Here is a 112,042-nt window from a genome sequence, read left to right as displayed (position 1 = left end):
AGTACCGGCTCTACTTCCGTCCCATCGTGCTTGGTCGCGGCAAGGCATTCTTCGCCGGCCCCCGGCCACCGCTGCGTCTCGTGGCCAGCGACCGGGTTGGCGAGGACGCGATCAGAGTGACGTACGTTCCCGCCTGATCATAACCCACCCGACATCCTAATGTCCGTCGGATCGAATTTGAGCTCATTCCCTCTCGATCGTTTTGAGCCATGGTAACGCGAGGAGGCGGCAGCACAAACTTTTCTGCACGCCCTAAAGAACCGACTCTGCGATCCGTCAGAAATCTGCGCTCTTGATTTCAAAAGGGAATTTCGGCGATTCGGGATCAGCTCGGTTTCGGCGACTATCGACAACAATCGGTCGATTTTCGACAGCCGCGCCGCAACAAGCCGCGACCCACTGGGGACCAAAAAAAGGACCGTCAAACACGGCCGAACGGTCCGCACGGTAGCGCCCGGCATTCGCTCGTCGCCGTGGCGTGCCTCACTTGCCGTATGACGCAAGGAACACCCGCACGCCGGCCGCGGCGTGCCGTCGAAGCTTCGCCGGTTTCGGAATCGACTCGTCACCCAACAGCATGGCCCTGTTCAATGGCTCGCCCATAATCAACCAATTGAACTGGGAAGCGGCGACGGCCGGATCATCGATCGCAAGCAGGCCGCGATCAGCCAAGCGCTCGAACAACACTGCCATCGCCGCAATTGCGCGCCCGGGTCCGCCATCGAAGAGCGCCTTTGCCAGTTCTGGGAAGCGGCCGACCTCGCCGATCACCAGACGGCGCAGCTGCATGACACGCGGCGTGAGCACCACGGTAAGCTGTCGGTACGCATAGCGCTGAAGATATTCGGCAACATCCTCGCCCTCAGCGAGGTCCGGCATTTCACTGTGGACCCGATCGCTGGCTCGATTGGTCACGCTGCTTACGATCTCCACGAACAGCGTCTCCTTGCCTGGAAAATTTTTATAGACGGTCTGCTTCGACACCGCCGCAAGCGCTGCGATCTCATCCATACTGGTGGCCAGATAGCCTTTTTGCAGAAACACCTCTGTCGCCGCATCGAGGATGGCCCGCCGCTTTTGTGCCGATCGGCCCTGCTCGTCGAGTTCTTGTGAAACACCTGCTGAGGGCGTCCTGGTCATGCCCCTGGCGCCTGCGCTGCTAATTGACTCATAGTACTGGACCGTCTAGTTTGATTTGAGCCGGGATGCAATGGGGAGAGATCGACAATGCACATCCAGTTCGCGGAGCTTCCGGTGTTCGACCAGGAACGCGCCAAGGCATTCTACATCGATCACCTGAACTGCCGCGTCGTCGCCGATCAGCCAATGGGCAATGATGGGTGGCGATGGATCGAACTCGGATTTCCAGGTGCCGAAACCACCCTCCACTTCCTAAGGCGCAAGGACGAAACACCATCTGAGGAGCCCGTCCTCGTGCTGGTTGACAACGAAATCGAAGTCACCGTTCAGAGACTCAAATCGCGAGGCGCCGAGATCATAGCAGAACCGCGCCTTGCGCCATGGCAACCGGGGCGCTCGATCGCGGAATTTCGGGACAGCGAGGGCAATCGCATGATGATCACCAGCAGATGACGCACTCACCTATCATGACCGCAACTTGCTCTTGCGGTGGCGTCGAACTCAAAGCCTTTGGCAGGCCGATCGTGAGCAGTGCCTGCTACTGCGACGACTGCCGGAAGGGAGCTGATCAGATCGAAGCTTTGCCAGGTGCTGGCGCCATACGCGATCCCGATGGCGGCACCGCATACATCCTCTATCGAAAGGACCGCATCGAGTGCTCCAAGGGGGCCGAATTGCTGAGGGGTTACAAGCTTAAGGAAACTTCAGCCACGAATAGGGTCATCGCCATGTGCTGCAATTCAGCGATGTTAATGAACTTCGATAGAGGTCCGCATTGGGTCTCGGCATACAGAGCGCGGTTTCACGGAGAACTCCCGCCACTGCAGCTGCGGATTTGCACTAAGTTCAAGTCGGACAGCGATGTCATTCCTGACGACGTGCCGAGCCACCGGGGTTATCCTCTAGGGTTCGTCGTTAAACTTTTGGCATCGCGCGTGGCGATGTTGCTAGGTCGATAAACCGGCCGCCAGCCTGCGCGATAAGACATTCAGATAGGTGCGCAAATCGGATACAGCCTTGCCGCTCAGGGTTCAGGCCTGAACGAATTTCTGTAGGCGATCCGCCACGATCAGCCCTGCCCGGCTGTTCAAGTGCACGCCGTCGGTGTGAAATAGCCAGCCATTTACGCGGGCGACATCATCCGGACGCTGCAGCACCAGTACGCGAAAAGCATCGCGATAGAATGGAAGAAAGTTGAACGCCGTGTAGGCCCGGCCAGGCGAGGCGCGAACCGCCTCGGTGAGCGCCTCATGGAGCGGGACATAGCCGCAGCGTTCCTCGTGCGCGATGGCCGCCACGATCGCAGAATATTCCTTGATCCGCCGGTTGAGCTCGCTCTGGAACGGGTCGTCCGAATCCGGCGCTTCTCCTATCGGAGGGAGCGAGCAAAGGCCGATGTCCGCCGCCGTCTCGCGCTTCAGCCTGCGTGCTATCTCGGCCAGATTCTCGTGGAACCAATCGGGCGAAGGCGTGCGGGGCAGACGCTTCCAAAACGTAAAGAATCGCCGCACTTTGCGTGACACGAGCGTGAGAACATCATTCCCGCCGACCCAGACGATGACCTTGTCGGGACGACAGGCGAGCACATCCGGCAACCGCTGCAGCGCGTTGTAGGCCAAGTCGCCGCCGACGCCAAAATTCCGGAACTCAAATTGCCCGTTGCCCGGCCGCCGGCGGAGCTCCGCGATCCAATCGAATGCCTGGCCCTTGCCCGCCGTGCTGCTCGATCCGAGGCACGCCACGATTTTTCGTTGAGAATTCACCAGCGTGACTCCGCCAAGCCAGAGTGAGAAATCGTCGCCTTATGCTCTTCCCAAAACGGCTGGCCAAGGCGTGAGCGTCAAGTCGGACTCCGAGGCGTTTCCAACGACCCACGGGCAGGCATAATAGTCTTCGATGCGGTCGATGACGCGACCGGCGACATGGACACGAACCGGCCACGCGACCTGCCACTGGTCGCCTCGCTGGAAAAGCACGAGGAGGACGGGTTCTCCGTCGATCGTCCCCAACTCCATGGTCCACGTCTCCGGGTTTCGCTCGTATTCGACGAAATAGGGAGAGCTTCTGAGCAGGCCGTCATAGCAATCGGCGACCCGCAACCGGGCATCGGCGCTGGTCAGGCCCCGCACGCCATCCCAGTCATGGCGGTTGAAGAGGTCAACATAGCGCTGCAAGAGCCGCGCGGTGTCGGGATCCAGCGGGCGGCTCGGTTCACCGACAGGTTCCGCGGGCAAGCCGGCGAGCTTCGCACGTCCACGGGAGAGCGCGGATTTGACGCCGCCAACCGTCGAGCCCACGAGTTCCGCGGTCTCTTCCAGCGAATAGTCGAACACATCCTTCAGGAGCACGCAGGCGCGCTCCTTGGGCGGCAGGTGACCGACCAGCCGTTCGACGGCGCGATGGGCATCAGTGGTCGCTGGCTCTGCAGCGATGACGCCGATGTCGTCCGAATAGGCGCTTTCCGCTCGCTCGCGCGCATGGCGCCGCCTCACAAAGTCAATGCAGCGATTGTGAGCGATGCGAAACAACCAGGGTTTTAGCCTGCGGGGATCATCGAGGGTCTCGATCTTCGTGTAGGCCTCGAACAGCGTCTCCTGCATGAGATCCTCGCCGTCGAGCCGCGAGCCGGTCATGCGAGTGCAATAGCGATGCAGTTGCGCGCGGACGCCCCACACTGTCTCGAGGAAGGCTCGATACTGCGCGTCGAACAGGCCGGTCGGTCGCTCGGGCATGTCCTTCAGCTGCCACATCTTGGTTTCAATTTGCCAGTCATGCGACCTCCTGACCTTCAGCGCGTATTGCCGCGGTTGCGGCCAGACCAAGCTTGGGGCGAACCCATTGTGCCAACCGCGCGATCGCGTCGTCGGCTTCGGGAGCACGCCCAGCCATCATCTGGAACGAGTGCAGCATCCCCGGAAATACGTCCAGGCGCACCTCGACGCCGGCGGCCCTCGCACGGTCGGCGAGCGCTCGGCTGTCGTCCACGAGGGTTTCGTCTTCGCCCGCCTGCAAATAGATCGGCGGCAGGCCCTTGAGATCGGCAAAGATCGGGCTGGCGAGCGGACGTCGGACATCGACCCCACCGAGGACTTGCGACGCGAGCATGTCCACGCTGGCCTTCTGGAAGAAGGCGTCCTTCTCGCGGTTGCTTTCGTAGGAGTGCCCGCTCGCCGACAGATCATACCAGCCAGAGATGCTGAGGATCGCGGCCGGCAGCGGCCGTCCCGCATCGCGGAGTTTCATCGCCGCCGCAACGATCAGGCCAGCACCAGCGGAATCGCCTGCAGCTATGGTGTGCTTCGGCGCGACACCTTGCTCGGCGAGCCATTCGAACGCGGTCACGGCCTGCTCGATTTGGCGCGGAAACTTGCTCTGGAAAACGTAGTCGTACGTAGCGAGCAGAGCGTAACAGCCGATCGCCTTAGCAAGGTGTCCGACCATCTTGCGATGGGTCCAGATCGATCCGCCGACATAGCCACCGCCGTGCAGGTAAAGCATGACCCGGTCTTTGGCCGCCGTTTTTGGCTGAACCCACAGCGCGGTCTTGTCGCCGACGTTCGTCTCGACGTAATCGACGCCGCCCGGTTCTGCCGTCAAAACGGACCACTCGGATGCTTCCTGTGGCGATTCTCGACCGCTGCGAAAAGCCTCCGCGAGCGTTTCGTAGTGTATCTTGTTCGCTAGGCTCTGCTTGCTGTTCATTTGTCACGCTCCAATTCGTCCAGGAGGGCGATGTCAAGGATGACCGTGCCCATGAACAGCTAAGACGGATGAACCCAGCGAAAGGATACGTGGCCGGCAGATGCAACGCCTCGCCGGTGGCAGTTGCCGCGGACCCCGGTTGTCAAACCCAGCAAGGCTAGGCTGCTCCACCCTTCTCTGTGGGACGTTCGTTCCAGACATTCGCCGATCGGCCAGATGCTTCGTCTATGCCGTCGCCGGGTGGCCGGGGGCTGGGACTATTGACTATTATTGCCGAGCCAACATCGCCTTAAACATGCTGCTCTATCCTCTTCTACTCCGCAGTACTCCTTGTCACTCCCACTCGATTGTGCCTGGCGGTTTGCTCGTCACGTCATAGACGACGCGGTTGATGCCGCGCACCTCGTTGATGATGCCGGTGGCGGCGCCGCCCAGGAATGCCATGTCGTGACGATAGATATCCGCGGTGCTGCCATCTACCGATGGTGACGCTTTCGGCGCGTATGGGCGTACATACCGATAAGGGCAGCGGTCACGAGCCGCTGCCCCCACGGGCATTGCTCTACCTGCGCCCTTCAAAGAAAGGGAGCATTGTGACGGGGCTTAGCTATAGATGCTGTAGCATTGATCTAATGCGATTTATCGCAGCATCGACACCTTGCCTAGGCAGACTTTCAACCTTGTAAAATGAAAGGAACGTAAGCGAGGCTTGAGGAGCACAGGTATTCAGAATAGCTGTCTTGAGAACACGCCGCACTGGCCGCCTGAGGATCAGCCAATCGACCCACCAAGGTGAGCCCAAAGTGGTTATTGCAACCACCTTCCTTAACTGGCGAAGTCGCGGTTGTATGGCACCAAGATCGGCTGCGTGATCGTATGCAATACCAGGCACCCATACCCTGTCGAACCAGCCCTTCAATATAGCTGGAGGTCCGAACCACCACGTGGGAAAAATCAAGACGATAGTCTCGGCCCAGAGAAGATCCTCAATCTCTTTAGCTACCTCTGTAGTCTCGAATCCGGAATAGTAGCTCGCGCGCTCCGCCGGTGTAAGAGCCGGGAAGAAGCCAGATCGATACAGATCAACATGTCGGCACTGGTGTTTCGCATCCATCAGGGTGTCGATGGCTGCGTTCGAAAGCGTTTGGCAAAGGCTTGGATTGAGTGGATGAGCCGTGACAATCAAACATCGCATACCAATATTTTGAATCCTCCCCAATTTGGTTGCGCTGCGCGTCATCATTCGTGCGGCGCGGTGCTCGGGCAAAGCTTCTCATGCCAATCATGGATTTCGAAATAGCTGTACGCGCCACAGTCTTCAAAGAGCAATTGTTTTTCGACGCCGAGAATGGCCCTTCTACAGCGGTACGCTCGAGACAGCGCCATCGGCGACCTGCCAGCCGTCAGTCGCGCGATATGGACAGCCCCGCGAGAAGCGGAGCGTACGCGGCTAGCCTGCGGGATACGAACTCCGTGAAGAGCCGCACGCGCTTCGTCTTGCGTGTCTCCCCCACCGTGAGAAGCCAGAGCGTTCCGTACATGTGCAGGTCGGTGCCCGGCACCCTCACCAGTAGGGGGTCGGCATCTCCGACGAAGCAGGGCAGTGTCGTGATCCCGAGCCCTTGCCGTACAGCAACGATCTGCGCCTCGGCGTCCGTGGTCCTGAAGGGAACCCCGGTGGTGCGAACCTCACCCTCGCTGGCCCATTCCGGAATTCCATGAATGCTTATGACGATCCACCGGATGGGATCAGGCGCGCCCGCACGCCACGCGGCTAGTCGATCGCAGGACATGTAGATGCCGCCGAACAGCTCCGGTCCCTTCAGGCCGTGAAGATTGAGCGGCAGGGTTTTGCGGTCGTAGACGACGCGGATCGCGACGTCGGCCTCTCGGTTGGTCAGATTTGCCAGCTCGCCGGACGACAAGATTTCCATCTCGATGTCCGGATGCAGACGCGCGAAATCGGCGAAGTCCGGCATGAGCAGATGTGTCGCGAGGGGCGGCGCCAGCGTCACCCGCAGAAGCCCGCGAACGCTCTGGTCGCGCCCCAAGACGCGCGTCTCCAGCTGGTGCGACGACGCTTCCATCTGGTTCGCGAGCTCGAGGACCTCCTCGCCCGCAGCCGTCAGGCGGTAGCCCGAAGGCAGCTTTTCGAACATGTGCGCCCCGAGGCGTTCCTCGAGCTGGGCGATGCGTCGCAGCACGGTCGAGTGATTCACCCCGAGGCGCTCGGCGGCGGCCCGCACCGAGCCTCCGCGCGCGACAGCAAGAAAGTAGCGAACGTCATCCCAGTCGATCATGGTGCAATCCCGCACCGCGCGGTGCGCCTTCCAAAGCCCGTATCTAACACATCGAACAGCAGTACGGGCGTTCATCATAGCCTATGTCGACGAGTGCGGCCCAATTCCGAACGGCGGACACCGATCGTCGCGGCTGGCGTCAGTTGTCCAACCGGATCGATTTCGCACCACCGATGTGCGCGCTTCCGCACTCAACAACTGACGCCGGCGGACCCATTTCGAGGCTCTCGGGGGCAGATGCTGTCCCGACACCACGAAAGGAGAAGTCATGGGAAAGCTTGAGGGTAAGGTTGCAGTCATCACGGGTGGATCGAGCGGCATGGCGCTGGCGAGCGCCAAGCGGTTCGTTGAAGAAGGCGCCTATGTTTTTATCACGGGCCGGAGACAGGAGGCGCTGGACGAGGCCGTCAAGCTGATCGGCCGGAACGTGACCGGCGTGCGCGGCGACGCGGCCAATCTCGACGACCTCGACCGCCTGTTCGATACAGTCAAGCGGGAAAAGGGCAGGATCGACGTCCTGTACGCGAGCGCCGGCACAGGCGAAGCCGTCCCACTGGGCGAGATTACCGAGCAGCACTTCGATGCGGCCTTCGGCCTGAATACGCGCGGCACGCTGTTTACGGTTCAGAAGGCGTTGCCGCTGTTCAACGATGGCGGATCGATCTTCATGACCGGGTCAGTTGCTTCGGTGAAAGGTTTTCCTGGTTACAGCGTGTATGCGGCGAGCAAGGCGGCGCTGCACGCATTCGCACGCGGGTGGCTCAACGAACTCAAGGGCAGGAATATCCGGGTGAACGTGCTGCACCCGGGGCCGATCGCCACACCGATGCAGGACCAAGTCCTCACCGAGGAGGCGAAGCAGATGTTCGAATCCCTGATCCCGCGGGGAAAGATGGGGCGTCCTGAGGAAATTGCGACGGCCGCGCTGTTTCTTGCTTCCGACGATTCGAGCTTCGTGAATGGGGTGGAGTTATCCGTCGATGGCGGCTTCTCGGCCATCTGAAATCGCGCCGGATCGCGGGAAGCGGCTGACCGGCGGGAACTAGCGTGTCCATGGTGGAACGACCACGCAAAGGTCGCCACACAGCGCAACGAATAACCCAGCGCCGTTGAAGGCCGGGGAAATCAATACCAACACGGATCGGAGAAGATCATGAGCTACGCAATTGTAGGATTCGCTAAGATAGGTCAGGCCCTCGCCCACGCCTTCGCCCGTAGAAACATCGACGTGGCCGTCGCGAGCCGCCGGCCGCCCGAGGCGTCGGCGCCGCAGGCTCGGGCGATTGGACCCACGGTCGTCGCCAAGTCGCTGCGGGATGCACTCGAGGCCGACACAATCATCTTGGCGGTCCCGTTCGGGGAGCATCGCGAGGTTGCGAAGGCTCTGCCGAGCTGGGAAGGCAAGACAGTCATCGACGCGATGAACGCGTTTCCAGTGCCTGAAGAGCTGGACGGCCTCCCGTCCTCCGCCTTCGTCGCGAAGGCGTTCACCGGCGCCAAGTTCGTGAAAGGTTTCAATCACCTGGTTGCGGCCACCCTGGCTGCCGATCCGATCGTCGAGGGCGGCCACCGGGTCGTCTTTCTGTCGAGCGACGACGAGGACGCGATCGCTCCCGTGGCGGCCTTGGCCAAACAACTCGGGTTCGCACCCGTCAAGCTGGGAAAGCTCAACGAGGGTGGCGCGCTGGTGCACGCGCGCGGCCGCACTTGGGGCCAGCTCATCTTCCAGGATTTGTTCAAGAAGGAGCAGTAATCGATGTACGACCATGTGACTTGGCCCGAGCGATATGATCCGAAAACGTCGGCCATCTACGCACTCAACGACATTGACGTGAAGGCGCCGCCTGAAGCGGTCTGGAAGCTGCTCGTCGAAGCCGAGAATTGGTCGAGCTACTTTCCCGCCGAGGATCAGGTCAAGATTCTGACGGGGGAGCCGGAACTGGCGCTCGGAACGCGATACAGCCGTGTGACGGTTGGATTTCCGATGAGTCTGGTCGTGACGGAATGCGAGCCCCTTCGCAGGCTCGCATGGGCGACGACAGTTGATGGCGACGAGACCGGCTCAAGCGCATACCATGGCTGGGTCATCACGCCTACGGACCATGGCTGCCATGTGCTGACCGAGGAAACGCAGCAGGGCCCCTTCTTCCTCGATGAACTCGGGCGCAAACATCCCGGCGCACTCTACCGGTATCACCAAGACTGGGTCGAAAGCCTCGCCCACGCAGCGGAGGCGGAAACAGCGAAGACGACAGTGGATTGATTGCGCTTCCTATTTAATTTTGGAGATGAATGAGATGAATATCGAACTCAAAGGCCGCAAGGCCATTGTTACCGGATCCACCGCCGGTATCGGCCGCGCGACGGCGGAGGGGTTGGCGCGTGCCGGTGCATCGGTCGTCGTCAACGGCCGTGGAAACGCTCGGGTCGATGAGGCGGTGCGGCAGATGCGGCAGGCCTTCCCCGGCAGCGACATCTCGGGTATCGCCGCTGATCTTGCGACAGCGGAGGGGGCAAAGGCCTTGATCGCGCATGCGCCGGACGCCGATATCCTTGTGAACAACGTCGGTACAGCACACATCCGGAGCTACAACGGCGTCGAGGATATCGCAAATATCCCCGATGAGGACTGGCTTGACCTCTTCCAGTTGAACGTAATGAGTGGCGTGCGCGCGAGCCGTCATTACCTGCCGCGGATGGTGGCGAAAGGCTGGGGCCGCGTCGTGTTCATAAGTAGCGAATCCGCAGTCAACGTCCCTAAGGAAATGCTCGACTATGGCATGACCAAGACCGCTCAACTCGCGGTCTCACGCGGGCTTGCCGAGGCGGTCGCGGGCACGGGCGTCACCGTCAACGCCGTCCTGCCGGGACCTACCCGCTCTGAGATCCTGGGCAACTTCATGGCGAAACAGGCTGACGCAAATGGAATCACGCAGCACGAAGCCGAGCAGGGCTTCCTGCAGGCGATGCGTCCGACGAGCCTCATCCACCGCTTCGCGACCACCGATGAGGTGGCCAACATGATCATCTACACCTGCTCGGAGCAGGCTTCGGCGACCACCGGCGCGGCTTTGCGGGTGGATGGTGGCGTGGTCCGCTTCGTCGCGTAGCAGGACGACCAAATTGTTCCGTTCGCCAACTCGGGTCCGCTATCGGCCAAGCTGCTGAAGCATGGCACGCTTAAGTCTACAGGGATCTGCCGCACGGCATGCGCACGATCCACGCATTGCGGGAGCACTCTGAAACTATGCGAGGCACGAGAACGTATTCAGCTACGGCGCCGTCCCCGCTGTGCTCGGCGGCCGTGCGCTCGTCTCGTTGGTCCCGCCCCGGGGCTTAGACCATGATACAAATCCACGGAACATGATGTCTATTGTCCGAGGAATTGGATCGGCGCTCCAATCCCAATCCAAAGCATGTGCTGTGAACGGCGCGGTGTATCGATCCCTTTGAGCATCTCTACATATAATCGAAGGTCTATCGCCGACCTGCAAAACGGCTGCTTGTTCTTGCAGAATCGCCCGCGAACTATCGCCTTCTATCGTTGACCAACAATTTCCGAATATATCCGACAGTACTCCAACCTACTCTACCGCACGCCCCCTCACTCCCACTCGATTGTTTTAAGTGATCGTAACGCATTGAATTCCACGCACAAATTCTTTCTGCACGCAATGAAGAACCGTCTCCCCGATCCGTCAGAAATTTGCGCTCTTGAATTCAAAAGAGAATTTCGGCGATTCAAAATCGGCTCGGTTTCAGCGACTACCGGCATCGATTGGTCGATTTTCGACATTCTTTAGCTGTGCCTTCACGATCCCGTCGGCAAAAAGACCGTCACGGCTCGCAAGAGCCTGAACGACACGCAGTTCCTCTCATGCCTTGATCCGTCCCGGACTTACGCCTTGGCGGCGTTCTGTGCAGCCTCGAATACACCGCGTGCGGACGTCGTACCCGCTACGTGCTCCGTAAGCACGTGCACCAACGTTTTCGAGTGTCGTGCAAACGCTGTACCCCGCCATCAAAGCCTCTAGCTCGCTAATGGCGGCTTCCAAGCCAGAAGGGACATCAATCTGACCGGCCAAAGACGCCCCGCTCCACCGAGCGGGGGCGTCTCCCCTGTTAATCCCTGTCAGCTTGCCGGATTGCGTGCCATGACGATCCACGCCGCGCCGTCGATCATCACCGACCGCTCGCCGGGGAGGCCCGCGAAGGCGGCACGAACCGCGGCCGAGGCGCGGGCGCGGATGTCGTCGGGCTGATCAGCGAGAGCGCGCGACAGCGGGCCGACCTCGAGTGTCATCTCCACCGCGTCGTCGATCGCCGCGTCCCGCGTCCCCCCTCGCCGAACGGGATGGAGGCATCGAATGGCGCGATAGCGACATCGGTGAAGCCAGCCGCCGTTAAAATACGCGCCACCCGCCCCTGGTCGCCAAACGAGAACGGGCCGGGCGCTTCGGGATCGGGCGGCGCCGTCGGCGGGACGATGCCCTTGATCGCGCCCATCGGCAAGCGCACCCAATCGTTCTCGGCCATGCCGCGCCAGCTGACGAAAGCGACCCGCGCGCCAGGCTTGAGCGCACGGCGCATATGAGCGAACGCCGCCGTAGGATCGTCAAAGAACATCACTCCGAAGCGCGAGAACAGGATGTCGAACGCGCCCTCGGGCAACGCGGTGCTGCTGGCGTCGGCCACCTGGAACAGGGCCGGCGTATCCTGCGGCGCTAGCGCGCGCGCTCTGCCGATCAGCGGTTCGGATATGTCCACGCCTAGCACATGGCCCCCCGCGCCGACGCGGGCGGCCAGATCCAGACTAGACGCCCCCGCGCCGCAGCCGACGTCCAGCACGCGTTCGCCCGTGGCGGGCGCGGCTTCGATCGCGGCCTGGCCGAACACCGCCATCATGGCATCGAGCCGGGCCTGGTAAGCGACCCAGCGCTCCCCGCTTTGGCCATTCCAGTCGGCTACCTGATAAACATTTTTCTCTGCCATGCCATATCCTTGTTCTGATTCTTTCTTTGCTAGGCTCTCCCCTCAGGGGAGAGGGGGCCCGCGTTCCGTGGCACCGGCCCGCAACCTTCAGAATATGATAGCCCGCGGCAACCGGAGAAGGGAATCTGTGCTCTCAAACCAGCATCGACTGCTGGGAGAAGATGCCCGCCATCGCGCCGTGCGATGATGCCGTGGTGACCGAGGGCATGAGGGGGTTGGCGAGGTCGCCGGCGGCGTAGATGCCGGGCATGCTGGTTTCGCGGCGCTCGTCGACCTTGAGGGCGATGCCGAGGGGCGTATCGACCGTGGCGAGGCCCAGCGATTCATGCAGGCTTGCGGACGGCTTGTTGCGCGGATGCGCGAACAGGATGTCGACCGCGACATTGGGGCCGGTATCGAGATTGACGGTGGCGAGATGGCCCCCGTGATGGGCGATCTCGGTGATCCGGCCATCGACGACAGGTATGTTACGACGCGCGAGATCGGCCCGGATATCGGGCGGAATGTCGTGACCATCGGCGAAGAGCGTCAACCTGTCGGTCCAATCGTGGAACAGCCTGACAGACTGGTGCGACTGCGGGCCGGACCAGACGAGGCCCCAATGCTGGCCGGCGGCTTCAAAGCCGTCGCAATAGGGGCAGGGCACGATGGACGTGCCCCAGCCTTCGGCAAAGCCCGGAACATCAGGCATCTGGTCGGCGACGCCATAGCTCAGGATCAGGCGGCGCGCCCCAAGGCTTTCGCCATCGCCAGTGAGGACGGAGAAATCGTCGACGGCGCCGGAGACGCTGTCGGCCCGGGCATTGACCAGCCTGATCGTGGGATAGCGCGCCAGCTGCTGCCGCGCCTCGGCCAGGATGTCCAGCGGTGGCTTGTGATCGTGGCCGAGCAGACCATGTGAATGGCCGGCGAAGCGGTTGCGCGGCAGGCCGGTATCGAGAACGGTGACCTTGCGGCGGGCACGGCCGAGCTGCAGGGCGCCGGCGAGACCGGCAAAGCTGCCGCCGATGATGATGACGTCATCCATGGTGATGGGCTCCGTGTCGTGGATGGAGGGGGTTGGGCTGGGCCTGGCGCGCAATATCGTCCACCGATACGCGCTCGACACCGGCAGCTAGCAGGGCTTCGGCCTCTGCGAGAAAGTCGCCCATCTGTGTTGACCGGCCGGACAATGCCGCATTCGATATCGCCGGGCGGCCCGGGGAAACTTGATTTGGACAACAGGTTGAAACCTACCCACGGGCTTGCACATTTCCGATACTACATGGTATCGTAATGCATGAATTAGGATACTGTCAAGTACTGGAATTGTCGTGACCGTAAACAGCCAGGGCCGGCGCGGCCGGCCCGCCAACGAGGCGCTTGGCCAAACGATAGTCGACGCCGCGTGCGAACTCTTTGTGGAATTGGGTTTTCAAGCGACGACATTGGACAAGGTCGCCCAGCGGGCGAAGATATCCAAGCTCAGCATCTATCGGCACTTCGAGAACAAGGAGGCGCTGTTCAGCGCGGCCATCGCGACCCGCTGCCATCAGTTTGCACCACAGGCCCTTTTTGAAGGCGTCGACGGTTCGGCCGAAGATCAGCTCATGGCGGTGGGATCATCCCTGCTTCGCACGCTGTTGAGCTCGGACGTCCGCAGTGTCGAAGCCATGATCATGGCCGACAAGACGAATCAAAGGTCGTTAAGCAAGCTCCATTACGAAGCCGGCCCCGCCCATGTCATCGCCCAAATCGAGGCCCTGTTGCGTCAGTTGCACGCGAAGGCGGTTCTGAACGTGCCCGATCCTCTCCGGTCCGCCCGCTTGTTTGCCGCGCTTTTCAAAGGATCCGATCTCCCGATTATCGCACGCTTCGATCAGGCGAGAGCAGAGGACGACAACGAAATCGAATCCTATTGCCGGTCGGCCGTCGCCATGTTCATCGCCGCGCACGGTGGCAACGACCACGCGGGCGGATAAGCATTTGATTGCTCCGGGCAGCTTGGCCGGGACCGTGGTCCAGGCGCTTCGTTATATTGGGCCGGCGTTATATTGGGCCGGCGCGCGCGGCCGAGCTTGCACAGATCGCGGCACCTCATCTTTCTCCCAACGATAAAAAGACGCTCGCATCTACCGCGGTCCAAGCTCCCGCCTGGATGCGGTCGACGCTTCTCTCCATCGCAGATCCGGCAGCAGTCGGGACAACATTTGATAGGTGATGCGACGGTGCCATCCGACGATATGCGATCGGGTCCGGAACATCGATCGGTACCGCAGCCAAAGCTGAAACTATGTATGTCGATAACTAAAGTACCGTCAGCGCGGAAATGTCATGCTACGGGGCATTTTCGTTATATATTTCAAAGCGTTGACACACAGAAAAAGTACCGTCAAACCCTAAAAACGAATGACGGTACTTTTTAGAATGCTCTGTCGGATACGAAAAACACCGTCAAAAGTACCGTCAGAGTGATCTGCTACAAGCTGCGAGCCGCGCCAGGCGCTCCGATAAACTTAACGATTTCAATGACTTGATAGGTTTGTCAATTCCATTGATAATGTGCCCTGGCTAGCAGTCTGCCCTGCCCGCAAATCATTGTATTTTCTGCGAAATTCTACGCTAGAGCCGCCTATCATCGCCGTTTCCCTCACTCCCACTCGATGGTGCCTGGCGGTTTGCTCGTCACGTCGTAGACGACGCGGTTGATGCCGCGTACCTCGTTGATGATGCGGGTGGCGGCTGCTCCCAGGAATGCCAGGTCGTAATGGTAGAAGTCGGCCGTCATGCCGTCGACCGAGGTGACGGCGCGCAGCGCGCAGACGAACTCGTAGGTGCGGCCGTCGCCCATCACGCCGACGGTCTGCACCGGCAGCAGCACGGCGAAGGCCTGCCAGATGGCGTCGTAGAGGCCGGCCTTGCGGATCTCGTCGAGATAGATGGCGTCGGCCTCGCGCAGGATCTCCAGCTTTTCGCGGGTGATGCCGCCCGGACAGCGGATGGCGAGACCGGGACCGGGGAACGGATGCCGGCCAATGAAGCTGTCGGGCAGGCCGAGCTCCTTGCCGAGCGCCCTCACCTCGTCCTTGAACAATTCGCGCAGCGGCTCTACCAGCTGCATGTTCATGCGTTCGGGCAAGCCGCCGACATTGTGATGCGACTTGATGGTCACCGACGGGCCGCCGCTGAAAGAGACGCTTTCGATGACGTCGGGATAGAGGGTGCCTTGTGCCAGGAAATCGGCGCCGCCGAGCTTCTCGGCCTCCTCCTCGAACACTTCGATGAACAGCCGCCCGATGGTCTTGCGCTTCTTCTCGGGGTCCGACTCGCCCTCGAGCGCGCCGATGAAACGGTCCGAAGCGTCGACCAGGATCAGCGGCAGATTGTAATGCTGGCGAAACATCTCCACCACGCCTGATGCCTCGTCCTTGCGCATCAGACCGTGGTCGACAAGGATGCAGGTCAGCTGGTCGCCGACCGCCTCGTGGATCAGCAAGGCCGCGACCGAGGAATCGACGCCGCCCGACAGCGCGCAGATCACCTTGCCCTTGCCGACCTGCTTGCGGATCGTCTCGACCGCGTGCTCGCGGTAGGCGCGCATCGTCCAGTCGCCTTCGATGCCGGCGATGTTGTGGACGAAGTTGCGGAGCAGCCTGGCGCCGTCCGGCGTATGCACCACTTCGGGGTGGAACATGAGGCCGTACATTTTGCGCTCGACATTGCCGAAGATGGCGAAGGGCGAGCCCTCCGATTTTCCGAGCACCTCGAACCCCTTGGGCAGGGAGATGACCCGATCGCCATGGCTCATCCACACCTGATGGCGCTGGCCGGGCGCCCACAGGCCCTCGAACAACGGGCTGTCCTTGGCGATCTCGACGAAGGCGCGGCCGAATTCGCGGTGGTCGGAGCTTTCGGCGACGCCGCCCATCTGCACGCACATCGCCATCTGGCCATAGCAGATGCCGAGCACCGGCACGCCGGCATCGAAGACGATCTGCGGCGCGCGCGGGCTGCCGATGTCGCCGGTCGAGGCCGGGCCGCCGGACAGGATCACCGCCCTCGGATTGATGCGCTTGAACGCCGCCTCGGCCGACTGGAAGGGCACGATCTCGGAAAAGACGCCGGCCTCGCGGATGCGGCGGGCGATCAGCTGGGTGAACTGGCTGCCGAAATCGACAATCAGGACGGTGTCGGGATGATTGGCTGTTTTCATGGCGAGCGTTTAGAGAAAGAAACGAGTCGGCGCAATGGGTTGTGAGGTCGCGCTTTCACTTCGATTCCGGTGTGTCGTCCTCAACGCCAGAGGCTTTGTCCAATGCATCAGTTTGCGTTGTATCGAGTGACCGCAATGCGCCCATCAGCGCCGCGAAACGCTCGTGACCAAGGCGGGCAACATAGCTCCGTTCGATCTGCAGCTTGATGCGGTCGCCATCGCGCAGGGCGTCCAGGCCCTTGCGGGTGTAGCGCACAAGCTTGCCGCGACCGTCTTGCGGATCGGGCAGACGCTGCAACACACCTTCCGTCTCCAGGCCATCGAGCAATTGCTGAATCGCCTGCTTTGAGATCGCCGAGCGCTCGATCAGCGCCGACTGGCGCATGCCGCCGCGCGGGATGTGTCCAAGCAGGCCGGCACGCGCTTCGGTGAACCAGTGATGGCCGGCAGCGCGCATCGCAGCGGCGAACTCGGTCTGCCAGGCGCGGCTCGCCTGCCACAGCCGCCAACCTATGTGATCCGGCAGCGCTTCAGGTTTTTCGTCAAGGCCCTTGACCAAATTCTTCTCGCCCGATACATAGTCAAGCATCTTGACTACTAGTTCACTCTAAGTGGCGATGCCGGTCAAGGCAATCGGCGACTTCAATTCAGGAGGAAATCATGGCAGCACTTCAGAAGGAAACCCTTGCAATGCTCGTTCCGGGCATGACCCATGTGTTGGAACGAAACGGCAAGGAGGCTTACGTCTATTTTGAAAGCGAGGGTGCCGCGCACATGCTGCTCGACGATGGCGAGGCGCGAAGCGGGCGCTGGCGGATGCTCGATGACGGTTATGTCGCCGACTGGGACACCGGCGCGACCGGACGCTGGACCCTCGATCACGAGCCCGGGTCCGTCACTTACATCAATCGCGACAACGCCGATCGCTTCAGGATGATCGGCGTGCTGTTCGGCAACGCTAAGAACCTGCCGCCCCAACAAGCTTGAAGTCGATTGCGCCGGAGGCGATCGCCTGTTCCAGCAGCTGAACCGCCGCGGCCAGCTTCTCGTCGATGACGTGCAGATATTCGGTCCAGTCGCCGACATGTCTGAGATCGGCTGCCCCGTCGGAAATGCCGCGCAGGCCGATAAGCGGCACGTCGAACAGCTGGCAGGCGCGCAGGCAGGCGAAGGTCTCCATATCGACCATGTCGGCGGCGATCGCGTCGTAGGCGGCGCCGGTGACTATTGCCGCCCCGGTGGACAGCGCCGCCGGCCTGATGCCTGGTATCCTGAACGGCAGCGGCACGCTGACAGGCAGGTCGAGGAACGGCGTGGCGCCCTTCTCGAACCCCAGGGGCGAGGCGTCCATGTCGCGGTAGGCGACTGAAACGGCCTGGTAGATTTCCGTCTGCTCCAGCGTCCGGCTGCCCGCCGACCCGAGCGACACGACGAGATCCGGCAGCGCCATCCCGGCATGCAGCCGGGATAGTTCGGCGCCGAGCCCGATACCGGCCTCGACCGGTCCGACGCCGGTCATCAGCGGCGTGAACAGCCGCTGCAGGTGTGGACCGTATTCGGCCTCGGCAGCCATGACGAAGAGAACGGATCTGCCGGAGATCGGGGTGAGCTCACCAGGTGTCTTGCCGGCCATGATCGTCCATCCTCCCCTGCCCGTTCCTCAGCCCTCGATGCCGTCGCGGCCGAGCACTGTCATCATCGTTCCGGTCATCGTGGCGATCAGCTTGGCCTCGCCGTCGACGGCGAACGCATAGGCCTGGCCGTCGGCGACGATGATGGTGCGGCCGGGCTTGGTAACCGAGCCGCGAAACAGGAAACGCTCGCCCCTGCCCGGCGCCAGCAGATTGACCTTGAACTCGATGGTCAGCACGCCGGAATTTTCCGGCATCAGCGAGAATGCCGCATAGCCGCAGGCCGAGTCGAGAGCCGTCGAAATGACGCCGGCATGGAGAAAGCCGTGCTGCTGCGTCAGCGCCGCTGAATAGGGCATTTCGATCTCGATGATGCCGGGCGTCACCAGCGTCAGTTCGGCGCCAATGGTCATCATCGCGTTCTGGCGCGCGAAGGACGTCCTGACGCGGTCCTCATAATCGGGAGCAGGAACGATCTTTGCTGCCATGGCCGTCGCCCTTCGTTTCTCGGCAAATCTTATTGCAAAGGCATTTATCGCAGAGGGGTGGGCGGCAGGCAATCGCAAATGCTGCACTGCAGCATTCGGCTTAGCCCTGTATCGATGGCAACGATTCAGCCGGCCCGCCGCAGCGCGCAGAAGTAAAAGCCGTCGGTGCCGCTCAGCAATGGCGACAGCGAAATGCCGCCCGCAGCGCCAATGCGCATTGCCGCTTCGCGGCCCGCAAAACGGCTGTCCCAAAGCTGGCGGTGATCGACCGGGACAAAATCGGGATGGCGGTCCCGGAACGCCGAAACCTGGTCGCCATTCTCCTCGTCGAACACCGAACAGGTGATGTAAACCAGCAGGCCGCCGGGTTTGACGAAGTCCCTGGCGGCATCGAGGATCGTCTCCTGCTCGCCCTTGCGGGCGTCGAGCTGTCTTTGCGTCAACCGCCATTTAGCATCCGGCCGGCGCCGCCAGGTGCCGCTGCCGGTGCACGGCGCATCGATCACGACGATATCCATGTGCTTGCCGAGCGGCGCCAGTTCGGCCGGCTTGGTGACGATCTGCACATTGCGGTTTTCCGAACGGCGGATGCGGTCGAAGATCGGCGCCAGCCGTGCCTTCTCGGCATCGTGGGCGAATATCTGGCCGCGATTGTCCATCGCCGCGGACAGCGCCAGCGTCTTGCCGCCGGCGCCGGCGCAAAAATCGAGCACCTGCATTCCAGGTTCGGCGCCGGCCAGTTCGGCCGCAATCTGCGAACCCTCGTCCTGAACCTCGAACCAGCCTTTCTGGAAGGCCGGCTCGGCCTGCACGTTCGGGTGCCTGCCGTCGCCCTCGATCGGTGGGATGCGGATGCCGTGCGGCGCGATCCGCGCAGGCTTGGCGCCGGTCTCCGCCAGTTCGGCCAGCACCTTGCCGCGATCGGCCTTCAGCGTGTTGACCCTGAGGTCGAGCGGCGGGCGCGTCGCCAGCGCGGCACCCTCTTCCACCCAGGCCGTGCCGAACGCCCGTTCGAACAGCGGCATGCACCAGTCGGGGATGTCTGCCCTGACGGCCGGCCGCGCATCGGCAAGCCGGCGACCGCCGAGCGTTTTCAATTCGTCGGCGGTAAGCAGCGGCGGCGCGAACTTGTCGCCCTCGAGCGCCTCGTTCAGCGACTGCGCCGTCTGGCCCCATTCGAGCAGCAGCGCGCCGAAGCCGATGGCGCGCGGTGTGTCTTCGCCCAACAGCCAGCCGGCCGAGCGCTTGCGGCGCAGCGCGTCGTAGACGATGTTGCCGATCGCGGCGCGGTCGCCGCCGCCGGCGAAGCGGTGCGACAGGCCCCAGTCCTTCAGCGCATCGGCCACCGGCCGGTGGCGACGGCCAATTTCGTCAAGCACTTCAATGGCTGCCGCCAGCCGCCCGCCCAGTCTCATTGTCGTCTTCCATTACTCAGTAAATTAATTCCGGCCCTGCTCTTAGAGCTTTTCGTGCCCTGATTGAAACAGTTCTGTTTCGCCGACGGCGAGACGATCCATGCCGAGGGGTGACGAATGTGGATTGATGCATCGCGAGCCGCGGCCACTAGGCGGGCGCCGGCATGCGGAACGAACAATTCGATCAATATATTATAAGTCTCTAATGTGCGTGTCCGGCGCTCACAAGCATAGCGGCTTGCGAAACTGCTCTGCTTTGCAAGTTTTCCGGTTGCGAATACTCTTTGCGCGGTGATTCGCGTCGCAGAAAAAGCGGAGCCGCGGGTCGATACGAGGAGAGGGCAATGAAAACTTATCTGGCGGAAGTTCTAGGCACGTTTCTATTGGTGTTCATCGGCACGGCTTCGGTGGTGACGGGCGGCTTCGGCGGCGCGCTGCCGCTCGGCCAGGAAGGTATCGGTCTGGCGTTCGGCATCGGCCTGATAGCGGCCGCTTACGCGATCGGCCCGATTTCGGGCGCGCACCTCAATCCGGCGGTGACGCTCGGTGTGTTCCTCGCCGGGCGGATGCCGGCCAGGGATGTCATTCCCTACTGGATCGCGCAGGTCATCGGCGCCATCATCGCGTCGCTGGCGCTGTGGATCATTGTCTCCGGACAGGTCGGCGGCCACACCGGCGGCTTCGGCGCCAATGGCTGGGACGTGACGACATGGGGCGTCAGCTCGGCCTTCCTGTGGGAGCTGATCGGCACCTTCACCTTCGTTACGGTGATCCTCGGCGTCACCAACGCCAAGCACACGACGGCCTTCGCCGGCCTGGTCATCGGCCTGACGCTGGCCGGACTGCACTTCGCCATCATTCCGGTGACCGGCACATCGCTCAACCCGGCCCGTTCGATCGGACCGGCGCTGTTTTCGGGAACTGCGGCGATCGGCCAGCTCTGGCTGTTCATCGTCGCGCCGCTGATCGGCGGCGCCATCGCCGGCGTGGTCGCCAAGGCCGGTATCTTCGAGAAAGACTGACTTTCCGAAGGCTTCATGAAAAAGGCGCGGGTCAAGGCCCGCGCCTTTTTCGTTGCGTCGAGAAATTCGTATGCCCGGATCACGCCGCGATATCAAAACGGTCGGCGTTCATCACCTTGGTCCAGGCGGCGACGAAGTCCCTGACGAACTTCCGCCCGGCGTCCGCCGACCCGTAGACCTCGGCCAGCGCACGCAATTGCGCGTGCGAGCCGAAGATCAGGTCGGCGCGGGTGCCGGTCCACTTGACCGTCTTGGTCTTGCGGTCGCGTGCTTCATAGACTTCATCGGAGCCGGCGGTCGGATCCCAGACCGTGTTCATGGAGAGCAGGTTGACGAAGAAGTCGTTGGTCAACGTGCCCGGCCTGTCGGTGAACACCCCGTGCTTCGACTGGCGAGTGTTGGCGCCGAGCACCCGCAACCCGCCGACGAGCACCGTCATCTCCGGCGCCGTCAAGGTCAGCAGCTGCGCCCGGTCGACCAGCATCGCTTCGACCGACATCGGCTGCTTGCCCCTGACATAATTGCGGAAGCCATCGACTTTCGGCTCGAGCGCGGCGAAGGACTGGACATCCGTCTGTTCCTGCGACACGTCCATGCGGCCTGGCGTGAACGGCACCTGCACGTCATGGCCGCCGTCCTTGGCCGCCTTCTCGACCGCGGCGACGCCGCCGAGAACGATCAGGTCGGCAAGCGAGATCTTCTTGCCGCCGGACTGCGAGTTATTGAAGCCCTTCTGGATGCCTTCGAGTGTCTCGAGCACCTTGGCCAGCTGTGCCGGCTGGTTGACCTCCCAATCCTTCTGCGGCGCCAGGCGGATGCGGGCGCCGTTGGCGCCGCCGCGCTTGTCGGAGCCGCGGAAAGTCGAGGCCGAGGCCCAGGCGGTCGAGACCAGTTCGGAAACGGACAGGCCGGAGGCCAGGATCTTCGCCTTCAGCGAGGCGATGTCCTGTTCGCTGACCAGCTCGTGGTCGATTGCCGGTATCGGGTCCTGCCAGATCAGCTCTTCCTTCGGCACGAGCGGGCCGAGATAGCGGACGACCGGACCCATGTCGCGATGGGTCAGCTTGAACCAGGCGCGGGCGAAGGCATCGGCGAACTGATCAGGATTCTGATGGAACCGCCGCGAGATCTTCTCATAGGCCGGGTCGACGCGTAGCGCGAGGTCGGTGGTCAGCATCGCCGGCGCGCGGCGCTTCGAGGGATCGTGCGCGTCCGGTACGGTGCCTGCACCGGCGCCGCCCTTCGGCGTCCACTGATGGGCGCCGGCCGGGCTCTTGGTCAGCTCCCATTCGTAGTTGAACAGATTATCGAAGAAATTGTTGCTCCATCTGGTCGGCGTCGTGGTCCAGGTCACCTCGAGACCCGAGGTGATGGCGTCGCCGGCAATGCCGGTGGCATGCTTGCTCGACCAGCCGAGGCCTTGTGCCTCGATGCCGGCGCCTTCCGGCTCCGCCCCGACCAGCGATGCATCACCGGCGCCGTGCGTCTTGCCGAAGGTGTGACCGCCGGCGATGAGCGCCACGGTTTCCTCGTCGTTCATGGCCATGCGAGCGAAGGTCTCGCGAATGTCGCGCGCCGCGGCCAATGGATCGGGCGTGCCGTTCGGCCCTTCCGGGTTGACGTAGATCAGCCCCATCTGCACGGCGCCGAGATGGCCGTGAAGTTCGCGGTCGCCGGAATAGCGCTCGTCGGCGAGCCATTTGGTTTCCGATCCCCAGTCGACGTCCTGCTCCGGCTCCCAGACATCGGCGCGGCCGCCGGCGAAGCCGAAGGTCTTGAAGCCCATCGATTCCAGCGCGACGTTGCCGGTGAGGATCAACAGGTCGGCCCAGGAGATTTTCCTGCCGTATTTCTGCTTGACCGGCCACAGCAGCCGGCGCGCCTTGTCGAGATTGGCGTTGTCCGGCCAGCTGTTGAGCGGCGCGAAACGCTGCTGGCCGGCGCCGGCGCCGCCACGGCCGTCGCCGATGCGATAGGTACCGGCGCTGTGCCAGGCCATGCGGATGAAGAGCGGGCCGTAATGGCCGAAATCGGCCGGCCACCAATCCTGCGAATCGGTCATCACCTGGTGCAGATCCCTGATCACCGCATCGAGATCGAGGCTCTTGAATTCCTTGGCGTAGTCGAAGTCCTCGTCCATCGGGTCCGAGAGGCTGGACTGCTGATGGAGGACGCCAAGGTCAAGCTGGTTCGGCCACCAGTCACGGTTGCTCCTCCTGGCCGATCCATGTGGGACCGGGCATTTGCCGGCGCTGTTGTCGTCGGTTTTCGCGTCCATCTTTGCCTCCGATTTGTTGATTTTCCGGGATTTTGTTGATCTTCCGGGCAGGGCCAGCGGCCGCGCCATTCTGGAATGGTTCCAGACTAGCCCGCCCAGCCGATAAAGACAAATTGCCTTTGCTGTTTATTCTGATAGGTTTTCCTTATGATCGGTTTGACCGTCCGGCAGATGCATTATTTCGAGGCGCTGGCGCAGACGCTGCATTTCGGCCGTGCCGCAAAACTCGCCGGCGTCAGCCAGCCGGCGCTGTCTTCGCAGATCGCCGAGATGGAGCTGCGGCTGAATTGCCGTCTGTTCGAGCGCGGCGGCAAGGTGGTGCGGATGACCGACGAGGCCGTGGCCCTGCTGCCGCGCATCGAGCGCATCCTTGCCGACGTCCGCGACGTCGAGGCGACGGCCCGGCGCGGCCGCCCGGCGCTGGAAGGCCGCTTCCGGCTCGGCATCATCCCGACGGTGGCGCCCTATCTCTTGCCGCATGTGCTGCCGGAGCTGAAACGGCATTTCCCGGCCTTGCAGCTGGAACTGCGCGAAGCCGTGACCGCCTCGCTGGTCGAGGACACCAGTTCGGGTAAGCTCGACGCCTTCGTCGCGGCGCTGCCTCTCGATTACCCAGGCCTGGTTACCGAGGAACTTTTCTCCGACCGGTTCTTCCTGGCCGTGCCGGCCGGCGATCCCGCCTTCGCCTCGCCGCCGGTGCCGCCGGCGAGCCCGGCGCTGGAGCGGCTGATGCTGCTCGAGGAAGGCCATTGCCTGCGCGAACAGGCGCTCGCCGTGTGCGGCAGCGTGCGGCCGGTGGCGATGGCAAGCTATGGCGCGACCAGCCTGACGACGCTCTTACAGATGGTGGCGCATGGGCTCGGCGTCACGCTCATCCCGGAAATGGCGGCGGGGCCAGCCAGCACTATCCCCGATTTGAAGATCGTGCCGTTCCAGGAGCCGATGCCGCAGCGCACGATCTGCCTGGCATGGCGGCGCAACAAGGTTCGGCACGACGAATGCGTCGAACTGGCGAAGATCATCCGCGGGCTGGACGCGGCGGTGCTGGCGGCGTGAGCGGCGGGTCAAGGATCCGGTTTTAGCCCCGAAGCCTCGCAAGACAGGAACGGCTTCAATCCTTTTCCCAGGCTGCGAGCAACGGGCCGTTGCTTCCATAGACAGGGTCCTTGCGCGGACGGCCGACCCTGGGGATCGTGACGACTGCCTTGGCATGGTCGGCGGCGGTCGTACACAGGTCATAGGTGCCGGATGGAGGATAGGCGCCGACAACCAGAAAATCGTCGGATGCGGAAAGACGTTGGTGCCCGGTGCCGGCCGGAAGAACCGCGACGTCGCCGGCCTTCAGCGACAGGATTCGTCCCTTGTTGCCGCCAAAGCGGACCTTGGCCGTGCCGCGCGCAACGCCCAGCACCTCGTGTATCCGCGAATGGTAGTGGACGTAGCCGTAGATGCCGTTGCGCCAGCTATCGCCCCAGCCATTTGCCTCGAAAAGCGCCTCCATGACAGCCGCAGGATCGAAGCCTTCGGGCAACTTCACAGCGCCGCGATAGACGACAAGCGGCCAGAACGGATGGTTGGGCACCAGGCCATCATCGCTGAACCGAAATTCATTCGCTTTGCGCGGCCTCAGGTGATCGGCGACCTCTCGCCGCCCCGGTTTGGCGGCACCGGTGACCTGCTCGACGGCTCTCTTCGTGGTTTGCAGAATGCTCATGGTGTGGCCTTGGTTGGTGGGGAGCTTCATGCCGGTTTAACCGGCTGGATGGCGCTCGGTTCCGCTGAGGGCAGAGATCTGCGATCTGTGCGGTCGGCATTTGACGTCCGGGCACATGGAAGCCGCCCAAGTTTCAAGGCTTGAACACCGCAAGCATGTGAAGATCCAATCGGTCCCGCCGCTGTATCGTCCCATGGCACGGATGAGACGATACACTGTTTACCACAGCGCTCGCGACAGCTCGCGAAACGAGCGACCCGCAGAGGCTTTTTTCGTGTTATGATGCACCTGCAACACGCGTAATCTCGACCTCGGCAATATGACGAAGGTCGAAAGCAATTTTTGCCCTGGCGTCCCCCAGCACGGACTCAACCCCCGATGACTGGATGTGCTTACCCGGGCGAGGAGGTTGTCCATGTCCGCGAGTAATGTCGAACGCCCGCTGCAGCCGGGCGACCGGGCGCCGAATATTATTCTCGATGCGATCTCCCGCGAAGGCAAAATCGCGCTCACTGATTTTCGAGGTCGTAGCCCATTGTTGATCGGCTTGTTTCGAGGCCTGCACTGTGCGTTCTGCCGGCGCAATGTCGCGGCAATGGCGCAACTCAAGCCGGCTCTGGCTGAGAAAGGCGTCGAATGCCTGGCGGTCGTCAATACGCCGGTAGAGCGGGCACGGCTCTATTTCCGTTACCATCCGACACCCGATCTTCTCGCCGCGTCCGACCCGGAGCGGGCCTCGCACCGTGCCTTCGGCTTGCGCGAGATCGGGATGGACAAGGTCATGGGGATCCGTATCGATCTCCCGGGTGAGTTGCCCGAGCCTATGGACCCCATCGCAATAAACGAGTTGCTCAACAAGAAGGAGGGGTATGAGATTACGGAAGCCGATCAGCAGATGATGGCTTCCGCTAAGGAGCTGCTGGTTGGTCAGTTTCTCATCGACCGAGGGGGCATTGTACGCTGGAGCTTCACTGAAGTTCTGGAGGCTGGCCTCAATACCCCCAAGGCGCCGAATCCGGAGGAATTGATGTCAGCGGCTTCCCAAGTTGCACATTAATGGGCTGCGGAAATAGGCGGCTGACAACTCGCTCGACGACCGCGCCCTTCCCGCTCACTACCGGGGAAAGGCCGTTCTGGGTCAAAACCTGAAGATCGTGGATAACCGCTTCGCGCCCGATCTCGGCCGTAGAGATCAGCTTCTCCGCGTCCTGAAAGCAGACATCGCAAGCGAGGACTCCGGAGGTCGCGGTTGCGCCCTCAAGCCCCGCCCGGTCGACCAGATAGAAGATCGCATTGGCCTCGCCGCCCGGCATCGTCTCACTGAGCTGGATGCGGCTGTTAGGCTGGATCAGACCGAGCAGGGTCTCCGCCGCACCTCGACGCCGAGGTCGCGCAGATCGTGGCCGTTGCCGCGCCGCGCCGATTTTCTGGAGTGATAAGCCGCGCCCGACGCGGCGAATTCGTAACCCTACTCGGCGGCCGTCTCCGATGGCGCCTCTGCCGGCCCCGAAGGCTCTGCCTCGGCACGGGGCTTGCGCCGTGAAAACAGCGACCTGAGCGTGACGTAGAACACCGGCGTCAGGAACAGGCCGACGAAAGTGACGCCGAGCATGCCGGAGAATACCGCGGTGCCGAGCGACTGGCGCATTTCTGCGCCCGGGCCCGTTGCGATCATCAGCGGCACGACGCCGAGGATGAACGAGAAGGCGGTCATCAGGATCGGCCGCAGCCTGAGCCGGCAGGCTTCGACGGCAGCCTCGGCAGCCGACAGCCCGCGTTCCTGCGCCTGCCGCGCGAATTCGACGATCAGGATCGCGTTCTTGGCGGCAAGCCCGATCAGCACGATGAGGCCGATCTGCACGAGGATGTTGTTGTCCAGCCCTCGGAACGACACGCCGAGCAACGCCGCGAGCACGCCGAGCGGCACCACCAGCACAATGGCGAACGGCAGCACCCAGCTTTCATATTGCGCCGCCAGCGCCAGGAACACGAACAACACCGACAGTCCGAAGATATAGACAGCGGCATTGCCGGTGTTGCGCTCCTGATAGGCGAGCTCGGTCCATTCATAGGAGGTACCGGCCGGCAGCGTCTTTGCCGTGATCCCTTCCATCAATGCCAGCGCGTCGCCCGTGGAAACGCCGGGCGCGGCGTTGCCCTGCAGCGGCACCGAAACGTACATGTTGTAGCGCTGGACCAGCGCCGGGCCGGTGACGTCGCGGATCTCGACCAACGTGCCGAGCGGAACCAGCGCGCCGGTCGCCGAGCGCACCTTCAGTTTCAAGATGTCGGCGCGATCGAGACGGAACGCCTGGTCGGCCTGCGCCCGCACCTGGTAGACGCGCCCGAAAGCGTTGAAGTCGTTGACGTAGGCGGTACCCAAATTGATCGACAGCGCCTCGAAGATGTTGGGGATCGGCACGTTCAGGATGCGCGCCTTGTCGCGATCGATCGCCAGGAAGAATTGCGGGCTCGACGCGGAGAACGTGGTGAACACACCCGTCAGCCCCGGCGTCTTGTTGGCCTTGCCGGCGATTTCGTTGGCAAGCGCCAGGATCTGCCGCATGTCGGCGCTGTTGCGCTCCTGGATTTGCAGCTTGAAGCCGCCGGCATTGCCGACGCCGCGGATCGGCGGCGGCGGCAGTGCGATAATGAAGGCTTCCTTGATGCTTTGCAGGCTGCCGAACAGATTGCCGATGACCTGGGTCGCCGACTGGCCGGCTTTCAGTCGCTCGTCAAACGGCTTGAACCTGGCGAAGATCACGCCCGCGTTGCTGGCGTTGGTGAAGGTCGCGCCGGAGAAGCCGGCGAAGGCGACCGCGTAGTCGACGCCTGGCGTTTTCTGGATGATCTGCGACGCCTGCTGGATGACCGCATCGGTCCTCGACAGCGAAGCGCCGTCCGGCAACTGGATGACGACGATCGCATAGCCCTGGTCAAGCGACGGAATGAAACCGCGCGGCACCGACTGCACCATGTAGACCGTGGCGTAGATGAGGGCCGCGAAAACGGCCAGCATGGCGGCGATCGTTATCCACGAGCCGACCAGCACGCGGATGATGCTCGAATACCAATGGGCGACCCTGTCGAAGCCGCGATTGAAGCCGTCGGCGAGCGCCCGTCCGAACCGCGCCAGGAAAAAGCGCGGCGGCGCCGCCGCGGCGTGATGCGGCTTGAACAGCAGTGCGGCCAGCGCCGGCGAAAGCGTCAGCGAATTGAATGCCGAGATCGCCGTCGACACCGCGATGGTGATCGCAAACTGCAGATAGAACTGCCCAGAAATGCCGGGGATGAAGGCTGTCGGTACGAACACGGCTATCAGCACCAGCGAGATCGCGATGACGGCCGTTCCGACTTCGTCCATGGTCAGGTGCGACGCCGGATTGGGCGCCAGCCCTCTGGCGATATTGCGCTCGACGTTTTCGACCACGACGATCGCATCGTCGACGACGATGCCGATCGCCAGAACTAGGCCGAACAGCGTCAGCATGTTGAGCGAGAAGCCGGCGGCGTAAAGCACCGCCAGCGTGCCGATCAGCGACACGGGGATCGCCACGATCGGCACGATCGCCATGCGCCACGATTGCAGGAAGACGATGATGACCATGATGACCAGCAGCATCGCCTCGAGAATCGTCTTGTAGACCTCCTGGATCGACTCGGCGACGAACTCGGTCGGATTATAGACGATGTCGTAGCTCAACCCCTTCGGGAAGTCGCGGGAAAGCTCCTTCATCTTGTCCTGGATCTCCGCGGCTGCGGCGAGCGCATTGGTGCCCGGCCGCTGGAAGATGGCGAGCGCCACCGCCGGTTTGCCATTGAGATAGGAGTTGGTGACGTAATCCTTGGCGCCGAGCTCGATGCGCGCCACGTCCTGCAGCGAGATCAGGCGGCCGTCGTCGGTCGATTTGACGATCACGTATCGGAAGTCGCGTGCGTCGTTGAAGCGGCCTTGCGTGGTGACCGTGTACTGGAACGCCGTGCCGGTGCTGGTCGGCGGCGCGCCGATCGAGCCGCCCGATACCTGGACGTTCTGGTCGCGCAGCGCCTGCACCACATCGCCCGAGGTCATCCCCAGGGCGGACAGTTTTTCCGGATCGAGCCAGATGCGCAGCGAATATTCGCGTTCGCCGAAGATGATGAGGTCGCCGACGCCGTCTAGTCTGAGCAGTATGTCGCGCACCCGCGAGCGGGCGTAGTTCGAGACGTAGAGCTGGTCGTAGGTATTGTCGGGCGACAGCATGTGCACGACCATCATCAGGTCGGGCGAGCTCTTGGTGGTGGTGATGCCGAGGCGGCGGACTTCTTCGGGCAGGCGCGGCTCGGCGACCGACACGCGGTTCTGCACCAGCACCTGAGCCTGGTCGAGATCGGTGCCCAGCTTGAAGGTGATGGTCAGCGCCATCGCCCCGTCGCCCGACGAATAGGACGACATGTAGAGCATGCCCTCGACGCCGTTGATCTCCTGCTCGATCGGCGTTGCCACCGTCGCTGCGACCGTCTCGGCGTCGGCGCCCGGATACTGCGCGCGAACGACGATGGTCGGCGGCGCGATCTCGGGATATTGCGCGACCGGCAGCTGGGTATAAGCAATCCCGCCGAGGATCAGCAGGACGATCGAAACGACCGATGCGAAGATCGGACGGTCGACGAAGAAATGTGCGAACCTCATTGCTGCAACTCGGCGGTCTCGGCCTTGGGCGGCAACGTTACCATCTCGACCTTCACCTTGGTGCCGGGCCTGGCGTGCATCAGCCCTTTGACGATGATTGTCTCGTCGCCGGTCAGGCCCTGGCGGATGACCCGGTAGCCGTCGAGAAGCGGGCCGGTGCGCACGGGCTTCGCCGACACCGTCCCGGCCTCATCCACCAGGAACACGATGCGGCGATCCTGATCGGCGCCGATCGCCTCGTCGGGCACCAGCACGCCGCTATGCGGCAGCGACCCCGGCACGTTGATGCGCCCGAACATGCCTGGCTGGAGAATGCCATCGGCGTTGGGAAACCTTGCACGCACCCGCATGGTGCCGGTCGCGTTGTCGATCCGGTTCTCGGCAAAATCGAGCTTGCCTTTGAATACCGCCTCCGCGCGGTCGGCGACGCGCACCACCACCTCGAGCCCGCCGGCGCCTTCCTGCATGCTGCCGCCGCGCTCCTTCGCGTCGCGGGCATAGCTGAAATACAGGCGCTCATCGACGTCGAAATAGAAGTCGATCGGATCGCGCGTAACGATGGTCGTCAGCAAGGTGGAATCCGGCTGCACGAGGTTGCCGACCGACACCAGCCGGCGGTCGATGCGGCCGGACAAGGGCGCCTTGATCTCGGTGAATTCCATGTTCAGGCTGGCCGTCGTCAGCGCAGCCGTCGCGCCCTGCATCTGCGCCTGCGCCGAAAGGTATTCCCGCCGGCGGTCGTCGACCGTCGCGGTTGAGATATTGCCGGTCTTGGCGAGTTCGTCGGCGCGATCCAGCTGCATCTTGGAGAATTCGAGCAGACTCTTGGCGACGTCCACTTGCGACTTGGCGGCATCATAAGCCGCCTGGTACGGACGCTCGTCGATGGTGAAGAGCAGGTCGCCCTTGTTGACCAGTGCGCCGTCCTGGAAGCTGACCTTGTCCAGATAGCCGCTGACGCGCGAACGGATGGCGACCTGGTCGACGGCTTCGAAGCGCCCGACAAACTCGTCGTCTTCGACGATTTCACGGACCACCGGCTTGGCCGCTGTCACCACGGGTAGCTGCTGGTCCTGCGCAAACGCAGTGCTGCTGAAAGCCATGCCGAGCAGGAATGCCGCCGACACGGCGGCGCGGGGAAGCCAGCCGGCCGATCGACAGGGTCGCTCGCCCGCGTCGCGATGCAATTGCCCATTCTCTGGGGTGTCCATTTGCGTCCTCGCTCGCTGGACCCGGAGGTCGGTTGATCCGCTTCTACGCTCAGGCTTTTCGTCGAGATCAGAGCACTGCAGTGTTGTGCATGGCAACATGATCATTTTCCATATGGGCTGAAATGTCCACCCTGTGGCTGCCCCGCCACCCGCCACTGGCAACGCAGATCCACCGGGCGGTCCGGGACGCCATTGAGACGGGACGGCTAGACCCGGGAGCAGACCTTGGTCCCGTCGGGCTGAACGTCCGCAATCCTTCTTTAAACGTTAAAGCCGCCATTCCGCTATCGGCCCCGAGGCTGCCGGTCTGCAACGCGCCCCAAGGTCGGCCGTTAAAGTTAGTTGTGCCACCGCCTTACAGCGGACAACACCGGCGACCGCGCTTGAGGGCGTAATTGCGCCAGGAGCGGTCATTCGATGTTCTGCCGTTGAACGGCTTCATTCGCCAGTTTAGCGGAAATTGGGCGACAGCATGGTTGTCTGAACAGGGAAGTTCGAAACCCTCTTGGTCCGCGAATCCCGCTGATTGCACGCTGCGGTGCGATATTCTGCAAGATAGCCACCCAACCAACGCCGATAGCCGCATTGCTCTCGACAAGAGCACTCCTGCCGCAGACCACCTAGCTGGCAGACACTTGGCTGATCCCGGCATCGACCCAGGCACGCGTCTGATCAAGCACTTCATCCGAGAGCGCGGGATCGTCGATCGCCCGGGCGAGGATTACTGCCCCCACCATCGCTGCCCAGCTTCCGATCGCCGCGCGGCGTCTGTCTGCCGGATCCAACTCCGGGAGCGCCTTGCCGATACGGTCGATCTGCGATCGTAGGCCTTCCGTCATGGCCGAGCGTGCAGCCGGGGTCTGATGGCGGATGGCTGCGGCAAGGCCCGCCGTCGGGCAACCGCCGGCGCAGTTGTCGCGATGCCGGGGCGAAAGATAGGAACCTACATAAGCGCGAAGATCGCCCCCTCCGCCTGAGTCCGCGGCGAGGACGTGGGCAAGGGTCTGCGCGATCAGGTCGTCCTTCGAACTGAAATGACCATAGAAGCCGCCATGGGTGAGCCCGGCGGCCTTCATCACTTCCGCCACGCTGACCGCGTCGAACCCCTTCTCGCGAAACAGCCGGCTGGCCGCATCCAATATCCGGTGACGGTTCTCCGCCATCTGCTCTCGACTGACCTTCATTTCAAAATTCTCCGTCGGCCCCGTTGACATTTACATGATGCCCATCATATTTAGCCGCAATCATGATGATCGTCATGAATATAGGTTCCATCAGAGAAAAGAGCAATGCCATGACCACCATTCCATCAGTCCTCATAACCGGCGCCTCCACGGGCATCGGAGCTTCCTATGCCGAACGGTTCGCCCGCCGCGGACACGACCTCGTGCTGGTTGCCCGTGACGTGGCACGAATGGAGGCACTGGGAGCCCGGCTCCGTCAGGAAACTGGCGTTGCGATCGACATCATCCAGGCTGATCTTACGCAGCCTGCCGAGCTTGCAACGGTAGAGACGAGGCTGCGCGATGACGCCCGCATCGGGATTCTAGTCAACAATGCCGGAACAGCCATCGGCGGAAGCTTCATCGAGCAGAGTACCGATGACGTCGCACGGCTGGTTGCGCTCAACACGACCGCACTTCTGCGGCTTGCCAGCGCCATGGCCCCGCGTCTTGCGAAAGCTGGCGAAGGGTCGATCGTCAACATCGGCTCCGTGGTCGGCCTGGCGCCGGAGTTCGGCATGACGGTCTACGGCGCAACCAAAGCCTTCGTGCTGTTTCTGTCGCAGGGGCTCAGCCTCGAGCTCGCGCCGAAGGGTGTCTACGTCCAGGCCGTGCTGCCCGCCACGACGCGTACGGAGATCTGGGACCACGTCGGCGCCGACATCAACACGCTTTCCAACGTGATGGAGGTGGACGATCTGGTTGATGCGGCGCTGGTCGGCTTCGACCGCCGCGAACCGGTGACCATCCCGCCGCTTCCCGATGCCGGGCAGTGGGACGCGCTTCAGGCCGCGCGCCAGGCCATGCTTCCGAACTATCGGAACGAACATCCCGCCGAGCGGTACCGCAAGGTCGCCTGAGCACCAACGAATCCATTTGATAACGATCTCGTCGCGGCGGGGACAAACAAGGTGACCTATGACCAACAAAGCACTTTTTGAGCCTTATTCTCTCGGCTCGCTGACGCTCTCCAATCGTATCGTCATGGCGCCCCTCACGCGCAATCGCGCTGGCCCGGGCTTCGTTCCGGGCGATCTTGCCGCCGAGTATTACGGCCAGCGGGCCTCCGCCGGCCTGCTGATCTCCGAGGCCACGCAGATCTCGCGGCAGGGACAAGGTTACCAGGACACGCCCGGCATCTATTCTCAGGCTCAGATCGACGGCTGGCGAAAGGTCACGACCGCGGTACACGCCAAGGACGGGCGGATTTTCCTGCAGCTCTGGCACGTCGGCCGCGTCTCGCACGTCGATCTGCAGGAGAACGGCGCCGCGCCCGTCGCGCCCTCGGCAATCCGGGCCGCGACGAAGACGTTCGTGAACAACGGCTTTGTCGAGGTTTCGGCGCCCCGCGCGCTGGCGCTCGACGAGCTTGCGGGGATCGTCAACGATTTCCGGCAAGCAGCCGCGAACGCCATTGAGGCCGGCTTCGATGGCGTCGAGATTCATGGCGCCAACGGCTATCTGCTGGACCAGTTCGCCAAGGACGGTGCCAATGTCCGCACGGATGCTTATGGCGGATCGGTCGAGAACCGCGCCCGGCTGATGCTGGAGGTTGCGACTGCGGTGGTCGAGGAGATCGGCGCAGAGCGCACCGGCATCCGGATTTCGCCCGTCTCGCCCGCCAACGGCGTCTCGAGCAGCGCCCCCCAGGCGCAGTTCGACTATATCGTCGATCAACTCGATGCTTTGGGCATCGTCTATATCCATGTCGTCGAGGGCGCCACGGGCGGATCGCGCGATGTCGCGCCGTTCGACTTCGGATCGCTCCGCCGGCGCTTCAACAATACCTATATCGCCAATAACGGCTACGACCTCGAACTCGCGGCGTCGCGGCTCGCCGAGGGCAAGGCGGATCTGTTCGCCTTCGGGCGCCCGTTCATCGCCAATCCCGACCTTGTGGAACGGCTGAAGACGCGCACGCCGCTGACGGAGTTCAACTCGGCGACGCTCTATGGCGGCGGCTCCGCTGGCTATACCGACTATCCCGCGATCGCCGCCTCAAGCCGCCCATGAGCTATCGGAGGGCGGCGCCTGCGAGGCAGCCATCCCACGTGACAGCAGCGCCTCAGGGCATCTCTCTGGCGCTCCGCTCGAACTGGTGTCCAAACCCAGGGATTCAGGAGGGCTATAGCATAGACGTTAGCTGCTCTGGTCCGCCCAGGACCAGCCAGGCGAGATTCGTAGCACGTCGTACGTTCGCTTTACAGGCGCAGATCGCGTCGATGCATGGGGGCGCCTGCGGTCTTATGTAGCAAAAGCACCAAAGGATTTGGCTGATGTTTAGGACATCAGTCTATCTCTTTGTCGTAGTTTTTGGCTTGGCCGCCCCATCGCAGCAGGGCTTCGGCAAATACGACGGGAGGACGGAAGGCGAACCCCAACTGGCGTTTCTTTCCAAGAGGGTCTTCATAATCAATCCTGCCAACAATGGGCGGGAAGTCCCTCCAGAAGGTGTCTCTATTTTCGGCCGTCAAATAGAAGCCGCCACAATGAGCCTCGACGAGGGTCGGGTCTATCGCGGCAAGGGACGGGTCTATGGCCCTACTTCCGAAATTCTCATTCAGAAAAATCGACTCCTCTCGGCCGAGTTCATGCCACCCTTCGGAACGGCCATGGCCGCCAATCTGGATGTCTGTAGAATTCTCTACTCCAATGTAAAAGCCAGTGATAATCGCCGGCATCTCCCCGATGTTTTTAACCTCAATTGTCGTTTGTATACGCGTCCACCTTGGACCTTCACCCTCTTCGAACGGACTCAGAGAATTGTTGTTTCCGATATATGGACCACCAGCTTTAACGCTAAGCCATGGCTTGAAACTGGACTCAAACTGACGGACGGCAAGCGCGTTGGCGGCATTGGAAGCATTGACAGACGCGACGTTAGCGGCTCTGGCGACCTCTACTGCGTCAAAGGCAGCATCGGCGCTCCGCTTGGCTTCTTCAAACTGTTTGTTGAACCTATCGGCTTCGGCGGCGGCCCCCGCCTCTTCGTGTTCTATGACTTTATGGGCAGCAACCGCTGCGCTTTGGGCGGCAAAAGCAGCCCAGCCGGTGAAGATCAGGCTAACAACAAGAGCGGCGAATTCGAGCGCGGTAATTCTAATCGATATTCGGGAAAGCCTGTTGCTTTCCTCGACGGCCTGCACAGCCGCCCATTGCGCGCAGAGATCAGCATCATCCCCATTCTTTGGGTCATTGCAATTGGGATGATAGGGTTTGGTAGTTATAGGGGGTTCTTCGCGCGCGAACGGCGGGACACGGTCTCTGGCTGGCTGATATTCATAATCGGGATAACTTTGCAGCTCTGTATGATTGAGTTGCTGATATCCGGCGTAACCTAGGCATAAAAGGGCTATTCCTGCGAGACTCGCAAGGATGACGCGCCGATAGCCTCTAAGCATTGTAGCAAGAACGCCGCACTGAATCCCCCCGGCTGATCTTGTTGTTCAGGTTACGCTCCGTTTCGTGAATGTCCATAGCCGCAAGCTTCTCGGCTAGCTGGGCGTAGGTGAAGCCCCGTCGTTTCAGTTCCGCCTTCAACAGGTTCTTGGCCCTCGTCTCAAATCTGACTTGGGAGGAGGTCAAGGATCTTCCCGAAGAACTATTGGCCGAACTGAGCGTATCTGACGCAGACCGCTTGGAGTTCACCATTATCGCAATCATAGAGGATGCTGGCGGTGTTGCCTCGTTGGATCGCATCATAATGGAATACTACAAGCGCACCGGCGAGGTTATGAAGCGGCCAGTCATGAACAACCGTCTTTATCGAATGGTACAGAAAGAGGCCATACACGCCGTTCAAGGGAAGAAAGGCGTTTACACCCTTCAGCCTCTCAGCGATGAGGATGCGGCGGCGGTGATTTGATGCCGCCGCCCCCATTTCTTCGCGCCCTTGACGCTCTCCGTCACCCTAGCCACGAGCGCGCTGTCGGCGGCATCCCATCCCTTCGCGGCCATGATCCGAAGGGCGATTTCGCGATTTGTGCATTCCCCGCTGTCCCTGCGCAACAGCCGCGCCAGTTCGTTACGCTTGAACAGGCGGACAGCCGTGACCTTGGGTTTGATGTCGCGTGGCGGCTTGGCATAGCCGAAGATCGCCAGCGCAGCGTCTATGTGGCCTAGCTGGTATTCCAAGGCGGCTTTCTGCCGCTCCAAATCGAGAACCTGGCCCGACAGTTCCGCCCGCTTGGCGATCAATGAGTAGATGACGAGTGGCTGTCCCATGCCAGCAACAATCGATTACAGGGCTTGTAGCGGCTAGGGAAAACTTGATGCTTTTGCTACATAAGACCGGGCGCCTGAACGTCCGCTTCTCACATTCCAAGCCTCCAAGCCGCAAGTCCGCTATCGGCCCGATCGAGACGTTCAAGGCCTCGATACTAAGCGTCCGCCCATGGCGCAAAGGAGACAAATTGGCGCCCGCCCCTCAAGCCGTCTTTGCCGTCACCACCCCAACTCTCGACCATCGCCTCATCGGGGACTTCTGCGGATTGCCTACTTCGCAACTCAGTGCGGAAACGCGTGGCTGCTCGGTCGAGAACAGTCGTCAGTATCTGCCTGCCCCCATGCCCCCCTCACGGCACAAATATCAAAAACACCCAAGTAAAAAACACCACCAGATGGACCAAGCCGGTCAAGAACGTCGTCCTTTCCGTGCTGAAACTCACATTGCAGATGAAAAGCGCCAGGACCAAAAGCACCGTGTCGGTCGCCGGCAGCCCCAGGGTCAGGCCTCTTCCGGTCAGCAGGCTGGCGGCGGCTATGCCCGGTATTGTCAGGCCGATTGTGGCACAGGCCGAACCCATGGCGACGTTCAGGCCGCGCTGCAGCTCGTTGCTGAGTGCGGCGCGAACCGCCGAAATGGCCTCCGGCATCAGAACCAAGCCCGCGATCATCGCGCCGACAATGGCGTCGGCCTGCGGCACCTGGTAGGCGACGAGCGCATCCTCGACGCTGGCGGCGACCTGTTCGGCGAGCATCACGATGCCGATCAGCCCGATCAGCAGGAGAACAGCGCCGGCGGCGACGCTTTCGTGGGCGTCGGTTCGCGTCGAAACGCTAAGCGCTTGCCCGTCGATGAAATCGTCCCGGTGGCGGACAGTCTGCGCGAACAGAAAACCGGCATAGAGCAGCACTGAAAGCACGCTGACGAAGCCAAGTTGGGCCGCCGAAAACGTGCCGGGATCGGTGGTTCGCGTGTAGGTCGGCAGAATGAGCGTCATGACGCTCAGCGCGACCAGCACCGCCAGATAGGCGCTGGTCCCTTGGCGGACGATTGCCTGCTTGCGATGGCGCCAGCCGCCAAACGTCAGGCACATGCCGACAACACCGGTGGAGGTGATCATCACCGTCGAGAACACGGATTCGCGCGCAAGCGTCGGATTGTTGGCTCCGTGCAGCATGATGGAAACGATGATCGACACTTCGATTGCCGTCACCGCGATGGTCAGCACCAACGTGCCGTACGGCTCGCCTACCCGCCGGGCCACCGCCTCGGCGTGGTCGAGCACCACGAAAATGGTGATGAACATGATCGCGCTCGACAGCGCGCCGATGAACATCCTGGTGCCCAGCGACCCTTCGTCGACCGACACCCCGCTGGCTCTGACCGCGACAGCCATCGCCAGCGCGGCCAACGGCATGCCGTAGGAAACCGCCGATCTTGCGAAACCACTCATTGTCACCTTCTTGCCTTCCCGCAAATCCCGTGGAAGGGCGATTTGCAACCACTGTTGCGCACCGCGACCATCCAGAGAAATCGCATATGACAGGTCATGACGCCATCGCCGCGTACCCCACCCCTAGCCCCTCCCGACAAGGGAAGGACAATCGCGTACGCAGGAAGCTCGCGCGCTAGCCGGGCGTGTTGGCCTTGACGACCTTCTTGCATTCGGGCGTCAGCTCGCTCATGTGACCGGCCAGGCATTTGACGACGCGGCCACCGCCCGGCAACACGCCCTTGCACAATCTTTGGTAATCCGCTTGGCAGGCCTCACGCTCGGCCGCCGTCTGCGCCAGCACCGCGGTGGCTGCCAGCTGAGTTGCCAGGAAAAGCACGCCTAACCCAATCCGCATGGAACACCCCTCAAATATGTTGCCCAAACAACGCCTCCGTCACGCGTAGATACAAACGGAAGCCTTTTCACGCCGTCTTCTGCGTCACCAATCCCAGCTCGTCGACCATCGCCTGGCGCATCAGGAATTTCTGCGGCTTGCCGGTCACGGTCATCGGCAATTCGGTGCGGAAGCGGATGTAGCGCGGGATCTTGAAATGGGCGATCTGGCCGGCGCAGAAGGCCTTGATCTCCTGCTCGGTGGTGATCTGGCCGGGCTTCAGCACGATCCAGGCGCACAGCTCCTCGCCGTATTTCGGGTCGGGAATGCCGAACACCTGCACCTCCTTGACCTTCGGGTGGCGATAGAGGAACTCCTCGACCTCGCGTGGATAGACGTTCTCGCCGCCGCGGATGACCATGTCCTTGACCCGGCCGACGATGTTGCAATAGCCCTCGGCATCGATGGTGGCGAGGTCGCCGGTGTGCATCCAGCCGTCGGCGTCGATCGCCTCGCGGGTCTTCTGCTCATCGTCCCAATAGCCCTTCATCACGGAGTAGCCGCGCGTGCAGAGCTCGCCCGGCGCGCCGACGGCGACGGTGGCACCTTCGGCGTCGATGGCCTTGACCTCGACATGCGGATGGACGCGGCCGACGGTCGAGACGCGCTTTTCCAAGGGATCGTCGACGCTGCTCTGGAACGAGACCGGGCTGGTCTCGGTCATGCCGTAGGCGATGGTCACCTCTGCCATGTGCATCAGCGACACCACCTTCTTCATCACCTCGATCGGGCATGGCGAGCCGGCCATGATGCCGGTGCGCAGGCTGGTGAGATCGAAGGAGGCGAACTCGGGATGGTCGAGCAGGCCGACGAACATGGTCGGCACGCCGTAGAGCGCGGTGCAGCGTTCCGTTGCCACCGCCTTCAGGGTGGCGCCCGCATCGAACCCCTCGCTCGGGAAAACCATGGTCGCGCCCTTGGTGACGCAGCCCATCGTGCCCATCGACATGCCGAAGCAATGATAGAGCGGCACCGGGATGCACAGCAGGTCGTCGACGGTGAGCCGGATCGCCGAAGTGACGAAATTGCCGTTGTTGACGATGTTGTTGTGGGTCAGCGTCGCGCCCTTGGGTGCGCCAGTCGTGCCGCTGGTGAACTGGATGTTGATGGCGTCGTCCGGTTTCAGCCCCGCTGAAATCCGGTCGAGCTTGTCATGCTCGTCGCGGCCGGCCATCGCCAGCACGTCGGCGAAATTGAACATGCCCGGCGAATTCTCCTCGTCCATGCGGATAACGGTCTTCAGCGTCGGCAGCTTGTTGGCGTCGAGCTTGCCGGGGGTGGCGTTGGCGATCTCTGGCGCCAGCGTCTCGATCATGCCGAGATAGTCGGAACTCTTGAATGTGGCGGCGGTGACCAGCGCCTTGCAGCCGACCTTGTTCAAGGCATATTCCAGCTCGACCAGCCGGTAGGCCGGGTTGATGTTGACCAGGACCAGGCCGATGCGGGCGGTGGCGAATTGCGTCACCAGCCATTCCCAGCGGTTCGGCGACCAGATGCCGACGCGATCGCCTTTCTCGAGGCCGAGCGCCAGGAAGCCGGCGGCGAGCGCATCGATGGTCTCCGACAGTTCCTCCCAGGTAAAGCGCTTGTCCTGCTCGACGAAGACGGCGGCATCGAGCGTGCCGTATTTGCCGACCGTATCGGCAAACAGCGCCGGGATGGTCAGGTTGAGCAGCGGCACACTGCGCTCGCCCGAGACATGCGCCGTGCCGTCGACCGGCGCAATGAACGAACCGCCATCGCGCTTGGAGCGCAGGTTGGTTGCATTCTTCAACTCGTCGAGATTGATCGGCATCGCCGTGTCCTCCGCAGACAGAACGAGCCTATCAGCCCGGCGGGGTGGTGGAAATCCCGCCGATGGTAGGGCTGGGTGGGAACTCGCCTGCAAGGGCCGAAAATAAAAAACCCGCCTCGGCGGGCGGGTCTTCGGGGCCAATTGGCACCATATTGAGATTAGTAGCATAGCTGCCGGCACAAAGCAAGAACAAAATTGCTGTACGTCAAGAAAATCGCTTCAGGTCGGTGCCAGCGGCCAAGCTGCCAATCTCCCTCCTTGAGGGGGGAGATGGCCGGCAGGCCAGAGGGGGTCGTCTCGCGTGGAGCACCTGCCTGTTCTGTCCGTTAGGAGAGTCGCGTCAAGACGTACCGACCCCCTCTGTCGCCTTCGGCGACATCTCCCCCTCAAGGGGGGAGATCGGCTGGTCGTCAGCCTGAATTCACCGATGCCATCCTGGCCGCAATATCGCGCAAAGTCGCCTCGTCGGCCGCCTCGCGCTGCTTCCGCGACGCGACGAGACAGGCCTGCGAGCGCAGGATGAGGCCGTCGGCCAGCACCTTGAGATGGTTGGCGCGCAAAGTCGCGCCTGACGTGGTGATGTCGACGACGATATCGGCCAATCCGGCTGCCGGCGCGCCTTCGGTGGCGCCGAGGCTTTCGACGATGCGGTAGACCTGGATGCCGTGCTTTTGCGAAAAGAACTGCTGGGTCAGCCGCCAGTATTTGGTGGCGATCCTGAGCCGGCGGCCGTGGCGCTGGCGGAAATCGGCGGCGACGTCGTCGAGGTCGGCCATGGTGTCGACATCGAGCCAGATGTCGGGCACGGCGACGACGACATCGGCATTGCCGAAACCGAGACGGGCAATGATTTCGGCGCGCGCCTCGCAATCGGCGAGGTTTTCGCGCAAAAGGTCCTCACCGGTGATGCCGAGATCGACCGACCCCTGGCCGATTTCGCCTGATATCTCTGAGGCGGACAGGAACGCTATTTCGACGCCGTCCATGCCATCGATACGGGCGCGGTATTTGCGCTCGTCGCCGGGCAGGCTGACGGCAAGCCCGGCCTTGGCCAGCACCTCCAGCGCCTGCTCCTTGAGCCGGCCTTTCGACGGGATCGCCAGCGTGATCATGGCGCCGTCTCCCGCAGCGCCTCGATGCGGTCGAGCCAGACGGAAAAACCGACGCCGGGGATCGGCGTTTTGGCGCCGAGCAGCGTCAGCAGCCGGTCGTAGCGGCCACCACCGGCGAGCGGCCGGTCGCCATCCTGCGCCGCGATCTCGAAGACCAGGCCGGTGTAGTAATCGAGCGGCCGGCCGAAGGCGGCGTCGTAGCTGATTTCAGACATCGGCAGGCCGAGGCTTGCGATGGCCGCGGCGCGGGCTGCGAAATTCTCCAGCGCAGCCCCCAGTGAAAGCCCGGCATCGGCTGCAAAACGTTCGAGCGCTCCGGCGGCGCTGTCGAGCGGCACGTCGATCGCCAGGAAACTCTTTAGTGCCGCGAATGCCTCGTTCGACAGCCGTACGCTGCGCAGTTCGGCTTTCTCGATCAGGCGCCGCGCAATCTCGGACGGCGAACGCCCGGCCGTTGCCGACAGGCCGGCCTCTTCCATGCCGCCGGCGATATGCGCCGAAAGACCGTCAAGATCGCCGTCGAGGACAAGGGCGGCGGCCGCGCCGGCAAGCTGGCTGTTGCGCGGTGGATTGGCGAGGTCGGCAAGGGCTGCCTCAAGCATCGGCGCCGAGCCGAAGGCGCGCGCCAGCCGCATGCGCCAGCCGCGCGGCAGGCCAAGCGCGGCCAGCACCGCCTCGAAGATGGTCTGGTCGCCGAGCGTCACCTCCAGCTCCCGGCCGGGCAGCACCAGCGACAGCAGCGCATGCGCATCGGCCAGCGAACGGGCGTCGGCGGCCGCCGTGTCGCGGTCGCCGAGATCCTCGATGCCGGCCTGGAAGAACTCGTTGCCGCCCTCGCGGCGCTGGCGAAACACCTCGCCGAGATAGGAATAGCGGCGCGGCGTGCCGGCCTGGCTGGCGATGTGGTCGAGGCAGACCGGAATGGTGAATTCCGGCCGCAGGCAAAGCGTCTGCCCGGTCTCGCTTTCGGTGAGAAAGATGCGGCGCCGCAAATCCTCGCCGGCCATGTCGAGGAACGGATCGGCCGGCTGCAGCACAGCGACCTCGACCGCGTGGGTGTTGCGCGCGGCGAAGAGGCTGGTGATGTCGGATGCGATGGCGGGGCGCGAGGTCACGGCAGGCGCCCTTCCCTTCTCCCCCTGTGGGAGAAGGTGGATTGGCGCGAAGCGCCAAGACGGATGAGGGGTGCCGGAAGAAATGAGGCGTCGGCGTTCCCTGGAACACCCCTCATCCGACCGAGCTTCGCTCGGCCACCTTCTCCCCCAGGGGGAGAAGGAAGCGGCGCCCTACTTGCCACGCGCCCGCTCCTCGGCCTGCGCCGCCAGTATCTTCTTCACCTCGGCGACCAGATCGCCTTGCGACACGGTCACCTGCGCCGGTCGTGCGGCGCGCCATTCGGCGTTGTCGGCGATCTCGGCCGACATTTTCGCGCCTTCGATCAGGTCCTTGATCTGCACCTCGCCCTTGGCGCGCTCGTCGCCGCCCTGGATGACGGCGACCGGGCTGCCGCGGCGGTCGGCATATTTCAACTGCGCCTTCATGCCGGCGCCGCCGAGATACATTTCCGAGCGGATGCCGGCGGCGCGCAGCTCGGCCACCATCTTCTGGTAGCGGCCGAGGCTTTCCGTGTCCTTGTCCATGGTCAGCACGACGACCGGCGCGATGACATCGGAAGTATCGAGCTTGCCGAGGTTCTTCAGCGCCGTCATCAGCCGCGAGACGCCGATCGAAAAACCGGTCGCCGGCACCGGCTCGCCACGAAAGCGCGAGACGAGGCCGTCATAACGTCCGCCGCCGCCAACCGAGCCGAAGCGCACGATCTGGCCGTCCTCGTTGGGGATTTCGGCCAGCAGCTCGGCCTCGTAGACCGGGCCGGTGTAATATTCGAGGCCACGCACAACGGAGGGATCGATGCGAATGCGATCCTCACCGTAGCCGCTTTGCGCGACCATGGTTCTTATCTGCTCCAACTCTGCAAGACCCTCGACAAACGAGGCGTTCGTGATGCCGAGATGTTCGAGTTTTCTTTCCTCGACAAGATTGCTGAGCCCTGGGGTGATAGATCCCAGTGTCTGGACAACTTGTTCGGGATCATGCTGCGCCATGACCGTGAAATAGCTGATCACAACATCGATTTGAGCGTTACCCAGCCCGGCGCCCTTGGTAAAATCACCGCTCTCGTCCTTGCGCCCGGCGCCCAAAAGCAGGCGCACGCCCTCGACGCCCAGCTTGTCCAGCTTGTCGATCGCCCGCAGCACCTGCAGCCGGCGGCCAGCGTTCTCGTCGCCGCCGAGGCCGATCGCCTCGAGCACACCGTCGAGCACTTTGCGGTTGTTGACGCGGACGACGTAATCACCGCGCTTTATGCCGAGCGCCTCCATCACGTCGGCCATCATCATCGCCATTTCGGCATCGGCCGCGACACCCGGCGTGCCTACCGTGTCGGCGTCGAACTGCATGAACTGGCGGAAGCGGCCGGGACCGGGCTTCTCGTTGCGGAACACCCAGCCGGAGCGATAGCTGCGATAGGGTTTCGGCAGGCGCTCGAAATTCTCGGCGACAAAGCGCGCCATTGGCGCGGTCAGGTCGTAGCGCAGCGACAGCCACTGGTCGTCATCGTCCTGGAACGAGAACACGCCCTCGTTCGGCCGGTCCTGGTCGGGCAGGAATTTGCCGAGCGCATCGGTGTATTCGATCAGCGGCTGGTCGACCGGCTCGAAACCGTAAAGCTCAAAGACCGAGCGGATCGTCGCCATCATCTTCTCGACGGCGCGCAGATCGTCGGCGCCGCGGTCGACAAAGCCGCGCGGCAGCCGCGCTTTCATCTTTTCGGATTTGTCGGCCATGGGATGGGTACTCGGTGTTTCGTGGCGCTCCGGGGATCGGTTAAATAACCGATTTCCACGGCGCGGGTGTCCTAACCGATGCAGCCCGGAGAAGGCAAGGGTTTGCGCTTCTCCCTGCTCCCCCTGCGCGAGAAGGCAAGAAAAAGAAGCTGAAACAATTGCGCCATGCGCGCGGCATCGTGCCGACACAATCCGGGCCGATAAGCGCGCCGAAACAAGGGGTTCGGGGCCATGGCCACGCTACAGAAGTTCGACATCATCGATAGCCGGGCACGCGACGCCTCGGTCCGGCTGCGGCCGGCCGATGGTTATGCCCCGAAGACGAAGCAAATCGCCGGACCGTTCGAGGTCGCGGCGCAACAGCGCAGCGGACCGACCATGCGCGACGTGCTGATGACCGGACTGCTGGTAATCTATCCGGTGTTCGCCGCGCTGGCGGCCATCCTTGCCGGGTTTTTCCTGGCCGGCGCCGGCGGCGCCTGAGCCGCTATTTCGGCCGCTTGAACGCTTTCCGTTCCGCCTCGACCGGTTCGCGGCAGACGCAGCCCTCGAGATGGTCGTTGACCAGCCCCATCGCCTGCATGAAGGCGTAGACGGTGGTCGGGCCGACAAAGCTCCAGCCGCGCTTCTTCAGCTCTTTCGAAATGCGGACCGAGACGGCCGTCGTCGGATTGGCGCGCAAATGCGCGAGGTCGACGATCTCGGGACGCTCGTGCGGGCCGGGCTCGAACTTCCAGAACCAGGCCGCCAGCGAGCCGGCCTCGTCGATGAGTTCGCGGGCGCGCTTGGCGTTCTTGATGGTCGACACGATCTTGCCGCGGTGACGGATGATGCCGGCATTGCCGAGCAGGCGCTCGACATCGGCGTCGGTGAAAGCCGCGATCTTGTCGACATCGAAGCCGGCAAACGCCTCGCGGAAATTGTCGCGCTTGCGCAATATGGTCAGCCAGGACAGGCCCGACTGAAAACCTTCGAGGCAGATCTTCTCGAACAGGCGGCGGTCGTCGGCGACCGGCCGGCCCCATTCGTGGTCGTGGTAGTGCAGATAATCCGGCAGGTTGCCGTGCCAGAAGCAGCGGGCGATGCCGTCGGGACCGGCAAGCAGACCTGTCTTTTCATCCATGGCGGAATTCCGTTCGTGTCTTGGCGTTGACGCGTTTTGACGCGGCCTTTACCGCGGCTTTACCAGATTCCTGAACCGGGCGGTAACCACACCAAAAGCTTTACTGACAGATCGGCATTTTACGCATTCCGATTCATGTTTCGGTTGCCGCTTCGCGCCCAATGTCGGCGAAATCGGGGAGGCTTTGCACCCCGGCATGTTCGACGATCAAGGTGCGTTGCGATGAAGACATTCTTGTTCCCACTGTTCGGCGCCGCGGCCGTGCTTGCGGCCGGCGCCGCCAATGCCAACGACCGCTATGCGGAGAGGCCGCCGGTGGTGGTCAGCCCAGATCTTTCGGCGCCCTGGGTGCTGCAGCTCGGCCATGCCCCGGGCACCGTGCGGCAGAGCCGGCAAGAGGCGCAGCCGCAACGGCGCTACCGGCGGCTGGCCGAACCCGATCAGCTGCGCACCGCAGCGGTGCAGGCGCCGGCCAAGCGCATGGTGATGCGGCCGCAGATCGACCCGATCTATCTGCCGCAGGAAGTCGCCTATGACGGCCCGCAGAAGCCGGGCACGATCGTCATCGATACGCGAGAGAATTTCCTCTATCTGGTCGGGAAGAACGGTAAGGCGCGGCGTTATGGCGTCGGCACCGGCAAGCCGGGCTTCGAATGGTCCGGCACCCACAAGATCACCAACAAGCGCGTCTGGCCGGATTGGCGGCCGCCGGCGGTGATGATCGCCCGCGAAGCCGCCAAGGGCCGTTATCTGCCGACCTATCTCGCCGGCGGCATGGAAAACCCGCTCGGCGCACGCGCGCTCTATCTCGGCTCGACCGAGTACCGTATCCACGGCACCAATCAGCCCTGGACGATCGGCGGCGCGGTGTCGTCGGGCTGCATCCGCATGCGCAACGAGGACGTGGTCGACCTTTACGAGCGGGTCAATGTTGGCACGACGGTTGTAGTGATGTAATCTGCGGTTGACCTCACCGATGATTCTGCTCAGAAGCCTCGGGAGCATTGAATAACGGGGGACGGGCCGTGTGGGGATGCGGCCAGTCACGAAAGGGCAGCGCGGCAAGCCGTGCTGCCCTTTTTGTTTCCGCCAGCAGGAATTGACGGGAAGATTTTGCCGGCACGTCGCGCGACCGGCATGACGGTTCGCTTTTCGCGCTGCCTTTTCGCGGTTGCTTTGCTATGTGGCGGCTAAAATTCAGATAAAGGCCCCATCCCGATGTCCCTTTCCGATGACAGCCGCTATCTCAGAGGCGGCCCGGTTGCCCAACGCATCATCGCCGGCGTGCGCGAGGACGCGGCGATCGCCACCGCCGAAGGCTTTCCGCCCAAGCTGGTGTCGGTCACCGTCGGCGATACCGCCGCGGTCGACGTCTATGTCCGCAACCAGCGCGCCAAGGCCGGGTTGGCCGGCATCGGCTTCGAGGAAAGGCGCTTTCGCGCCGACATCACCGCCGGCGAGCTGGAAGCGGCGATCCACGGGCTTAACGCCGACCCGCGCGTCACCGGCATCATCATCCAGCGGCCGGTGCCGGTGCACATTCCGATCAAGACGCTGCAGGCGGCGGTGCATCCGCTCAAGGATGTCGAGGGCATGCATCCGGCCTCGATCGGCAACATCGTCTACAACCAGCTCGACCTGGCGCCCTGCACTGCCGCCGCTTCGGTCGAACTGCTCAGGGAAACCGGCCTCGACCTCAAGGGGCTCGAGGTGGTGGTCGTCGGCCATTCCGAGATCGTCGGCAAGCCGATCGCGTTCCTTTTGATGAGCGAAGGCGCGACGGTGACCGTCTGTCACCACATGACGCGTTCGGTGGCGGCACACGCACGCCGCGCCGACGCACTGTTCGTCGCGGTCGGCAAACCGCGGCTGATCAAGGCCGACATGGTGAAGCCCGGCGCTGCCGTGATCGACATCGGCATCAATTCGGAGATCGGGCCGGACGGTGAAAGCCGCATCGTTGGCGACGTCGACACCGAAAGCGTCAAGGAAGTCGCCTCCTGGATCACGCCGGTGCCGGGCGGGGTCGGCCCGATCACGGTGGCGATCCTGCTGCGCAACACGATGGTGGCGCTCAGCCGCCAGCGCGCCCGCTACCAGGCCACCTACGGCACGGCAGACCGGCTGGCGGCGGAGTAGGCGCTTTCGTCACGTGTATTGCGGCACATGGCAGGTGATCCGGGACTCGTCATCCCAGAAGACGTAGAGCACGCCGCCGCTGCCCCAGAAGAAACCGGCGAGTGAATCGAACTGAAGAAGAAATTTCATTTCCCGGTCCGTTCCGGGAACGACTGGAAACTGCGGTCCCTGAATCCATGACGGCAGCCCACCAAGCCGAAACAGGTTTTGCCTTGAATTGCTTATCCCGTACGACTGCCTGAGCCACCGTTTAGGGGTCGGTGCCAACCGAACAGTTCTTTTCTCGGCGGCTTTTGCAGGCCTCTCAATGTAGGGCGAATGCAGAGGCGCGATCGGCGTCGGCACACCGGCAGCGTCGTGGGAATAATAGGTCGATTCGAGAGAATTCGCACAGGTCTCGATACGGAGTCTGGGAAGAGGCATCGTCAGCTCACTCCCAAGATCGTCCAGCGTAATCAGATGTATCAGTCGCTCTCGACAGATCGGGCACACTGCCGATCCTTCGCCGCCGACCGTAAGTTGCCTGCCAGTCGCCGGCAGATGCCAGGTAGGATGATAGCGATGCGTCGGAAAAGACATGTCGCTCGGAGCGCCTTCCTCAAAGCTGAAATGATGACATGCCGGCGGCGAACGAGGATCATCATGCGTCAGCCAGTCTGCGAAATCGGGAATGTCGCCCAAGGTACCGTCTGGAAACAATTCCGGCGCCTGCAAGGCGACGTGAGCCAGCAGATCCTCCATGTCTATTCCGCGTTTCACTTCCTCTTGCAGGAAAAATGCCAGACGAGCCAAATGCGCGTCGTCGAGAAACGAAACGGCGTCGATAATCAGATTGTCTTGCTGGACGTCGGCTTCTACCGCTGCCTTTATGAGCGCAAACAGGAATTCGGACCCATCCTTGAGATGACGAGCGATGATTGTCTGGCATTCGCCATAGCTGGCCTGGAACGTCGCCGGCGATCTGTCCGACAGCAGCCGAACGACGGTTCCAATCTCTTCGGACTTTGGGTTGGGCATCTCGGCAGTCTCATCGGCGGGTGCGCAGCAATCAAACCAATTTTGGCGGCTCGCCGCCATAGGCCCAGTCGAGCAGCTTTATCGTGTGCACCACCGGCAGCTTCGCGGCGGAGGCGATCTGGGTGATGCAGCCGATATTGCCGGTGGCGACGATTTCGGCACCGGTCGCCTCGATATTCCTGACCTTGCGGTCGCGTAGCGTTGCCGAAATCCCGGGCTGCAGGATGTTGTAGGTGCCGGCCGAACCGCAGCACAGATGCCCTTCGCGCGGCTCGCGCACGACGAAGCCGGCTCTGGCCAGAAGCTCCTTCGGCTGGCGGGTGATCTTCTGGCCGTGCTGCATCGAGCAGGCTGAGTGATAGGCGACGATGGTGCCCGGCTTGCGGACCGGCTCGGGCAGGTCGAGGCTTGCCAGATATTCGGTGATGTCCCTGGCCAGCGCCGACACGCGCGCGGCCTTGTCGGCATAGGCCGGATCGAGGCGCAGCATGAAGCCGTAACCCTTGATGGTGGTGCCGCACCCGGATGCGGTGATGACGATGGCGTCGAGTCCACCCTGCTCGATGGCGCGCGTCCAGGCGTCGACGTTCCGTCGGGCCGACGCCAAGGCAGCGTCCTCGCGCCCCATATGATGCACCAGCGCGCCGCAGCAGCCCTCGCCCTCGGGCACCACGACATCAACGCCAAGCCGGGTCAGCAGCGAAATCGTCGTGTCGTTGATGCCGGGATCGAGCACGGATTGCGCGCAGCCGGTGAGGATGGCGACGCGGCCATTTTTCTTCGCGCCCTGCCCGGCATGGACGCCCGGCGAGGCCATCGGCGAGACTGCCGGGACCGACGCCGGGGCCAGCTTCAACATCGCGCCCAAAGGCTTCAATGCCTGGATTTTCTCAAACAGGCCGGCGAACGGCTGGCCGAGCTTCGCCAGCTTGAGCGCCGCGCGGAAACGCGAGGGATAGGGCAGCACGAGGGCCAGCATGGCGCGTGTCAGGCGATCGGCCAGCGGACGCTTGTAGGTCTCCTCGATATGGACGCGGGCGTGGTCGACCAGATGCATGTAGTTGACGCCCGACGGGCAGGTGGTCATGCAGGCGAGGCAGGACAGGCAGCGGTCGATATGGGTGACGATTTGCTTGTCGGCCGGCCGTCCGTTTTCCAGCATGTCCTTGATCAGATAAATCCGGCCGCGCGGCGAATCCAGTTCGTTGCCGAGCGTCACATAGGTTGGGCAGGTGGCGGTGCAGAAGCCGCAATGCACACATTTGCGCAGGATCTTCTCCGATTCCGCGACATGCGGATCGGCGAGCTGGGCAGCTGAGAAATTGGTCTGCACGTAAACGAATCCTTACCGTTTGAGCATGATCTTTTCCCAAAACCGGTACCCACTTTTGGGGATCATGCTCATAATCCCAGAAACCAGCTTTCCGGGTTCTTGACCGCCTCGCCGCGCTGCAGCGCCTGCAGGCCGAGAACGCAGCGGGCGATGAACCAGACGGCGACCGCGACCATCAGCACGACACCGATGACCACGATCATCAACAGCGCCGAGATCAGTGCATAGAGCAGGCCGATCCAGAAGGTGCGGATCAGGAATGTGTAGTGGCTTTCGACGAAGCCGCCGGCCTTGCCGCGATTGATATAGGCCAGGACGATGCCGACAATGCCGCTGACGCCGATGGCTAGGCCGGCGAGATAGAGGATGTAGATGACCAGCGCGTTGGTCGGGCCGGGCTCCAGCCAGCGGTCGGTCTGGCGTGACGTACCGTTTTGGCCTGGATCGCTCATTGTGCTCCTCCCTCGGTTGCCGGCGCGAGAGTAGCCGAGCTTGCGCCCGGCGCCATACGGCCGGGATTGAGGATATTCTTCGGGTCGAATTCGGTCTTCAGCCGCGCCGACAGTGCTGCCAGTTGCGGCGCTTGCGGTTCGAACACCGGCACGGCGGCGCGGTGCGAAGGGGTTGCGCGCACCAGCGTCGCATGGCCGCCGCCATGTCTTCTGATCAGGCCGCGCAACAGGCCAGCCTCGGGATCGTCCTGCTGCATGCGCAGCCAGATCAGCCCGCCCTGCCAATCGTAGAAGGCATCGACCGGGGCCTGCATGCGCAGCGCCAGCACCATCTGGTGGCCCCGCGACGGCGCCATCGAGACGCGCCACACCGGCCTTTCGCTGCCATCGGCGAACGGCGCGCAGTCGCGGACACCGCGCCAGACCGAGTACGAGACCGAACCGGAAATCTCCTGCAGCGGCCCGGCGTTTTTCAGCAGGTCTTTCAGAGCGGCAATGCGGTAAGCGACCGACGGGCCGAAGCCCTCGATGCGCAGCAGCGTCGCGGCATCGCTGCCGAGACTGCCGCCGGCGACCCTAGCTGCGACCCGTTCGGGAAGATGGGCAGCACTCGACACTTCGGCGCTGGAACCCAGCGCCAGCGCCATGGCGGCGGCGGCGTGATCGTCGAGCAGGCCGCGGATGGCGAGCGTGACTTCGGTCTCGGCAGCAGGCAGCACCTTGAAGGTGACGTCGGTGAGCACCGCCAGCGTGCCCCAGCTGTTGGCCATCAGCTTGGACAGATCATAGCCGGTGACGTTCTTGACGACGCGGCCGCCCGACTTGAAGGCCTCGCCGCGCCCGGAAACGGCCGCTATGCCGAGGATATGGTCGCGCGCAGCACCCACCTTCAGCCGGCGCGGGCCGGAAAGGTTCGCGGCGAGTGCGCCGCCGATCGTGCCTCGCGCTGGCTCACCGCCGAGCAGCGGGCCGTAATCCATCGGTTCGAAGGCAAGTTGCTGGCCGTTTTCGGCAAGCAGGCTTTCGATTTCGGCCAGCGGCGTGCCGGCTTTTGCCGACAGCACCAGTTCGGCCGGCTCGTACAGCATGACGCCGGAGAGTCTGGAAAGGTCGAGCGTATGCTCACTCTGCTGCGGCCGGCCGATACCGCGCTTGGAGCCGTGGCCGAGGATTTCGAGCGGGAATTCCTCTGCGGCTGCCCAAGCGATTGTGGATAGGGTTTCCGCGGCTGTGGACGGGGTGAAGGTGGTCATGCGGCAGAGCCCTGGTTCCTCGCCCTCGCGAAGCGGGGGAGAGGTGGCTCGGGCGAAGCCCGAGACGGAGAGGGGGCACTCATAGAGCGCCACCTTCAATTTTCTTGGCCGCAAAAACAAAGCGAAGCACCCGAGCGCGGGCAAGCTTTTCAGAGGAACGCCGACTCAGCACATCGGCCGGCCCCCTCTCCGTCTCGGGCCCCGCCCGAGCCACCTCTCCCCCGCTTTGCGGGGGCGAGGAACCCCCATTCTGAGAAGCTATCGCCTCAAACTCTCGGGATGCGTGGGAGCGAAGCTGCAGGACCTGGGTTCCTCGCCCCCGCGAAGCGGGGGAGAGGTGCCTCGCGCAGCGAGGCGGAGAGGGGGCCATCATAGAGCGCCACCTCTAGAGTTCCTGCTTGCAAAAACGAACCTTAGGTCGGCAGAGATTACGTCCTCCGCAAGCCGTCCCTCCAGTGCTGCAAGAATGGTTTCGCAGATACTCGTCGGGTTGGTTAGCATGTCGACGCTCCAGAATCGGATCACCGAGAACCCTTTGCCGCGCATGAATTCGTCGCGTCGCCTGTCGTAAGTACTCTCGGCGTGTTGACCTCCGTCCAGCTCGACGATCAGCCTTTCGCTTCGGCAGGCGAAGTCTGCAAAATACGGCCCAATCGGCATCTGACGCACGAATTTATATCCGCCCAGCCTCTTGGCCTTCAACTCGTTCCAGAGGGTCGCTTCCGCCTGATTGTCGCCTCGACGAAGCTCGCGGGCGCGCGCGACCTTTTCGGGTGAACGCCGGGTTGGTGCACCGGGCGCCCCCCTCTCCGTGTCGGGCTTCGCCCTAGCCACCTCTCCCCCGCTTTGCGGGGGCGAGGAACCCCCATTCTGAGCTGTCATCCCCTCAAAACCTCGGAATGTCCGGAAACGCCACTTGCCCGCGATGCACGTGCATCCGCCCGAGCTCGGCGCATCGCCTCAATTGCGGGAAGACCTTGCCGGGATTCAAAAGATGGTTGGGGTCGAAGGCGCATTTGACGCGCATCTGCTGGTCGAGGTCGATCTGGTTGAACATTTCCGGCATCAGGTCGCGCTTCTCGACGCCGACCCCGTGCTCGCCGGTCAGCACGCCACCGACCTTGACGCAGAGCCGCAATATGTCAGCGCCGAAACTCTCCGCCTTGTCGAGTTCGCCGGGCACGTTGGCGTCGTAGAGGATGAGCGGGTGCAGATTGCCGTCGCCGGCGTGGAAGACATTGGCGACGCCGAGCCCGTATTTCTCCGACAGTTCGCGCATGCCGGCGAGCACGCGCGGCAGTTCCTTGCGCGGGATGGTGCCGTCCATGCAGTAGTAGTCGGGCGAGATGCGGCCGACCGCCGGGAACGCCGCCTTGCGGCCGGCCCAGAAGCTCAGCCGCTCCTGTTCCGACTGCGACGTGCGGCATGTGGTCGAGCCGTTCCTAAAAGCAATGGCTTCGACCAGGCCGATCAGGTGATCGACCTCGACACCCGGCCCGTCCAGCTCGACGATCAGCAGCGCCTCGACATCGAGCGGATAGCCGGCCTGGACGAAATCCTCGGCGGCGTGGATGGCCGGACGGTCCATCATCTCCATGCCGCCTGGAATGATGCCGGCGCCGATGATGTCGGCAACGCATTGGCCGGCCTGCTCGCTGGTCGGGAAACCGATCAGCAGGGCGCGCGCCGTCTCCGGCCTCTTCAGGATGCGTACGGTGACCTCGGTTACGACGCCGAGCAGTCCTTCGGAGCCGGTCATGACGCCGAGCAGGTCGTAGCCTTCCGCGTCGAGATGGCTGCCGCCGAGGCGCACCACCTCGCCATTCATCAGCACCATCTCGATGCCGAGCACATTGTTGGCGGTGAGACCGTATTTCAGGCAGTGCACGCCGCCGGAATTTTCCGCGACATTACCGCCGATCGAGCAGGCGATCTGGGAGGATGGATCGGGGGCGTAATAGAAGCCCTCCTGCTCGACGGCGGTGGTGATGCCGAGATTGGTGACGCCGGGCTGGGCGACGACGACGCGGTTCTGAAAATCGATCTCGAGGATGCGGTTGAAGCGGCTCATGACCAGCAGCACCGCGTCTTCGAGCGGCAGCGCACCGCCGGAGAGCGAGGTGCCGGAGCCGCGCGGCACGACGCGGATGTTGCGGTCGCTGCAATATTTCAGCACCCGCGACACCTGCGCCACGGTCTGCGGCAGCACCACGACCAGCGGCAATTGCCGGTAGGCGGTGAGCCCGTCGCTCTCGAAGGCGCGCATGGCATTGGCGGCGTCGACGACGCCCTCGCCCGGCACGATGATGCGCATATCGGCGACGATCTCGTCGCGCCGGCGCATCGTGGCGTCGTCTGGTTTCGGCATGGCAGGGCCGGACATCGACAGCCTCCTTCGATCGACTGGTAAAAATCTTTTACCAGCGACAGTGGTCGGTTGCAAATGCCGCGTTGGCCGGGATGAGAGGCCTATGGCCGAGACAGCCTTCCGCAGCGGCAATCTGCCGCTGCGCCCCACATTACTCGCCCGGCTGCTTGCCTGGTTCGGAGTGCATGCGGCGGACGCGGCGCACGCCCCACCAGACGAGCACGACGGCGAGCGGCACCGAGGCGGCGGTGACCATTTCCGGCGCGAAGGCATGGCCGAAGATCGAGGCGCCCTTGGCGACGTAGCCGATGAGGCCGACGACATAGTAGGAAACCGCGGCGACCGAGAGCCCCTCCACCGTCTGCTGCAGCCGCAATTGCAGGCGGGCGCGATTGTTCATCGATGCCAAAAGATCGCGGTTCTGCTTCTCGACCTCGACGTCGACCCAGGTGCGCAGCAGTGTGGTGGCACGGGTGAGCTTCGTCGACAGGTTGGCCTGGCGCTCCTCGACCGAACGGCAGGTACGCATCGCCGGCGCCACGCGGCGCTGCAGAAAACCGCCCCAGGTGTCGTAGCCGGGCACCGCCTCTTCGTCGAGCGCCTCCAGCCGTTCGCGCACGATGCCGTCATAGGCGCGGCTGGCGCCGAAGCGGTAGAGGCTGGAGGCGGCATCGGCCTCCAGCTCGGCGGCCAGTTCGGTCAAGTCGGCAAGCAGCGTCTGGCTGTCGCGGGTCTCGGCGACCTTCATTTCCAACGTGGTCTGGGCCAGCCTGTCTTCGATGCGGCGGGCCCGACCGGACAGCGTCAGGGCGAGCGGCAGCCCAAGCATGGCCAGCGTGCGGTAGGTCTCGATGTCGATCAGCCGCTGCGACAGTGCCCCGATGCGCGCCGGGGTCAGGCCACGGTCGAGCACCAGCATGCGGGTCAAGCCGTCGCCATCCTGACGGAAATCGGTGACGATGGCCGCGTTGCCGCGCTCAACCAGCGAATAGCACAGGCTGGTCGGGTCGAAGCCGGCGATCAGTTTTTCGTTCGCCGGCGTCCATTTGCGGATCTCCAGCCTGATGCCGGAAATCACCGTGCCCGGCGGCGAAAACCCGTTGCCGAAGGGTGTGTCTTCTTGCCCCCTGCCGTTTTCGGCGAGCGGGCCTTCCCAGAGATAGGTCGAGAATTCCGTGTGACGTTCCCAACGCAGCGAGCCCTTGCCCCATTTCATCGCGTGGTGGCGGGCGTGAGGGTCGGGCGCGGCGATGCCGAGGCGTCGCGACAATTCGGAAAGCACGGCCTGATCGATCCCGGATCCAGCTTCGGTCATGAAGGAAAGCTGCACCAGCACGCGCGGCTTTTCGACCAGCGGCTGCGGCCGGGCGTGGACCTCGCCGAGCGCGCCCGGCCGACCTTCATGCGCCGGAAAGCCCATGACGGTGCCGCCCACGGCTTTGGCGCGCAGCTGGAGTTCGAGGTTGGAAGGGTCGGCGTCTGGCACGGCTGGTCCCCCGGGCTTCTGTGAGCCCTTTGGCAATGATGTCCCTCTAGAGGCAATCGCCAGGGGACGCAAACGGCCAGTTTAGCTCAAGCTGATATGAAGCCGCGGCTGTGAAACGGACCCGGCTCTGGCGAATTGGATAAATAATTTGACCAGTTGGCGACGCCGGCTTTATCTTGCGCGACATCGGTTCAACCCCCAGGCATCCCGTTTGAGCGACATTTTCTCCCGGATCGAGCATTCGCGCACCGCCGACGAGGTGGTGCAGCAGATCGAGAGCCTGATCCTCGAAGGCGTCCTGCGCACCGGCGACCGGCTGCCGGGCGAGCGCGAACTGGCGCGCCAGTTCGAGGTGTCGCGGCCGATCCTGCGCGATGCCTTGAAAGCCTTGGAAGGGCGCGGGCTGTTGACGACACGGCCAGGCGGCGGCACCCATGTCGCCGATGTCATCGGCCAGCTGTTCACCAAGCCGGTGACCGACCTGATCTCGATGCATCGCAAGGCGGTGACCGACTATCTGGAGTACCGCCGCGAGATCGAGGCGGTGGCCGCGGTATATGCGGCGCGGCGTGCCACATCGGACGATCTGGCGCTGCTCGACCGCATCATGGCACGTATGGACGAGGCGCACCGGACCGGCAATTTCGACGACGAGGCGGAAATCGACATCGAGTTCCATCACGCGATCTGCGAATGCGCGCACAACATCATCCTGCTGCACACGCTGCGCTCCTGTTATCGGCTGCTGTCGGAAGGCGTGTTCCAGAACCGACGGCTGGTGTTCAACGTGCCGGGCGCGCGCGAGGCGCTGCTTTCGCAGCACCGGGCAATCTATGCGGCGGTCAAGGCCGGCGATCCGGCCACGGCGCGGCAGGCGGCGATGGACCACATCTCCTACGTCGAACGATCGATGGCCGAGGCCGAGCGCAGCGGCGACTGGCAGCGCGTGTCGCGGCTGAGGCTCAGGCAGCGCTCCGAGCCCGGTGGCGGTGAGCCGGCAAGAAAACAGCCGTAGGCACCGCCCAGAAAATTCAACGACGAACCAGCGAAGAACCAGCGGAAAAAATCCATGAGCAGCATTCTCACCATCGCCGACCTCAAGGACCTGGCGCGCCGCCGCGTGCCGAAGATGTTCTTCGACTATGCCGATTCCGGCGCCTGGACCGAAAGCACCTACCGGGCCAACGAGGAAGATTTCCAGAAGATCAAGTTCCGCCAGCGCGTGCTGGTCGACATGGACAACCGCTCGCTGGAATCGACCATGATCGGCGAGAAGGTGGCGATGCCGGTGGCGCTGGCGCCGACCGGCATGACCGGCATGCAGCATCCGGACGGCGAGATGCTGGCGGCGCAGGCGGCGGAGGAATTCGGCGTGCCGTTCACGCTGTCGACGATGAGCATCTGCTCGATCGAGGATGTCGCGTCGGTGACCAGGAAGCCGTTCTGGTTCCAGCTCTATGTGCTGCGCGACAAGGATTTCGTCTTCGATTTGATCGACCGCGCAAAGGCGGCGAAATGTTCGGCGCTGGTGCTGACGCTCGACCTGCAGATCCTCGGTCAGCGCCACAAGGATATCCGCAACGGGCTTTCGGCGCCGCCGCGGATGACGCCGAAGCACATCTGGCAGATGGCGACCAGGCCGCGCTGGTGCGTCGGCATGGCCGGGACAAAGCGCCGGAGCTTCCGCAACATCGTCGGCCATGCCAAGGGCGTCGGCGACCTCGCCTCGCTGTCGTCGTGGACGAAGGAGCAGTTCGATCCGCACCTGTCGTGGAAGGACGTCGCCTGGATCAAGGAGCGCTGGGGCGGCAAGCTGATCCTGAAAGGCATACTCGACAAGGACGACGCGCTGATGGCGGCCAGGACGGGCGCCGACGCGATCATCGTATCCAACCATGGCGGCCGCCAGCTCGACGGCGCCTCGTCATCGATCATGGCGCTCGAAGAGATCGCCGATGCCGTCGGCGACACGATCGAGGTGCATATGGACGGCGGCATCCGTTCCGGCCAGGACGTGCTCAAAGCACTGTGCCTCGGCGCCAAGGGCACCTATATCGGCCGGCCTTTCCTGTACGGCCTCGGCGCACTCGGCAAGGAAGGGGTTACCAAGGCGCTGGAAATCATCCGCAAGGAGATGGACATAACGCTGGCTCTGTGCGGAAAGCGTCTGGTCACCGACATGGGCAAGGATCAGCTTCGGCGCTAAAGTCCCGTGGCGGCATGACCACGGAGGCGACGCAGGCATTGACGGAGCCCGGCATCAGTTTCTACGAGGCGCGCGGACCGCAAGGCATGCGCCTCTATGCGATCGGCGATGTGCACGGCCGGCTCGATTTGCTGACCGCCATGCACCGGCGGATCGAGGCGGAGCTCGGTCAAAGGCCGTCGGCCGATTGGCGCGTGATCCATCTCGGCGACTATGTCGATCGCGGCCCGGACTCCAGGGGCGTCATCGATTTCCTGATCGACGCGCAAAGACGCGATCCGCGTCACCTGATGCTGGCCGGAAATCATGATCTCGGCTTCCTCGATTTTCTCGATGTCCCCGACCCGGACGGCCTGTTCATGCGCTATGGCGGCATCCAGACGGCGCTATCCTATGGCGTGTCGCTCGGTGGGAGCAGCGCCTGGTTTGGCCGCGCCGATGCGGCACTGCGGCAAGGGCACGCCGCACTGGTCGAGGCGGTGCCGCAGAACCATGTCGAGTTCCTGCGCTCGCTGCCCTTCTCAGTGACGTTCGGCGACTTCTTCTTCTGCCATGCCGGCATCCGGCCCGGCGTTGCGCTGGAAAGCCAGACCCGGCAGGACCTGATCTGGATCCGCGAGGTCTTCCACGATCACACCGGTCTTCATCCCAAGATCGTGGTGCACGGCCATACGCCGGTGGCCAAGGCCGAGATCACCGGCAACCGCGTCAATGTCGACACCCTCGCCTGGCAGTCGGGAAACCTCACCGCGCTCGTGGTGGACGGCGCTGATAAGCATATCCTGACAGTGACGGGTAAGCGGGCGTAGGGAAGGCGTGGGATTATGAGCAGAGAGGCTAGCGAAGCGCGGCGGTGACGCCGTAGCCGTCGACGGCATTGTGGTCGTTGGCCGCGTCGGCGGAATAAATGCCGAGGCCGCACAAGACGATAGCCGACAACATGACAAAGGACAAAAAGGCTGCTTTCACGGACGTCATCTCTTGTTGAGCTTCCTGCATCTATGCACGAGCGGGTTACCAATGCGTTGAAACGCAAAATACGTCGCAAATGTCGGACGGTTTCGCGCTTCTAGGCATGTTCTGTATCGGCGGTGTGTCGCGCGGGTCACAGGAAAGGTTCATCGCGGTTGCACCCAAGATGCAGAGCGCGCGCCTTTTAGGCTGGCGGACAGACACAGGCCAAGGATGAAACGCGTTATCCCCGGCGGATTTGCCGCCGCGTGCCAAATATGCAACGTCGCCAAATACGTTGACTATATGGGCCGTCAGATCGTCGCCACCCAGGCGCGGGCGATGGCCAGGCCGGCGGCATCGGCTTGCGGTCCGTTGCGGGCCATTTCGTCGTCGAGCCGGACGGCCCAATCCGGATGGCGTTCGGCGATCAGCGGTGCGAAGGACGTGCTCCAGTCGCGAACCATCGGCCGGTCGGCCTCGAAATGAAACTGGAAGCCATAGACGGCGCGGCCGATGCGGAACGCCTGGTTCTCGGCGACGGCATTGCCGGCCAGCCGCACGGCAGTCTCGGGCAAGACAAAGGTGTCGTCGTGCCATTCGAAGATCGGGAACTTTTCAGGCAAGGCGGCGAGCACCGGATCGGCCTGCGCCGCCGCGGTGAGCGCGACTTCGTGCCAGCCGAACTCCGACGCGCCGCCGATCTGGTTCTCGCCGCCAAAGGCGCGCGCGACCAACTGGCTGCCGAGGCAGATACCAAGCACCGCGCGATCCCTCTCGGCAAAGTCGCGCGTCAGGTCGAGCAGGCCCGGAAAATAAGGACAGAGCTCGTCGTCCAGCGCATTCTGGGCGCCGCCGAGCACCACCATGGCGTCATGCCCGCCGCTATCTTGCGGCAGCGCGTCGCCGCGGTAGGGACGGCGCAGGTCGATATCGACGCCCGCCTCGACAAGCGCCGCGCCGATCTGGCCAAGGCCCTCATTGTCGAAGTTCTGGACAACCAAGACCCGCATCGAAACCTGCTGACATGAAATTGATGCAACGAGCGATATCATGGCGCCAGCATTGCAGCCAACAGGGAACGCCTATGCCACTGCAAAACCGGATCGACCCGTTCGGCACCATCCATGCCGTGCCGGAGCGCGGCCTGTTCATGGGCAATCGCGGCATCATTCACGACCCCGAGACGAGAACGCTGTTGAAGAAGCGCTGGGCGCTGCAAGCCTGGATCATCTGCGTCTGCGAATTCGGCAACGTGCGGCGCGAGCCGATGGGGCGCAACCGGGCTGGCGGCAAGGCCGGCTGGACCGAGCTGTTTTTCCTCGACGAGGTGACGGCGCTTGCCGCCGGCCACCGTCCCTGCTTCTTCTGCCGGCGCGAGCGGGCCAGGGATTTTGTCCGGCGTTTCGGCGACGCCTTCGGCATTGCCGAACCACGCGCGCCGCAGCTCGACAAACGCCTGCACAAGGAGCGCCTGGCATCGGGCGGGCGGGCGACGAGACTGGAACCGGAAGCGCTTGCGGACTTGCCGGACGGCACGATGATCTCGTCAGGAAACAGGGCGTACGTCCTGTTTGATGGCGCCGCGCTGCCCTGGAGTTTCGGCGGTTATGGCGAACCGGTGGGGTTCGGCGGTTTTGCCGACAGTCCAATCCGCCTGCTCACGCCAGCGACAACTGTTTCGGTGCTGCAGAAAGGCTACGAGCCTGTCTGGCATCCTTCCGCCGAGGCTTGACGCCGAGGGTGACGTTGCCGCATTCCTCGGCGATGCGCGCCAATTACAAGATGCAGCGGCTGTTCGTGCCGGACGGGCTTGGACCGGACATCGAGTTCGACGTCGGCCCGCAGCAGAGCCATTATCTCTCGCACGTGCTGCGGCTCGGCGAAGGCGCCGAAATTCTGGTCTTCAACGGCCGCGACGGCGAATGGTCGGCGGCGATCGCCACGAAGTCGAAGAAGGCGTTGCGCCTGAGGTTGCTGGCATTGCAGCGGCCGCAGCCGCCGTTGCCCGATCTCGTCTATTGCTTCGCGCCGCTGAAGCAGGGGCGGCTCGACTACCTCGTGCAAAAGGCGGTCGAGATGGGCGCTGGCATCCTGCAGCCGGTCATCACCCAGCATACGCAGGTGGCAAAACCCGGCATCGAGCGCCTGCGCGCCAATGTCGTCGAGGCGGCCGAGCAATGCGGCATATTGGCGGTGCCAGAGCTGCGCGAAGCGGAAAAATTCGAGCGCCTGCTCAGCAACTGGGACCGCGAGCGGCGGCTGATCTTCTGCGACGAGGATGCATCGACCAACAATCCCCTGCCGGCATTGCAGGCGGTGCGGGAGAGAAAGCTCGGCCTGCTGGTCGGACCGGAGGGCGGCTTTTCCGACGAGGAACGCAAGATGCTGAGAGCGCTGCCTTTCGTTACCGCGATTCCGCTCGGGCCGCGCATCCTGCGAGCGGATACGGCGGCGGTGGCGGCACTGGCGCTGATCCAGGCGACAATCGGCGATTGGTGATCAATTCCAATTACCCGCTGGCTCAGGATTTTTCGCTTGATCGGCTACTGACATTTCGTCCATCTAGCGCCGGCAGCGGCCGCGTGTCCTTTCGGGCGCGCAAAGGACGCTGTAGCATTTGATTGGGCACCTGATCCGTTCCGAAAATCGAAGCCGATTTTCAGGGTCATGTGCGGAGGGCTCCTATGGCGCGCGATACAACCGATTTCCGGCCGATAGAAAGCGTCGACGAACTCGTCGAGCACCTGGCCGAAGGCAACAAGCCGCGCGACAAATGGCGCATCGGCACCGAGCACGAGAAATTCCCGTTCTATGTCGACGGCAATGCGCCGGTGCCCTATGGCGGCGAGCACGGCATCCGCGCCATCCTCGAAGGCATGCAGGACAAACTCGGCTGGGACCCGATCATGGATGCCGGCCGCATCATCGGACTGGTCGAGCCGACCGGCCAGGGCGCGATCTCGCTGGAGCCCGGCGGCCAGTTCGAACTGTCCGGCGCGCCGCTGGAGACGATCCACCAGACCTGCCGCGAAGGCAATGCGCATCTGGCGCAGGTGCGCGAGATCGCCGAACCGATGGGCATTCGTTTTCTCGGCCTTGGCGGCAGCCCGAAATGGTCGCTGGCCGAGACGCCGAAAATGCCGAAATCGCGCTACGAGATCATGACCCGCTACATGCCCAAGGTCGGCACCAAAGGTCTCGACATGATGTACCGGACCTGCACGATCCAGGTGAACCTCGACTTCGAAAGCGAAGCCGACATGCGCCGCAAGATGCAGGTGTCGCTGAAGCTGCAGCCGCTGTCGACGGCGCTGTTTGCCAACTCGCCCTTCACCGAAAGCCGGCCGAACGGCTTGCAGAGCTGGCGCGGCGAGATCTGGCGCGACACCGACAATCAGCGCTCCGGCCTGCTCGAGTTCTGCTTCTCGCCCGATTTCGGCTTTGCCGACTATGTCGAATGGGCGCTCGACGTGCCGATGTATTTCGTCATCCGCGACGGCCAATACCACGACATGACGCACATCACCTTCCGCCAGTTCATGGCGGGTGCTGCCCGTAACGACCTGCCGGACGGGCTGCCGACGATGGGCGACTGGGCAAACCATCTGTCGACGCTGTTCCCCGACGTGCGGCTGAAGCGCTTTCTCGAAATGCGCGGCGCCGATGGCGGGCCGTGGCGGCGCATCTGCGCGCTGCCGGCCTTCTGGGTCGGGCTGCTCTACGATGCGGCGGCGCTCGACGCGGCCGAGGCGCTGACCTCGAGCTGGAGCTATGACGAAGTGCTGGCAATGCGCAACGCGGTGCCGGAACAGGGCATTTCGGCGCCCTTCCGCAACACGACATTGCGCGAGATCGCCCGCGACGTGCTCGTCATCTCGCGCATGGGACTGAAGAACCGCGGCCGCAAGAACCGCGACGGCTATGACGAGACGTCGTTCCTCAACACGCTGGACGAGGTCGTCGCGCGTGGCACCACCAGCGCCGAAGAGATGCTCTCGGCCTACCACACACGCTGGGGCGGCTCGATCGAGCCGGTGTTCATGGAATACGCGTATTAACGCTTCGCTATCCGCTTGGCCGATGGTCCGGCAAATTCGCTTCAATCAGTGATGGAAACGAACTAGGCTTCTCCAACGAGGATTTTCCCGGAGGAGAAAACAATGCCTTCCTTGTTCGATATTCTGGCACAGGCCCAGAACGGCAACGGCATGCAGGCGCTGGCCCAGCAGTTCGGGCTTTCGCAGCAGCAGACGCAGGCGGCGGTCGCGGCGCTGCTGCCGGCCTTTTCGCAGGGGCTGAAGCGCAACACGGCGGACCCTTATGGGCTCGGCTCCTTCATGACGGCGATGGCCAGCGGCCAGCACGCCAAATATTTCGAGGATGCAAGCCGGGCCTTCTCGCCGCAGGGCCTCGATGAAGGCAACGGCATTCTGGGCCATTTGTTCGGCTCGAAGGATTTGTCGCGGGCCGTCGCCAGCCAGGCCGCGCAGGCGAGCGGCGTCAGCCAGCAGGTGTTGCAGCAGATGCTGCCGGCAATCGCCTCGATGATGATGGGCGGGCTATTCAAGCAGACCACCAACCAGCTAGGCGGGCAGATGCATGCGGCAGGCGGTGGCGGCAATCCGCTTGGCGAGCTCATCGAGCAGATGATGCGGCAGGCTGGCGGCGGCAGCCAGGCACCGACCCCTCAGCCTGCAGGCCCCACGGATAACCCGCTCGGCAAGGTGCTGCAGGATATGTTCGGCGGGCAGCAGCCGCAACAGACGCAGAGCCCTTACGGCGACAATCCGCTGCGCAAGGTGTTGCAGGACATGTTCGGCGGCGGGCAGCAGCCACAAAGCCAGCCGCAACAGACACAGAACCCTTATGGTGACAATCCGCTCGGCAAGGTGCTGCAGGATATGTTCGGCGGCGGTGCACCACAGCCACAGCAGCCGCAGAACCAACCCCAGCAGACACAGAACCCTTATGGTGACAATCCGCTCGGCAAGGTGCCGCAGGACATGTTCGGCGGTGGCGCACAACAGTCTCAGCCGCGTCAGGCGCCGCAGCAACCCCAGGCGCCGCAGCCGCAGGCCAATCCGAGCGGCAGGCCGAGAAATCCGTTTGACGACCTGTTCGGCAAGATGTTCGAGACAGGCGCCCAGCAGCGCGACGACTACCAGAAAGGCATGGAGTCGATCTTCGACCAGTTCAAGCAGGGCATGGGCCGGCGCTAGACCAGACACCGGCAACCAATCATCAGTGCCGCCCAAAAAAGAAAGCCCGGTCCTGGGAGGACCGGGCAGCGCGCAGGCTGGCCGGGGGATCCGGCAGGGAGTGGGGAGCCTGCGTAACTTGGTGGCGTCGTGCCTCAAAAAGGTTCAACGCGCCCGAACGGCGAAACCACGCGATCACGCCACCTTGCGGGCAATATCCTCGATCGTTTCGGCGCGCTCGATCGCGATGACGCGAAGCCTTTCGGTCGGATCGCGGCCAAAGGGTACACCGACAGCGACGTGCAGGTCGGCGCGGGTCAGGCCGATGTCGGCGAGCTCGGCATCCGACATCTCGCCGAGGCGATAAAAGGCGCGGCGGTTTTTCCAGGCGCGGTAAACATTGGCAGCGGCGTTGGCCACGCGCGTCGCAACGGCCGGACGCGAAGTGATGCGCGAGGTCTCGGTAGCGAAATCAAACGTAGCCATGTCGGTCTCCTTCACATTCGGACGGGCGAAACCGGTCGATCGGGCGCTGGCGACAGCGGCCGTTCCGGCTTCGATTCACATGCCTTCATGTGGACAATGCGAATTTGCCATGGCCCGATTGATTAATCCAACGAATGTTTCTAATCTTTAGCATCAGCATCAATGATGGATTAGGCCAATGAAAGCGCCGCTCGATCTCGATCAGTTGCAGACCTTCATCTCGATTGTCGACACCGGCAGCTTTACCCGCGCGGCGGAAGCGGTGCATCGGACCCAGTCTGCGGTGTCGATGCAGATGCGGCGGCTGGAGGAACGGATCGGCAAGCCGCTGTTCGAAAAAGACGGCCGCACCAACAGGCTGACCGAGGAAGGCGACAGACTGCTCTCCTACGCAAGGCGGCTGCTCTATCTCAACAAGGAAACACTGGCCGCCTTCGACGACCGCCGGCTCGAAGGCACCATCCGCATCGGCACGCCGGACGATTATGCCGATCGCTTCCTGCCAGAGATCATGGCGCGGTTTGCCCGTTCCAACCCGCATGTCGAACTGACCGTTATCTGCGAACCGACGCCGGGACTGGTCGAACACATCAAGCGCGGCAATCTCGACCTGGCGCTGGTGACGCACAACGACGCGCGTGGCCAGTCGGAAGTGGTGCGGCGCGAACCGCTGCTGTGGGTTACCTCGGCCAACCATGCGACGCATGAGCAGCCGATCCTGCCGATGGCCTTCGGCCGGCCGAACTGCATCTGGCGGCGGGCCGCCGCCGACGTGCTCGATCAGCAGAGCCGCGACTATCGCATCCTGTTCACCAGCTTCTCTGCCACCGTCATCGCAGCCGCGGTGCTTTCCGGTCTGGCGATCTCGGTGCTGCCGGAATGCGCCCTGCGGCCCGGCATGCGGGTGCTGGGCGAGGCCGACGGTTTCGGCGCCCTGCCCGATTGCCGCATCGGCATCATGCGCGGTCAGACCTCGCGGCCGGAGATCGTCGACGCGCTTGCGCGCCACATTTCGGAGAGCCTCGACAATATTTCCGTGCCACTCGGCGAGGAGACCGGCACGTTCGATTTCGCCGCCCTCGCCTTCGCCAAGATGAAGCGGACCAAGCCGAACCAGATCCTGCCGGGCTGGTGATCGCGCGATTGGGGCGGACATCGAACACGGCCGCCTTGACGCCGGCCAGCAATCGTCCCCCAATCGGCCGATGAGCGACGCAGCATCCGAATCACGCACCAACGCCACCGAATATACGGTGAGCGAAATTTCCGGCGCGCTGAAGCGTACGGTCGAGGACGTCTTCGGCAATGTACGGGTGCGCGGCGAGATTTCCGGCTATCGCGGACCGCATTCCTCCGGCCATGCCTATTTCTGCCTGAAGGACGATCGCGCGCGGCTCGACGCCGTGGTGTGGAAGACCACGATGAGCCGGCTGAAATTCCGTCCAGAGGAAGGCATGGAGGTGATCGCCACCGGCCGGCTCACCACCTATCCCGGAAAGTCGAACTACCAGATCGTTATCGACAATCTCGAGCCGGCCGGTGCCGGTGCGCTGATGGCGCTGCTGGACGAGCGCAAGCGCCGGCTGCAGGCCGAAGGCCTGTTCGACGCGGCACGCAAGCGGCGTCTGCCGTTCATGCCCTGCGTCATCGGCGTCGTCACCTCGCCGACAGGCGCCGTCATCCGCGACATCATCCACCGCATCAAGGATCGGTTTCCACTGCACGTGCTGGTCTGGCCGGTGCGGGTGCAGGGCGAGACGGCTGGTGCGGAAGTGACCGCTGCCGTCAACGGCTTCAACGCACTGCCATGGGACGGCGCCATCGCGCGGCCCGATCTGTTGATCGTGGCGCGCGGCGGCGGCAGCCTGGAGGATCTGTGGGGCTTCAACGACGAAGCGCTCGCCCGGGCCGTCGCCGCTTCGGGCATTCCGGTGATTTCCGCGGTCGGCCACGAGACCGACTGGACATTGATCGATCTGGCGGCGGATGTACGGGCGCCGACGCCGACAGGCGCCGCCGAGATCGCCGTGCCGGTCAAGGTCGACCTCGAAGCGACGCTTGCCGGCCTTGGCGCGCGGTTGAAGACCGCACTGTCGCGCAATTTCGAACGCAAGCGGCAGGCGGCACGCGCGGCCGCCCGTGCGCTGCCCTCGCCCGACCAGTTGCTGGCGCTGCCACGGCGGCGCTTCGACGAGGCGACGAGCCGGCTCGGCCGGGCGCTGTCGGTCAGCGTCGAGCGCAAGCGAGCCAGGCTTCTGGGGCAGCGGCTGACGCCGGCGACTTTGTCGCGGCGCATGAACGAAGCCCGCACTCTGACGCGCCGCGACCTCGCCCGTGCGCAAGCGGCTTTCTTCGCCATCGTGCGCGAGCGTCGAGCGCGGTTTTCGCGCACGGCGACTAGACTGTCACCGGCGCCGATCGCAAGACGGCAGAAACTGCAAGGCGATGCCCTGCTGGCGCTGACGCGGCGTCAGGACCAGGCAATTTCGCGGCGGCTGGACCGTCTGCGTGGAAAACTGACGCAGGCAGACCGGCTGCTGGCGACGCTCTCGCACAAGGCCGTGCTGGCGCGAGGCTTCGCGCTGGTCAAGGATGTGGACGGCGCCGTGGTCAAGCATGCGGCAGAAGTTGTGTCGGGGATGGCGCTTTCGCTGGAGTTCGCCGACGGCACCGCCGATGCAGTCGCCATCAGTGGCACGGCGCGGCCGAAGACGGTTGCCAAGCCCGCGGCCAAGCTCAAGGCGCCAGGCGGCCAAGGTTCGCTTTTCTGAGGAAGAAATGACCGACCCGCATCTTGCGACGTCCTCGGGCAAACTGCGCGCCCGTGCCTTCGCGATCCCATTCGAGGGCACGCCAGGCCGCTTCAATGCCATCACCGATGTGCCTGGCGTGATGGTCGGCTATACGACGCTGATCTCAGGGGATGGGCCGCTCGTCGTCGGCAAGGGTCCGGTACGCACCGGCGTGACCGCGATCCTGCCACGGCCCAGAGGCGAGTTGGCCGTCCCGGCGTTCGCCGGGATGTTCAGCGCCAATGGCAATGGCGAACTGACCGGCTCGCATCTGATAGAGGAACTCGGAGCGTTCAATCTTCCCATCACCATCACCAACACCCATTCCTGCGGCGTCAGCCGCGACGCAACGTTGCGCTGGATGCAGACGGTGCTGCCGCAATCGCTCGACAGCGCCTGGGCGCTGCCGGTGGCGGGCGAGACTTACGACGGCTTCCTGAACGATATCAACGGCCACCATGTGAGCTTCGAGCACGTGTTTTCCGCGCTCGAAACGGCTGAAAGCGGGCCGATCGACGAGGGCAGCGTCGGCGGCGGCACCGGCATGATCACCTTCGGCTTCAAGGCAGGGTCCGGCACATCCTCGCGCAGCGTCGACTGGAATGGAGAGCGTTTCACGATCGGCTGCTTCGTCCAGTCGAATTTCGGTGCACGGCGAAACCTCGTGATCCGTGGCATCAGAGCCGGAGCGGAACTCGCCGAACCGGCGATCCGGGACAACACGCCGCGAGCGGAAAAGAGCTCCATCATCGCGATCGTCGCCACCGATGCGCCATTCATGCCGCATCAGTTGAAAAGACTGGCGAAACGCGTGCCGCTCGGCGTGGCGCTGATCGGCGGCTATGGATACAATTCGTCCGGCGATATTTTTCTGGCCTTCAGCACGGCCAATGCCGACGCGGCGCGCGGCGCGGCCGGCAAGCTGGTCAGCGCCGGCTACATACCGGATGCCGATATCAACCCGTTCTTCGACGCCGTCGTTCAGAGCGTGGAGGAAGCAATCCTCAACGCGCTGGTCGCCAATGAAGACATGACCGGGCGCGACGGCAATTTCGTGCCGGCATTGCCGAAAGAGTGGCTCGAGGAGAGATTTGGCAAGGCTGCGCGGCGATAGGACCGCGCAACTGCATCAGACAGGCATTGTTCGCCCGGCAGGTTTTGCCGGGGCGGTCCGTCAGCCGGCAGGCTTGTTGGAATTCTGCTCGTCCTGGTCGGCCTCGGCCGCCTCTTCGAGCCTCGAAGCAATGAGCTCCTGAATGTCGCCGACCTCTTCCTGGATATCCTCCAGGGGTATGCCGGCTTCGGCGGCCTTGGCCGCACATTCCCTGGCGAGGGTCTCGGCCTGCTTCTCGATCCTGGCTGGCGAGGGCTGGCAGTGGACTTTTTCGCCAATCCACCCGCGCAAGAACTCGATTGCGTGTTCACTCATACTGCTGTTTCCCTAGCGGCTATGCCGGTTGGTAATCATAAACGTCGGCATCTTCGAAAAGATGCGTGCTGCCATTCGAGCCGAGTCGGCTTCGCCCGGCAAGCCGAACTTGTCCGAGGTCCACAGAGCCGAAGGGAATGGAGGGTTCAAGGAGCACGTTCTAGTTCTTGAGGACTGATTCTCTCGAGGAAACTCGTTCGACCCGCGCTATTGTTTCTATTTGCTTTTTGTCGGTTTTCAAGCCGTTTTAGATCACAATAGATGTCACAATAGCTAGCACATTTACCGCCCTCTCGCCGGCACCATGTAAGAGGCGAGCCGTCAAAGCCGCCGCTATATAGTGATAACCATTTGCAATGTCGACTCTGCTTGCGGTCCTGCTTCTTTCCGCCGCGCTTGCTGGGAGATATGTGGTGTGACGGGCCTTGCCGTGCAAGCTGCCGAGCGCCTCATGCAAGGCATGCAATAGCGTCTTGTGGAAACCCTGAAGTGCTTGTCTCAGGGTGGCTCTCTACCGCTGGCGGTAAAGGATCATGCCGGCATGATAGAGGACGCCTTCGACGAACTCACCATCCGCGGTGAAGCCCGTATCGTCCCAGTATTCTATGTGGTTGCCGTGCACTTCATAGCGTCCCCGGTAGGCGCCTTCGCGGTCACCGCGCGCTTCGTCATAACGGCCGTTCGGCAGGAGTTCGTGCCTGATATGGCGATCCTCGGTGACCCACATTCCGACATAGGGATGAGCTTGGTGCGTCATTGGTTCCTCCGCAAGGATTGGAGTTGCAGGAAGGGTCAGGCCGGTTGGAGCTACAGCAACGGCAATACCCGTAAGCACTGCGGCCAAAGTGGATCGCATCAATGCGCCGCCTTCGTCGGACGCACGACTATCTCGTTGACGTCGACATCGTCGGGCTGTTCGATTGCATAGCGCACTGCCCTGGCGATGGCATCGGGTTGCAGGGCAATAGCACGCCAGCTTTTCATGGCGGCGGCAGCGGCTTCGTCGGAGATCGTGTTCGCCAGCTCGCTTTCCACCACGCCAGGATGAATGCAGGTTACGCGGATATCGTCACTCTCCTGGCGGAGCCCATCGGAAATCGCGCGGACAGCGTATTTCGTTGCGCAATAGACGGCAGCCGTGGGCGAGACGGCCAGTGCGCCAATGGAACCGATATTGATGATGTGACCGGAGCCGCGTGCCGTCATCTCGGGCAGAACCGCCGCGACGCCGTACAGAACACCCTTGATGTTGACGTCCACCATCAGCTCCCACTCGTCGACCTTCATGGCTGCCATGGCCGACAGCGGCATGACGCCCGCATTGTTGACGATGACATCGACCTGGCCCCATTCGGCCCGGGCTGCGTCGGCGAATGCTGCGACATCCGCCCTCCTGGTGACGTCGAGCGCTCGCACGCGAACCGTTCCACCAGCTGCCTCGATTTCGGCCGCAAGCGCTTCAAGGCGGTCGGTGCGGCGTGCGCCGAGCATCAGCTTCGCACCTGCCGCGCCAAGCTCGCGGGCAATGCCAGCGCCGATGCCGCTGGAGGCACCGGTGATCAGAACAACTCTGTTCATGGTCATCGAGATGATCCTTTTGGTCTGTGATTATTTTCACGATGTGAAGGGATTGGGTGCGGGTGAGCTCCCGCGGCGCGCCGGCCCTATTTGGGGGGCTCACTGGGCGGTGTAGCCGCCATCGACCAGAAGCAAGGCCCCGGTGATGAAACTGGATGCCGGCGAGGCAAGAAAGGCGATGGCCTCGGCAACTTCTTGCGGCTGGCCGATCCGGCCGATTGGATGCGCGCCGCCGAAGCTGCGCAGCATCTCCCGGCCATTCTCCACCACGCCTTCCATGATGTCGGTTTCGATCACGCCAGGGGCAACGGCGTTGCAGCGAATGCCCATGCGCCCGTATTCGATCGCGATCACCTTGGTCAGCTGTGCGACAGCCGCCTTGGAGGAGGCATAGGCCGCCTGCGTCTCGAAGGCCGCGACGGCCGAGATCGACGAGACATTGACGATCGCGCCGCCACCGCCGGCGGCCATCAGTTCCACTGCGGCACGGGCAGTGACGAAGCTGCCGCGCGCGTTGATCTGCAGAATGCGGTCATAGTCGTCGACCGAGGTCTCAGTCAGTCGTTTGTTGAGCGTGCGACCGGCATTGTTCACGACGATGTCCAGCCGTCCGAAGCGCTTCGCGGCGAGTTCGACCGAGCGTCTGGCCAGGTGCTCGTCGGCGACATCGCCGACCAGCGTTGCCACATCCTCGGCTTCCAATTCGCGTACGGCGTCGCTGAGATCGCTTGCCACGATCCGGGCGCCGCGCGCCCGCAGCAGTTCCGCCGCGCAGCGGCCGATGCCGCGTGCCGCGCCGGTCACGAGGGCGACTTTTCCATCCAGGTCCCAGGAGGAAGGGAGTGATGTCATGGGATATCTCCTTGGTCAGCCGGCTTCGGCTTGGATCTGGAGGATCAAGCCTTCTTGCCATTGCGACAGAGATAGAGCCGTGGCATTGTCGCGATAACCCGCCCGCCGTTAACCTCGATGGTAAGTTTGACTAACCAATGGATATCGATCTCAATGCAATTGCCGTCTTCGTCGCGGTGGCCGAGGAACGCAATTTTCGTGCTGCGGCAGGCCGGCTGGGCGTGACGCGCTCGGCGGTCAGCCAGAGCATCCTCAGGCTTGAACAGCGCCTTGGCATCGCATTGCTGCAGCGCACGACACGCAGCGTCAACCTGACCGAAGCGGGCGAGCGCCTGCTGGCGAGCGTCGCACCGGCGATCGCCGACGTGAACGCGGCAATCGAAGCCACCACGGAGTTGCTGGACCGCCCGCGCGGCCGCCTGCGGATCGCGGTTTCGTCGATCGCAGAGGCCTTTCTGTCAGGACCGTTGCTGGCGTCCTTTGCAGAAAGGTTTCCCGAGGTGCATCTGGATATTGTGGTCACCGACGAGGAATTCGACATCGTTGCCGAAGGCTATGATGCGGGAGTGAGGCTCGGCGAAGTGATCGAGCAGGACATGATTGCCGTGCCGGTATCGGGCGATCAGCGGCAGGTGGCCGTCTGCGCCCCGCGCTATCTCGAAAAGTTCGGAGCACCCGCCCATCCGCGCGAGCTTGTGGCTCATCGCTGTATCGGCTGGCGGCCGGCGCCGGGAGTTTCGCCCTATCGGTGGGAGTTCGGCGAGGACGGGCGCGAGTTCGACGTGGCGGTTGCGCCCGAGATCACTACCAACGACATGTGGCTGATGATCCGGCTGGCCGTTGCGGGCGCCGGGATCACGTTCGGCATGGCCGATACATTCCGCCCCTGGCTCGACCGCGGCGAGCTCGTGCCAATCCTCGACGGCTATTTTCCGCCGTTTGCGGGTTTCTATCTTTATTTCCCCAGCAGACGGAATATCGCGCCGAAGCTGAGGGCCCTCGTGGACCACCTGCGCGCCACGCGCCAGGCGCGGGATCGCAGGTAACCGCAACCGGATCGTAGAGATCGCTTGCGCTATTGGTCAGAAGCCTGGCTGAAAGCTGAATGGTACCGTTGGCTGGGATCGAACCAGCGACCTCCGGATCCACAATCCGGCGCTCTAACCATCTGAGCTACAACGGCACGTTTGCCTGAGCGGGATCGAGATGAAACGTTCGGGACCCGCTCTGTCGTTCGGCGATGCGTCCATACGGGCTATCGGAGTTTAATTCAAGGCTTTTGGCAAGGCAAAAGCTCGCTCCGGCATCGAGTCATTTTCCGCCGGACAAAAGAAAAGGCCGGCGGGAGGAGGTGCCGGCCTTTTCCTGTTACGAGCCAGCGGGAGGAGGTGCTGGCTGGTCATCCCGGTGAGCAGAGGGAGGAGGTTCCACCCGCCGGGTATTCACTTAAACCACTATATCGCACATCTATTTGTCTGACGAAATGCGACCTTTTGATGCATCGTCAAACTGTGCGCAAATATTAGGCGATCTTGATTTCTTTCACGGCCTTCTCGAAGGCGGTCTTGATCGGCTTGGATACGTCCTCGGCCGCCTTGGCAGCAACCGCCTGGAAGTCCTTAGCCTGCTCGACGGTCATTTCGACGCGCTTGCGCAGGAAAGCGGTCTGCAACTCGACGACTTCCGACAGCGACTTGGCGCCGATCAGGGCTTCGAAATGCGCGAAGCCGGCTTCGGCATTGGCGCGCAGGGCGGCAATGGTCTTGAGCGACAGGTCGCTGGAAACGGTCTTGGCGGTCTCGTAGGTCGACTCCAGAGCCTTCTGGGTCTCCTCGGCGCCGGTCTTCAGCTTGGCATAGGCCTCTTTCGACTGCTCAACGCCCTTTTCGGCGAAGGCACGGATCTGGTCGGTGGCCTTCGAAGCGTCAAAGCTCGGGAACTCAACGTTTTCGATCGTTTCAGCGGTCTTGGTCCTGGACATTTTCCATCCTTTTCAGCGGCAGCGGCTTTGACAAAATGCCGTCTCGTTCATCTATCATGGCAATATAAAGGCAAATTTTGTGCATTGCAACATGTTTGTTGCATCGCACCATAAAATATTTGGTTCGCGGCGTTAACCACGCGCCTAGAGATTCCGCTGGTTGCACGCTATGACTTGTGGACCTTCGCGCCGTCGGCTTTTATTAACAAAGCGTTAACCGCAAATTGCCCGCTCTGTGAGGGTCGCCAAGCGCATGCCGGCTGAAAACTACTCCTTCCTCGACGTCGCCGTGCTCGACGCCGTCCGCCTGCGCTTCGCCGCAGGCGACGCGATCGCCATTCTGTCGGCAGATCTCGAGCAGGTGATCTGGGCCAACGGGCCCGGCGCGGCGGTATTCGGCTATCCGGACATCGGCGCTATCATCGGCGCCTCGGCAGGGTTGCCGCTGATCGCCCGGCGCCAGATCATGGCAACCAGCGGTTTTCCGCAGATCGGCCGCGACCGTGCCATCACGGTCCGGCTGGCGACCGGCCTGACCAGCCGCGCGGTCGGCTTCCTGGCCAGCGCAGTGACCATGCCCGATGGCGAGGAAACCATCATGCTGGCCTTGCCGGCGGCGCAGACCGGCTCGCGCAGCGCGGCCGAGATCGCCGACCGCGCCATCGGTGGCTTTACGGAAGACGGCCACTACATCGCCTTTGTCGATGCCAAGGGCAATATCGACGCCGCATCGGACGGCTTTTCGGCGCTCGGCATCCGGCCTGAGACGCTGGCCGCACTTGTCGCCGACGTGGCGAACGAGAGCGACCGCATCGTCAAGCGCCTGGTTCCGGGTGGGTCCAGCTCCTATCCCGCGGGCCTTGCCCGGCTGACGGAAGAGCGGCACCTGCTGGTGGTGATCGACGAGGACCGGCTTGACGGCGAGGCCCCCGATGGCGAGCGCGCCGGCGGGGAAACCGAGGCGGCAGCGGCACCGAGCGATGGCGATCTTCCCCAGCCAACGGACCAGGACAACGAGCAGCCAATCGCCAGCACCGGCGCGGCGAAGATCGACCTTGCAGCGATGGAAGGCACCTCGGCATCGGCGGAGCACGAACCTGCCGACGCGGCCGACGATCAACACACGGTTGGCGAAACGCCGACGCAGCATGACCATTGGTACTTCAATGCCGGCGACGACGCGCAGGTCCCGCCCGGGGCAGCTGTGTCCGGCGAAGTCGAGACCCCAGCCAGCCCGGATACTTCGCCGGAAAGCGCCGCAAAAGCCACCAAAGCCGCCTCGCCGGCCGAACACCGCGCTTCGGCGATCGATCGCACCGCCGCGCCCATGCGTTTCGTCTGGCGTACCGACGCGGAGGGCCGGTTCAGCGCCCTGTCGCCGGAATTTGCCGAGCTCGTCGGCAAGCCTGCAGCCGACGTGATCGGCCGTCGCTTCGAGGATGTTTCGGCCGCCTATGGCCTCGATGCTTCTGGCGAGATTGCCGGTCTGCTCGAACGGCGCGACACCTGGTCCGGCCGCTCCGTGCTGTGGCCGGTCGCCGGCACCGATCTGAAGATACCCGTCGATCTGGCGGCGCTCCCGGTTTACAGCCGCAGCCGCGTTTTCGAAGGTTTTCGCGGTTTCGGCGTGGCCAGGAGCGGCGATGCGGTGGCCGATCCGGATGCCGTCGGCATGGCCCTTGTCGCCGAGGAGAAACCTGCCGCGACCATCGGGCCGAAAGCCGTCGAACCTCTCCCCGAGACACCTAAACCCGCCGATCCGTTCAGGGGCGAAGTGCCGGCATTGACCATCGTGCCAAAACCCGAGCGGCGCTTTGCCGACAAGGTGATCCGGCTGGCCGAGCACCGGCAGCCGGCCAACGACAAGGGCCTGTCGACGCTGGAACGCAGCGCGTTTCGCGAGATTGGCGAGCGTCTCAAGAAGGACAGCACCCCGGCCGAAGAACAGCCCGGCGCCGGAAAGCAGAAGCCGGTTGAGAAAGTCGAGGCAGCCGGCAGGGCCGACGAGCCAAAGCTGAAAGAAGCCGGGCTGGCGGACAAGGGTGAGATGCCGGCACAAGGTCCGGAAAGCGAGGCGGCTGCCGCCGAACCGCCAGAGGCCGATGCCGAGGACCAGAAGGACCTTGCCCGGCTCGACGGCGAGCAGCCGGATGAGGCGGTAGCAGAGGCGCAAGCCGGCGAACCCGTCACACGCCCTGTTTCCGGATCGCTGCTCGACTATGCCGACCGCGAACCCAGCGACGAAGCGCAGGAAGGCATTGAGCCCAGCACGAACCGTCGAACGATCGTCGCCGAAGCGCCGCGGGATGGCGACGACGACAGCATGACGGCCGAAGATTTCCGTGACGCCGAGGACAGCGAGGATTGGTCCGAGGACAGCGCAGCCGCAGCCGACGCTGCCGGCCAGGTGCCGCCCATCGAGCGGCCGCAGGCACCACCGCTCAAACTCGACGGCTTCGTGCCGTCGGCGTTTGCCGGAGAGGACAACAAGGGGCCGGATACCTCGATCCTCGGCAAGCTGCCAGTACCGGTGCTTATCCATTCCGGCGATCAACTGCACTACGCGAACGACGAATTCCTCGGCTTGACCAGCTATGCGACGCTCAATGCCCTGGACGAGGCCGGCGGGCTCGGCGCGCTGTTTGCCGACCCTTATGCCGACGACGGCAGTTCGGACGGCGGCGACCGCGCTCTGCGGCTGAAGACGCGCGAAGGTCAGGAGTTTCCGATCGATGCGATTTTACGCTCCGTACCCTGGGGAAACGGCAAGGCGCTGATGCTGGTCGTACGTCGTTCCGGCGACGACGAAGCAGCAGCCATTCCGCATGGCGCCGCCGAAGACCAAACGCAGCCGGATGTTTCCGAGCTCAAGGCACGCATTGCCGAAATGCGCACCATCATCGACACCGCCACCGACGGCGTCGTGCTGATCGGCCGTAACGGAACGATCCGTTCAATTAGCCGTCCGGCGGAAGCGCTGTTCGGCTTCGACAGCGACGAGGTGACCGGCAAACCGTTCGTCTCGCTGTTTGCGATCGAAAGCCAGCGCGCGGCGCGTGACTATCTCGAGGGGTTGTCGGAGCCCGGCGTTGCAAGCGTGATGAACGATGGCCGCGAGGTGATCGGGCGCGAGGCGCAGGGGCGTTTCATTCCGCTGTTCATGACCATCGGCAGGCTGCCCAACGACAGCGGCTTCTGCGCGGTGGTGCGCGATATCACCCAGTGGAAGCGGGCCGAAGAGGACTTGACCCAGGCGCGCGCGGTCGCCGAACGCGCCTCGTCGCAGAAGACCGATTTTCTGGCCCGCATCAGCCACGAGATCCGCACGCCGCTCAACGCCATAATCGGCTTTTCCGAGCTGATGGTCGACGAGAAATTCGGGCCGGTGGCCAATGACCGCTATCGCGACTATCTGCGCGACATCAACCGTTCGGGCAACCACGTGCTCGATCTGGTCAACGACCTGCTCGACATTTCGAAAATCGAGGCCGGCCAGCAGGAGATGGCCTATGAGGCGGTGTCGCTTAACGACACGCTTGCCGAAACCGTGGCGATGATGCAGCCGCAAGCCAACCGGGAACGCGTCATCATCCGCTCCAGCTTCGCCTCGCGGCTGCCGGAAGTGGTGGCCGATCTGCGCAGCGTGCGGCAGATCGCGCTCAACATCCTATCGAACGCCGTCCGCTACACGCAGGCCGGCGGCCAGGTGATCGTGTCGACGGCCTACGAGATCTCCGGCGATGTCGTCATGCGCGTGCGCGATACCGGCATCGGCATGAGCCAGTCCGAGATAGAGCAGGCGCTGAAGCCGTTCAAGCAGATCAATGCGCTGAAGCGCGGCCGTGGCGACGGCACGGGTCTTGGGCTGCCGCTGACCAAGGCGATGGTCGAAGCGAACCGGGCCCGGTTCACCATCAACTCGACGCCCGGCGAGGGAACCCTGGTCGAAGTCGCCTTTCCCTCGACCCGCGTGCTCGCCGGTTAGCTATGGTTGCGCAAAGAAAAAAGGCGTCCAACAGGACGCCTTGAGAAATTGGAATTGCTGTCACAACGGGGCTTGAGCGAATCAGATCCTCTCGGGGCTAAGAGGAACGGGATTTCTCCCTCAAGTTACGCACGACTATTGATGCCGGGGCCTTAACAAATCCTTACCGGCACGCCGGAAAATTTACCAATGTGTACCACTCATGAAATCTAGGTAAATTCCGAAGAGATAATTTGTTAACGATACCTGAGACCTCAAAACGGCTCCCACCTTGGATCCCGTGGTCAGTCGGCAAGCTGCGGCAGGTTGCGGAACAGCTCGAGCGCTTCGGGATTGGCGAGCGCTTCCTTGTTCTTGATGGCGCGGCCGTGCACCATGTCGCGTACCGCGAGCTCGGTGATCTTGCCCGATTTGGTTCGCGGAATATCGCTGACGGCGACGATCTTGGCCGGCACGTGGCGCGGGCTCGCCCCGGTGCGGATTTTCGCGCGGATGCGTTTTTCCAGCTCGGCATCGAGCTCAACGCCGGCCGCCAGCCGCACGAACAGCACGACACGCACGTCATTGTCGAAATCCTGGCCGATGCACAGCGCTTCGAGGATTTCCGGCATCTGCTCGACCTGATTGTAGATCTCCGCCGTGCCGATCCTGACACCGCCCGGATTGAGCGTGGCGTCGGAACGGCCATGGATGATCAGGCCGCCATGGACGGTCCATTCGGCGAAATCGCCGTGGCACCAGACATCGTCGAAACGTTCGAAATAGGCGGCTTTGTATTTCCTGCCGTTAGGGTCGTTCCAGAAGCCGATCGGCATTGCCGGAAACGCCTTGGTGCAGACGAGCTCGCCCTTCTCCTGGCGGAGCGGGCGGCCGTCATCGGCCCAGACATCGACGGCAAGGCCGAGCCCGGGCCCTTGGATCTCGCCGGTCCATACCGGTTCGATCGGCACGCCGAGCACGAAGCAGGAGACGATATCGGTGCCGCCGGAAATCGAAGCCAGATGCACGTCCTTCTTGATGCCTTCATAGACGAAGCGGAAATCTTCCGGCGATAGCGGCGAGCCGGTCGATGAGATGGTGCGCACGCTGGAAAGATCATGCGTGCGGATCGGCTTCAGGCCGGCCTTGCGCACGGAATCGATGAATTTGGCCGAGGTGCCGAAATAGGTCATCTTTTCGGCATCGGCGAAGTCGAACAGCGCATTGCCGTCCGGGTAGAACGGCGAGCCGTCGTAGAGCAGCAAGGTGGCGCCCGATGCCAGGCCCGACACCAGCCAGTTCCACATCATCCAGCCGCAGGTGGTGAAGTAGAAGAAGCGGTCGCCGTCGAGCAGGCCGGCATGCAGCCGTTCTTCCTTGACGTGCTGGATCAGCGTTCCGCCGGCCGAATGGACAATGCATTTGGGAATGCCGGTCGTGCCCGATGAAAACAGGATGTACAGCGGATGCGAAAACGGCAGCCTTTCGTAGGCGACAGGCCTTGCGGCAAAGGGTGACAGCGCCTCTTCCAGCGCGGCCGCCTTGCCGATGGTCGCGGCGACGTCGAGCGAGGTGCCGAGATAGTCGACAATGAGGACCTTGCGGACGGTGGCGAGCTTGCCCGCCACGGCCGCGACCTTGTCGGCGACTTCGATTGCCTTGCCATTGTACCAGTAGCCGTCCGGCGCGATGAACACGACAGGCTCGATCTGGCCGAACCGGTCGAGAACCCCCTGCTCGCCGAAATCTGGGGAGCAGGACGACCAGACCGCGCCGATCGAGGCGGCCGCCAGCATTGCAGCAACCGTCTCCGGCATGTTTGGCATCATCGCGGCGATGCGGTCGCCCTTCTTCACCTTGAGCGACAGGAAAAGCTGCTGCAGCCGCGAGGTCAGCGCATGCAGCTCGTTCCAGGACAGCCGCCGCTCGACCTTGTCCTCGCCGCGAAAGACGATTGCATCGCCAAGCCCGGTTTTCTTGAGGAGATTCTCGGCGAAGTTCAGCTTCGCATCAGGGAAGAAGGTCGCGCCGGGCATCTTGTCGCCATCGACCAGCACGCGTTCGCCCTTGTCGCCGATGATGCCACAAAAGTCCCAGACCAGGCTCCAGAAGCCCTCGCGATCATCGATCGACCAGCGATGCAGGTCGGCATAGGAGGAGAAAACCTTGCCGGCCATGTTCGCCGCGGCGTTCATGAAGGCGGTCATCGGCGCCGCGTCGATCTGCTCTTGCGTCGGGATCCAGAGCGGTGCGCCGTCAGCCATCATTGTTTCTCCTTAAAGCACGTCACGTTTGAAGAGATTCACGCGACGCGCTTTAAACTTTTGTCTTTATGCATGTCGTTTATCCCAAAACCGCTGCGCACTTTTGGGCGACATGCATTGGCATCGCTTATGCATATCGCGATGCAGCAGAGCAAGATTTTGTTGGACCGCGCCGGTCAGGGTGTGCGCAAATGCCATCGCCGGGCCATAAAGACTTGAAATGCGTCAGCCGTCGGTTACACCCGTCGGGCGATTTTGTCGGAATGGAAGCATACGGGGCGATATGCCATCACCTTTGATCCGACGCGGAATATGGGCGATCGGCGCAGCCGTCATCGTCATCGCGCTGGTTGTCGCAGCCTTGCCGTTGATCGCCTCGACCCGCATCGTACGCGACCGTATCGCGTGGGAAATGAGCGCGTGGAGCGGTTTCCGGGTCACCATCGACGGCGCGCCGCGTATCGAGGTCTGGCCGAATTTCCGGGCGATCCTGAGCGACGTGACGCTGTCGCAATGGACAGAGACGGATGCGCCGCCCGTGGTCGAGGCCGAACGGGTCGAGGTCGACCTCTCAGCGATGGCGGCGCTGCGTGGCGATGTGGTGTTTTCGACGGCGCGGCTGGTACGACCGACGATCCGGGTCCAGCGTACCGCAAGCGGGTTTTTCCTGCCTGCGATTCCTAGTGGCGGGCGCATTACGCGTTCGATCGATGCTGCCCGCGCGGTGATCAACACAAATCCCGCCAAGCCGGATCTCGGCAAGCTGCCGACAGATCCGTTCGGCACAGTCGAGTTCAGGGACGGGCGCGTAGTGGCTGCCATCGGCGGCAAGGACCAGGAGATATTGAGCAGCCTGAGCGGCCAGGCGAACTGGGCCGCGATGAACAGCAATGCGACGCTGTCGGCGACCGGGATATGGCGCGGCGAAAGTGTTGCCATCGACGCCGCATCGCCGAACCCGCTCGTGCTGTTTGGTGGCGGCACAGCACCGGCCACATTTTCCTTCAAGGCGGCACCGGCCAATTTTTCGTTCGACGGCCGCGCCAGCATGTCGGAGAACGGCTATTTCGACGGCCAGGCGAAATTCGCCGCACCTTCGCTCCGACGCGTGCTCGAATGGTCGCAGGCCGGCATCGCGCCCGGTGCCGCAATCGGCTCGATCTCGGTTTCAAGCAAGATCACGGCGACGGCCGGGCGCGTCAAATTTGAAAACACGGCCCTGACCCTCGACAACAACCCGGGAATGGGTGCGCTGGACTTCACCTATGGTGAGGCACTGCCGGTGATCTCCGGCACACTTGCCTTCGATACGCTCGACCTCAGATCATTTCTCTCCGCCTTTACGCCGGTGCCATCCGCCGGCGGCACCGGCCCGGGCGAAATCGACACGAGCTTCGCCGACCGGATCAATCTCGATCTCAGGCTGTCGGCGGCGCATGCCACCGCCGGCGCCATCCAGCTTGCCGACGTCGCCGCCACCGCCCAGGTCAAGAACGGCCTTGCCGTCTTCGACATCTCGGATGCATCCGCCTTTGGCGGCAACGTCCAGAGCAGCGTCCGTTTCGACCGCAAGCCCGCCGGCACGGAAGTCGAGATCCGGCTGCTTGCTTCCGATATCGACGGCGGCGCTTTCGGCACCGCGGCCGGGATGACGCGGCTGGTGCCGATCGGCACTGGAACCGTTTCGGTCATCCTCAAGGGGCCTGGCAGAACCTGGGACTCGATTTTCGAAAACGCCAATGGCTCGCTGTCCGCGACGTTCGGCGCGGGTGCGCTGAGCCGGCTTAACCTGCCGGCGTTCCTCAAGCACACCGAACAGGGCGGATTCTTCGCGCTGGACGACGTCTCGGACGGAACGCTGCCGATCGACGGGGCCGAGCTCAAGGCAAGCATTTCGAACGGCGTGGCGCGCATCGACAAGGCCGAGGTGAATTCCGCGCAATACAAGATCTGGCTTTCCGGCATCGCATCCTATGCCGGACGCGGGCTGGCGCTGTCCGGCGGCATCGTCCAGCCGAGCCAGGCTGCCACGCAGACGAACGGCCAGGGACCCAATCAGTCGTCCTTCTTCGTCGGCGGAACGTGGAGCACGCCGTTCATCTCGCCGATAAGCCGCGGCGTTTCGGGAGAGTAAGCAGCAGCAGCTTCAACCGCGCTGCGCGGCCTGCTCGTCGCGCTGGCGCTGCACCTCGCGGCGTTTGTTTGCGAGCGAAGCGATGATCACACCAACTGCGACGACCGCGATCAAGATCGTGCAGGCTGCGTTGATTTCCGGCGTCACGCCAAGGCGGACCTGGCTGTAGATCTTCATCGGCAGCGTCGTGGCGCCGGGTCCCGAGGTGAAGCTGGCAATAACCAAATCATCGAGCGACAGCGTGAAGGCCAGCATCCAGCCGGAGACGATAGCCGGCATGATGACCGGCAGCGTGATCTGGAAGAAGGTCTTCACCGGTGGCGCACCGAGGTCCATCGCGGCCTCTTCCAGCGAACGATCGAAAGTGATCAGGCGCGACTGAACCACCACCGCAACGAAGCACATGGTCAGCGTGGTGTGGGCAAGCGTCACCGTCAGAAAGCCGCGGTCGAGGCCGACGGCGACGAAGAGCAGCAGCAGCGACAGGCCGGTGATGACTTCCGGCATGACCAGCGGCGCAAACACCATGCCGGAAAACAGAAGCCGGCCGCGAAAGCGCGTGTAGCGTGTCAAGGTGAGCGCCGCCAGCGTGCCGAGCACGGTTGCCACGCTTGCCGAGATGACGCCGACGCGGGCCGTCACCCAGGTGGCGTCCATCAGACCCCGGTTGTGGAACAGCGACACGTACCATTTCGTCGAGAAGCCACCCCAGACGGTGACCAGCTTCGATTCGTTGAAAGAGAACACAACGAGCAGGACGATCGGCAGGTAAAGAAAGGCAAAGCCGAGCACGATCGAAATGATGTTGAAGCGGCTCCAGGTCGCGTTCATTGGTCCTGCTCCTGGGTGCGCGCCTGGGCTCGCTGGAAGAGCATGATCGGCACGATCAGCAGCAGCAGCAAGATGACGGCGACGGCGGACGACACCGGCCAGTCGCGGTTGCCGAAGAACTCGTTCCATAGCGTCCTGCCGATCATCAGCGTCTGCGAGCCGCCGAGCAGATCGGGAATGACGAACTCGCCGACGGCGGGAATGAACACCAGAAGGCAGCCGGCGATGACGCCGGGCAGCGACAGCGGGAAGGTGATCTTCCAGAAGGCGCTGGTCGGCGGACAGCCGAGATCCTTGGCGGCCTCGATCAGCGAATTGTCCATCTTCTCCAAGGCCGAATAGAGCGGCAGCACCATGAACGGCAGATAGGAGTAGACGATGCCGATGAAGATCGCCGTGTAGGTGTTGAGGATGATCAGCCGATGGCTGATGATGCCGGTGGCGAGCAGCAGCTCATTGAGCAGGCCCTCGGGCTTGAGAATGCCGATCCAGGCATAGACGCGGATCAGGAACGAGGTCCAGAACGGCAGGATCACCAGCATCAGCAAGGTCGGGCGGATCGTCGCCGGAGCGCGCGCCATGCCATAGGCTATGGGATAGCCGATCAACAATGTCAGGACGGTCGAAATGGCGGCGACGATGACGCTCGTCACATAGGCGTTGAAGTAGAGCGCATCCTGCGTCAGCAAGATGTAGTTGTCGAAATTGAGGGTGCCAAACCACGCGATAACCCCGGAAATGCCGCCGCGGAAATCGAGCACCGGCGTGTAGGGAGGCATGGCGATCGCCGTCTGCGACAGCGAAATCTTGAAGACAATGATGAAAGGGACGAGAAAGAAGAACAGCAGCCAGAGGTAGGGGATGATGATGACGAGCCGGCTAACGAACGCCGCTCCCAGCCTGACCAAGGCGGATTTGCCGGCAGCGCTTGCCGGAGAGCTTGTTGCGGCGGTGACAGCGGACATGATCAGTCTCTACCGTGTCAGGACGACGCCGGCGTCGGGGCGGAAAGAAACCCAGGCGCGGTCGTTCCAGGTCAATGGGTCCTCGGTGAGGCGTGCCGCGTTCATGGTGCTCGCCCGCACCACCTGACCGTCGTCCAGCCTGACGTGATAGACGGTCATGTCGCCGAGATAGGCTATGTCGTAGACCTCGCCCTCGATGGCGTTGACGGCACCGGCCGGTTTTATGGAGGACACCTTGATCTTCTCCGGCCTGATGGCGAAGGTGACGGATGTCCCGGCCGCGGCACTGCCGGCATTTTCGGTCCGGATGGTGATGCCGTTGCCGGCATCGATGCTCGCGCTGCCGGCCTCGCCAGCCGCGATCTTGCCGTCGAACATATTCACATTGCCGACGAAGCCGGCGACGAAGCGGGAACCCGGCGCCTCGTAGACCTCGGCCGGCGTCGCCACCTGCATCACCTCGCCCTTGTCGATGATGGCGATGCGGTCGGCCATCGTCATCGCCTCTTCCTGATCATGGGTGACGACGACGAAGGTGAGGCCGAGGTTCTGCTGCAGGTCCATCAGCTCGAACTGGGTTTCCTCGCGCAGCTTCTTGTCCAGCGCACCAAGCGGCTCGTCGAGCAGCAGGACTTTCGGCCGCTTGGCCACCGAGCGCGCGAGCGCGACGCGCTGGCGCTGGCCACCCGACAATTGGTGCGGTTTGCGCTTGGCGAACTGCTCGAGCTTGACCAGCTTCAGCATCTCGGCGACGCGCTTGTCGATGTCGGCCTTGGCCATGCCTTCCTGCTTGAGGCCGAAGGCGATGTTGTTCTCGACCGTCATGTGCGGAAACAAGGCGTAGGACTGGAACATCATGTTGACCGGCCGCCGGTAGGGCGGAATGCCGCGCAGATCCTGGCCGTCGAGCAGGATGCGGCCGGCGGTCGGCTCCTCGAAGCCGGCAAGCATCCTGAGCAGTGTCGATTTCCCGCAGCCTGAGGCCCCGAGCAGGGCAAAGAATTCGCGTTCGAAAATGGTCAGCGACAGGTTGTTGACCGCTGTGAACTCACCGAATTTCTTGGTAACGTTGTCGAACTGGATGTATGGCTTGGCGTTCGGATCGTTCCATGGCGCAAAATCCCTGCGGATGCTGCCAAGCGATTTCATGTCCCACTCCGTCCTGCTGCTTGCCCCATGAGAAAGCGGCCCCGGCAACGGCTGCCGGGGCCTGGTCAGATTGCTATTGGCCGGTGACGATCTTGGTCCAGGTGCGGGTGATGATGCGCTGGGTCTTGGGATCGTAAGGCGATACGGTGTAGAGCTTCTGCAAGGTGGCTGCATCCGGATAGATCGCCGGATCTTCCAGGATCGCCTTGTCGATGAACTGCTGCGAAGCCTTGTTGCCGTTGGCATAGAGCACATAGTTCGACGATTTGGCGATCACTTCGGGCTTCATCATGTAGTTCAGGAACTCATGCGCTTCGGCGACATGCGGCGCATCGGCCGGGATCGCCATCTGGTCGAACCACATCTGGGCACCTTCCTTCGGCACGGAGTAGCCGATCTCGACGCCCTGCTTGGCTTCGTCGGCGCGGTTGCGGGCCTGGAAGACGTCACCCGACCAGCCGACCGCCAGGCAGATGTCGCCATTGGCGAGGGCGTTGATGTATTCGGACGAGTGGAACTTGCGGATATAGGGCCGGACCTTCAGCAAAGTGTCTTCGGCCTTGGCAATCTCATCGGGCGACGTGCTGTTCGGATCGAGGCCCAGATATTTCAGTGCCGCCGGTATGATGTCGGCCGGCGAATCCAGCACATAGACGCCGCAGTCCTTCAATTTGGCCAGGCTTTCGGGATTGAAGAACACGTCCCAGCTGTCGATCTTGTCGGTGCCGAGCGCTGCCTGCACCTTCTTGATGTTGTAGCCGATGCCGACCGTACCCCACATGTAGTTGATCGAATATTCGTTGCCGGGATCATATTTGGCGGTCCGTTCCATGACCGTGTCCCACATATTTGAAATGTTCGGCAGTTTCGACCTGTCGAGCTTCTGGAACACACCCGCCTGGATCTGGCGTGCAAGGAAATTGCCGCTGGGCACGACGACATCGTAGCCGCTGCCGCCGGCGAGCAGTTTCGTTTCCAGGATCTCGTTGGAATCGAAAGTGTCGTAGACGACCTTGATGCCGGTTTCCTTGGTGAAGTCGTCGATGATCGAACTGTCGATATAGTCCGACCAGTTGAAGACATTGACGACGCGATCCTCGGCATGCGCGCCCAAGGTGAAAACTGCCAGAAACGCCGAAGTCGCCGAAAGCCAGAGCGCTTTGCGGGTCATGCTATTCTCCTTTGATGAGTGTTCCGTCGCCAGCTCGTCGCGGCGTCCGCGCGGCTGGGCATTTGCTGCAGGGTATTGGGCTTGCAGGCAGGCGACAAGCGCGAATTGCCGGCGCCATTATCGTTCGGCGGCGAGCCGACAGCGAAGACCTGGCGTGGCGTTGGTGGTGTTCCGACGCCGTCGGAAGCTTTCGCTACGGCGCGGGCAGGGAGACGACGATATTGTCCGGCCTCGATGCGGCCGGCATGGAGACTTGGCAAGATACGCCTGTCTTGTTGTTGCCGTGATCGCAGCCTGCCCGCGCGGCTGCGACGTTGTCAATGGCTCATCTCGCTTTGACGCGCGCACTGCACCAATTAGGTGACGGCACACCGGTGACGCCCGCTCGCGCGGGCCTCGTCTGACGCTTGAACTCGAGCCCGATATGGACGAGCAGCGCGGTGACCACGACCGCACCGCCGACGATGGTGCGCGCCGACGGCACCTCGGAATGGATGAGCCAGACCCAGATCGGGCCAAGGATCGGTTCGAACGTGCCGAGCAGCGCGGCGACGGCGGCCGGAACAAGCCGGGCTCCGGTGGCGAAGAAGGCGAGACCGAGTCCCAGATTGATCACGCCAAAGGCAAAGAGGAAGCCCATATCATGGCTGGAGACGCCCAGCGCCGACGCCTGCGATGCCGCAAAGGCGGCCGCCAGCATCGTGCCGAGGCAGGTCGCAGGCGTCATGCGCACATGGGCAAAGCGGCGCGTGATGACGGTGGCGATCGAGAACATGACAGCGATGAGCAGCGCCAGCCCGTCGCCGATTGGCGACACCGCGCCATCGAGCGATTCCGACACCATGATGGCGACGCCGACAATAACGGCGGTGATCGCCACCCAGGTCGCCACCGCCACCCGTTCGCGAAACAGCGCCCAGGCAAACAGCGCCGCCAGAAGCGGCACGCCGGCCTGCATCAACAGGATGTTGGCGACGGTGGTATAGGCAAGCGCCACGACGAAAGAGGTCGACGCCGTGGCGAAGCAGAACGCGACCGCAAGGCCGGCCAGGCCCATGCCGCGAAACAGCTTCAGCGTGCCACGCCAGCCGTCGCGCCAGACCATGAAGCAGAGCAGGAAGGCGGCGGCCCAGACCGAGCGCCAGAACACCACCGTCCAGCTGTCGGCGTTGTCGATGAAGCGCGCAATGCTGCCGCCGAAGCTCCACATCAACGCCGACAGGAATACCAGCAGGAAGCCGACGCGTTCCCCTTGCGGCGACACGATCGGCGAAGCGGCAACCGGAGATGATGCGGTATCGGTCATGGGTACGACTGTCGGCGAATTCGGAGCAGCACGATGTGCAATGGACGACAGAGACGTGCCTAATTCGCGTAACGCAAAGCAGAAGGCCGGGCGTGATCCAGTTCGATGTTCCGTTTGGCGCACTGATGAGGGCGCCTCGCCCCTCGCCCGGCGATGATCCGAGGCGACTTGTCGATGATGCGTTACGAGGTGCTCTTGTTGCCGCGGATAAAACGCCAGAGACCGGCCAGCGGAATCAGCAGGAGCAGGCCAAACTTTTTCAGCGCGATCAGCGCCACGACCAGAAAACCTGCTTTCGCCGCCAGCTTGCCGGCAATCAGGCCACCGACGCCAATCGCCGCAACCGTATCGACGCCCGGCACGAAATCGGCGTATGTCTTGCCGGTATTGAAGTCCGCGAGGCCAAGCACCTCATCCAGGCTTTGCCTTATCTCCGGCAATTGTTCCACCGTAGCGATATAGCTCATCACGAAGACGCCCTCCCTGCCAAGGAAACGGACGTCGTAGTTGAGCGTATGTGCGGCATCGTTGCCAAATTGCAGCTCCTTGGCCCAGTGCAGGCGCTTGTGGGCCGCGTCATAAACCGGCGGCGACGCCCAGCCGATCAGCGTAATGGGCGCATAGCCATCCTTTACCCTCTGATCGTTGCCGGACAGAGTGTCTGACTGCATGTTGCGCAGCAGTTCATTGTAATCGATGGACGCGGCGTCGCTGTCGTCGACGTAACCGATCTTTTCCCAGCGCAGCTCTATTCCCCAATTGTTCTCGGCAATGGGGTCATTGCTGACTGGAAAGATCATGCCGAGCGCTTCGGAAGCGGCTTCGGGTGGATTGCCCCAGGCCTCCGTCAGGACGGCGGCGGTATCTTTCTTGTTCAGAAAATAGAATTTGTCCTTGAGGTCCAGGTGCACGCCTTCGGCAAGGTCTATCGCGCCAGTCTTCGGATCGATCTTGTCCAGGAACGCTTTGCCGGCGTCATTATACTGTTGATAGGATTTGAAGAAGTCCGCGGACTTTTCCGCAAATGCGGGGCAGATCGAAGAGGCAAGCACCAAGCCAAGCCAAAAAAACGTCCTGCCCATCCCTGATCCCCCGATCGTCGCCCAATTCGTCTTTTGATATCTCACGGCCGATGCTGAATCAATACTTCGACGATCAATGTCCCAAGGGACAGCTTGTTATTTTCCTGCCGTGAAACCGCGCATGATCTTCTCTGACACGGCCTCACTGGAAATCGAATGCCGACAGTCCAGTCACCATTTCGTCGAGGCCGAGCGGGCGTGTAACGGGTGGCTCGGCGCGGGCGAGGCAGCCGATGCGTTCGCACAGCCGGCAGGCAGGGCCGACCGGCGTCGCCAGCGCAGCGGCGCTCTGTCCGGTCTTGCCGATGGCGGCCGGCCCCGGCAATGCCGCTCCATAGACGACCTCGTCGCGAAAACCGATGTCGCAGCCGAGCAACAGCGCCGTGCGCCGCGGGCGCTCGGCAAACGAGCCCTGCGGCCCTTCGAGCGTGCGGGCCATGCAGAGGAACGCCGCACCGTCGGGCATTTCCACTGCCTCGACCAGGATCTGGCCGGGCTGGGCGAAGGCGGCATGGACCGGCAGCTTCGGGCAGCCGCCGCCGAAGCGGCTTTGCGGAAAGCCGTGGCTGCCCGCCTTGCGGAACCGATTGCCGGCACTGTCGACCTCGAGCATGAAGAACGGCACACCCGACGCATCCGGCCGCTGCAGCGTGGTCAGCCGGTTCGCCGCCTGCTCGAAAGAGACGCCGAAGCGCGACCGCAACATGTCGATGTCATAGCGGGCACGGACCGCAGCGGCGCGAAAAGGTTGATAAGGCATCATCAGAGCGTGCGCGGCATAGCGGCCGAACTCGAAACGTGCCAGCCGGCGGGCTTCGTCCGTGGTCAGCTTCAGCACCTGGATCTCGGCAGCTACAGCGACGCTCATGCGGATCAGGCAGGCCTCCATCGCCACCTCGCGCAGTTGATCGAATGGCGACAGCCGCTCGGACAGGAACAGGCGCTGCGAGTGACGGTCATAGCGACGCCGCCAGTGGGGCATGGTGGCGACCGGCAGTACCTTGACGACGATGCCGAATTCACGCCGCAGCCAAGCCTTCAACGCACTGAACAGATCGTCGCCGGGATCGAGCACCGACGTGAATGCCTCGGCTTCCTCTTCGAGCGCGGCAAAATGGTTCGGCCGGCGTTCGAAAATCTCATGCACCTCGTCGATCGGCAGCCTGGCACCGGAGAGGGCGGTGGCCTTGCCCTCACGCGCGAGCAGCTCGTTGATATCCGACAATCGCTCGGCCTGCTCGCGATAGGCGCGAAACAGCTTTATGACAGCGGCGGAAGCGTTTGGCGCCGCCTCGGAAAGCTCGATGAGTTCCTGGTCGCCCGGCAGTTCGCCGGCCAGCAACGGATCTGAAAACACTTCCTTCAAATCGGCGACCGACCCCCTCGCCTCGCCCTGCAATTCATGTGGGTCGACCTTGTAGACGGATGCCAGCCTCAGGATCAGTTGCACCGTCAGCGGCCGCTGGTTGCGCTCGATGAGATTGAGATAGGACGGCGAGATGCCGAGCCCTTCGGCCATCGCCGTCTGGGTCAGCCCCTTGGCGTTGCGGATGCGACGAATGCGCGGCCCGGCAAAGATTTTGTGGTCGGCCAATCGAGTTTCCTTGACAGAAATTTACATCCGCCGATGGCATGGCTGTCTTTACAATCATGACAGATTTACAGCTCTCATCAGTCAAACACAACACAGGTTTTCCCTTATTTTATGACTGATCAGGAGGTTTACCTCGCTTGCGTCGTGCCGACGTGTAAATGGTGTCACACATATGGCGCACATATTTTCCCTCTGCGACGCCTTCCTAAACCGGCATCAAAACCGCCTGGAGTGATCAATGACCGACTTTTACAACCTCGTCCCGTCGGCGCCGCAAGGCCGCTTTGATGGCATCGAAAGGCCCTATTCGCCGGACGACGTGAAGCGGCTGCGCGGCTCGGTGCAGATCCGGCAGAGCCTCGCCGAAATGGGGGCAAACCGGCTGTGGCAGCTCATCCATGAAGAGGATTTCGTCAACGCGCTGGGTGCCATGTCGGGCAACCAGGCGATGCAGCAGGTGCGGGCCGGGCTGAAAGCGATCTATCTGTCAGGATGGCAGGTCGCCGCCGATGCCAACACCGCTTCTGCCATGTACCCGGACCAGTCGATTTATCCCGCAAATGCCGCGCCCGAACTGGTCAAGCGCATAAACCGCACCTTACAGCGCGCCGACCAGATCGAGACTTCGGAAGGCAACGGGCTGTCGGTCGACACCTGGTTCGCGCCGATCGTCGCCGACGCGGAAGCCGGCTTCGGCGGGCCGCTCAACGCCTTCGAGATCATGAAGGCGTTCATCGAGGCGGGTGCGGCCGGCGTCCATTACGAGGACCAGCTGGCTTCGGAGAAGAAATGCGGCCATCTCGGCGGCAAGGTACTGATCCCGACCGCCGCACACATCCGTAACCTCAACGCGGCGCGGCTTGCCGCCGACGTCATGGGCACGCCGACGCTGGTCGTGGCGCGCACCGACGCTGAAGCGGCAAAGCTCTTGACCTCCGACATCGACGAACGCGACCGGCCCTTCGTCGATTATGGCGCCGGCCGCACCGCGGAGGGCTTCTACCATGTCAGCAACGGCATCGAGCCCTGTATCGCCCGCGCCGTCGCCTATGCGCCCTATGCGGACCTGATCTGGTGTGAGACCTCCAGGCCCGATCTGGCGCAGGCCAGGACGTTTGCCGAGGGCGTGCGCAAGCATCATCCAGGCAAGCTGCTTGCCTATAATTGCTCGCCGTCTTTCAACTGGAAGAAGAATCTCGATGACGCGACGATTGCGAAATTCCAGAAGGAACTCGGCGCCATGGGTTACAAGTTCCAGTTCATTACGCTGGCCGGTTTCCACCAGCTCAATTTCGGCATGTTCGAGCTCGCCCGCGGCTACAAGGAGCGGCAGATGGCAGCCTATTCGGAACTGCAGGAGGCGGAATTCGCCGCGGAAGCCAATGGCTACACCGCCACCAAGCACCAGCGCGAGGTCGGCACCGGCTATTTCGACGCCGTCTCAATGGCGATCACCGGTGGCCAGTCTTCGACCACGGCCATGCATGGATCGACCGAGCACGCCCAGTTCAGGCCGGCGGCGGAATAGCAGGGCAGCAGACAGACTGAGGAAACGCCCAAACGGGCATGGCAACACAACAGGCATGGCAACACAGGGAGAAGACCAATGGCTTCGATAAGCCGCGTCAAGGAACGGGCCGAAGAGCAGGCCACCAGCATGAATGTCGACCAGCAGGCAACCATCCGAATGCTGGCGAACGATCTGCACAGGCTCAATCAGTCGGTGATGAAGGCGGTCGAGGCCGGCGTCTCGGTCGAGCTGGTGCGCTCGGCACGACACCATGGCGGCGACGGCAACTGGGGAGATCTGCTGATCCCGGTCATCGTCACGCAGCGTAGCCACGACAGACAAACTCGATAGCACCGCGCCTCTTTTGAGCGCATGCTATCGCACCTTGCACGCCGCGGCTTTGCCTAATCCGGCAGAGCCGCTAATGCAACGATTTCAATGACAAGATCAGGCTGCGCAAGCGCTGCAACGCCAATAACTTCCGAGGGCGGCGGGTTGTTGTAGCTGCAGTGCTTCGGGCAGTGCACGGCAAAGAATTCGTCCAGGACATCCAGGCGAAAATTGGGAGAGCTCAGCACGCCGCCATCGGGAAATGGCCCCTTAACAAAGAAGGTCAGCCTGATGAGATGGTCGAGCGCACTGCCAAGCTCTTCCAGATCTGATTTGATGTTGGTGAGAATTGCGCGCCACTGCGCGGCCGCATCGCCAACGGCGCCGCCGCCGCTTTTGCCGATCGGATCGTAGTCCTCGGCGGTCGCGGTGTTTCCGGAAAGGTAGACAGACCCCTTTGCGCCGGTAACGACCGTACCCTTTCCCCATGGCATCAACCGGCCATTTTTGAATTTCTTGTGAGTCACGAGTTCCATTGTCATCTCCCGTCGATCAAAGAGACGTGCTTAGCCGACGAGGAAAGGGTAGTCCGGCGAGGCGATCCGACAAGCTCGCGACAGGCCTGACTCGCCTTCGTCCAACCTTACGTCAACCCGGCTACGGCTGCGTAGTTGGTGCGTTCGCGCTGCACAGCCAAACTTAGCTGAGCCTGCCCGGTTGTGGTGGCAGCTTCTTCTTCGGGCGACGGCAAAGAAAAGCACTTAATTTTAATTTTAATGTTTCTTGCGATATTCTCCTGATACGCCATTTGAGCTTGACATGAGCAGTTATCTCACGCCAATTACCTCTCGAGTTTCAACCCTGCATTGAAACATTGAACAACGGCCTGCCCCGCCATGTGCCCAGCGAATCGCGATATCGAGACTGCAAAACAGCTGCCTTTCGTCAGCCGGGACATGGAGACGCGGATGCTCCCGGATTTCTCGCGGGTGCTGGTGGTCGGAAAATCACCGATCAACCGCGTCGTGGTTTCAAAAATCGTGGAGCGGTCCGGCCTCAAACCGATCTCGGAAACTCCCGAAACCGCGGCAAAGGCCTTGCACGCGCTGATTCCCGGGACTGTCGTTCTCGACGGCGGTGCGGAGAATGGGGACTGCGACGCCTTGCTGTCGGGTATCGATGCACTGCGAAGGGCGTCAGGCAGATCGCTTCCGTCGGTGATCCTGCTTTCAGTCAAGACCGGCACGCCGGAGAGCCTGGGCCTGTCCAGCGTCATCGATGCAGTGGTCGTCAAGCCGATCACCACCGAACGGCTGCAGCCGGTGATCGACCGGCTGATCGCAATTAGCCGCAATTGACGCCTACCGTGATGCCTCGGCTGCCGACCTGATCAATCAATCTCGCCGATACGCTCGATCAAGCCCGGCAGTTCACCGAGATTGGCTATCTGGCGAAAGCGTGGTGCCGAGACCGGCGGCTCGACATGTTCCAGCACCCAGGTCAGATCATGCGGAACGTGGATGCCCCAACTGCCGGCTTCGATGGCCGGCACGACGTCCGATTTGAGCGAGTTGCCGACCATCATGCCCTTTTCCGGGCCGTCGCCGTGGCGGCTGAAGATGCGGCTATAGGTGGCCGCGCTCTTGTCGCTGACGATCTCGACGGCATCAAACAGCTCGCCCAGCCCGGATTGCGCGAGCTTGCGTTCCTGGTCGAACAGGTCGCCCTTGGTGATCAGCACCAGGCGGTAGGCGCCGGCCAGCTTTTCCACGGTTTCGCGCGCATGCGGAAGCGGCTCGATCGGATGGCTGAGCATCTCGCGGCCCGCGGCGAGAATTTCGGCGATAGTCGAGGCCCGCACCTGGCCGTTGGTGACGTCGATCGCCGTCTCGATCATCGACAGCGTGAACCCCTTGATGCCGAAGCCGTAGACCGCGAGGTTGCGCTTCTCGGCCTCCAGCAATCTTGCTGAAATCCGGTCCTCCTCGGCGTGATCGGCGAGCAGTGCGGCAAAGCGCTGCTCGGTCACGCGGAAGAACTGTTCGTTCTGCCACAGCGTGTCATCGGCGTCGAAGCCGATCGTCGTCAGTTTGCGGCTGTGTTGCATGCGGCCCATTAATTGCAGCGTTGCGGGATGCCGACCCTAAACCATGAGGGTTTTATCCGGAAGTCGTTGTGTTCCCCCGGTTATCGAGGCGGACGCCAGCCGGCTCCCCTTTCCTTTCGTCGTCGGCAACGGCTATACTCCACAATCTGCAACAAATCTGGTGATTGATGCCGCCTGCAAAAAAGGAAGTCCGTCCGTCGAGCCGCGGAGGACGCGCCCGCACACCTGCCTTCGTGAAAAACCAACGTGGCGTCAAGAACTGGAAGGAAGTCAGCGCCTGGCTGGAATGGCGCGGCATCGAAGATATCGAATGCATCACACCCGACCAGGCCGGGGTTGCGCGCGGCAAGATGATGCCGTCGAAGAAGTTCACCTCCAACACCTCGCTGGCGCTGCCTTCGGCGGTGTTCATGACAACGATTTCCGGCGGCTATCCGGAGGACGGCAACGGCTTCCATTATCCGGAGGACGACGGCGACCTCAAGCTGATGCCTGACCTCTCGACGCTGACGGTGGTGCCGTGGGAGGAGGACCCTACCGCGGCGGTTATCTGCGACCTCGTCCACCAGGACGGCCGCTCGGTCGAGTTCACGCCGCGCAACGTGCTGAAGCGCGTGCTTGCCGCCTATGACAAGCGTGGGCTGAGGCCGGTCGTGGCACCCGAGATCGAGTTCTACCTGGTGCGCAAGAACCCCGATCCGGACTATCCGCTGACCCCGCCGGTAGGTCGATCGGGACGGCCGATCGGCGGCGGTGCCGGCTATTCGATCGCCGGGGTCAACGAATTCGACGAACTGATCGACGACATCTACCATTTCTCCGAAAGCCAGGGCCTGGAGATCGACACGCTGATCCACGAGGAGGGCGCCGGCCAGCTCGAAATCAATCTGCGTCACGGCGATCCGATCGAACTCGCCGACCAGGTGTTCATGTTCAAGCGCACCATCCGCGAGGCGGCGCTCAAGCACGAAATCTACGCCACATTCATGGCCAAGCCGATCCAGGGGCAGCCCGGTTCGGCCATGCATATCCATCAGTCGATCATCGACAAGAAGACCGGCAAGAACGTCTTTTCGGCAGAGGACGGCTCGGAGACCGAGGCCTTCTTCCATTTCATCGGCGGCATGCAGAAACATGTGCCGAACGCGCTGGTGATGTTTGCGCCCTACGTCAATTCCTACCGGCGGCTGACGCAGTCGGCCTCGGCGCCGGTCAACAACAAATGGGGCTACGACAACCGCACCACGGCCTTCCGCGTGCCCCGCTCCGACCCGGCGGCGCGGCGCGTCGAAAACCGCATTCCCTCCTCTGACGCCAACCCCTATCTGGCGATGGCGGCATCGCTCGCCTGCGGGCTGATCGGCATGACCAACAAGATCCAGGCCGAGCCGCCGGTTCTGACGACCGCCAACGAGGACCAGATCGACCTGCCGCGCAGCCTGCTCGAAGCCGTCGACCTGTTCGAGGCCGACGAGGAACTCTGCGCCCTGCTCGGCAAGTCATTTGCCGCCACCTATGCGGCGATCAAGCGAGCGGAATTCGAGACCTTCATGGAAGTGATCAGCCCGTGGGAGAGGGAGTATTTGCTGCTGAATGTGTAGTAGGGGAGTAGGGGAGTAGGGGAGTAGGGACGAATGGCTGAGAAAACGGGTTCCTACGAGGATTTGATAGTCTGGCAGCAGGCAATGGACCTTGCTGTGGCCGTTTACGGCGCGACGAAATCATGGCCCAAGGAAGAACTTTATGGACTCACCAGCCAAGTGCGGCGCGCTGCAAGCTCGGTGCCATCGAACATTGCGGAGGGATATGGCAGAGAGATCCGAGGTTCCTATCAACAATTTCTCCGTATCGCTCAAGGATCATTGAAGGAACTGGAAACTCAGCTTCTGATCGCCGAGCGTACCTGCATCGCGCCGAAGGCGACGGCGGCTTCATTGTTGGCGAGTACCGAAAGCGTTGGGAAGCTTCTTCGCCTCCTGATCCGCAAACGGTCACCCGACTAGCTCCCTACTCCCCTACTCCCCTACTCCCCTACTCCCCTACTCCCCTACTCCCCTAGCCGAGCATCATGACCTACCAATCCCCAATCTCCCCCGGCCGCTCCTGGTACGAAGACACGGCCGGGCCAAGGCCAGAATATCCGGCGCTCGACGGCGACCGGACATGCGATGTGGTGATTGTCGGCGGCGGCTTTACCGGTCTGTCGGCGGCGGCTCATCTCGCCAAGACAGGCGCGGATGTCGTACTTATCGAAACGCATCGTTTCGGTGACGGCGCATCGGGCCGCAATGGTGGCCAGCTCGGCACCGGACAACGGGCCTGGGCAGAGGAACTGGAAGCGGAATACGGCTTTTCCCGCGCCAAGGCGCTGTTCGACCTTGCCGAAGAGGCCAAGGCGCACCTGCTCGACTTTGCCGCGATGCACCAGATCGAGATCGACTATATGCCCGGCCAGATGTCGGTGGCGCACAAGAAGCGCTATGTCGACGACTACAAGGCGCATGCCGAGATCATGGCAAACCGGTTCGGTTATCCGCACATCTCATTCATGGATGCCGCGGAGACTGCCGAGCGGCTCGGCTCGACGCATTATTTCGGCGGCACCCGCGACACCGGCACCGGCCATGTCCATCCGCTGAAGCTGGTGATCGGCACCGCGAAAGTCGCGGCAGAGGCCGGCGCAAAGCTTTTCGAGCAGACGCCGTCGACCGGCATCACCTCCGGCGGCGGCAAGGTGAGGGTTGTGACGCCGAAGGGCACGATCACCGCCGCTAAATGCCTGATCGGGGTCAACGCCTATGGGGGCACGCTCGAACCGGTGAGTGCCGCGCATATTATGCCGATCGGCTCCTTCATCGGCGCGACGGTACCGCTAGGAGCCGATTCCAAAGTACTGCCGGGTGGCGAGGCGGTCGACGATTCGCGCTTCGTCGTGCGCTATTTCCGCAAATCGAAGGATGGGCGGCTGCTGTTTGGCGGGCGCGAGATCTATGCGGTCAATGATCCCAAGGACATCCACATCCACATCCGCCGGCAGATCGCCGAAATCTATCCGGCACTGAAGGACGTTGAGATCACGCATGGCTGGGGCGGCTATGTCGGCATCACCGTGCCGAGAAAGCCGTTCGTGCGCGAAGTGATGCCCAATGTGACCTCGATCGGCGGTTATTCCGGCCACGGCGTCATGCTGTCGAACTTTTTCGGCAAGGTTTATGCCGAGACGGTCGCCGGCAACCGCGACCGGCTGAAGCTGATCGAGGACCTGAAAATTCCACCCTTCCCCGGCGGCCGGCGTTTGCGCGCGCCACTGCTCTTTCTTGCGCTCAACTGGTACGCGTTGCGGGACAGGATTTGACCAGACGTTGCAGAATCCTTAACGAGGACGCAGAATTCCCGCCAAGGGCGCAGTGATGCCACAATCGCGGGCGAAAGATGATGCTCGTGGGCAGCTGAACGGGGAATTTTTGCGGGCCTGCCCGCTTTTGGTTGGGACCGATGCCGATCGAAATGCCGGCTCTCCGGCATGGGTCGTAAGAACATCGGCCCGCAAATGGAGGTGGCAAGTGTGAGAGAGCCCTTCAGTTTCGGCGCGCCGGAACGACGGCGCCTTGCGATGCAATTCGGTTACGATATGCGGCCGACGTTCTGGCACGGGGTCCGGTCGAACGCGCATCTGGTGATAGCCGCGCTTGGCACGGCCGCACTGCTCGGCGTTGCCGCGGTGGCACTGTGGCTGGCATTGCCGGCAAATGAGCGACAAGCGGCCGCAAGTCCTGAGCAGATCGTTCCGACCATCCCGGTCAAGACGACGAAGATCATGCCTGCCAAGGTTGCTGCGGCGCCGCGGACGACGGGCAAGGCAGATGCGGTTTCCCCAGCGGTGGCCGCAGCGGAAGCCGAGATACCAGCGCTGGCTCCCAATGATCCGCGCTGGACGGGGCCAAAGACGGCATCGGCCGCCGCCACGGCAGCATCCGACCAGCTGGCAAGCCAGACCGAGCAGGCGACCGAAAAATCGTCTGCTTCGGTGGCATTCGCCGACCCGGCAGCAAAACCCGACGCTGCGGCATTGTTTGCCAAGGTCGCGGCTCCCGGCAGCTCAACGAAAAACAGCGGGCCCGATGGCGCGCAGACCGCCGCCATCCCCACGCCCAAGCCGCAACTGCCGACGCAGACCGCGAGCGAAGACGACAACAGCACCAAGGCAAAATCCGGAAAAGCCAATACTGCCGGTACCGGACGCATCCTGAGATCCGTCACCATGCGCACCGGCCCAAAAAAGAATGCGGCCGCCATTCTCACCGTGCCGGCCAAGACATCGGTGCAAGTGATGAGCTGCAAGCAATGGTGCCAGATCGTCTACAACGGCAAGCGCGGCTGGATCTATAAGAGCTACGTCAAAACCGGGGCGTAGGGCCGGCAGAGCGATTGCGGGTCGCTCGCCATCAGCCGGTCCTCCGCCGGATAACCGGACCGTTCAAATACAACGCCCGCCGTCGACTTCCAGCGCCACGCCGGTGATGAAAGCCGCCTCGTCCGAAGCGAGCCAAAGCGCGGCATTGGCTATGTCGAGCGGCGTCGAAAGCCGGCCGAGCGGGATCGACGCGCGGAACTTCTCGCGGATCTCGGGTGTGTCGGCGCCCATGAATTTCGCGAGCATGCCGGTCTCGCCGGCAACTGGGCAGAGGCAGTTGACGCGGATGTTCTTCGGCGCGAGTTCCACCGCCATCGATTTGGTCGCGGTGATCGCCCAGCCCTTCGATGCATTGTACCAAGTGAGGCCGGGCCGCGGTCTGATACCGGCCGTGGAGGCCGTCGTCAGGATGACGCCACCGCCTTGCCGCTCCATCACCGGTACCACGGCAAGCGCTGCGTGGTAGATCGCCTTCATGTTGACTGACGTGATCAGGTCGAAGGTCGCCTCGTCGACTTCCAGCATGTCACCGTTGCGATGGGTATAACCGGCGTTGTTGACCATGATGTCGATGCGGCCGAAGGCGCTCATTGCAGCATGGACCATGTCGTCCAATTCGGACCGCAGCGAGACGTCGGTCTGGGTCCAGATCGCCTTTTCGCCGATCTCGCCGGCAACGCGCTCTGCGCCCTTGGCGTTCAGATCGGCGACGACTACGCGCGCGCCTTCCTCGGCAAAGCGCCTGGCCATGCCCTCGCCAAAACCCGAGGCAGCGCCGGTGATGATGGCGATCTTGTTTTTGAGGCGCATGCTTTTCTCACTCATCGTTGAAGACGATCGCAAACGCGTTTGGCCATGGCCATCGAAAGATGTGTGCCCATTGCCGATTTCTGCTTTGGCTTTCGCCTTGATCCCGCTCTATGCTGCACCTGCGAACGCTGCCGGAAGCATCGCTTGCCGACAAGCCTCCGGCCAGCGCCGGTGTCAAGAGCACACGCGGATGTGACGCAATGGCACTGGCAAGTTTAAATCGATTAGATTATATCAGCCGCGTTATCGCGACCGGCGTCACAGCGGACAGACCATGACCAGCCAGATCATTCCCGTCGACCCTTTCGACTTCATCATTTTCGGCGGCACCGGCGACCTGTCGGAACGTAAGCTTCTGCCGTCGCTGTACCACCGGCAGCGCGACCACCAGTTTTCCGAGCCGACGCGCATCATCGGCACATCACGTTCGAAGATGACCGACGAGGAATTCCAGTCGTTCGCCTGGCAGGCGATTGCCGATCATGTGAAACCGGAGGATATCGACGCCACGGAACTGAAGACGTTCCTCGCGCGGCTCTCCTATGTCCCGGCAGATGCAACCACAGGTGCCGGCTTCGACAGGCTGAAGAAGGCGATCGGCGACAGCGAACACATCCGCGCTTTCTATCTGGCTGTGGCGCCGGCGCTGTTCGGCGACATCTCGCACAAGCTGAAGGAGCACGGGCTGATCACGCCGAATTCGCGCATCGTGCTGGAAAAGCCGATCGGCCGCGATCTCGCTTCGGCGCGCGCGCTCAACGACCTGGTCGGCGACGACTTCCATGAAAGCCAGATTTTCCGCATCGACCACTATCTCGGCAAGGAGACGGTCCAGAATTTGATGGCGCTGCGCTTTGCCAACGCGCTCTACGAGCCGCTTTGGAATTCCGCCAATGTCGATCATGTGCAGATCACCGTGGCCGAGACGGTCGGCCTGGAAGACCGCGTCACCTATTACGACAAGGCCGGCGCATTGCGCGACATGGTGCAGAACCACATGCTGCAGCTGCTCTGCCTGGTCGCGATGGAGGCGCCGTCGTCGATGGACGCCGATGCCGTCCGTGACGAAAAGCTGAAGGTGCTGCGGGCGCTGAAGCGCATCAACGGCAACGAAGCGCCGAAGCACACGGTGCGCGGGCAATATCGTGCCGGCGCCTCGGCCGGCGGGCCGGTGAAAGGCTATGTCGAGGAACTCGGCAAGAACAGCAACACCGAGACTTTCGTTGCGCTCAAGGCCGAGATCGGCAACTGGCGCTGGGCGGGCGTGCCGTTCTACCTCCGAACCGGCAAGCGGCTGGCGACCCGCGTTTCGGAGATCGTCATCGAATTCAAGCCGATCCCGCATTCGATCTTCGGCGAGAGCGCCGGGCCGATTTCCGCCAACCAGCTGGTCATCAGGCTGCAGCCCGACGAGGGCGTCAAGCAGTTCATCATGATCAAGGACCCGGGGCCGGGCGGCATGCGACTGCGCCAGATTCCGCTCGACATGAGTTTTGCGCAATCCTTCGACGGCCGCGCCCCCGATGCCTATGAGCGGCTGATCATGGACGTCATCCGTGGCAACCAGACGCTGTTCATGCGCCGCGACGAGGTCGAGGCGGCGTGGAAATGGATCGACCCGATCCAGGACGCCTGGGAGAGCGGCAGGCAAGAGGCGCAAGGCTACACCGCCGGCACATGGGGCCCCTCGGCCTCGATTGCGCTGATCGAACGCGACGGGCGGACATGGCACGAGAGCAACTAGGCGGCGCCTACAACTGGCACGAATTTGCCGGACGCCAGGAGTTGGCGACAGCGCTTGCCGGCCACGTCGCCGGCCGTCTGTCAAAGGCGATCGCCGAGCGCGGCACGGCGCTGCTTGCGGTCTCGGGCGGCACGACGCCGGCGAAATTCTTCGCGGCGCTTTCGACCGTTCCGATCGCCTGGGAAAAGGTGACGATAACATTGGTCGACGAGCGCTTCGTGCCGCCCTCATCGCCGCGCTCCAATGCCGGCCTGGTTGCCGCCAACCTGCTGCAGAACGCGGCCGCCGCCGCGAATTTCGTGCCGCTCTACCACGCCGCGGCAAGTATCGAGGGTGCAGCGGTCTCCGACAGTGAGGCGCTGCAAGTGCTGCCCTGGCCACTCGACGTCGTTGTGCTCGGCATGGGAACTGATGGCCACACCGCCTCGTTCTTTCCGGATGCCGACAACCTGGCAAGATTGCTCGATCCGTCGTCGCAAAGGATCGTGCTTCCGGTTCACGCGGCAAGCGCCGGCGAGCCACGGCTGACGCTGTCACTGGGGCGGATCATCAATGCCGCCTTCATCGCGCTGCATATCGAGGGCGCGGAAAAACGCAGCGCATTCGAGGCCGCGCTTGGAACTGGAACACGAAAGCCCATTCGCGCCGTGCTCGATGCCACTCAAAAGCCCGTAGAGGTTTTCTGGGCACCCTGATCTCAACTTGGCTGCAGGTCCCGGCAACAGCCGGAAGGTGTTTGCGGGACCTCGCCTGAAAGGACCGACCGCCATGACCGCAAGACGCGATATCGAAGCCATCACCCAGCGCATCCGTGAGCGCTCCAAGCCCGGTCGCGAGGCCTATCTCGGCCGCATCGCCGAAGCCTCGAACCGCACCGCCAACCGGGCCGTGCTGTCCTGCGGCAACCTGGCCCACGGCTTTGCCGTCTGCAGCCCTTCTGAAAAGGTGGCGCTTGGCGGCGACCGGGTGCCGAACCTCGGTATCATCACCTCCTATAACGACATGCTGTCGGCACATCAGCCTTTCGAGACGTTTCCGAGGCTGATCAAGGACGCGGCGCGCGAGGCCGGCGGCATCGCCCAGGTGGCCGGCGGCGTGCCGGCGATGTGCGACGGCGTCACCCAGGGCCAGCCCGGAATGGAGCTGTCGCTGTTCTCGCGCGACGTGATCGCCATGGCCGCGGCAATCGGCCTGTCGCACAACATGTTCGATGCCGCCGTCTATCTCGGCGTCTGCGACAAGATCGTGCCGGGGTTGGTGATCGCGGCGCTGACCTTCGGCCATCTGCCGGCGCTCTTCATCCCGGCCGGGCCGATGACGACCGGCATTCCGAACGACGAAAAAGCCAAGATCCGCCAGCTCTATGCCGAGGGCAAGGCGGGACGGGCCGAACTGCTCGAAGCCGAATCAAAATCCTATCACGGGCCGGGAACCTGCACTTTCTACGGTACCGCCAATTCCAACCAGATGCTGATGGAGATCATGGGCCTGCACACGCCTGGCGCTTCCTTCGTCAATCCCGGCACGCCGTTACGCGACGCGCTGACCAGGGAAGCGACGAAGCGGGCGCTGGCGATCACCGCGCTCGGCAACGCCTACACGCCGGTCGGGCGGATGATCGACGAGCGCTCGATCGTCAACGGCATCGTCGGCCTGCACGCCACCGGCGGTTCGACCAACCACACCATCCACCTGATCGCCATGGCAGCGGCGGCCGGCATCGCCATTACCTGGCAGGATATTTCCGACATCTCGGAAGCCGTGCCGCTGCTGGCGCGAGTCTATCCGAACGGCCTTGCCGATGTGAACCACTTCCACGCCGCCGGCGGGCTCGGCTTCCTGATCCGCGAACTGCTCGACGCAGGCATCCTGCACGAGGATGTGCAGACGGTGTGGGGCGAAGGGCTGCGCCCCTACGCGGTCGAGGCCAGGCTCGGCGCCGACGGCGGCGTCGTGCGCGAGGCTTCGCCGCGCGAGAGCGGGGACGAGAAGGTGCTGGCGCCGTTCAAGAAGGCGTTCCAGCCGAGCGGCGGTCTGAAAGTGCTTTCGGGCAATCTCGGCCACGCCGTCATCAAGACATCGGCGGTCAAGCCGGAGCGGCGCGTCATCGAGGCGCCGGCCAAGGTGTTCGACAGCCAGCAAGGCCTGAACGAGGCGTTCAAGGCGGGGTCGCTGACCGGCGACTTCATCGCCGTCATTCGGTTCCAGGGACCGAAGGCCAACGGCATGCCGGAATTGCACAGGCTGACCACCGTGCTCGGCATCTTGCAGGACCGCGGCCAGCATGTGGCGTTGGTCACCGACGGCCGCATGTCGGGCGCTTCAGGCAAGGTGCCAGCGGCGATCCACGTGACGCCGGAAGCGGCGGAGGACGGGCCTATCGCCAGGATCCATGACGGCGATATCATCAGGCTCGACGCCGAGGCCGGGACGCTGGAGGTACTGGTGCCAGCCGGCGATTTCGCACTGCGCCGCCCCGCGGACAGCGATCTCATAGGCAATGAATTCGGCTTCGGCCGCGAGCTTTTCGCCGGGTTCCGGCAGCTGGTGGGACGCGCCGACCATGGCGCCAGCGCCTTCGGTACGGCGTGACTTTTCGACATGGAAGAGCGGCTGGTGGCCGCTCTCCTAAAGCGCGTGGCGTTCGATCGGCCTCACGCGACGCGCTTTTAGGATCTTGTTTTTATGCATGTCGTTATCGCAAAACCGCTGCACACTTTTGCGCGACATGCATTAGATCTACTGAACCGTCAGCTCGGCTCGCGCGCCGGCCCTGACCGTTACCGTGCCTTCCCTCGAGCTGTTGTCCGATTTCTCCGAAACCACCGCGTAGTCGCCGGCCGACAGAGTGGCTTGGTACTTCTGGTCGTAGGCGTAGCCGACCGACTTGCGGGTTCCGTCGATGGCCTTCCTGGCCTCGAATATCTCGATCTTCGAGGCCCCTGGCGCGGTTATCGTCAGCATGCCGGCGTTCATCGCGATCTTCAGATCCTGATGGTCGCCAACCTTGACGCTGAACGGCTGCTCGGCCACCGCAAGGTCGACCGTCGCGACCATTACATAATCGCCGGGCGGCAGATCGAACTTGCTGTCCGGACCGTAGGCATAAGTCACCTCCTGCCTGGTTCCGTCGACGTTCTTTTTCGCCTGGAGCACTTTGAAGCCGATGCCCGAACCCTCGGCCTTGTCGCCGCCGGCAGCATAATGTGCATTGGCGACGATACGCCCGACGCCGACGATGATGTCCTTGTCGATGACCCTGCCGGCGGCAAGCGGGATCGTCTCGATAACCATGCCCTGGCCGATCGTGACCGTCACCTTCTGGTCACCGGCCGGCAGCACGACTTTCGTGTCACCGTAGTAGGTCGGCGGGGTGTCGACGCCGGGATAGCCGATTACGACAGCCGCGCCGTCATCAACGTCCGCTCCTTCGCTTGGCCGCGGGTGGATGACCAGCGTGCCGGCATTCAGGTTGAAGTGCGGTTTGGCGACCTGGCCAGGCTCTATCTTGATCTTCTGTTCGGCCCTGGCCTCGCCGGCACGCGCGACGACGATATAGTCGCCCGGCTCCAGATTGCCCTTGTAGGTGCCATATTCGGTGGTGACGAGATCGCCGCGCGTGCCGTCGGAATTCGCCTTGTAGATCTCCCAGCCATTGCCGTCGGTGACGGGATCGCCACCCTCGGCAAGCACGACGGTGGGCACGAAATTGGACTCCGCCGGCTGGGCGGGCGCCGGCTGGGGAGCAGGCTGCGGGGCGGGAGTCGGTTCAGGGGCGGGTGGCGGAGGCGCAACGGTCTCGACGAGGGCGTCCTGCAATGCCTTTTCATCCGACGCTTCGATATATTTGCCGCCGGTGTTGTCGGCGAGGCAACCGACCTGCTTGCCCTCGGCCGCCGTCAGGCCGAAGCCGACGACATTGACGGTGAAGTCGACGCCAGCAGCCTCTAGTTCCTTGCCGAGCGCACAAGGATCGCCGCTACATGTCTCGATGCCATCGGTGATGAGAACGACCGTCGCCTTGTCCTCGGTGTATTTCAATGCTTCCGCCGCTTGCTTGACCGCAGCGGTCAGCGGCGTCTTGCCCTGAAATTTCAAGCTGTCGGCAGCGGCTGAGATCGCACTTGCCGAGCCTGCCTGCGGTGGCACGATGAGTTCGATGTCGCCGCAACTGGCCTTCTCGCGATGGCCATAGGCCATGAAGCCTATTTCCTCCTCGGCCGGGACCGATTGCAGCACGTTCCGCAGCGATTGACGGGCGATTTCGAGCTTGGGCTTGCCGTCGATCTGCGCCCACATCGAGCCGGAGGCATCGAGAATGACGATGACGCGATCGGCGGCGAAGCCGAACCCCGTCGTCCACAGCAACAGGGCCGCCGCAGCGACGCTCTGCACAAATCCCGCCATCAAAAATCTCCCCCGTCAGTCGCCGCCGCTCGGCGCCGGAAAGCTATTTGACGCCGGGTCGCGACACAAGCCCGGACGGAGTACGAAGCTGCGTCGCCTCTCTGCCAAACCCTCAATAGGCCGTGCGGCGTTCCTCGGAAGGCGGCCGGCCGAATTGCAGCCGGTAGCTCTGGGCAAAATAGGAATGCGAGGTGAAGCCGGTGGCGATTGCCACGTCGAGGATCGGCATGTTGGTCTGGCGCAGCAATTCGCGCGCCCGCTCGAGCCTGAGCCGCATATAATAGCGCCCGGGCGTCACACTGAGATGGCGCAGGAACAGGCGCTCGACCTGGCGCACCGACAGGCCCGCCGACTTGGCGAGCTGCACCGCCGACAGCGGCTCGTCGAGATGGTCGGCCATCAGCTCGACGATGCGGCGCAGCTTCTCCGACTTGCCGGTCAGGTCGCGTTCCGGGCCGACGCGCTGGCGGTCCCCGGCCGAGCGGATGCGCTCATGCTGGAACTGGTTGGCGACGCCATTGGCGAGGCTCGAGCCGAAATCACCGCGCACGATCTCCAGCATCAGGTCGATCGATGTGGTGCCGCCGGCGCAGGTGTAGCGCTTGCGGTCGATCTCGAAGACGTTGCCGGTGCAGTTGATGTCCGGAAAGCGTTCGAGGAAGCCGGCGCGGTTTTCCCAATGGATGGTGCAGCGATAGCCATCGAGCTGGCCTGCTTCGGCAAGCAAATAGGAGCCGACCGAAAGCGCGCCGAGCGCATTGCCGCGCCGGCCCCAACTGCGCAGCGCTGCCAGCACCTTGCTCTTGCCGGGAAATTCCGTCGTCAGCCCGACCGAGACGAACAGGATATCGACCGGCGGCAGATCGGCAACCGCGTAGTCGATCTTGAGCGGCAGGCCGTTGGACGCCATGACGGCGTCGCCGTCGGCCGACACCGTAGTCCAGCCATAGAAATCGCGGCCGAGCAGCCGGTTGGCCGACCGGAACGTGTCGATTGCCGCGGCCAGCGAGAACATGGAGAACTTGTCGACCAACAGAAACCCGAACTGCCGCCCGCCCTGAACGGGATCATTGGTGACCGGCCGTTCTAAGGGAACAGTGAGGTTCGGCAAGGACGCTGCTTTCTGGTCAGAAGGAAGGCCGTTTCAATCCGGCTGCGAGATAGGCGGAAGCTAGCGTGTTGGCCATCAGCATGGCAATGGTCATCGGTCCGACGCCGCCAGGCACCGGCGTGATGGCGCCGGCCGCCTTCGCTGCTTCGGCAAAGGCGACGTCGCCGACGAGGCGCGTCTTGCCTTCGCCCTTTTCAGGTGCGGCGACGCGGTTGATGCCGACATCGATGACGGTGGCGCCAGGCTTGACCCAGTCGCCGCGGACCATTTCAGACCGGCCGACGGCGGCGACCAGAATATCGGCGGTGCGGGCAAGCGCCGGCAGGTCCCTGGTCCGGCTGTGTGCGATGGTGACGGTGCAATTGGCGGCAAGCAGAAGATTGGCCATCGGTTTGCCGACGATGTTCGAACGCCCGACGACGACCGCATTGAGACCGGACAGGTCCTTGCCGCGCACGCGTTCGATCAGCAGCATCGAGCCGGCCGGCGTGCAAGGCACGAAGGCGGTCTCGAGTTCGCCGGTGCCGAGCTTGCCGACATTGATGAAGTGGAAGCCGTCGACATCCTTCTCCGGCGCGATGGTCTGGATGATCTTGCCGGAATCGATATGGCCGGGAAGCGGAAGCTGCACGAGGATGCCGTTGATGGCCGGATCGGCGTTGAGCTGGCCGATGATCTTCAACAGGTCCGGCTCGGAGGTTTCGGCCGGCAGCGTGTGCTGAACCGAATGGAAGCCGCATTCCTTGGCGGTGCGGGATTTGGAGGCGACATAGACCTGGCTCGCCGGATCCTCGCCGACGATGACCACGGCGAGACCGGGCTGCCGTCCGACCTTTTCCGCCAGTTCGGCGGTCAGGGCCTTGACCCGCCGCACCACGTCTTCGGCGACGCTTTTTCCGTCAATCAACTCAGCCATGAACCACCCTCGACGCCTATCCCGTAAGCCTGCCGCGTTAAAACATCCATGCGGCGCGCTCCAGATATCTTTTATGCAGGCCGTTGCCCAGAACCATGCGCTGCGGGCAGACATGCAGCGCGGCATTTTCACGAAAATCGAGCCGGGCAATCCCGTCAATGCGCCGTCCCATGCCGTTAACTCGAAACCGGCATGTTTTATTCGACGCTCAGAAATAGCGGCGATGCGTGCGGTTTTCGGTGAGCTCGCGAACGACCTCGCGGAATTCGCGCAGGCTGGCGCGGATTTCCTCGATCTGGCTTTGCTGATCGGCGGCTTCCGAGGCCTGATTTGCCTTCCTCGACCAGGCCTGAGTACGGGCCGAATGCGGCGGCGTGGGTTGCTGCGGATAAAGTGCCCGACCGGCATAGAGCGGCTGCGGGTCGAACGCAGGCGGCATCGCTGCGGTGGAATTTGTCGCGGCGGAAATCTTACCGGACGCCATCTCCTCCGGCGCTCTGCCAGGCATGAGCCGGCTCAGCGCCGACAACACGGCACCGATCGGACCAGGACGTTTGGTGCGCGCGATCTCGACCGGCTGAGCGGGAGGCGGCGCTGCCCGGTATGCTGCGTGATCCGCGGAACCGGCATCGGGGCCGCCAAGGGAGCCAGCGGGGTCGAAAAACCCATCGGCAGCTGCAGCCTCTTCCATCAGTATGGTGCCGGCCTTTGGCTCATCAGGATCGGGCTGGCTTATGCCGGAGGCTGCCAACAGGATCGGACTGGCACGCGCTTCGCGGCGCGAGCGGGCAAGACGATGGCGTGTGGCGGCATCCTCGCGCCATGACGGGCCTGCGCGGTCCTCTAGCGAAACCAGCGATGCTTCGTCCTCGCCGCGCACCGCCTCGACGAGCGACAGCAAGGACTGCTCGTTCCTCCAGTGTTCACGATTTTTCCTATAAGCCATGGTTTCTGGAGCCTTCCCCTCGGGCTGGGACGTAGCGACCGCCACCGGTTAAGCGATGCTAAACAGGCATAGGAAATAAAAGGTTAATTTGGTCGCCGCGCGGCTGCGCAACTACATGCGCATCCCAACCGTAAGGTCGGGGTTTCCGCCTGATCACGGTCCCAACAGGGCTTCCCCGCCCTGCCGCGAACGTCTATGGGGAAGCCATCTCTATGGGAGGCTTTCGATGACGATCAGGCTTGTTCTCGCCGGTTGCGGCAATATGGGCTACGCCATGCTCTCGGGCTGGCTGAAAGCCGGCAAGCTGGCTCCGGCGGTGGTGTTCGTGGTCGAGCCCAATGCCGAGTTGCGCAAGCGTGCCGAAGCACTGGGCTGCGCTGCTGCCGCGGATGCCGGCGCCATCCCGGCGGACGCCGTGCCGACCGTCGTCGTCATTGCGGTGAAGCCGCAGGTGATCCGCGACGTGACGGCTGGCTACATCCGCTTCAACGATGGCCGGACCACCTTCCTCAGCATCGCCGCCGGAACGCCGGTGGCCACGTTTGAAGGTATTCTCGGCGACCGCGCGCCGATCGTGCGCTGCATGCCCAACACGCCGGCGGCGATCGGCAAGGGCATGATGGTGGTGTTTTCCAACAGGCTGGTTTCCGACGAGACTAAACGCTTCGTCGCCGACCTGCTTTCGGCAAGCGGGCAGGTGGCCGATATCGACGACGAGGCCCTGATGGATGCGGTGACGGCAGTCTCCGGGTCGGGGCCGGCGTATATCTTCCATTTCATCGAAGCGCTGACCGTGGCCGCCGAGAAAGCCGGCCTGCCGACCGGGACTGCCAAGCTCTTGGCCATGCAGACGGTCTACGGCGCCGCATCGCTGGCCGCCGAAAGCGGCGAGGAGCCGGGCGTGCTCAGGCAGCAGGTGACCAGCCCCAACGGCACCACGGCTGCGGCCCTTGCAGTACTGATGGGCGAGGACCGGCTGACGCGCCTGCTCACCGAGGCGGTGGAAGCGGCGCGGCTGCGGTCTATAGAGCTGGGGAAGTAACAGCCGGTTGCGGATTACACGAGGTCGGTATGCGAAAAGTCGTTGCCCTTGTAGAGCAGTGCGGAGCCGTGACTTTTTGCGCAGGCATAAGAAAGGCAGTCGGCTAAGTTGAGCTGGGCGGGATGTCCGCGCCCCTTTCCGTAGTCTGAAAACGCCTGGATCGCGAGCTTGGCATCGCTGGCGTCGATCGGCACAATTTCGATTTCGGCCTCGCGAAGAAACGCCTCTATCGCATCTCCGGCGACAACCGGCGGCACGGCAAGCATCGTCGAAAGCCGCATCGCCGCTTCAAGCACCACCAACGCCGAAGTTATTCTCGCGGGCGCTGCCTCAATGCGGTTACTCAACTCGCCGGCATCCTCTTCGCCTGAAAGAATCGCGACAACCACGGAGGTGTCGATGAACATCAGGAATGGCCCCACATCTCATCGATCTCATCCTTCGTCACAGCCCGACCACCTTGGCCTGCCTTGGCCTTGAAGTCGTTGGCAATGGCAGCAAGCCGCTCAGCCAGGGGAATGCGTCCGCTCTCCCGCTTCAACTCGGATTCAAGCGCTTCGATGACCGCTTCGGTCATCGAAATCTTGCGTTTGGCAGCAAGCTCTCGCGCCAGTTCGCGTGCGCGCGGGTCCCTGATCTGAAGATTCATGTGATCGCCTCCGCCTTCATCGTCAATACAATATAGAGAGTTGTAATGACAATGCCAGTGGGCCCGGCCAAAGGCCACCGCGACAGCTCACCGGTCGACAGCGTCACGCCCATACAGCATCTCGTCCTGCAGCCGGCGCAAGGCGAACAGCCTGGTCGTCGGGTCGGGCGCGGCATTGTCGGCGGTGAGCAATTCGCCTTTCCTCACCGGTTTCAGCACCTTGCCGCCTTCGAGCAGACCGACCGGCACGGCGCGATGGGCGCGGGCCTGTTCGACGGTCATGGTCCAGGAGCGGTAGCAGGTCTCGCCGATCGCATCGAAAACCTCGCCTGCCGCCAGATCGCGCTTGGCCACGGCGCAGACCTCGGCCACCGGCCGCGGCAGCGGCACCATGTCGGGCTTGCCGTAAAGCGCGATGCGAGCCGCCGTCAGCGGCACTTCCAGCGAGGTCAGATGGTAGGGCCTGAAGAAGCTGTAATAGGGGCCGTGGCCGATATGCAGATCGTCCATGCGCTCGATGATGCGCGGATGGGTCGCCTCGACGATTACGAAGACGCCGGGCGCCACGCCCTTGCCGACGGTGTAGTCGACGACGCCCTTCTTCGACAGAATGCCGCCCTGCTCGCGCGGGATCAGCACCTTGACCAGCTCGTCGCGATCGGCCTTGGGGCCGTGCATGCCGGGAACGTCGGGCACCAGCCCGGTGGCGTTGGCAATGGCGCACATCTCGACCATGGTTTTCGAGCCGTCGACGAACTCGACCAGCATGCGCGGATTCATGTTGCGGCGCAGCGCCTCCTCGCGGTAGTCGTCGGGAACGGCGTCGTGGTTGAGAGGGTTGTTCTTGCCCTTGCCGGCGGAGACGATGGTGTAGCCGAGCGCCGAGGCGAACTCGATCAGCTCCATGCAGCTCGACGGCTCGTCGCCGGCGCCGACCGAATAGACGACGCCGAGCCGGTCGGCCTGCTGCTTCAGATAGCAGCCGATGGTGACGTCGGCCTCGACATTCATCATCACCAGGTGCTTGCCGTGCTGCATCGCCATCAGGTCGAAATCGGCGGCGACGCCGGGCTTGCCGGTGGCATCGATGACGACATCGATAAGCGGATTGGTGACCAGCATTTCGTTCGAGGTGACGGCGATCTTGCCGCTTTCGATCGCCTGGCTGACCTTCGAAGTGCTGTCCGCTTCGGCTGCCATCGCCTGGTCGCCATAAGCAATGCGGATGGCGTCACGCGCCGTATGCGGGCGGCGCGTCGAGATCGCGCAAACCGAAATGCCCGGCATCAGCATGCCTTGCGTCACCAGGTCGGTGCCCATCTCGCCAGAACCGATAACGCCGATGCGCACCGGGCGGCCTTCCGCGACACGCTTGGCAAGATCGCGGGCAAGCCCGGTCAAGGCGACATTGGTCATACTGGAACGTCCACTGCTTTTTGATTTGAAGCGGGAATAGCAGGGAACGGCAACCCATTGCCAATCGAAACCGGCCGCGGCGGTCTTTTCTTGCGCATGACCCCGGAAACCAGAATTGTTCCTATGAAGACATGCACCCGGCCGAAGGACTAACGAGGGTCCTGTGGCGCCAAAGGCCCGCATTGAAGCGGCGCAACGGGCCGTTAAGCCCGGATGGATCGCAGCCAAGAAATGTACGGAAATTCTTAGTCATTCTTTTATGCAATCCTGCTTTAATAGGGAAATGGACTGGCGTGCCCGCATTTTTAAGTGTTTTTTCCGCGCTATGCGACCGATCGGCGAGAGCGGCAACGTTGCTACTATTTTTGCTCTGTCTTTGCCGATTGTCGTCGGCGGTGCGGGCCTCGGTATCGAGACTTCCTATTGGTATTACAGCAGCCTGAAGCTACAAGCGGTGGCGGATGCGGCGGCCTATGCTGGCGCTTTGGAAAAGGTTTCGGGATCCGACACGCCAAAGATTGTCTCCGCAGCGACAGCGTCAGCGACCACGAACGGCTGGGGACCGTCAGCAGGTACAATAGAGGTCTTCTCGCCTCCGTCAGCCGGTCCAAATGTCGGAAAAAAGGCGGTTGAGGTAGTCGTTCATCAGAACCTCGATCGGTTCTTTACGTCGATATTCACGCAAAACGCAGTTGGCGCACAAGCAAGGGCGGTGGCTCTTATTACGGATGCTTCAAAAGCCTGCATTTTGACGGTCGATCCTTCCGCTTCGAAAGCGGCGCTCTTTTCCGGCAGTTCGACCACAAAACTGACAGGCTGCTCCGTCATGTCGAATTCGATAGCTCCGGACGCCATCAAACTTCAGGGATCTGCAAGCCTTGATGTCGATTGCCTGATATCGGCAGGCGGTGTTTCGTTGAGCAACGTCGTGAAGACCGTTTGCGCCAGCCTGATAACTCAGGCGCTGCCCGCTGCTGATCCTTTTGCCGACCTGCCGGCGCCGCCGGCCACGAACCCTTGTCAAAACGGCAATCAGTCAACCTTGCAACCTGGAACATACTGCAAGGGGCTCAGCTTGAGCGGCAATGTAACCCTCTCGCCCGGGATATACGTCATTGAGGGAGGCGATTTCAAAGCGAGCTCGAATGCAAATATTTCCGGCGAGGGCGTCGTCATTTATCTGGCCGATACCTCCGGCGTTAGCATGAACGGCACGGCGACCGTCAAGCTCAGCGCACCGACGTCGGGCACCTATTCAGGTGTGCTGTTCTATGGCGACAGAGCCAACCTGGCGGGATCCAACACGTTTAATGGCACGGCGGATTCGCTATTGACCGGCGCTCTGTATTTTCCAACACAGGGCGTCAATTATCTCGGCAATTTCTCGGGCAAGGGTGGTTGCACGCAGGTCGTCGCAAGTACCGTGCAATGGTCCGGCAACGCAAACATCATTCAGGATTGCACGAGCCTTGGAATGCGAGACATTCCGGCCACGCAAACCGTTCAGCTTGTCGAGTAGTTTTCGTGGATCGGCTACAAGTCCGGATGTTCCGGAGTGATTCGGGTGTTGCCGCGGTAGAGTTTGCGCTGGTTCTGCCCGCCCTTTGCCTGGTACTTCTTGGCATCATCGACGGCTGGTCTTTTGTCTCGAGCGCATTGTCGATGCGTGCAGGCGTCAAAACCGCG

At 62.9% G+C, this 112,042-nt stretch carries 105 protein-coding genes, 1 tRNA gene and 3 pseudogenes (1 of these 109 cut by a window edge); 46 read left to right on the top strand and 63 right to left on the bottom strand.

All coding sequences use genetic code 11. The annotated features are described in order from the left end of the window. On the top strand, positions 1–137 hold the final stretch of the coding sequence (locus NKJ55_RS17615; protein ID WP_352450998.1) for a dihydrofolate reductase family protein. 409 nt of this gene lie to the left of the window's left edge; only the last 137 of its 546 coding nucleotides appear in the window; the start codon falls outside the window, past its left edge; its stop codon occupies positions 135–137. Between the two features lie 346 nt (positions 138–483). On the opposite strand, the gene NKJ55_RS17610 is transcribed toward NKJ55_RS17615, so the two are convergent. Then, positions 484–1,140 (bottom strand): TetR/AcrR family transcriptional regulator, encoded by a 657-nt coding sequence (locus tag NKJ55_RS17610; RefSeq protein WP_352450997.1) that lies wholly within the window; start codon positions 1,138–1,140, stop codon positions 484–486. Positions 1,141–1,227: 87 nt separating this feature from the next. Between NKJ55_RS17610 and NKJ55_RS17605 the strand changes: the two genes are divergently transcribed. Both NKJ55_RS17605 and NKJ55_RS35650 read left to right on the top strand, forming a co-directional pair. Then, the gene (locus tag NKJ55_RS17605) at positions 1,228–1,593 is read left to right on the top strand and encodes a VOC family protein (protein WP_352450996.1); all 366 of its coding nucleotides are present in this window, start codon (positions 1,228–1,230) and stop codon (positions 1,591–1,593) included. After that, the gene (locus tag NKJ55_RS35650) at positions 1,521–2,099 is read left to right on the top strand and encodes a GFA family protein (RefSeq protein ID WP_502904486.1); all 579 of its coding nucleotides are present in this window, start codon (positions 1,521–1,523) and stop codon (positions 2,097–2,099) included. The genes NKJ55_RS17605 and NKJ55_RS35650 overlap by 73 nt, the downstream gene beginning before the upstream one ends. A gap of 72 nt (positions 2,100–2,171) precedes the next feature. Here the strand turns inward: NKJ55_RS35650 and NKJ55_RS17600 are convergent, their stop codons facing one another. The 6 genes and pseudogenes from NKJ55_RS17600 to NKJ55_RS17575 form a co-directional block, all read right to left on the bottom strand. Then, on the bottom strand, positions 2,172–2,882 hold the full coding sequence (locus NKJ55_RS17600; RefSeq protein WP_352450995.1) for an SGNH/GDSL hydrolase family protein: 711 nt from the start codon (positions 2,880–2,882) through the stop codon (positions 2,172–2,174). Positions 2,883–2,942: 60 nt separating this feature from the next. Further along, complete coding sequence (locus NKJ55_RS17595) at positions 2,943–3,890, bottom strand: RNA polymerase sigma factor (protein WP_352450994.1); 948 nt, start codon at positions 3,888–3,890, stop codon at positions 2,943–2,945. A gap of 19 nt (positions 3,891–3,909) precedes the next feature. Next, positions 3,910–4,842 carry an alpha/beta hydrolase gene (locus NKJ55_RS17590; RefSeq protein ID WP_352450993.1) on the bottom strand — a complete coding sequence of 311 codons (933 nt, stop codon included), beginning with the start codon at positions 4,840–4,842 and terminating at the stop codon, positions 3,910–3,912. A 333-nt stretch (positions 4,843–5,175) separates the two neighbouring features. After that, positions 5,176–5,343, bottom strand: a pseudogene (locus tag NKJ55_RS17585) (GMP synthase (glutamine-hydrolyzing)); the annotation flags it as partial. 106 nt (positions 5,344–5,449) lie between these two features. Beyond that, positions 5,450–6,037, bottom strand: a complete 588-nt coding sequence (locus NKJ55_RS17580) for an NAD(P)H-dependent oxidoreductase (protein ID WP_352451024.1) — start codon at positions 6,035–6,037, stop codon at positions 5,450–5,452. Between the two features lie 208 nt (positions 6,038–6,245). Next, positions 6,246–7,142 (bottom strand): LysR family transcriptional regulator, encoded by an 897-nt coding sequence (locus tag NKJ55_RS17575; protein WP_352450992.1) that lies wholly within the window; start codon positions 7,140–7,142, stop codon positions 6,246–6,248. Between the two features lie 268 nt (positions 7,143–7,410). Between NKJ55_RS17575 and NKJ55_RS17570 the strand changes: the two genes are divergently transcribed. The 5 genes and pseudogenes from NKJ55_RS17570 to NKJ55_RS17550 form a co-directional block, all read left to right on the top strand. After that, on the top strand, positions 7,411–8,145 hold the full coding sequence (locus NKJ55_RS17570; RefSeq protein ID WP_023676197.1) for an SDR family NAD(P)-dependent oxidoreductase: 735 nt from the start codon (positions 7,411–7,413) through the stop codon (positions 8,143–8,145). Positions 8,146–8,295: 150 nt separating this feature from the next. After that, entirely contained in the window at positions 8,296–8,895 is a 600-nt protein-coding gene (locus tag NKJ55_RS17565) for an NADPH-dependent F420 reductase (protein WP_352450991.1), read from the top strand. A 3-nt stretch (positions 8,896–8,898) separates the two neighbouring features. Beyond that, positions 8,899–9,405 carry an SRPBCC domain-containing protein gene (locus NKJ55_RS17560; RefSeq protein WP_352450990.1) on the top strand — a complete coding sequence of 169 codons (507 nt, stop codon included), beginning with the start codon at positions 8,899–8,901 and terminating at the stop codon, positions 9,403–9,405. A gap of 34 nt (positions 9,406–9,439) precedes the next feature. Further along, positions 9,440–10,252 carry an SDR family NAD(P)-dependent oxidoreductase gene (locus tag NKJ55_RS17555; protein ID WP_352450989.1) on the top strand — a complete coding sequence of 271 codons (813 nt, stop codon included), beginning with the start codon at positions 9,440–9,442 and terminating at the stop codon, positions 10,250–10,252. 3 nt (positions 10,253–10,255) lie between these two features. Next, positions 10,256–10,368, top strand: a pseudogene (locus tag NKJ55_RS17550) (alpha/beta fold hydrolase); the annotation flags it as partial. Between the two features lie 906 nt (positions 10,369–11,274). Here the strand turns inward: NKJ55_RS17550 and NKJ55_RS17545 are convergent. Continuing rightward, positions 11,275–12,134 (bottom strand): annotated as a pseudogene (locus tag NKJ55_RS17545) (class I SAM-dependent methyltransferase). A 133-nt stretch (positions 12,135–12,267) separates the two neighbouring features. Then, entirely contained in the window at positions 12,268–13,161 is an 894-nt protein-coding gene (locus tag NKJ55_RS17540) for an NAD(P)/FAD-dependent oxidoreductase (protein ID WP_352450988.1), read from the bottom strand. Between the two features lie 286 nt (positions 13,162–13,447). On the opposite strand from NKJ55_RS17540, the gene NKJ55_RS17535 reads away from it, so the two are divergent. Further along, positions 13,448–14,095, top strand: coding sequence for a TetR/AcrR family transcriptional regulator (locus tag NKJ55_RS17535; RefSeq protein WP_352450987.1), 648 nt, complete (start codon positions 13,448–13,450; stop codon positions 14,093–14,095). Between the two features lie 668 nt (positions 14,096–14,763). On the opposite strand, the gene guaA is transcribed toward NKJ55_RS17535, so the two are convergent. Together guaA and NKJ55_RS17520 are read right to left on the bottom strand one after the other, a co-directional pair. Then, entirely contained in the window at positions 14,764–16,326 is a 1,563-nt protein-coding gene (gene guaA, locus NKJ55_RS17525; RefSeq protein ID WP_352450986.1) for a glutamine-hydrolyzing GMP synthase, read from the bottom strand. A gap of 55 nt (positions 16,327–16,381) precedes the next feature. Then, on the bottom strand, positions 16,382–16,915 hold the full coding sequence (locus NKJ55_RS17520; RefSeq protein ID WP_352450985.1) for a MarR family winged helix-turn-helix transcriptional regulator: 534 nt from the start codon (positions 16,913–16,915) through the stop codon (positions 16,382–16,384). 71 nt (positions 16,916–16,986) lie between these two features. Between NKJ55_RS17520 and NKJ55_RS17515 the strand changes: the two genes are divergently transcribed. After that, positions 16,987–17,313 carry a hypothetical protein gene (locus NKJ55_RS17515; RefSeq protein WP_352450984.1) on the top strand — a complete coding sequence of 109 codons (327 nt, stop codon included), beginning with the start codon at positions 16,987–16,989 and terminating at the stop codon, positions 17,311–17,313. On the opposite strand, the gene NKJ55_RS17510 is transcribed toward NKJ55_RS17515, so the two are convergent. The 3 genes from NKJ55_RS17510 to NKJ55_RS17500 all read right to left on the bottom strand — a co-directional run bounded on the left by NKJ55_RS17510 (position 17,285) and on the right by NKJ55_RS17500 (position 19,860). Continuing rightward, positions 17,285–17,959, bottom strand: coding sequence for a 5'-methylthioadenosine/S-adenosylhomocysteine nucleosidase (locus tag NKJ55_RS17510; protein WP_352450983.1), 675 nt, complete (start codon positions 17,957–17,959; stop codon positions 17,285–17,287). The genes NKJ55_RS17515 and NKJ55_RS17510 overlap by 29 nt on opposite strands. A 27-nt stretch (positions 17,960–17,986) precedes the next feature. Next, positions 17,987–18,445: a PaaI family thioesterase gene (locus tag NKJ55_RS17505; RefSeq protein ID WP_023677140.1), complete on the bottom strand. Its 459-nt coding sequence runs from the start codon at positions 18,443–18,445 to the stop codon at positions 17,987–17,989. Between the two features lie 125 nt (positions 18,446–18,570). Beyond that, positions 18,571–19,860, bottom strand: a complete 1,290-nt coding sequence (locus NKJ55_RS17500) for an RsmB/NOP family class I SAM-dependent RNA methyltransferase (protein ID WP_352450982.1) — start codon at positions 19,858–19,860, stop codon at positions 18,571–18,573. 344 nt (positions 19,861–20,204) lie between these two features. Between NKJ55_RS17500 and NKJ55_RS17495 the strand changes: the two genes are divergently transcribed. After that, positions 20,205–20,882 (top strand): MIP family channel protein, encoded by a 678-nt coding sequence (locus NKJ55_RS17495; RefSeq protein WP_352450981.1) that lies wholly within the window; start codon positions 20,205–20,207, stop codon positions 20,880–20,882. Positions 20,883–20,961: 79 nt separating this feature from the next. On the opposite strand, the gene katG is transcribed toward NKJ55_RS17495, so the two are convergent. Continuing rightward, complete coding sequence (katG, locus tag NKJ55_RS17490; protein ID WP_352450980.1) at positions 20,962–23,160, bottom strand: catalase/peroxidase HPI; 2,199 nt, start codon at positions 23,158–23,160, stop codon at positions 20,962–20,964. Positions 23,161–23,307: 147 nt separating this feature from the next. Between katG and NKJ55_RS17485 the strand changes: the two genes are divergently transcribed. Next, on the top strand, positions 23,308–24,216 hold the full coding sequence (locus tag NKJ55_RS17485; protein ID WP_352450979.1) for a hydrogen peroxide-inducible genes activator: 909 nt from the start codon (positions 23,308–23,310) through the stop codon (positions 24,214–24,216). Between the two features lie 55 nt (positions 24,217–24,271). On the opposite strand, the gene NKJ55_RS17480 is transcribed toward NKJ55_RS17485, so the two are convergent. Beyond that, the gene (locus tag NKJ55_RS17480) at positions 24,272–24,874 is read right to left on the bottom strand and encodes a cupin domain-containing protein (protein ID WP_352450978.1); all 603 of its coding nucleotides are present in this window, start codon (positions 24,872–24,874) and stop codon (positions 24,272–24,274) included. 415 nt (positions 24,875–25,289) lie between these two features. On the opposite strand from NKJ55_RS17480, the gene NKJ55_RS17475 reads away from it, so the two are divergent. Next, positions 25,290–25,931: a peroxiredoxin-like family protein gene (locus NKJ55_RS17475; RefSeq protein WP_352450977.1), complete on the top strand. Its 642-nt coding sequence runs from the start codon at positions 25,290–25,292 to the stop codon at positions 25,929–25,931. A gap of 411 nt (positions 25,932–26,342) precedes the next feature. On the opposite strand, the gene NKJ55_RS17470 is transcribed toward NKJ55_RS17475, so the two are convergent. The 3 genes from NKJ55_RS17470 to NKJ55_RS17460 form a co-directional block, all read right to left on the bottom strand. Further along, entirely contained in the window at positions 26,343–29,546 is a 3,204-nt protein-coding gene (locus NKJ55_RS17470; protein WP_352450976.1) for an efflux RND transporter permease subunit, read from the bottom strand. After that, positions 29,543–30,649, bottom strand: a complete 1,107-nt coding sequence (locus NKJ55_RS17465; protein ID WP_352451023.1) for an efflux RND transporter periplasmic adaptor subunit — start codon at positions 30,647–30,649, stop codon at positions 29,543–29,545. Before NKJ55_RS17465 ends, NKJ55_RS17470 begins: the two co-directional genes overlap by 4 nt. 728 nt (positions 30,650–31,377) lie before the next feature. Continuing rightward, a complete protein-coding gene (locus NKJ55_RS17460; protein ID WP_352451022.1) occupies positions 31,378–31,941 on the bottom strand; it encodes a TetR/AcrR family transcriptional regulator in 564 nt (187 codons plus the stop codon). Between the two features lie 110 nt (positions 31,942–32,051). Between NKJ55_RS17460 and NKJ55_RS17455 the strand changes: the two genes are divergently transcribed. From NKJ55_RS17455 to NKJ55_RS17445, 3 genes are all read left to right on the top strand, one after another. Next, positions 32,052–32,840 carry an SDR family NAD(P)-dependent oxidoreductase gene (locus NKJ55_RS17455; RefSeq protein WP_352450975.1) on the top strand — a complete coding sequence of 263 codons (789 nt, stop codon included), beginning with the start codon at positions 32,052–32,054 and terminating at the stop codon, positions 32,838–32,840. A 58-nt stretch (positions 32,841–32,898) separates the two neighbouring features. Further along, positions 32,899–33,993 carry an alkene reductase gene (locus NKJ55_RS17450; RefSeq protein ID WP_352450974.1) on the top strand — a complete coding sequence of 365 codons (1,095 nt, stop codon included), beginning with the start codon at positions 32,899–32,901 and terminating at the stop codon, positions 33,991–33,993. 263 nt (positions 33,994–34,256) lie between these two features. After that, a complete protein-coding gene (locus NKJ55_RS17445; protein ID WP_352450973.1) occupies positions 34,257–35,321 on the top strand; it encodes a hypothetical protein in 1,065 nt (354 codons plus the stop codon). Positions 35,322–35,373: 52 nt separating this feature from the next. On the opposite strand, the gene NKJ55_RS17440 is transcribed toward NKJ55_RS17445, so the two are convergent. Further along, positions 35,374–35,631 carry a DUF6471 domain-containing protein gene (locus tag NKJ55_RS17440; protein ID WP_352450972.1) on the bottom strand — a complete coding sequence of 86 codons (258 nt, stop codon included), beginning with the start codon at positions 35,629–35,631 and terminating at the stop codon, positions 35,374–35,376. On the opposite strand from NKJ55_RS17440, the gene NKJ55_RS17435 reads away from it, so the two are divergent. Next, on the top strand, positions 35,528–35,845 hold the full coding sequence (locus NKJ55_RS17435) for a hypothetical protein (RefSeq protein WP_352451027.1): 318 nt from the start codon (positions 35,528–35,530) through the stop codon (positions 35,843–35,845). The two genes, NKJ55_RS17440 and NKJ55_RS17435, sit on opposite strands and share 104 nt — an antisense overlap. On the opposite strand, the gene NKJ55_RS17430 is transcribed toward NKJ55_RS17435, so the two are convergent. The 7 genes from NKJ55_RS17430 to hisS form a co-directional block, all read right to left on the bottom strand. Beyond that, on the bottom strand, positions 35,806–36,204 hold the full coding sequence (locus NKJ55_RS17430; protein ID WP_352450971.1) for a hypothetical protein: 399 nt from the start codon (positions 36,202–36,204) through the stop codon (positions 35,806–35,808). The genes NKJ55_RS17435 and NKJ55_RS17430 overlap by 40 nt on opposite strands. Positions 36,205–36,554: 350 nt before the next feature. After that, positions 36,555–37,658 (bottom strand): calcium:cation antiporter, encoded by a 1,104-nt coding sequence (locus NKJ55_RS17425; RefSeq protein ID WP_352450970.1) that lies wholly within the window; start codon positions 37,656–37,658, stop codon positions 36,555–36,557. A gap of 175 nt (positions 37,659–37,833) precedes the next feature. Continuing rightward, positions 37,834–38,055 carry a cysteine rich repeat-containing protein gene (locus NKJ55_RS17420; RefSeq protein ID WP_352450969.1) on the bottom strand — a complete coding sequence of 74 codons (222 nt, stop codon included), beginning with the start codon at positions 38,053–38,055 and terminating at the stop codon, positions 37,834–37,836. Between the two features lie 67 nt (positions 38,056–38,122). Continuing rightward, on the bottom strand, positions 38,123–39,889 hold the full coding sequence (locus NKJ55_RS17415; protein ID WP_352450968.1) for an AMP-binding protein: 1,767 nt from the start codon (positions 39,887–39,889) through the stop codon (positions 38,123–38,125). 410 nt (positions 39,890–40,299) lie between these two features. Then, positions 40,300–41,001 (bottom strand): ATP phosphoribosyltransferase, encoded by a 702-nt coding sequence (gene hisG, locus NKJ55_RS17410; RefSeq protein WP_352450967.1) that lies wholly within the window; start codon positions 40,999–41,001, stop codon positions 40,300–40,302. Further along, positions 40,998–42,116 (bottom strand): ATP phosphoribosyltransferase regulatory subunit, encoded by a 1,119-nt coding sequence (locus NKJ55_RS17405; RefSeq protein WP_352450966.1) that lies wholly within the window; start codon positions 42,114–42,116, stop codon positions 40,998–41,000. The genes hisG and NKJ55_RS17405 overlap by 4 nt, the downstream gene beginning before the upstream one ends. 171 nt (positions 42,117–42,287) lie before the next feature. Beyond that, positions 42,288–43,847: a histidine--tRNA ligase gene (gene hisS / locus NKJ55_RS17400; RefSeq protein WP_352450965.1), complete on the bottom strand. Its 1,560-nt coding sequence runs from the start codon at positions 43,845–43,847 to the stop codon at positions 42,288–42,290. Between the two features lie 231 nt (positions 43,848–44,078). Here hisS and NKJ55_RS17395 point away from each other — a divergent pair, with 231 nt between their 5' ends. Beyond that, entirely contained in the window at positions 44,079–44,330 is a 252-nt protein-coding gene (locus tag NKJ55_RS17395) for a hypothetical protein (protein WP_352450964.1), read from the top strand. A 4-nt stretch (positions 44,331–44,334) separates the two neighbouring features. Here the strand turns inward: NKJ55_RS17395 and NKJ55_RS17390 are convergent, their stop codons facing one another. Continuing rightward, a complete protein-coding gene (locus NKJ55_RS17390) occupies positions 44,335–44,970 on the bottom strand; it encodes a DNA-3-methyladenine glycosylase I (RefSeq protein ID WP_352450963.1) in 636 nt (211 codons plus the stop codon). Positions 44,971–45,192: 222 nt separating this feature from the next. Between NKJ55_RS17390 and NKJ55_RS17385 the strand changes: the two genes are divergently transcribed. Both NKJ55_RS17385 and NKJ55_RS17380 read left to right on the top strand, forming a co-directional pair. After that, positions 45,193–45,927 (top strand): L,D-transpeptidase, encoded by a 735-nt coding sequence (locus NKJ55_RS17385; RefSeq protein WP_352450962.1) that lies wholly within the window; start codon positions 45,193–45,195, stop codon positions 45,925–45,927. 261 nt (positions 45,928–46,188) lie between these two features. Further along, positions 46,189–47,109: a bifunctional 5,10-methylenetetrahydrofolate dehydrogenase/5,10-methenyltetrahydrofolate cyclohydrolase gene (locus NKJ55_RS17380; RefSeq protein ID WP_352450961.1), complete on the top strand. Its 921-nt coding sequence runs from the start codon at positions 46,189–46,191 to the stop codon at positions 47,107–47,109. Positions 47,110–47,118: 9 nt separating this feature from the next. Here the strand turns inward: NKJ55_RS17380 and NKJ55_RS17375 are convergent, their stop codons facing one another. From NKJ55_RS17375 to NKJ55_RS17345, 7 genes are all read right to left on the bottom strand, one after another. After that, positions 47,119–48,186 carry a hypothetical protein gene (locus tag NKJ55_RS17375; protein WP_352450960.1) on the bottom strand — a complete coding sequence of 356 codons (1,068 nt, stop codon included), beginning with the start codon at positions 48,184–48,186 and terminating at the stop codon, positions 47,119–47,121. After that, positions 48,158–49,459, bottom strand: coding sequence for a glycolate oxidase subunit GlcF (gene glcF / locus NKJ55_RS17370; RefSeq protein ID WP_352450959.1), 1,302 nt, complete (start codon positions 49,457–49,459; stop codon positions 48,158–48,160). The genes NKJ55_RS17375 and glcF overlap by 29 nt, the downstream gene beginning before the upstream one ends. A 68-nt stretch (positions 49,460–49,527) precedes the next feature. Further along, entirely contained in the window at positions 49,528–49,911 is a 384-nt protein-coding gene (locus tag NKJ55_RS17365) for a DUF4870 family protein (RefSeq protein ID WP_352450958.1), read from the bottom strand. Further along, positions 49,908–51,164 carry an FAD-binding protein gene (locus NKJ55_RS17360; RefSeq protein ID WP_352450957.1) on the bottom strand — a complete coding sequence of 419 codons (1,257 nt, stop codon included), beginning with the start codon at positions 51,162–51,164 and terminating at the stop codon, positions 49,908–49,910. The genes NKJ55_RS17365 and NKJ55_RS17360 overlap by 4 nt, the downstream gene beginning before the upstream one ends. Before the next feature lie 369 nt (positions 51,165–51,533). After that, positions 51,534–52,046: an endonuclease domain-containing protein gene (locus NKJ55_RS17355; RefSeq protein ID WP_352450956.1), complete on the bottom strand. Its 513-nt coding sequence runs from the start codon at positions 52,044–52,046 to the stop codon at positions 51,534–51,536. 4 nt (positions 52,047–52,050) lie between these two features. After that, positions 52,051–53,547: an FAD-linked oxidase C-terminal domain-containing protein gene (locus tag NKJ55_RS17350; RefSeq protein WP_352450955.1), complete on the bottom strand. Its 1,497-nt coding sequence runs from the start codon at positions 53,545–53,547 to the stop codon at positions 52,051–52,053. 136 nt (positions 53,548–53,683) lie between these two features. Then, entirely contained in the window at positions 53,684–55,018 is a 1,335-nt protein-coding gene (locus tag NKJ55_RS17345; RefSeq protein ID WP_352450954.1) for a DUF3422 family protein, read from the bottom strand. Between the two features lie 211 nt (positions 55,019–55,229). On the opposite strand from NKJ55_RS17345, the gene NKJ55_RS17340 reads away from it, so the two are divergent. The 3 genes from NKJ55_RS17340 to NKJ55_RS17330 are packed head-to-tail and all read left to right on the top strand — an operon-like array spanning position 55,230 to position 58,033. Continuing rightward, on the top strand, positions 55,230–56,033 hold the full coding sequence (locus NKJ55_RS17340) for a FadR/GntR family transcriptional regulator (protein WP_352450953.1): 804 nt from the start codon (positions 55,230–55,232) through the stop codon (positions 56,031–56,033). Between the two features lie 54 nt (positions 56,034–56,087). Further along, positions 56,088–57,224: an alpha-hydroxy acid oxidase gene (locus NKJ55_RS17335; protein WP_352450952.1), complete on the top strand. Its 1,137-nt coding sequence runs from the start codon at positions 56,088–56,090 to the stop codon at positions 57,222–57,224. 38 nt (positions 57,225–57,262) lie between these two features. Next, positions 57,263–58,033 carry a metallophosphoesterase gene (locus tag NKJ55_RS17330; RefSeq protein WP_352451021.1) on the top strand — a complete coding sequence of 257 codons (771 nt, stop codon included), beginning with the start codon at positions 57,263–57,265 and terminating at the stop codon, positions 58,031–58,033. 28 nt (positions 58,034–58,061) lie between these two features. On the opposite strand, the gene NKJ55_RS17325 is transcribed toward NKJ55_RS17330, so the two are convergent. Together NKJ55_RS17325 and NKJ55_RS17320 are read right to left on the bottom strand one after the other, a co-directional pair. Next, the gene (locus NKJ55_RS17325) at positions 58,062–58,202 is read right to left on the bottom strand and encodes a hypothetical protein (RefSeq protein WP_292664785.1); all 141 of its coding nucleotides are present in this window, start codon (positions 58,200–58,202) and stop codon (positions 58,062–58,064) included. Positions 58,203–58,489: 287 nt separating this feature from the next. Further along, the gene (locus NKJ55_RS17320; protein WP_352450951.1) at positions 58,490–59,188 is read right to left on the bottom strand and encodes a type 1 glutamine amidotransferase; all 699 of its coding nucleotides are present in this window, start codon (positions 59,186–59,188) and stop codon (positions 58,490–58,492) included. A 74-nt stretch (positions 59,189–59,262) separates the two neighbouring features. Here NKJ55_RS17320 and NKJ55_RS17315 point away from each other — a divergent pair, with 74 nt between their 5' ends. From NKJ55_RS17315 to NKJ55_RS17300, 4 genes are all read left to right on the top strand, one after another. Next, positions 59,263–59,910: a hypothetical protein gene (locus NKJ55_RS17315; protein WP_352450950.1), complete on the top strand. Its 648-nt coding sequence runs from the start codon at positions 59,263–59,265 to the stop codon at positions 59,908–59,910. Positions 59,911–59,942: 32 nt separating this feature from the next. Next, positions 59,943–60,677 carry a 16S rRNA (uracil(1498)-N(3))-methyltransferase gene (locus NKJ55_RS17310; protein ID WP_352451020.1) on the top strand — a complete coding sequence of 245 codons (735 nt, stop codon included), beginning with the start codon at positions 59,943–59,945 and terminating at the stop codon, positions 60,675–60,677. Between the two features lie 185 nt (positions 60,678–60,862). Next, positions 60,863–62,236 (top strand): glutamate--cysteine ligase, encoded by a 1,374-nt coding sequence (locus NKJ55_RS17305; protein WP_352450949.1) that lies wholly within the window; start codon positions 60,863–60,865, stop codon positions 62,234–62,236. Positions 62,237–62,338: 102 nt separating this feature from the next. Further along, complete coding sequence (locus NKJ55_RS17300) at positions 62,339–63,397, top strand: DUF937 domain-containing protein (protein ID WP_352450948.1); 1,059 nt, start codon at positions 62,339–62,341, stop codon at positions 63,395–63,397. A gap of 174 nt (positions 63,398–63,571) precedes the next feature. Here the strand turns inward: NKJ55_RS17300 and NKJ55_RS17295 are convergent, their stop codons facing one another. Further along, positions 63,572–63,862, bottom strand: a complete 291-nt coding sequence (locus tag NKJ55_RS17295; RefSeq protein WP_352450947.1) for a DUF1127 domain-containing protein — start codon at positions 63,860–63,862, stop codon at positions 63,572–63,574. Between the two features lie 178 nt (positions 63,863–64,040). On the opposite strand from NKJ55_RS17295, the gene NKJ55_RS17290 reads away from it, so the two are divergent. The 3 genes from NKJ55_RS17290 (at position 64,041) to NKJ55_RS17280 (ending at position 67,768) form a co-directional block, all read left to right on the top strand. Next, positions 64,041–64,997, top strand: a complete 957-nt coding sequence (locus NKJ55_RS17290) for a LysR substrate-binding domain-containing protein (RefSeq protein WP_023680469.1) — start codon at positions 64,041–64,043, stop codon at positions 64,995–64,997. A 70-nt stretch (positions 64,998–65,067) separates the two neighbouring features. Beyond that, complete coding sequence (xseA, locus tag NKJ55_RS17285; protein WP_352450946.1) at positions 65,068–66,633, top strand: exodeoxyribonuclease VII large subunit; 1,566 nt, start codon at positions 65,068–65,070, stop codon at positions 66,631–66,633. A gap of 7 nt (positions 66,634–66,640) precedes the next feature. After that, positions 66,641–67,768 (top strand): DmpA family aminopeptidase, encoded by a 1,128-nt coding sequence (locus tag NKJ55_RS17280; protein WP_352450945.1) that lies wholly within the window; start codon positions 66,641–66,643, stop codon positions 67,766–67,768. Positions 67,769–67,828: 60 nt separating this feature from the next. Here NKJ55_RS17280 and NKJ55_RS17275 read toward each other — a convergent pair whose 3' ends face one another. The 4 genes from NKJ55_RS17275 to NKJ55_RS17260 form a co-directional block, all read right to left on the bottom strand. Beyond that, positions 67,829–68,083 (bottom strand): DUF768 domain-containing protein, encoded by a 255-nt coding sequence (locus NKJ55_RS17275; protein WP_023719384.1) that lies wholly within the window; start codon positions 68,081–68,083, stop codon positions 67,829–67,831. A gap of 511 nt (positions 68,084–68,594) precedes the next feature. Then, the gene (locus NKJ55_RS17270) at positions 68,595–68,939 is read right to left on the bottom strand and encodes an Atu4866 domain-containing protein (protein ID WP_352450944.1); all 345 of its coding nucleotides are present in this window, start codon (positions 68,937–68,939) and stop codon (positions 68,595–68,597) included. After that, complete coding sequence (locus NKJ55_RS17265; protein WP_352450943.1) at positions 68,939–69,667, bottom strand: SDR family oxidoreductase; 729 nt, start codon at positions 69,665–69,667, stop codon at positions 68,939–68,941. The genes NKJ55_RS17270 and NKJ55_RS17265 overlap by 1 nt, the downstream gene beginning before the upstream one ends. A gap of 93 nt (positions 69,668–69,760) precedes the next feature. Continuing rightward, positions 69,761–70,513, bottom strand: a complete 753-nt coding sequence (locus NKJ55_RS17260) for an SDR family NAD(P)-dependent oxidoreductase (protein ID WP_352450942.1) — start codon at positions 70,511–70,513, stop codon at positions 69,761–69,763. Positions 70,514–70,650: 137 nt separating this feature from the next. Between NKJ55_RS17260 and NKJ55_RS17255 the strand changes: the two genes are divergently transcribed. Then, entirely contained in the window at positions 70,651–71,559 is a 909-nt protein-coding gene (locus tag NKJ55_RS17255) for a LysR family transcriptional regulator (protein WP_352450941.1), read from the top strand. Between the two features lie 60 nt (positions 71,560–71,619). Here the strand turns inward: NKJ55_RS17255 and NKJ55_RS17250 are convergent. After that, positions 71,620–71,696 (bottom strand) — tRNA-His (locus tag NKJ55_RS17250). Between the two features lie 339 nt (positions 71,697–72,035). Further along, positions 72,036–72,494 carry a phasin gene (locus tag NKJ55_RS17245; protein WP_352450940.1) on the bottom strand — a complete coding sequence of 153 codons (459 nt, stop codon included), beginning with the start codon at positions 72,492–72,494 and terminating at the stop codon, positions 72,036–72,038. Between the two features lie 253 nt (positions 72,495–72,747). Between NKJ55_RS17245 and NKJ55_RS17240 the strand changes: the two genes are divergently transcribed. Then, a complete protein-coding gene (locus tag NKJ55_RS17240; RefSeq protein WP_352450939.1) occupies positions 72,748–76,479 on the top strand; it encodes a PAS domain S-box protein in 3,732 nt (1,243 codons plus the stop codon). A gap of 284 nt (positions 76,480–76,763) precedes the next feature. On the opposite strand, the gene NKJ55_RS17235 is transcribed toward NKJ55_RS17240, so the two are convergent. Continuing rightward, entirely contained in the window at positions 76,764–78,722 is a 1,959-nt protein-coding gene (locus NKJ55_RS17235; RefSeq protein ID WP_352450938.1) for an acetoacetate--CoA ligase, read from the bottom strand. Positions 78,723–79,005: 283 nt separating this feature from the next. On the opposite strand from NKJ55_RS17235, the gene NKJ55_RS17230 reads away from it, so the two are divergent. Beyond that, positions 79,006–80,856, top strand: a complete 1,851-nt coding sequence (locus tag NKJ55_RS17230) for an AsmA family protein (protein ID WP_352450937.1) — start codon at positions 79,006–79,008, stop codon at positions 80,854–80,856. A gap of 12 nt (positions 80,857–80,868) precedes the next feature. Here the strand turns inward: NKJ55_RS17230 and NKJ55_RS17225 are convergent, their stop codons facing one another. The 7 genes from NKJ55_RS17225 to NKJ55_RS17195 all read right to left on the bottom strand — a co-directional run bounded on the left by NKJ55_RS17225 (position 80,869) and on the right by NKJ55_RS17195 (position 88,954). Then, on the bottom strand, positions 80,869–81,687 hold the full coding sequence (locus NKJ55_RS17225; protein WP_023677454.1) for an ABC transporter permease: 819 nt from the start codon (positions 81,685–81,687) through the stop codon (positions 80,869–80,871). Further along, on the bottom strand, positions 81,684–82,652 hold the full coding sequence (locus NKJ55_RS17220) for an ABC transporter permease subunit (RefSeq protein WP_352450936.1): 969 nt from the start codon (positions 82,650–82,652) through the stop codon (positions 81,684–81,686). The genes NKJ55_RS17225 and NKJ55_RS17220 overlap by 4 nt, the downstream gene beginning before the upstream one ends. A gap of 9 nt (positions 82,653–82,661) precedes the next feature. Beyond that, on the bottom strand, positions 82,662–83,801 hold the full coding sequence (locus tag NKJ55_RS17215; protein ID WP_352450934.1) for an ABC transporter ATP-binding protein: 1,140 nt from the start codon (positions 83,799–83,801) through the stop codon (positions 82,662–82,664). A gap of 73 nt (positions 83,802–83,874) precedes the next feature. Next, on the bottom strand, positions 83,875–84,972 hold the full coding sequence (locus NKJ55_RS17210) for a polyamine ABC transporter substrate-binding protein (RefSeq protein ID WP_352450933.1): 1,098 nt from the start codon (positions 84,970–84,972) through the stop codon (positions 83,875–83,877). A 325-nt stretch (positions 84,973–85,297) separates the two neighbouring features. Beyond that, positions 85,298–86,278, bottom strand: coding sequence for a DMT family transporter (locus NKJ55_RS17205; protein ID WP_352450932.1), 981 nt, complete (start codon positions 86,276–86,278; stop codon positions 85,298–85,300). Positions 86,279–86,460: 182 nt separating this feature from the next. Further along, complete coding sequence (locus NKJ55_RS17200; RefSeq protein WP_352450931.1) at positions 86,461–87,360, bottom strand: DUF2167 domain-containing protein; 900 nt, start codon at positions 87,358–87,360, stop codon at positions 86,461–86,463. A gap of 142 nt (positions 87,361–87,502) precedes the next feature. Then, positions 87,503–88,954, bottom strand: coding sequence for a helix-turn-helix domain-containing protein (locus NKJ55_RS17195; RefSeq protein WP_352450930.1), 1,452 nt, complete (start codon positions 88,952–88,954; stop codon positions 87,503–87,505). Between the two features lie 238 nt (positions 88,955–89,192). Between NKJ55_RS17195 and aceA the strand changes: the two genes are divergently transcribed. Next, positions 89,193–90,482 carry an isocitrate lyase gene (aceA, locus tag NKJ55_RS17190; RefSeq protein ID WP_352450929.1) on the top strand — a complete coding sequence of 430 codons (1,290 nt, stop codon included), beginning with the start codon at positions 89,193–89,195 and terminating at the stop codon, positions 90,480–90,482. A 78-nt stretch (positions 90,483–90,560) separates the two neighbouring features. Continuing rightward, positions 90,561–90,815: an SMc00767 family acetate metabolism repressor gene (locus NKJ55_RS17185; RefSeq protein ID WP_023677446.1), complete on the top strand. Its 255-nt coding sequence runs from the start codon at positions 90,561–90,563 to the stop codon at positions 90,813–90,815. A 53-nt stretch (positions 90,816–90,868) separates the two neighbouring features. Here NKJ55_RS17185 and NKJ55_RS17180 read toward each other — a convergent pair whose 3' ends face one another. Then, the gene (locus NKJ55_RS17180; RefSeq protein WP_352450928.1) at positions 90,869–91,330 is read right to left on the bottom strand and encodes a RidA family protein; all 462 of its coding nucleotides are present in this window, start codon (positions 91,328–91,330) and stop codon (positions 90,869–90,871) included. Between the two features lie 432 nt (positions 91,331–91,762). Between NKJ55_RS17180 and NKJ55_RS17175 the strand changes: the two genes are divergently transcribed. Next, the gene (locus NKJ55_RS17175) at positions 91,763–92,152 is read left to right on the top strand and encodes an ANTAR domain-containing protein (protein WP_245274728.1); all 390 of its coding nucleotides are present in this window, start codon (positions 91,763–91,765) and stop codon (positions 92,150–92,152) included. A 32-nt stretch (positions 92,153–92,184) separates the two neighbouring features. Here NKJ55_RS17175 and NKJ55_RS17170 read toward each other — a convergent pair whose 3' ends face one another. Next, positions 92,185–92,901, bottom strand: coding sequence for an HAD family hydrolase (locus NKJ55_RS17170; RefSeq protein ID WP_352450927.1), 717 nt, complete (start codon positions 92,899–92,901; stop codon positions 92,185–92,187). 167 nt (positions 92,902–93,068) lie between these two features. Between NKJ55_RS17170 and NKJ55_RS17165 the strand changes: the two genes are divergently transcribed. The 4 genes from NKJ55_RS17165 (at position 93,069) to NKJ55_RS17150 (ending at position 97,315) form a co-directional block, all read left to right on the top strand. Continuing rightward, positions 93,069–94,502, top strand: coding sequence for a glutamine synthetase family protein (locus tag NKJ55_RS17165; RefSeq protein WP_352450926.1), 1,434 nt, complete (start codon positions 93,069–93,071; stop codon positions 94,500–94,502). 33 nt (positions 94,503–94,535) lie between these two features. After that, a complete protein-coding gene (locus NKJ55_RS17160) occupies positions 94,536–94,904 on the top strand; it encodes a four helix bundle protein (protein WP_352450925.1) in 369 nt (122 codons plus the stop codon). Positions 94,905–94,969: 65 nt separating this feature from the next. Then, positions 94,970–96,256 (top strand): NAD(P)/FAD-dependent oxidoreductase, encoded by a 1,287-nt coding sequence (locus NKJ55_RS17155; RefSeq protein WP_352450924.1) that lies wholly within the window; start codon positions 94,970–94,972, stop codon positions 96,254–96,256. A 258-nt stretch (positions 96,257–96,514) separates the two neighbouring features. Next, positions 96,515–97,315, top strand: coding sequence for an SH3 domain-containing protein (locus tag NKJ55_RS17150; protein ID WP_352450923.1), 801 nt, complete (start codon positions 96,515–96,517; stop codon positions 97,313–97,315). 63 nt (positions 97,316–97,378) lie between these two features. On the opposite strand, the gene NKJ55_RS17145 is transcribed toward NKJ55_RS17150, so the two are convergent. Beyond that, positions 97,379–98,125 carry an SDR family oxidoreductase gene (locus tag NKJ55_RS17145; protein ID WP_352450922.1) on the bottom strand — a complete coding sequence of 249 codons (747 nt, stop codon included), beginning with the start codon at positions 98,123–98,125 and terminating at the stop codon, positions 97,379–97,381. A gap of 274 nt (positions 98,126–98,399) precedes the next feature. Between NKJ55_RS17145 and zwf the strand changes: the two genes are divergently transcribed. The 3 genes from zwf to edd all read left to right on the top strand — a co-directional run bounded on the left by zwf (position 98,400) and on the right by edd (position 102,461). Next, a complete protein-coding gene (zwf, locus tag NKJ55_RS17140) occupies positions 98,400–99,869 on the top strand; it encodes a glucose-6-phosphate dehydrogenase (RefSeq protein WP_352450921.1) in 1,470 nt (489 codons plus the stop codon). Further along, positions 99,851–100,564 (top strand): 6-phosphogluconolactonase, encoded by a 714-nt coding sequence (gene pgl, locus NKJ55_RS17135; protein ID WP_352450920.1) that lies wholly within the window; start codon positions 99,851–99,853, stop codon positions 100,562–100,564. Before zwf ends, pgl begins: the two co-directional genes overlap by 19 nt. A gap of 73 nt (positions 100,565–100,637) precedes the next feature. Continuing rightward, positions 100,638–102,461: a phosphogluconate dehydratase gene (edd, locus tag NKJ55_RS17130; RefSeq protein ID WP_352450919.1), complete on the top strand. Its 1,824-nt coding sequence runs from the start codon at positions 100,638–100,640 to the stop codon at positions 102,459–102,461. Positions 102,462–102,608: 147 nt separating this feature from the next. Here edd and NKJ55_RS17125 read toward each other — a convergent pair whose 3' ends face one another. From NKJ55_RS17125 to NKJ55_RS17105, 5 genes are all read right to left on the bottom strand, one after another. Beyond that, a complete protein-coding gene (locus tag NKJ55_RS17125; protein WP_352450918.1) occupies positions 102,609–104,276 on the bottom strand; it encodes a vWA domain-containing protein in 1,668 nt (555 codons plus the stop codon). Positions 104,277–104,388: 112 nt separating this feature from the next. Then, a complete protein-coding gene (locus NKJ55_RS17120; RefSeq protein ID WP_023677433.1) occupies positions 104,389–105,387 on the bottom strand; it encodes a GlxA family transcriptional regulator in 999 nt (332 codons plus the stop codon). A 16-nt stretch (positions 105,388–105,403) separates the two neighbouring features. After that, the gene (gene folD / locus NKJ55_RS17115; protein WP_352450917.1) at positions 105,404–106,303 is read right to left on the bottom strand and encodes a bifunctional methylenetetrahydrofolate dehydrogenase/methenyltetrahydrofolate cyclohydrolase FolD; all 900 of its coding nucleotides are present in this window, start codon (positions 106,301–106,303) and stop codon (positions 105,404–105,406) included. Positions 106,304–106,340: 37 nt separating this feature from the next. Continuing rightward, complete coding sequence (locus NKJ55_RS17110; protein ID WP_352450916.1) at positions 106,341–106,475, bottom strand: hypothetical protein; 135 nt, start codon at positions 106,473–106,475, stop codon at positions 106,341–106,343. Positions 106,476–106,511: 36 nt separating this feature from the next. Next, entirely contained in the window at positions 106,512–107,249 is a 738-nt protein-coding gene (locus NKJ55_RS17105; RefSeq protein ID WP_352450915.1) for a hypothetical protein, read from the bottom strand. 226 nt (positions 107,250–107,475) lie between these two features. On the opposite strand from NKJ55_RS17105, the gene proC reads away from it, so the two are divergent. After that, a complete protein-coding gene (gene proC, locus NKJ55_RS17100; RefSeq protein WP_352450914.1) occupies positions 107,476–108,291 on the top strand; it encodes a pyrroline-5-carboxylate reductase in 816 nt (271 codons plus the stop codon). A 14-nt stretch (positions 108,292–108,305) separates the two neighbouring features. Here proC and NKJ55_RS17095 read toward each other — a convergent pair whose 3' ends face one another. The 3 genes from NKJ55_RS17095 to NKJ55_RS17085 all read right to left on the bottom strand — a co-directional run bounded on the left by NKJ55_RS17095 (position 108,306) and on the right by NKJ55_RS17085 (position 110,356). Beyond that, on the bottom strand, positions 108,306–108,698 hold the full coding sequence (locus NKJ55_RS17095) for a type II toxin-antitoxin system VapC family toxin (protein WP_352450913.1): 393 nt from the start codon (positions 108,696–108,698) through the stop codon (positions 108,306–108,308). After that, positions 108,698–108,940 (bottom strand): type II toxin-antitoxin system VapB family antitoxin, encoded by a 243-nt coding sequence (locus tag NKJ55_RS17090; protein ID WP_023677427.1) that lies wholly within the window; start codon positions 108,938–108,940, stop codon positions 108,698–108,700. The genes NKJ55_RS17095 and NKJ55_RS17090 overlap by 1 nt, the downstream gene beginning before the upstream one ends. 87 nt (positions 108,941–109,027) lie before the next feature. Continuing rightward, the gene (locus tag NKJ55_RS17085; protein ID WP_352450912.1) at positions 109,028–110,356 is read right to left on the bottom strand and encodes an NAD(P)H-dependent oxidoreductase; all 1,329 of its coding nucleotides are present in this window, start codon (positions 110,354–110,356) and stop codon (positions 109,028–109,030) included. A 163-nt stretch (positions 110,357–110,519) separates the two neighbouring features. Here NKJ55_RS17085 and NKJ55_RS17080 point away from each other — a divergent pair, with 163 nt between their 5' ends. Both NKJ55_RS17080 and NKJ55_RS17075 read left to right on the top strand, forming a co-directional pair. Next, on the top strand, positions 110,520–111,875 hold the full coding sequence (locus tag NKJ55_RS17080; protein ID WP_352450911.1) for a pilus assembly protein TadG-related protein: 1,356 nt from the start codon (positions 110,520–110,522) through the stop codon (positions 111,873–111,875). After that, positions 111,785–112,042: TadE/TadG family type IV pilus assembly protein (locus NKJ55_RS17075; RefSeq protein WP_352450910.1), on the top strand; the 258-nt coding region annotated here is incomplete at its 3' end. The genes NKJ55_RS17080 and NKJ55_RS17075, both read left to right, overlap by 91 nt.

This window comes from Mesorhizobium sp. M0106 (assembly GCF_040322715.1).
Taxonomy (GTDB): Bacteria; Pseudomonadota; Alphaproteobacteria; order Rhizobiales; family Rhizobiaceae; genus Mesorhizobium.
This window is presented reverse-complemented; position numbering and strand designations above follow the sequence as displayed.

What these genes read in the sequence shown, in the direction of transcription:
- NKJ55_RS17475 (WP_352450977.1), top strand. Translation starts at nt 25,290, where the DNA reads ATGTCCGCGAGTAATGTCGAACGCCCGCTGCAGCCGGGCGACCGGGCG.
- NKJ55_RS17555 (WP_352450989.1), top strand. Translation starts at nt 9,440, where the DNA reads ATGAATATCGAACTCAAAGGCCGCAAGGCCATTGTTACCGGATCCACC.
- NKJ55_RS17320 (WP_352450951.1), bottom strand. Translation starts at nt 59,188, where the DNA reads ATGCGGGTCTTGGTTGTCCAGAACTTCGACAATGAGGGCCTTGGCCAG.
- NKJ55_RS17225 (WP_023677454.1), bottom strand. Translation starts at nt 81,687, where the DNA reads ATGAACGCGACCTGGAGCCGCTTCAACATCATTTCGATCGTGCTCGGC.
- NKJ55_RS17305 (WP_352450949.1), top strand. Translation starts at nt 60,863, where the DNA reads ATGGCGCGCGATACAACCGATTTCCGGCCGATAGAAAGCGTCGACGAA.
- NKJ55_RS17335 (WP_352450952.1), top strand. Translation starts at nt 56,088, where the DNA reads ATGAGCAGCATTCTCACCATCGCCGACCTCAAGGACCTGGCGCGCCGC.
- NKJ55_RS17505 (WP_023677140.1), bottom strand. Translation starts at nt 18,445, where the DNA reads ATGGCAGCAAAGATCGTTCCTGCTCCCGATTATGAGGACCGCGTCAGG.
- NKJ55_RS35650 (WP_502904486.1), top strand. Translation starts at nt 1,521, where the DNA reads ATGGCAACCGGGGCGCTCGATCGCGGAATTTCGGGACAGCGAGGGCAA.
- NKJ55_RS17465 (WP_352451023.1), bottom strand. Translation starts at nt 30,649, where the DNA reads ATGGCTTTCAGCAGCACTGCGTTTGCGCAGGACCAGCAGCTACCCGTG.
- NKJ55_RS17510 (WP_352450983.1), bottom strand. Translation starts at nt 17,959, where the DNA reads ATGGCCGGCAAGACACCTGGTGAGCTCACCCCGATCTCCGGCAGATCC.
- NKJ55_RS17440 (WP_352450972.1), bottom strand. Translation starts at nt 35,631, where the DNA reads ATGGTGAACTCCAAGCGGTCTGCGTCAGATACGCTCAGTTCGGCCAAT.
- NKJ55_RS17380 (WP_352450961.1), top strand. Translation starts at nt 46,189, where the DNA reads ATGTCCCTTTCCGATGACAGCCGCTATCTCAGAGGCGGCCCGGTTGCC.
- NKJ55_RS17270 (WP_352450944.1), bottom strand. Translation starts at nt 68,939, where the DNA reads ATGCGATCCACTTTGGCCGCAGTGCTTACGGGTATTGCCGTTGCTGTA.
- NKJ55_RS17215 (WP_352450934.1), bottom strand. Translation starts at nt 83,801, where the DNA reads ATGAAATCGCTTGGCAGCATCCGCAGGGATTTTGCGCCATGGAACGAT.
- NKJ55_RS17565 (WP_352450991.1), top strand. Translation starts at nt 8,296, where the DNA reads ATGAGCTACGCAATTGTAGGATTCGCTAAGATAGGTCAGGCCCTCGCC.
- NKJ55_RS17360 (WP_352450957.1), bottom strand. Translation starts at nt 51,164, where the DNA reads ATGACCACCTTCACCCCGTCCACAGCCGCGGAAACCCTATCCACAATC.
- NKJ55_RS17580 (WP_352451024.1), bottom strand. Translation starts at nt 6,037, where the DNA reads ATGCGATGTTTGATTGTCACGGCTCATCCACTCAATCCAAGCCTTTGC.
- NKJ55_RS17415 (WP_352450968.1), bottom strand. Translation starts at nt 39,889, where the DNA reads ATGCCGATCAATCTCGACGAGTTGAAGAATGCAACCAACCTGCGCTCC.
- NKJ55_RS17235 (WP_352450938.1), bottom strand. Translation starts at nt 78,722, where the DNA reads ATGGCTGACGGCGCACCGCTCTGGATCCCGACGCAAGAGCAGATCGAC.
- NKJ55_RS17145 (WP_352450922.1), bottom strand. Translation starts at nt 98,125, where the DNA reads ATGCGCCTCAAAAACAAGATCGCCATCATCACCGGCGCTGCCTCGGGT.
- NKJ55_RS17375 (WP_352450960.1), bottom strand. Translation starts at nt 48,186, where the DNA reads ATGGCGGCGAGCCGCCAAAATTGGTTTGATTGCTGCGCACCCGCCGAT.
- NKJ55_RS17095 (WP_352450913.1), bottom strand. Translation starts at nt 108,698, where the DNA reads ATGTTCATCGACACCTCCGTGGTTGTCGCGATTCTTTCAGGCGAAGAG.
- NKJ55_RS17590 (WP_352450993.1), bottom strand. Translation starts at nt 4,842, where the DNA reads ATGAACAGCAAGCAGAGCCTAGCGAACAAGATACACTACGAAACGCTC.
- NKJ55_RS17520 (WP_352450985.1), bottom strand. Translation starts at nt 16,915, where the DNA reads ATGCTTGACTATGTATCGGGCGAGAAGAATTTGGTCAAGGGCCTTGAC.
- NKJ55_RS17090 (WP_023677427.1), bottom strand. Translation starts at nt 108,940, where the DNA reads ATGAATCTTCAGATCAGGGACCCGCGCGCACGCGAACTGGCGCGAGAG.
- NKJ55_RS17480 (WP_352450978.1), bottom strand. Translation starts at nt 24,874, where the DNA reads ATGAGCATTCTGCAAACCACGAAGAGAGCCGTCGAGCAGGTCACCGGT.
- NKJ55_RS17560 (WP_352450990.1), top strand. Translation starts at nt 8,899, where the DNA reads ATGTACGACCATGTGACTTGGCCCGAGCGATATGATCCGAAAACGTCG.
- pgl (WP_352450920.1), top strand. Translation starts at nt 99,851, where the DNA reads ATGGCACGAGAGCAACTAGGCGGCGCCTACAACTGGCACGAATTTGCC.
- NKJ55_RS17290 (WP_023680469.1), top strand. Translation starts at nt 64,041, where the DNA reads ATGAAAGCGCCGCTCGATCTCGATCAGTTGCAGACCTTCATCTCGATT.
- NKJ55_RS17245 (WP_352450940.1), bottom strand. Translation starts at nt 72,494, where the DNA reads ATGTCCAGGACCAAGACCGCTGAAACGATCGAAAACGTTGAGTTCCCG.
- NKJ55_RS17395 (WP_352450964.1), top strand. Translation starts at nt 44,079, where the DNA reads ATGGCCACGCTACAGAAGTTCGACATCATCGATAGCCGGGCACGCGAC.
- NKJ55_RS17495 (WP_352450981.1), top strand. Translation starts at nt 20,205, where the DNA reads ATGAAAACTTATCTGGCGGAAGTTCTAGGCACGTTTCTATTGGTGTTC.
- NKJ55_RS17160 (WP_352450925.1), top strand. Translation starts at nt 94,536, where the DNA reads ATGGCTGAGAAAACGGGTTCCTACGAGGATTTGATAGTCTGGCAGCAG.
- NKJ55_RS17155 (WP_352450924.1), top strand. Translation starts at nt 94,970, where the DNA reads ATGACCTACCAATCCCCAATCTCCCCCGGCCGCTCCTGGTACGAAGAC.
- proC (WP_352450914.1), top strand. Translation starts at nt 107,476, where the DNA reads ATGACGATCAGGCTTGTTCTCGCCGGTTGCGGCAATATGGGCTACGCC.
- NKJ55_RS17170 (WP_352450927.1), bottom strand. Translation starts at nt 92,901, where the DNA reads ATGCAACACAGCCGCAAACTGACGACGATCGGCTTCGACGCCGATGAC.
- NKJ55_RS17460 (WP_352451022.1), bottom strand. Translation starts at nt 31,941, where the DNA reads ATGAAGGTCAGTCGAGAGCAGATGGCGGAGAACCGTCACCGGATATTG.
- NKJ55_RS17575 (WP_352450992.1), bottom strand. Translation starts at nt 7,142, where the DNA reads ATGATCGACTGGGATGACGTTCGCTACTTTCTTGCTGTCGCGCGCGGA.
- NKJ55_RS17445 (WP_352450973.1), top strand. Translation starts at nt 34,257, where the DNA reads ATGTTTAGGACATCAGTCTATCTCTTTGTCGTAGTTTTTGGCTTGGCC.
- NKJ55_RS17295 (WP_352450947.1), bottom strand. Translation starts at nt 63,862, where the DNA reads ATGGCTACGTTTGATTTCGCTACCGAGACCTCGCGCATCACTTCGCGT.
- NKJ55_RS17355 (WP_352450956.1), bottom strand. Translation starts at nt 52,046, where the DNA reads ATGACAGCTCAGAATGGGGGTTCCTCGCCCCCGCAAAGCGGGGGAGAG.
- NKJ55_RS17470 (WP_352450976.1), bottom strand. Translation starts at nt 29,546, where the DNA reads ATGAGGTTCGCACATTTCTTCGTCGACCGTCCGATCTTCGCATCGGTC.
- NKJ55_RS17365 (WP_352450958.1), bottom strand. Translation starts at nt 49,911, where the DNA reads ATGAGCGATCCAGGCCAAAACGGTACGTCACGCCAGACCGACCGCTGG.
- NKJ55_RS17420 (WP_352450969.1), bottom strand. Translation starts at nt 38,055, where the DNA reads ATGCGGATTGGGTTAGGCGTGCTTTTCCTGGCAACTCAGCTGGCAGCC.
- NKJ55_RS17150 (WP_352450923.1), top strand. Translation starts at nt 96,515, where the DNA reads ATGCAATTCGGTTACGATATGCGGCCGACGTTCTGGCACGGGGTCCGG.
- NKJ55_RS17605 (WP_352450996.1), top strand. Translation starts at nt 1,228, where the DNA reads ATGCACATCCAGTTCGCGGAGCTTCCGGTGTTCGACCAGGAACGCGCC.
- NKJ55_RS17310 (WP_352451020.1), top strand. Translation starts at nt 59,943, where the DNA reads ATGCGCGCCAATTACAAGATGCAGCGGCTGTTCGTGCCGGACGGGCTT.
- NKJ55_RS17455 (WP_352450975.1), top strand. Translation starts at nt 32,052, where the DNA reads ATGACCACCATTCCATCAGTCCTCATAACCGGCGCCTCCACGGGCATC.
- NKJ55_RS17205 (WP_352450932.1), bottom strand. Translation starts at nt 86,278, where the DNA reads ATGACCGATACCGCATCATCTCCGGTTGCCGCTTCGCCGATCGTGTCG.
- NKJ55_RS17210 (WP_352450933.1), bottom strand. Translation starts at nt 84,972, where the DNA reads ATGACCCGCAAAGCGCTCTGGCTTTCGGCGACTTCGGCGTTTCTGGCA.
- NKJ55_RS17255 (WP_352450941.1), top strand. Translation starts at nt 70,651, where the DNA reads ATGGATATCGATCTCAATGCAATTGCCGTCTTCGTCGCGGTGGCCGAG.
- NKJ55_RS17105 (WP_352450915.1), bottom strand. Translation starts at nt 107,249, where the DNA reads ATGGCTTATAGGAAAAATCGTGAACACTGGAGGAACGAGCAGTCCTTG.
- NKJ55_RS17110 (WP_352450916.1), bottom strand. Translation starts at nt 106,475, where the DNA reads ATGGGACGGCGCATTGACGGGATTGCCCGGCTCGATTTTCGTGAAAAT.
- NKJ55_RS17185 (WP_023677446.1), top strand. Translation starts at nt 90,561, where the DNA reads ATGGCTTCGATAAGCCGCGTCAAGGAACGGGCCGAAGAGCAGGCCACC.
- NKJ55_RS17165 (WP_352450926.1), top strand. Translation starts at nt 93,069, where the DNA reads ATGCCGCCTGCAAAAAAGGAAGTCCGTCCGTCGAGCCGCGGAGGACGC.
- NKJ55_RS17390 (WP_352450963.1), bottom strand. Translation starts at nt 44,970, where the DNA reads ATGGATGAAAAGACAGGTCTGCTTGCCGGTCCCGACGGCATCGCCCGC.
- NKJ55_RS17540 (WP_352450988.1), bottom strand. Translation starts at nt 13,161, where the DNA reads ATGGATGACGTCATCATCATCGGCGGCAGCTTTGCCGGTCTCGCCGGC.
- NKJ55_RS17230 (WP_352450937.1), top strand. Translation starts at nt 79,006, where the DNA reads ATGCCATCACCTTTGATCCGACGCGGAATATGGGCGATCGGCGCAGCC.
- edd (WP_352450919.1), top strand. Translation starts at nt 100,638, where the DNA reads ATGACCGCAAGACGCGATATCGAAGCCATCACCCAGCGCATCCGTGAG.
- NKJ55_RS17275 (WP_023719384.1), bottom strand. Translation starts at nt 68,083, where the DNA reads ATGAGTGAACACGCAATCGAGTTCTTGCGCGGGTGGATTGGCGAAAAA.
- NKJ55_RS17325 (WP_292664785.1), bottom strand. Translation starts at nt 58,202, where the DNA reads ATGACGTCCGTGAAAGCAGCCTTTTTGTCCTTTGTCATGTTGTCGGCT.
- NKJ55_RS17260 (WP_352450942.1), bottom strand. Translation starts at nt 70,513, where the DNA reads ATGACATCACTCCCTTCCTCCTGGGACCTGGATGGAAAAGTCGCCCTC.
- NKJ55_RS17425 (WP_352450970.1), bottom strand. Translation starts at nt 37,658, where the DNA reads ATGAGTGGTTTCGCAAGATCGGCGGTTTCCTACGGCATGCCGTTGGCC.
- NKJ55_RS17240 (WP_352450939.1), top strand. Translation starts at nt 72,748, where the DNA reads ATGCCGGCTGAAAACTACTCCTTCCTCGACGTCGCCGTGCTCGACGCC.
- NKJ55_RS17125 (WP_352450918.1), bottom strand. Translation starts at nt 104,276, where the DNA reads ATGGCGGGATTTGTGCAGAGCGTCGCTGCGGCGGCCCTGTTGCTGTGG.
- NKJ55_RS17350 (WP_352450955.1), bottom strand. Translation starts at nt 53,547, where the DNA reads ATGTCCGGCCCTGCCATGCCGAAACCAGACGACGCCACGATGCGCCGG.
- NKJ55_RS17180 (WP_352450928.1), bottom strand. Translation starts at nt 91,330, where the DNA reads ATGGAACTCGTGACTCACAAGAAATTCAAAAATGGCCGGTTGATGCCA.
- NKJ55_RS17450 (WP_352450974.1), top strand. Translation starts at nt 32,899, where the DNA reads ATGACCAACAAAGCACTTTTTGAGCCTTATTCTCTCGGCTCGCTGACG.
- guaA (WP_352450986.1), bottom strand. Translation starts at nt 16,326, where the DNA reads ATGAAAACAGCCAATCATCCCGACACCGTCCTGATTGTCGATTTCGGC.
- NKJ55_RS17315 (WP_352450950.1), top strand. Translation starts at nt 59,263, where the DNA reads ATGCCACTGCAAAACCGGATCGACCCGTTCGGCACCATCCATGCCGTG.
- NKJ55_RS17610 (WP_352450997.1), bottom strand. Translation starts at nt 1,140, where the DNA reads ATGACCAGGACGCCCTCAGCAGGTGTTTCACAAGAACTCGACGAGCAG.
- NKJ55_RS17430 (WP_352450971.1), bottom strand. Translation starts at nt 36,204, where the DNA reads ATGGGACAGCCACTCGTCATCTACTCATTGATCGCCAAGCGGGCGGAA.
- katG (WP_352450980.1), bottom strand. Translation starts at nt 23,160, where the DNA reads ATGGACGCGAAAACCGACGACAACAGCGCCGGCAAATGCCCGGTCCCA.
- NKJ55_RS17300 (WP_352450948.1), top strand. Translation starts at nt 62,339, where the DNA reads ATGCCTTCCTTGTTCGATATTCTGGCACAGGCCCAGAACGGCAACGGC.
- zwf (WP_352450921.1), top strand. Translation starts at nt 98,400, where the DNA reads ATGACCAGCCAGATCATTCCCGTCGACCCTTTCGACTTCATCATTTTC.
- NKJ55_RS17175 (WP_245274728.1), top strand. Translation starts at nt 91,763, where the DNA reads ATGCTCCCGGATTTCTCGCGGGTGCTGGTGGTCGGAAAATCACCGATC.
- hisG (WP_352450967.1), bottom strand. Translation starts at nt 41,001, where the DNA reads ATGATCACGCTGGCGATCCCGTCGAAAGGCCGGCTCAAGGAGCAGGCG.
- NKJ55_RS17385 (WP_352450962.1), top strand. Translation starts at nt 45,193, where the DNA reads ATGAAGACATTCTTGTTCCCACTGTTCGGCGCCGCGGCCGTGCTTGCG.
- NKJ55_RS17515 (WP_352450984.1), top strand. Translation starts at nt 16,987, where the DNA reads ATGGCAGCACTTCAGAAGGAAACCCTTGCAATGCTCGTTCCGGGCATG.
- xseA (WP_352450946.1), top strand. Translation starts at nt 65,068, where the DNA reads ATGAGCGACGCAGCATCCGAATCACGCACCAACGCCACCGAATATACG.
- NKJ55_RS17085 (WP_352450912.1), bottom strand. Translation starts at nt 110,356, where the DNA reads ATGACCAATGTCGCCTTGACCGGGCTTGCCCGCGATCTTGCCAAGCGT.
- NKJ55_RS17200 (WP_352450931.1), bottom strand. Translation starts at nt 87,360, where the DNA reads ATGGGCAGGACGTTTTTTTGGCTTGGCTTGGTGCTTGCCTCTTCGATC.
- NKJ55_RS17220 (WP_352450936.1), bottom strand. Translation starts at nt 82,652, where the DNA reads ATGTCCGCTGTCACCGCCGCAACAAGCTCTCCGGCAAGCGCTGCCGGC.
- hisS (WP_352450965.1), bottom strand. Translation starts at nt 43,847, where the DNA reads ATGGCCGACAAATCCGAAAAGATGAAAGCGCGGCTGCCGCGCGGCTTT.
- NKJ55_RS17280 (WP_352450945.1), top strand. Translation starts at nt 66,641, where the DNA reads ATGACCGACCCGCATCTTGCGACGTCCTCGGGCAAACTGCGCGCCCGT.
- NKJ55_RS17265 (WP_352450943.1), bottom strand. Translation starts at nt 69,667, where the DNA reads ATGACCATGAACAGAGTTGTTCTGATCACCGGTGCCTCCAGCGGCATC.
- NKJ55_RS17595 (WP_352450994.1), bottom strand. Translation starts at nt 3,890, where the DNA reads ATGTGGCAGCTGAAGGACATGCCCGAGCGACCGACCGGCCTGTTCGAC.
- NKJ55_RS17500 (WP_352450982.1), bottom strand. Translation starts at nt 19,860, where the DNA reads ATGAGACTGGGCGGGCGGCTGGCGGCAGCCATTGAAGTGCTTGACGAA.
- NKJ55_RS17570 (WP_023676197.1), top strand. Translation starts at nt 7,411, where the DNA reads ATGGGAAAGCTTGAGGGTAAGGTTGCAGTCATCACGGGTGGATCGAGC.
- aceA (WP_352450929.1), top strand. Translation starts at nt 89,193, where the DNA reads ATGACCGACTTTTACAACCTCGTCCCGTCGGCGCCGCAAGGCCGCTTT.
- folD (WP_352450917.1), bottom strand. Translation starts at nt 106,303, where the DNA reads ATGGCTGAGTTGATTGACGGAAAAAGCGTCGCCGAAGACGTGGTGCGG.
- NKJ55_RS17485 (WP_352450979.1), top strand. Translation starts at nt 23,308, where the DNA reads ATGATCGGTTTGACCGTCCGGCAGATGCATTATTTCGAGGCGCTGGCG.